Annotated in this window: 100 protein-coding genes, 1 tRNA gene and 3 pseudogenes; 46 read left to right on the top strand and 58 right to left on the bottom strand. The window is 64.3% G+C overall.

Annotated elements, in window-relative coordinates:
* On the top strand, positions 1-267 hold a 267-nt coding region (locus BLV04_RS17070; protein ID WP_281241861.1), incomplete at its 5' end, for an IS4 family transposase.
* 25 nt (positions 268-292) lie between these two features.
* On the opposite strand, the gene BLV04_RS17065 is transcribed toward BLV04_RS17070, so the two are convergent.
* Positions 293-1,258: an NAD(P)/FAD-dependent oxidoreductase gene (locus BLV04_RS17065; RefSeq protein ID WP_245731931.1), complete on the bottom strand. Its 966-nt coding sequence runs from the start codon at positions 1,256-1,258 to the stop codon at positions 293-295.
* A 91-nt stretch (positions 1,259-1,349) separates the two neighbouring features.
* Positions 1,350-1,658 (bottom strand): monooxygenase, encoded by a 309-nt coding sequence (locus BLV04_RS17060; protein ID WP_093034921.1) that lies wholly within the window; start codon positions 1,656-1,658, stop codon positions 1,350-1,352.
* 98 nt (positions 1,659-1,756) lie between these two features.
* Between BLV04_RS17060 and BLV04_RS17055 the strand changes: the two genes are divergently transcribed.
* The gene (locus BLV04_RS17055; protein WP_139191955.1) at positions 1,757-2,524 is read left to right on the top strand and encodes a hypothetical protein; all 768 of its coding nucleotides are present in this window, start codon (positions 1,757-1,759) and stop codon (positions 2,522-2,524) included.
* 119 nt (positions 2,525-2,643) lie between these two features.
* Positions 2,644-2,916 carry a hypothetical protein gene (locus tag BLV04_RS17050; protein ID WP_093034915.1) on the top strand — a complete coding sequence of 91 codons (273 nt, stop codon included), beginning with the start codon at positions 2,644-2,646 and terminating at the stop codon, positions 2,914-2,916.
* 23 nt (positions 2,917-2,939) lie between these two features.
* Here BLV04_RS17050 and BLV04_RS17045 read toward each other — a convergent pair whose 3' ends face one another.
* From BLV04_RS17045 to BLV04_RS24490, 6 genes and pseudogenes are all read right to left on the bottom strand, one after another.
* The gene (locus BLV04_RS17045) at positions 2,940-3,119 is read right to left on the bottom strand and encodes a hypothetical protein (RefSeq protein ID WP_093034912.1); all 180 of its coding nucleotides are present in this window, start codon (positions 3,117-3,119) and stop codon (positions 2,940-2,942) included.
* An 83-nt stretch (positions 3,120-3,202) separates the two neighbouring features.
* A complete protein-coding gene (locus BLV04_RS17040; RefSeq protein ID WP_093034909.1) occupies positions 3,203-8,359 on the bottom strand; it encodes a RecQ family ATP-dependent DNA helicase in 5,157 nt (1,718 codons plus the stop codon).
* A 213-nt stretch (positions 8,360-8,572) separates the two neighbouring features.
* Positions 8,573-9,487: pseudogene (locus tag BLV04_RS25710) on the bottom strand (glucoamylase family protein).
* Positions 9,488-9,552: 65 nt separating this feature from the next.
* Positions 9,553-9,714 (bottom strand): hypothetical protein, encoded by a 162-nt coding sequence (locus tag BLV04_RS25285; protein WP_217633715.1) that lies wholly within the window; start codon positions 9,712-9,714, stop codon positions 9,553-9,555.
* Positions 9,711-10,097 (bottom strand): annotated as a pseudogene (locus BLV04_RS25920) (DUF3313 family protein); the annotation flags it as partial. The gene BLV04_RS25285 and the pseudogene BLV04_RS25920, both read right to left, overlap by 4 nt.
* A 97-nt stretch (positions 10,098-10,194) precedes the next feature.
* The gene (locus BLV04_RS24490; RefSeq protein ID WP_139191954.1) at positions 10,195-10,380 is read right to left on the bottom strand and encodes a hypothetical protein; all 186 of its coding nucleotides are present in this window, start codon (positions 10,378-10,380) and stop codon (positions 10,195-10,197) included.
* 51 nt (positions 10,381-10,431) lie between these two features.
* Between BLV04_RS24490 and BLV04_RS25915 the strand changes: the two genes are divergently transcribed.
* The 3 genes from BLV04_RS25915 to BLV04_RS17015 all read left to right on the top strand — a co-directional run bounded on the left by BLV04_RS25915 (position 10,432) and on the right by BLV04_RS17015 (position 12,688).
* Positions 10,432-10,563, top strand: coding sequence for a hypothetical protein (locus BLV04_RS25915; protein ID WP_281241860.1), 132 nt, complete (start codon positions 10,432-10,434; stop codon positions 10,561-10,563).
* Positions 10,564-10,836: 273 nt separating this feature from the next.
* Entirely contained in the window at positions 10,837-11,412 is a 576-nt protein-coding gene (locus BLV04_RS17020; RefSeq protein WP_093034949.1) for a LexA family protein, read from the top strand.
* Between the two features lies 1 nt (position 11,413).
* Positions 11,414-12,688, top strand: coding sequence for a Y-family DNA polymerase (locus BLV04_RS17015; protein ID WP_093034903.1), 1,275 nt, complete (start codon positions 11,414-11,416; stop codon positions 12,686-12,688).
* 377 nt (positions 12,689-13,065) lie between these two features.
* On the opposite strand, the gene BLV04_RS17010 is transcribed toward BLV04_RS17015, so the two are convergent.
* The 5 genes from BLV04_RS17010 to BLV04_RS16990 form a co-directional block, all read right to left on the bottom strand.
* On the bottom strand, positions 13,066-13,740 hold the full coding sequence (locus tag BLV04_RS17010) for an ATP-binding protein (protein WP_093034900.1): 675 nt from the start codon (positions 13,738-13,740) through the stop codon (positions 13,066-13,068).
* Positions 13,730-14,467: a DnaT-like ssDNA-binding domain-containing protein gene (locus BLV04_RS17005; RefSeq protein ID WP_093034897.1), complete on the bottom strand. Its 738-nt coding sequence runs from the start codon at positions 14,465-14,467 to the stop codon at positions 13,730-13,732. Before BLV04_RS17005 ends, BLV04_RS17010 begins: the two co-directional genes overlap by 11 nt.
* Complete coding sequence (locus tag BLV04_RS17000) at positions 14,464-14,688, bottom strand: helix-turn-helix domain-containing protein (RefSeq protein WP_093034894.1); 225 nt, start codon at positions 14,686-14,688, stop codon at positions 14,464-14,466. The genes BLV04_RS17005 and BLV04_RS17000 overlap by 4 nt, the downstream gene beginning before the upstream one ends.
* Before the next feature lie 518 nt (positions 14,689-15,206).
* Complete coding sequence (locus BLV04_RS16995) at positions 15,207-15,608, bottom strand: hypothetical protein (RefSeq protein ID WP_139191953.1); 402 nt, start codon at positions 15,606-15,608, stop codon at positions 15,207-15,209.
* A gap of 151 nt (positions 15,609-15,759) precedes the next feature.
* On the bottom strand, positions 15,760-16,224 hold the full coding sequence (locus tag BLV04_RS16990; RefSeq protein WP_093034946.1) for a helix-turn-helix domain-containing protein: 465 nt from the start codon (positions 16,222-16,224) through the stop codon (positions 15,760-15,762).
* Positions 16,225-16,365: 141 nt separating this feature from the next.
* Between BLV04_RS16990 and BLV04_RS16985 the strand changes: the two genes are divergently transcribed.
* The 3 genes from BLV04_RS16985 to BLV04_RS16975 all read left to right on the top strand — a co-directional run bounded on the left by BLV04_RS16985 (position 16,366) and on the right by BLV04_RS16975 (position 17,757).
* Positions 16,366-16,722, top strand: a complete 357-nt coding sequence (locus BLV04_RS16985; RefSeq protein ID WP_093034888.1) for a flagellar transcriptional regulator FlhD — start codon at positions 16,366-16,368, stop codon at positions 16,720-16,722.
* Complete coding sequence (locus BLV04_RS16980) at positions 16,719-17,318, top strand: FlhC family transcriptional regulator (RefSeq protein ID WP_093034886.1); 600 nt, start codon at positions 16,719-16,721, stop codon at positions 17,316-17,318. Before BLV04_RS16985 ends, BLV04_RS16980 begins: the two co-directional genes overlap by 4 nt.
* A gap of 112 nt (positions 17,319-17,430) precedes the next feature.
* On the top strand, positions 17,431-17,757 hold the full coding sequence (locus BLV04_RS16975) for a helix-turn-helix transcriptional regulator (RefSeq protein WP_093034882.1): 327 nt from the start codon (positions 17,431-17,433) through the stop codon (positions 17,755-17,757).
* Positions 17,758-18,539: 782 nt separating this feature from the next.
* Here the strand turns inward: BLV04_RS16975 and BLV04_RS16970 are convergent.
* The 8 genes from BLV04_RS16970 to BLV04_RS16935 all read right to left on the bottom strand — a co-directional run bounded on the left by BLV04_RS16970 (position 18,540) and on the right by BLV04_RS16935 (position 26,080).
* Positions 18,540-18,630: transfer RNA gene (locus BLV04_RS16970), tRNA-Ser, on the bottom strand.
* A gap of 45 nt (positions 18,631-18,675) precedes the next feature.
* Positions 18,676-18,894: a carbon storage regulator CsrA gene (gene csrA / locus BLV04_RS16965; RefSeq protein WP_007192647.1), complete on the bottom strand. Its 219-nt coding sequence runs from the start codon at positions 18,892-18,894 to the stop codon at positions 18,676-18,678.
* A gap of 269 nt (positions 18,895-19,163) precedes the next feature.
* Entirely contained in the window at positions 19,164-20,393 is a 1,230-nt protein-coding gene (locus BLV04_RS16960) for an aspartate kinase (RefSeq protein WP_093034879.1), read from the bottom strand.
* A gap of 184 nt (positions 20,394-20,577) precedes the next feature.
* The gene (gene alaS / locus BLV04_RS16955) at positions 20,578-23,178 is read right to left on the bottom strand and encodes an alanine--tRNA ligase (RefSeq protein WP_093034942.1); all 2,601 of its coding nucleotides are present in this window, start codon (positions 23,176-23,178) and stop codon (positions 20,578-20,580) included.
* Between the two features lie 52 nt (positions 23,179-23,230).
* Positions 23,231-23,686 carry a regulatory protein RecX gene (locus BLV04_RS16950; protein ID WP_093034876.1) on the bottom strand — a complete coding sequence of 152 codons (456 nt, stop codon included), beginning with the start codon at positions 23,684-23,686 and terminating at the stop codon, positions 23,231-23,233.
* Positions 23,687-23,707: 21 nt separating this feature from the next.
* Entirely contained in the window at positions 23,708-24,775 is a 1,068-nt protein-coding gene (gene recA / locus BLV04_RS16945; protein WP_093034873.1) for a recombinase RecA, read from the bottom strand.
* A 290-nt stretch (positions 24,776-25,065) separates the two neighbouring features.
* Positions 25,066-25,578, bottom strand: coding sequence for an RNA 2',3'-cyclic phosphodiesterase (gene thpR / locus BLV04_RS16940; protein WP_175534670.1), 513 nt, complete (start codon positions 25,576-25,578; stop codon positions 25,066-25,068).
* Complete coding sequence (locus tag BLV04_RS16935) at positions 25,571-26,080, bottom strand: CinA family protein (protein ID WP_093034866.1); 510 nt, start codon at positions 26,078-26,080, stop codon at positions 25,571-25,573. The genes thpR and BLV04_RS16935 overlap by 8 nt, the downstream gene beginning before the upstream one ends.
* 197 nt (positions 26,081-26,277) lie before the next feature.
* Between BLV04_RS16935 and BLV04_RS16930 the strand changes: the two genes are divergently transcribed.
* Together BLV04_RS16930 and BLV04_RS16925 are read left to right on the top strand one after the other, a co-directional pair.
* Positions 26,278-26,559, top strand: coding sequence for a cupin domain-containing protein (locus BLV04_RS16930; protein ID WP_093034863.1), 282 nt, complete (start codon positions 26,278-26,280; stop codon positions 26,557-26,559).
* 38 nt (positions 26,560-26,597) lie between these two features.
* On the top strand, positions 26,598-27,092 hold the full coding sequence (locus BLV04_RS16925) for a DUF302 domain-containing protein (RefSeq protein ID WP_093034860.1): 495 nt from the start codon (positions 26,598-26,600) through the stop codon (positions 27,090-27,092).
* Positions 27,093-27,231: 139 nt separating this feature from the next.
* On the opposite strand, the gene BLV04_RS16920 is transcribed toward BLV04_RS16925, so the two are convergent.
* The gene (locus tag BLV04_RS16920) at positions 27,232-27,558 is read right to left on the bottom strand and encodes a DUF1244 domain-containing protein (protein WP_093034857.1); all 327 of its coding nucleotides are present in this window, start codon (positions 27,556-27,558) and stop codon (positions 27,232-27,234) included.
* 174 nt (positions 27,559-27,732) lie between these two features.
* Between BLV04_RS16920 and BLV04_RS16915 the strand changes: the two genes are divergently transcribed.
* Positions 27,733-29,202 carry a 2Fe-2S iron-sulfur cluster-binding protein gene (locus BLV04_RS16915; RefSeq protein ID WP_093034854.1) on the top strand — a complete coding sequence of 490 codons (1,470 nt, stop codon included), beginning with the start codon at positions 27,733-27,735 and terminating at the stop codon, positions 29,200-29,202.
* A 120-nt stretch (positions 29,203-29,322) separates the two neighbouring features.
* Here the strand turns inward: BLV04_RS16915 and BLV04_RS16910 are convergent, their stop codons facing one another.
* The 3 genes from BLV04_RS16910 to BLV04_RS16900 are packed head-to-tail and all read right to left on the bottom strand — an operon-like array spanning position 29,323 to position 32,587.
* Positions 29,323-29,718 carry a DUF2750 domain-containing protein gene (locus tag BLV04_RS16910; RefSeq protein ID WP_093034851.1) on the bottom strand — a complete coding sequence of 132 codons (396 nt, stop codon included), beginning with the start codon at positions 29,716-29,718 and terminating at the stop codon, positions 29,323-29,325.
* Positions 29,719-29,743: 25 nt separating this feature from the next.
* Positions 29,744-31,210 (bottom strand): polysaccharide deacetylase family protein, encoded by a 1,467-nt coding sequence (locus BLV04_RS16905; RefSeq protein WP_093034848.1) that lies wholly within the window; start codon positions 31,208-31,210, stop codon positions 29,744-29,746.
* A 45-nt stretch (positions 31,211-31,255) separates the two neighbouring features.
* Entirely contained in the window at positions 31,256-32,587 is a 1,332-nt protein-coding gene (locus BLV04_RS16900) for a polysaccharide deacetylase family protein (RefSeq protein ID WP_093034845.1), read from the bottom strand.
* A gap of 231 nt (positions 32,588-32,818) precedes the next feature.
* On the opposite strand from BLV04_RS16900, the gene BLV04_RS16895 reads away from it, so the two are divergent.
* The 7 genes from BLV04_RS16895 to BLV04_RS16865 all read left to right on the top strand — a co-directional run bounded on the left by BLV04_RS16895 (position 32,819) and on the right by BLV04_RS16865 (position 42,485).
* Entirely contained in the window at positions 32,819-33,058 is a 240-nt protein-coding gene (locus BLV04_RS16895; RefSeq protein WP_093034842.1) for a hypothetical protein, read from the top strand.
* On the top strand, positions 33,055-33,789 hold the full coding sequence (locus tag BLV04_RS16890) for an ABC transporter ATP-binding protein (RefSeq protein ID WP_093034839.1): 735 nt from the start codon (positions 33,055-33,057) through the stop codon (positions 33,787-33,789). The genes BLV04_RS16895 and BLV04_RS16890 overlap by 4 nt, the downstream gene beginning before the upstream one ends.
* Positions 33,789-36,308, top strand: coding sequence for an FtsX-like permease family protein (locus tag BLV04_RS16885; protein WP_093034836.1), 2,520 nt, complete (start codon positions 33,789-33,791; stop codon positions 36,306-36,308). Before BLV04_RS16890 ends, BLV04_RS16885 begins: the two co-directional genes overlap by 1 nt.
* Before the next feature lie 173 nt (positions 36,309-36,481).
* The gene (locus tag BLV04_RS25280; RefSeq protein ID WP_093034833.1) at positions 36,482-37,024 is read left to right on the top strand and encodes a DUF2934 domain-containing protein; all 543 of its coding nucleotides are present in this window, start codon (positions 36,482-36,484) and stop codon (positions 37,022-37,024) included.
* A gap of 343 nt (positions 37,025-37,367) precedes the next feature.
* The gene (locus BLV04_RS16875; RefSeq protein WP_093034829.1) at positions 37,368-39,257 is read left to right on the top strand and encodes an LTA synthase family protein; all 1,890 of its coding nucleotides are present in this window, start codon (positions 37,368-37,370) and stop codon (positions 39,255-39,257) included.
* 217 nt (positions 39,258-39,474) lie between these two features.
* Positions 39,475-40,023 carry a hypothetical protein gene (locus BLV04_RS16870; protein ID WP_093034826.1) on the top strand — a complete coding sequence of 183 codons (549 nt, stop codon included), beginning with the start codon at positions 39,475-39,477 and terminating at the stop codon, positions 40,021-40,023.
* Positions 40,020-42,485: a heavy metal translocating P-type ATPase gene (locus tag BLV04_RS16865; RefSeq protein ID WP_093034823.1), complete on the top strand. Its 2,466-nt coding sequence runs from the start codon at positions 40,020-40,022 to the stop codon at positions 42,483-42,485. The genes BLV04_RS16870 and BLV04_RS16865 overlap by 4 nt, the downstream gene beginning before the upstream one ends.
* Here BLV04_RS16865 and BLV04_RS16860 read toward each other — a convergent pair.
* Positions 42,446-42,727 (bottom strand): hypothetical protein, encoded by a 282-nt coding sequence (locus BLV04_RS16860; protein ID WP_093034820.1) that lies wholly within the window; start codon positions 42,725-42,727, stop codon positions 42,446-42,448. The two genes, BLV04_RS16865 and BLV04_RS16860, sit on opposite strands and share 40 nt — an antisense overlap.
* 782 nt (positions 42,728-43,509) lie before the next feature.
* Here BLV04_RS16860 and BLV04_RS24990 point away from each other — a divergent pair.
* From BLV04_RS24990 to BLV04_RS24485, 4 genes are all read left to right on the top strand, one after another.
* A complete protein-coding gene (locus BLV04_RS24990) occupies positions 43,510-43,674 on the top strand; it encodes a hypothetical protein (protein ID WP_175534669.1) in 165 nt (54 codons plus the stop codon).
* Between the two features lie 25 nt (positions 43,675-43,699).
* Positions 43,700-45,340: an NERD domain-containing protein gene (locus BLV04_RS16850; protein WP_093034813.1), complete on the top strand. Its 1,641-nt coding sequence runs from the start codon at positions 43,700-43,702 to the stop codon at positions 45,338-45,340.
* A 389-nt stretch (positions 45,341-45,729) separates the two neighbouring features.
* Entirely contained in the window at positions 45,730-47,769 is a 2,040-nt protein-coding gene (locus tag BLV04_RS16845) for a dynamin family protein (RefSeq protein WP_093034811.1), read from the top strand.
* A gap of 95 nt (positions 47,770-47,864) precedes the next feature.
* Complete coding sequence (locus BLV04_RS24485) at positions 47,865-49,742, top strand: hypothetical protein (protein WP_139191952.1); 1,878 nt, start codon at positions 47,865-47,867, stop codon at positions 49,740-49,742.
* A gap of 74 nt (positions 49,743-49,816) precedes the next feature.
* On the opposite strand, the gene BLV04_RS16840 is transcribed toward BLV04_RS24485, so the two are convergent.
* The 7 genes from BLV04_RS16840 to BLV04_RS16805 form a co-directional block, all read right to left on the bottom strand.
* A protein-coding gene (locus BLV04_RS16840) for an IS3 family transposase (protein ID WP_371828651.1) occupies positions 49,817-50,997 on the bottom strand; the annotation gives its coding sequence in 2 pieces (ribosomal slippage) (positions 49,817-50,745 and positions 50,745-50,997; 1,182 coding nt in all).
* A 288-nt stretch (positions 50,998-51,285) separates the two neighbouring features.
* On the bottom strand, positions 51,286-51,528 hold the full coding sequence (locus BLV04_RS16830) for a BolA/IbaG family iron-sulfur metabolism protein (RefSeq protein ID WP_093034805.1): 243 nt from the start codon (positions 51,526-51,528) through the stop codon (positions 51,286-51,288).
* A 20-nt stretch (positions 51,529-51,548) separates the two neighbouring features.
* Positions 51,549-51,863 (bottom strand): Grx4 family monothiol glutaredoxin, encoded by a 315-nt coding sequence (grxD, locus tag BLV04_RS16825; protein WP_093034802.1) that lies wholly within the window; start codon positions 51,861-51,863, stop codon positions 51,549-51,551.
* Positions 51,864-51,950: 87 nt separating this feature from the next.
* Entirely contained in the window at positions 51,951-52,346 is a 396-nt protein-coding gene (locus tag BLV04_RS16820) for a Rieske (2Fe-2S) protein (RefSeq protein WP_093034799.1), read from the bottom strand.
* 3 nt (positions 52,347-52,349) lie between these two features.
* Complete coding sequence (locus tag BLV04_RS16815; RefSeq protein WP_093034796.1) at positions 52,350-52,544, bottom strand: hypothetical protein; 195 nt, start codon at positions 52,542-52,544, stop codon at positions 52,350-52,352.
* Positions 52,541-52,768: a hypothetical protein gene (locus tag BLV04_RS16810; RefSeq protein ID WP_093034793.1), complete on the bottom strand. Its 228-nt coding sequence runs from the start codon at positions 52,766-52,768 to the stop codon at positions 52,541-52,543. The genes BLV04_RS16815 and BLV04_RS16810 overlap by 4 nt, the downstream gene beginning before the upstream one ends.
* A gap of 493 nt (positions 52,769-53,261) precedes the next feature.
* Complete coding sequence (locus tag BLV04_RS16805; RefSeq protein ID WP_093034789.1) at positions 53,262-53,546, bottom strand: hypothetical protein; 285 nt, start codon at positions 53,544-53,546, stop codon at positions 53,262-53,264.
* A 263-nt stretch (positions 53,547-53,809) separates the two neighbouring features.
* Between BLV04_RS16805 and BLV04_RS16795 the strand changes: the two genes are divergently transcribed.
* Positions 53,810-54,655, top strand: coding sequence for a PA4780 family RIO1-like protein kinase (locus BLV04_RS16795; RefSeq protein ID WP_093034783.1), 846 nt, complete (start codon positions 53,810-53,812; stop codon positions 54,653-54,655).
* A gap of 69 nt (positions 54,656-54,724) precedes the next feature.
* On the opposite strand, the gene BLV04_RS16790 is transcribed toward BLV04_RS16795, so the two are convergent.
* From BLV04_RS16790 to BLV04_RS16770, 5 genes are all read right to left on the bottom strand, one after another.
* Positions 54,725-57,877, bottom strand: a complete 3,153-nt coding sequence (locus BLV04_RS16790) for an efflux RND transporter permease subunit (RefSeq protein ID WP_093034780.1) — start codon at positions 57,875-57,877, stop codon at positions 54,725-54,727.
* The gene (locus tag BLV04_RS16785; protein WP_245731929.1) at positions 57,874-59,106 is read right to left on the bottom strand and encodes an efflux RND transporter periplasmic adaptor subunit; all 1,233 of its coding nucleotides are present in this window, start codon (positions 59,104-59,106) and stop codon (positions 57,874-57,876) included. Before BLV04_RS16785 ends, BLV04_RS16790 begins: the two co-directional genes overlap by 4 nt.
* Positions 59,107-59,170: 64 nt before the next feature.
* Positions 59,171-59,509, bottom strand: a complete 339-nt coding sequence (locus tag BLV04_RS16780; protein WP_093034772.1) for an SET domain-containing protein — start codon at positions 59,507-59,509, stop codon at positions 59,171-59,173.
* Between the two features lie 31 nt (positions 59,510-59,540).
* On the bottom strand, positions 59,541-61,922 hold the full coding sequence (locus BLV04_RS16775; protein WP_093034769.1) for a Tex family protein: 2,382 nt from the start codon (positions 61,920-61,922) through the stop codon (positions 59,541-59,543).
* A 78-nt stretch (positions 61,923-62,000) separates the two neighbouring features.
* Positions 62,001-62,216 carry a hypothetical protein gene (locus BLV04_RS16770; protein ID WP_093034766.1) on the bottom strand — a complete coding sequence of 72 codons (216 nt, stop codon included), beginning with the start codon at positions 62,214-62,216 and terminating at the stop codon, positions 62,001-62,003.
* A 123-nt stretch (positions 62,217-62,339) separates the two neighbouring features.
* Between BLV04_RS16770 and BLV04_RS16765 the strand changes: the two genes are divergently transcribed.
* From BLV04_RS16765 to BLV04_RS16750, 4 genes are all read left to right on the top strand, one after another.
* Entirely contained in the window at positions 62,340-63,080 is a 741-nt protein-coding gene (locus BLV04_RS16765) for a 4'-phosphopantetheinyl transferase family protein (RefSeq protein ID WP_093034763.1), read from the top strand.
* Between the two features lie 112 nt (positions 63,081-63,192).
* On the top strand, positions 63,193-64,005 hold the full coding sequence (locus BLV04_RS16760; protein ID WP_093034760.1) for an undecaprenyl-diphosphate phosphatase: 813 nt from the start codon (positions 63,193-63,195) through the stop codon (positions 64,003-64,005).
* Positions 64,006-64,011: 6 nt separating this feature from the next.
* On the top strand, positions 64,012-64,644 hold the full coding sequence (locus BLV04_RS16755; protein ID WP_093034757.1) for a DedA family protein: 633 nt from the start codon (positions 64,012-64,014) through the stop codon (positions 64,642-64,644).
* 64 nt (positions 64,645-64,708) lie between these two features.
* A complete protein-coding gene (locus BLV04_RS16750) occupies positions 64,709-65,911 on the top strand; it encodes an alkaline phosphatase family protein (protein WP_093034754.1) in 1,203 nt (400 codons plus the stop codon).
* Positions 65,912-66,114: 203 nt separating this feature from the next.
* Here the strand turns inward: BLV04_RS16750 and BLV04_RS16745 are convergent, their stop codons facing one another.
* From BLV04_RS16745 to sufB, 4 genes are all read right to left on the bottom strand, one after another.
* Complete coding sequence (locus BLV04_RS16745; protein WP_093034939.1) at positions 66,115-66,519, bottom strand: SUF system Fe-S cluster assembly protein; 405 nt, start codon at positions 66,517-66,519, stop codon at positions 66,115-66,117.
* A gap of 105 nt (positions 66,520-66,624) precedes the next feature.
* The gene (gene sufD, locus BLV04_RS16740; protein ID WP_093034751.1) at positions 66,625-67,950 is read right to left on the bottom strand and encodes a Fe-S cluster assembly protein SufD; all 1,326 of its coding nucleotides are present in this window, start codon (positions 67,948-67,950) and stop codon (positions 66,625-66,627) included.
* Positions 67,947-68,702 (bottom strand): Fe-S cluster assembly ATPase SufC, encoded by a 756-nt coding sequence (sufC, locus tag BLV04_RS16735; RefSeq protein ID WP_093034936.1) that lies wholly within the window; start codon positions 68,700-68,702, stop codon positions 67,947-67,949. The genes sufD and sufC overlap by 4 nt, the downstream gene beginning before the upstream one ends.
* A 217-nt stretch (positions 68,703-68,919) precedes the next feature.
* The gene (sufB, locus tag BLV04_RS16730; protein WP_093034748.1) at positions 68,920-70,365 is read right to left on the bottom strand and encodes a Fe-S cluster assembly protein SufB; all 1,446 of its coding nucleotides are present in this window, start codon (positions 70,363-70,365) and stop codon (positions 68,920-68,922) included.
* Positions 70,366-70,676: 311 nt separating this feature from the next.
* Between sufB and BLV04_RS16725 the strand changes: the two genes are divergently transcribed.
* The 6 genes from BLV04_RS16725 (at position 70,677) to cysC (ending at position 76,458) form a co-directional block, all read left to right on the top strand.
* Positions 70,677-71,720 (top strand): Fe(3+) ABC transporter substrate-binding protein, encoded by a 1,044-nt coding sequence (locus BLV04_RS16725; protein WP_093034745.1) that lies wholly within the window; start codon positions 70,677-70,679, stop codon positions 71,718-71,720.
* Between the two features lie 93 nt (positions 71,721-71,813).
* The gene (locus BLV04_RS16720) at positions 71,814-73,460 is read left to right on the top strand and encodes an ABC transporter permease (protein WP_093034741.1); all 1,647 of its coding nucleotides are present in this window, start codon (positions 71,814-71,816) and stop codon (positions 73,458-73,460) included.
* The gene (locus tag BLV04_RS16715) at positions 73,444-74,550 is read left to right on the top strand and encodes an ABC transporter ATP-binding protein (protein ID WP_093034738.1); all 1,107 of its coding nucleotides are present in this window, start codon (positions 73,444-73,446) and stop codon (positions 74,548-74,550) included. The genes BLV04_RS16720 and BLV04_RS16715 overlap by 17 nt, the downstream gene beginning before the upstream one ends.
* 251 nt (positions 74,551-74,801) lie before the next feature.
* Positions 74,802-75,158 (top strand): SCO4225 family membrane protein, encoded by a 357-nt coding sequence (locus tag BLV04_RS16705; RefSeq protein WP_093034732.1) that lies wholly within the window; start codon positions 74,802-74,804, stop codon positions 75,156-75,158.
* A gap of 17 nt (positions 75,159-75,175) precedes the next feature.
* Positions 75,176-75,571 carry an Aq_678 family protein gene (locus BLV04_RS16700; RefSeq protein ID WP_093034729.1) on the top strand — a complete coding sequence of 132 codons (396 nt, stop codon included), beginning with the start codon at positions 75,176-75,178 and terminating at the stop codon, positions 75,569-75,571.
* 227 nt (positions 75,572-75,798) lie between these two features.
* The gene (gene cysC, locus BLV04_RS16695; RefSeq protein ID WP_093034727.1) at positions 75,799-76,458 is read left to right on the top strand and encodes an adenylyl-sulfate kinase; all 660 of its coding nucleotides are present in this window, start codon (positions 75,799-75,801) and stop codon (positions 76,456-76,458) included.
* A gap of 40 nt (positions 76,459-76,498) precedes the next feature.
* Here cysC and BLV04_RS16690 read toward each other — a convergent pair whose 3' ends face one another.
* Positions 76,499-77,563, bottom strand: coding sequence for a DUF2333 family protein (locus tag BLV04_RS16690; protein ID WP_093034725.1), 1,065 nt, complete (start codon positions 77,561-77,563; stop codon positions 76,499-76,501).
* A gap of 157 nt (positions 77,564-77,720) precedes the next feature.
* A complete protein-coding gene (locus BLV04_RS16685; RefSeq protein WP_093034723.1) occupies positions 77,721-79,085 on the bottom strand; it encodes a hypothetical protein in 1,365 nt (454 codons plus the stop codon).
* A gap of 391 nt (positions 79,086-79,476) precedes the next feature.
* On the opposite strand from BLV04_RS16685, the gene cysZ reads away from it, so the two are divergent.
* The 6 genes from cysZ (at position 79,477) to BLV04_RS16655 (ending at position 89,115) form a co-directional block, all read left to right on the top strand.
* Positions 79,477-80,658 carry a sulfate transporter CysZ gene (cysZ, locus tag BLV04_RS16680; RefSeq protein WP_093034721.1) on the top strand — a complete coding sequence of 394 codons (1,182 nt, stop codon included), beginning with the start codon at positions 79,477-79,479 and terminating at the stop codon, positions 80,656-80,658.
* 111 nt (positions 80,659-80,769) lie between these two features.
* Positions 80,770-81,906, top strand: coding sequence for an efflux RND transporter periplasmic adaptor subunit (locus tag BLV04_RS16675; protein ID WP_093034719.1), 1,137 nt, complete (start codon positions 80,770-80,772; stop codon positions 81,904-81,906).
* The gene (locus BLV04_RS16670) at positions 81,903-84,974 is read left to right on the top strand and encodes an efflux RND transporter permease subunit (protein WP_093034716.1); all 3,072 of its coding nucleotides are present in this window, start codon (positions 81,903-81,905) and stop codon (positions 84,972-84,974) included. The genes BLV04_RS16675 and BLV04_RS16670 overlap by 4 nt, the downstream gene beginning before the upstream one ends.
* Before the next feature lie 227 nt (positions 84,975-85,201).
* The gene (locus BLV04_RS16665) at positions 85,202-85,645 is read left to right on the top strand and encodes a DUF29 domain-containing protein (protein WP_093034713.1); all 444 of its coding nucleotides are present in this window, start codon (positions 85,202-85,204) and stop codon (positions 85,643-85,645) included.
* A gap of 40 nt (positions 85,646-85,685) precedes the next feature.
* Positions 85,686-88,181 (top strand): DEAD/DEAH box helicase family protein, encoded by a 2,496-nt coding sequence (locus BLV04_RS16660; protein WP_093034711.1) that lies wholly within the window; start codon positions 85,686-85,688, stop codon positions 88,179-88,181.
* 13 nt (positions 88,182-88,194) lie between these two features.
* The gene (locus BLV04_RS16655) at positions 88,195-89,115 is read left to right on the top strand and encodes a nuclease-related domain-containing protein (RefSeq protein ID WP_093034708.1); all 921 of its coding nucleotides are present in this window, start codon (positions 88,195-88,197) and stop codon (positions 89,113-89,115) included.
* A 10-nt stretch (positions 89,116-89,125) separates the two neighbouring features.
* Here the strand turns inward: BLV04_RS16655 and msrQ are convergent, their stop codons facing one another.
* The 4 genes from msrQ to BLV04_RS16635 all read right to left on the bottom strand — a co-directional run bounded on the left by msrQ (position 89,126) and on the right by BLV04_RS16635 (position 93,398).
* Positions 89,126-89,770, bottom strand: a complete 645-nt coding sequence (msrQ, locus tag BLV04_RS16650; RefSeq protein ID WP_093034705.1) for a protein-methionine-sulfoxide reductase heme-binding subunit MsrQ — start codon at positions 89,768-89,770, stop codon at positions 89,126-89,128.
* A complete protein-coding gene (msrP, locus tag BLV04_RS16645; protein ID WP_093034702.1) occupies positions 89,770-90,729 on the bottom strand; it encodes a protein-methionine-sulfoxide reductase catalytic subunit MsrP in 960 nt (319 codons plus the stop codon). Before msrP ends, msrQ begins: the two co-directional genes overlap by 1 nt.
* A gap of 248 nt (positions 90,730-90,977) precedes the next feature.
* Complete coding sequence (locus BLV04_RS16640; protein WP_281241858.1) at positions 90,978-91,928, bottom strand: bile acid:sodium symporter family protein; 951 nt, start codon at positions 91,926-91,928, stop codon at positions 90,978-90,980.
* Between the two features lie 192 nt (positions 91,929-92,120).
* Positions 92,121-93,398, bottom strand: coding sequence for an O-acetylhomoserine aminocarboxypropyltransferase/cysteine synthase family protein (locus tag BLV04_RS16635; protein WP_093034700.1), 1,278 nt, complete (start codon positions 93,396-93,398; stop codon positions 92,121-92,123).
* A gap of 343 nt (positions 93,399-93,741) precedes the next feature.
* Between BLV04_RS16635 and BLV04_RS16630 the strand changes: the two genes are divergently transcribed.
* The gene (locus BLV04_RS16630) at positions 93,742-94,596 is read left to right on the top strand and encodes a pentapeptide repeat-containing protein (protein ID WP_093034930.1); all 855 of its coding nucleotides are present in this window, start codon (positions 93,742-93,744) and stop codon (positions 94,594-94,596) included.
* 198 nt (positions 94,597-94,794) lie between these two features.
* On the opposite strand, the gene BLV04_RS16625 is transcribed toward BLV04_RS16630, so the two are convergent.
* Both BLV04_RS16625 and sat read right to left on the bottom strand, forming a co-directional pair.
* Entirely contained in the window at positions 94,795-96,495 is a 1,701-nt protein-coding gene (locus BLV04_RS16625) for a glycosyltransferase family protein (RefSeq protein ID WP_093034697.1), read from the bottom strand.
* A 156-nt stretch (positions 96,496-96,651) separates the two neighbouring features.
* Positions 96,652-97,839: a sulfate adenylyltransferase gene (sat, locus tag BLV04_RS16620; protein WP_093034694.1), complete on the bottom strand. Its 1,188-nt coding sequence runs from the start codon at positions 97,837-97,839 to the stop codon at positions 96,652-96,654.
* 433 nt (positions 97,840-98,272) lie between these two features.
* On the opposite strand from sat, the gene BLV04_RS16615 reads away from it, so the two are divergent.
* Positions 98,273-98,491 (top strand): hypothetical protein, encoded by a 219-nt coding sequence (locus tag BLV04_RS16615; protein ID WP_093034691.1) that lies wholly within the window; start codon positions 98,273-98,275, stop codon positions 98,489-98,491.
* 54 nt (positions 98,492-98,545) lie between these two features.
* Here the strand turns inward: BLV04_RS16615 and BLV04_RS16610 are convergent, their stop codons facing one another.
* Positions 98,546-99,241: a lytic transglycosylase domain-containing protein gene (locus BLV04_RS16610; RefSeq protein ID WP_093034927.1), complete on the bottom strand. Its 696-nt coding sequence runs from the start codon at positions 99,239-99,241 to the stop codon at positions 98,546-98,548.
* 472 nt (positions 99,242-99,713) lie between these two features.
* Here BLV04_RS16610 and mepK point away from each other — a divergent pair, with 472 nt between their 5' ends.
* On the top strand, positions 99,714-100,241 hold the full coding sequence (gene mepK / locus BLV04_RS16605) for a peptidoglycan L,D-endopeptidase MepK (RefSeq protein WP_093034688.1): 528 nt from the start codon (positions 99,714-99,716) through the stop codon (positions 100,239-100,241).
* Positions 100,242-100,363: 122 nt separating this feature from the next.
* Here mepK and BLV04_RS16600 read toward each other — a convergent pair whose 3' ends face one another.
* A complete protein-coding gene (locus BLV04_RS16600; protein WP_093034685.1) occupies positions 100,364-102,187 on the bottom strand; it encodes an RNB domain-containing ribonuclease in 1,824 nt (607 codons plus the stop codon).
* Positions 102,188-102,343: 156 nt separating this feature from the next.
* On the opposite strand from BLV04_RS16600, the gene ygfZ reads away from it, so the two are divergent.
* Together ygfZ and BLV04_RS16590 are read left to right on the top strand one after the other, a co-directional pair.
* Entirely contained in the window at positions 102,344-103,393 is a 1,050-nt protein-coding gene (gene ygfZ, locus BLV04_RS16595) for a CAF17-like 4Fe-4S cluster assembly/insertion protein YgfZ (RefSeq protein ID WP_093034682.1), read from the top strand.
* A 169-nt stretch (positions 103,394-103,562) separates the two neighbouring features.
* Positions 103,563-103,967 carry a DUF1622 domain-containing protein gene (locus BLV04_RS16590; RefSeq protein ID WP_093034679.1) on the top strand — a complete coding sequence of 135 codons (405 nt, stop codon included), beginning with the start codon at positions 103,563-103,565 and terminating at the stop codon, positions 103,965-103,967.
* 6 nt (positions 103,968-103,973) lie between these two features.
* Here the strand turns inward: BLV04_RS16590 and BLV04_RS16585 are convergent, their stop codons facing one another.
* The 6 genes from BLV04_RS16585 to BLV04_RS16560 all read right to left on the bottom strand — a co-directional run bounded on the left by BLV04_RS16585 (position 103,974) and on the right by BLV04_RS16560 (position 111,183).
* Positions 103,974-104,510 (bottom strand): hypothetical protein, encoded by a 537-nt coding sequence (locus BLV04_RS16585; RefSeq protein WP_093034676.1) that lies wholly within the window; start codon positions 104,508-104,510, stop codon positions 103,974-103,976.
* A 6-nt stretch (positions 104,511-104,516) separates the two neighbouring features.
* The gene (locus tag BLV04_RS16580) at positions 104,517-105,251 is read right to left on the bottom strand and encodes a YMGG-like glycine zipper-containing protein (protein WP_093034673.1); all 735 of its coding nucleotides are present in this window, start codon (positions 105,249-105,251) and stop codon (positions 104,517-104,519) included.
* Positions 105,252-105,367: 116 nt separating this feature from the next.
* Positions 105,368-107,020, bottom strand: a complete 1,653-nt coding sequence (locus tag BLV04_RS16575; protein ID WP_093034670.1) for an SUMF1/EgtB/PvdO family nonheme iron enzyme — start codon at positions 107,018-107,020, stop codon at positions 105,368-105,370.
* Positions 107,004-108,353 (bottom strand): ABC transporter permease, encoded by a 1,350-nt coding sequence (locus BLV04_RS16570; protein WP_245731928.1) that lies wholly within the window; start codon positions 108,351-108,353, stop codon positions 107,004-107,006. Before BLV04_RS16570 ends, BLV04_RS16575 begins: the two co-directional genes overlap by 17 nt.
* Positions 108,350-109,135, bottom strand: a complete 786-nt coding sequence (locus BLV04_RS16565) for an ABC transporter ATP-binding protein (protein WP_245731927.1) — start codon at positions 109,133-109,135, stop codon at positions 108,350-108,352. The genes BLV04_RS16570 and BLV04_RS16565 overlap by 4 nt, the downstream gene beginning before the upstream one ends.
* A gap of 11 nt (positions 109,136-109,146) precedes the next feature.
* Positions 109,147-111,183, bottom strand: coding sequence for a vWA domain-containing protein (locus BLV04_RS16560; RefSeq protein ID WP_093034664.1), 2,037 nt, complete (start codon positions 111,181-111,183; stop codon positions 109,147-109,149).
* Positions 111,184-111,554: 371 nt separating this feature from the next.
* Between BLV04_RS16560 and BLV04_RS16555 the strand changes: the two are divergent.
* Positions 111,555-112,355, top strand: a pseudogene (locus tag BLV04_RS16555) (hypothetical protein); the annotation flags it as partial.

The raw sequence follows: 112,355 nt of genomic DNA, 5'->3' as shown, positions 1-112,355 counted from the left end.
CGCTTGGGGCGAACCCTGCCCGACCTGGACGCCGAGCTGTTCCTCGCGCCCGAAGAATGGCAGGCCGCCTACATTCTCTCCGAGAAACCCCTGCCCAAAGAGCCGCCACGCCTCAACACCGTGGTCCGCCTGATCGCCGGCCTCGGCGGATTCCTCGGGCGCAAGGGCGACGGGGAGCCCGGCGTGAAGACGATTTGGCTCGGCCTGCAACGCGTCACGGACTTCGCCGCGGGTCTCAGATATGCGCGACAGGCTCATGATTCATGAGATGTGTGTAATGGGATGCTTTTGGCTACGGCATGCGTAGCTCGTCCATAGAGGCAAGGATGTCTTGTGCGATGGCATCCCCGCTGATCCAGGCGGCCTCGACCCGCGCACCGAGACACCAGTCGCCGCCCGCGTAGAGCGTGCAGGATCCATCGCGGGCGAAGGGGCGGCCAAGCGGCACGGCGACGCGTGCGTAGCGCCAGCGGTGCACGGCGGCGTAGCGCACGGCATCCGCATCCGTGCCGAGTTGCTCGCACAGCATGGGCAGCAACAGCGCGGTGAGGGCGTCGGGGTCGAGCTCCAGATGCGCAGCGCTCCACGCCGGGCTGGCCTGTGCCACCCAGCAGGCAGGTGCGGGTCGCCCCGGTTTGCTGCTGTCCTGCGCGATCCAGGCCAGCGGTGCGTCGGGATCGGCGCGGGTGACGAAAGGCCGCAGGGCATCCGGATCGAAGGCGGCCATCAGCGTGAGGCAGGGATCAAGGCGCACGCCGGCAACCTCGCGGGATATCGGATGCTCGGGGCCGATCAGGTTCGAGACCTGCGGGGCGGGCACCGTGAGGACAACGCGGTCGAACAACTCCGCGCCGTCGGCAAGGGTGACCCTCCAACCATGTTTCGTCTCGTGCAGCGCGACGACCTCCACACCCTGTCGGATATCGAGGCCACGTGCCAGATACTTCGCCAGCCCGGTCATGCCCGGTGTGCCCACGACATGCGGTCGGTCCGACCCGTCGGCCCAGAGTGCGGCGGCCCCGGCGGTCTCTGCCTCGTTCAGCAGCGTCGTGAAACGCGGCGCTGTCGCGGTGATGTATTGCGCACCGTGATCGAACTGCCGACCGTCCGGCGCCCGCCGCGTGGCCAGCCGCCCACCGATCCCTCGGCCTTTGTCGAACACGATCAGCATGCATCCGGCATCGGTCAGGCGCCGCGCACAGGCGAGCCCGGCCATACCGGAGCCGATGACTGCGATTCGCTCTGCCTTTTCCATCATGTCACCCCATGGTCCGGGAGATCCGCGGAGTCGTCCGTCGGATCTTGCGGTAGGCTTGCCTGAGACGCTTTTCGTTCCGGATCTATGTTACTCACGATCCAATCGGTCCCCGGTCGATCGCCGAGAGCTCCCGATTCACCTCGAAGAGCTTGGTGTTGACGTGCGATACACCGAAGCCGACGAGTCGCTCGGTGTGCATCGCCAGATAGGCTTCGGCGCTGGGGCGGTCCTTGAAGAGATAGATTCCGCCGGCCTCGCTCGTCTCGGGGTTCTCGGTCCAGATCTTCCAGAGTAGGCCGGGCTCTTGCGCAATGGATGCGGCGAGTCCCTGCATGGTGGCGCTCATCTCGGCGCCCCAAGGGCCTTGGAAGGGGAAGTCGATCTGTAGGAGGATGGGCATCGGGGTCTCTCGTTGGTGAGGTTGCGGGAACCGTCAAGAACAGAACTCTACGATCGGAGATCGGGGCTTTTAGGAGAACATTCATGAAACGGATGGTGTTGCTTGTCGTGCTGGCGTCCGTGGCGGTAACGGTTATGTCCTCGGAAGATGACGCTATCGTGCGCGAGGTACTGAACCGTCTCTATGATGGATACGATCGGACCAACGCTTGTTGGGTGGCGCGAAGTGCGGATGATCCCGGACGTGCCGATTGTCTGAAGATCGATCGGGTCGACCGCGTGGAGGCCGACACCGGCCCCCGTTTGTATGTTCTGTTGACAGGGCGGGCCTTTGACCCGCGCACCGGCGAGAATATCGATTCGCATGTGACCCGTGGCCTCGTGGGCGCCCTGGTGATCGGCTTTGGCCCGGACGGTGTTGAGCTCATCGCCGGCGAGCCGCGTCTGAGCTCGGGGGGCTGGGGGGGCGCCCCGACCGATTGGCGCCTGATCAAGCTAGCGCCCAGCGATTATTGGGGCTGGGTGAACCGCGATGGCTTTCTAGGTCAAGGGGTTCTCGTCGAGTCCTACAGCATCCTGGCGCCCCATGGTCGCCGCATCCGTGACCTGGGACCGATTCATGCGGCATGGAACAATGTCGGCGCTTGCGGAGAAGGCGGCGAGATCTGTCCGGTTACCGACATCGAGAGCACGCTGGAGGTGGATTCCATCAATATCGGCGCAACGGTTTTTCCACTTCGCATCACCCTGACAGGGCAATTCGAGGGACGACAGCTCACGCCCAAAATCTGGAATATCCCTTTTGATCAGACATCCTGGTCCTATGTCGAGCCGGACGACTGGCCGTTGGCTGATCTCGAAGACTGATAAGGGTATCGTTCGGTTCGGGCAAGAGACGCATCCGATCCCGGATCTGCGCTACCCTCCCGGAGCGCGAATCGTGACCGGAAGGGTCAGGTCTCCGACCTCACATCGATAACGACCTCATGAATCGCAAGGCCCTGCTGGAAGAGATCCGCCGGCGCAATCACGCCCACCTTCCCGCTCTGCTCGCCGCTTTGGCGCGCGTCAGGGCCGGCATCCGCCTCACCCGTGCGGATCACGAGGCGGTGATCGACGGCATAGAGACCGGCAGCGCGAGCTTGGCGCTCGAGAAGCCTGATCGGGCGGTACGTGCGCTTGCTGCGCGGATTCTGGATCTGTGCAAGGAGATAGATTCCGCCGAGGAGCAGCTGATGCGAGTCTCTCGCCTAGGGTGACGGCGAGAGACGAGTCGGCCGACCTACATCATGCCCATGCCGCCGAACATGGCGGTGAAGATCGCCATGACAATCGCAAACAGGATGGAGAGGATGATGATGGCCGGTATGGACGCGATGGCCGCCTTCACCATGAAGGCCACCATGGACCAAAAGGGCATCTGGATGTCGACGACGGTGACGCGGTTGTTGACTTCGTTCATCGGGGAAACTCCATGTGATCGGTGATCCGTTGAAGGGCGGTGCGATGGTACACGCTAAGCCAGCATGCCAAAAACCGATTCAATTAAACCGAGGATGGCTTCGGCTCATACTCAATCTCCGGCAACACCAACTCCCAGCGCGAGCAGCGCATGTTCTGTCGCTCCTCGGCCTTGGCGTCACGGACCAGGATTGCCGCGACACGGACCGCAATGATCCGCCCGACCGGGGGCCGGAACTTCGACGACATGCGCGTCACGGCAACCCCTTGCGTGTCCGCGATCTCCCATCCGCCCTTGCCGTCGACGCGCTCGCGCAGTACGAGCTCGCTGCCGACGTCGAGCGCAGCCAGTGCGCGATGCAGCGGGGCACCCGCCGGGAAGTAACCCGGCCAGGACAGCACGATCTTCTCCGGGTCGGCAATCAGCGTTCGGTTCCCCAGGCCCGGCTCGGGCTCGGGTTGGGCCGCTCGCGAGCGCAGTGTCAGCCCGTCGGCATCGGCGATGAAGGGATGCTTGCCGCCGAGCGCCTCGCACAGGGTCAGCGTCTTTCGCGCGCGGGTCATCGCCACGTAGAAGAGGCGGCGCTCGTCGTCGCTGCCGGACTGCCAGCCCCCGCTGTCGAGGATCAGGACATGATCGAACTCCAGTCCCTTGGCCCGGTGTGCCGTCATCAGCACCAGCGGGCCATTGGCGCCGCCCTGCGCGAGCGCTTTGATGCCTGTTCCGATCTCGTAGAGAGACTCCACCAGATCGCCGATCACCTGCTCGCCGGCGGGGACCGCCCCCTCGGTGTCCGCAATGAAACGGGCCAGTGCGGCTTGAAACGGGTGTTCGATCAGGCCGTCGACCGGGACGCCGTAGCGGCGGCGAAACCAGCGCGACAGCACACCGGTACGCAGCAGCAGACGCGAGCGCGGGTTGCGGCGACGCTGTCCGCGCAGCAGATCGAGCAGCGCACGGCCTTCGCGCGTCACATGCAGATTGGGTTGATGCTGATCCAGCAGCATGCGGACGGGGATGCGCCGGCGACGGCACAGCGCGGCCAACGGCTCCAGATCGTCCCAGCGCCGGGAGATGACGGCGAAGCGGCCCCACTGCCCTGCCCCGCCGGCATGCGCGAGACCGTGCAGGCGTTGGATCTCGGCGAGGGCCAGCTGAGCTTCCAAGCGCGCGTCGCGGGGCACTTCGAGGACATGCACCCGGCCAGAGGCGACCGGATCGCGTGCGGAATCGTCGCCGCCTTCGGGCTGCTCGCGGCGCGCATGGTCGATGCGGATCTCCTGTCCTGCCTTCATGCGGTCGCGTGCCCGCGCAACGATCCGGTTGGCGCAGTGGATGATGTGAGCAGTTGAGCGGTAGTTCTCGATCAGCTGGTAGCGGCGCGCTTGATAGTCCTGCTCGAACCGGCGGATGTAGCGCACGCTTGCGCCGTCGAAGGCGTAGATGTTCTGGTCGTCGTCGCCCACCACGAGCAGCGACAGGCGGTCTTCCTCGGTCTGCAGGGTGCGTCCGGCAAGGGCGCTGATCAGCTCGTAGTGGTCGCCGTTGATATCCTGGTATTCGTCCACGAGCAGGAAGCGCAGACCGGCGAGCATGCGATCGCGCACGACGGACGCGCCGATTCCGGTACCCTCATCGCTCCGGTTCAGGTCGGCGGTGGCCCGGCGAATCACGGCCCCGAAATCCAGGGTGTCGCCCCGTTCGATCGCCACGGCATAGCTGGTGCCGGTGAGTCGCATCGCCAGCCCGTGCAGGGTCTGCACGGTGACGCCGGCGGCATCCGGTCCGGCCAGTGCCCAGAGGCGGTGCCGGATCTCGGCGGCGGCCGAGCGGTTGTAGGCCAGGACCATGATCGTCTGCGGCAGCACCATGCATTCGCGCAACAACCAGGCGACCCGATGCACGATTACCCGGGTCTTGCCCGAGCCGGGCCCTGCCAGGACCAGGTGATTGCCGTCGAGGGGTGCCGCGACGATGGCCTGTTGGCCGGGATTGCGCAGGTCGATGAGGATGCGTCGATGTGCCTCCTCGGTGGTGGCGTTCTCGAGCAATTCTTGGCGGCCGGCGAAGTAGCGCCGGATGAGCTCGTCGCGATCGAGTCTGAAATAGTCGACGATGAATCGCATCGCCGCCTGAACCTTGCCGAGTGCGAGCTTGGCGTACTCGGCCATGACGTGGACCTGAACGATTTTGTCCTTGTAGTGCAGGGCCAGCTCGGCATAGTCGGACTTCTTGAACTGGCGTCGTCGGGCCTCGGGGTTCAGCTCGATGCGTAGCGCCGCACGAAACACCGCCTTGCCGCGCGCCAGATGCAGCACCTCGTTGGCATCGAGGTAAAGCAGTGCCGCGGAGAGGGCTGTGTCCCAGCGTTGGATGTCCAGATCCTGGAGCGTCAGGTCGGCGCGCAGCTTGCGCTCCAGCTCCCCGAGCTTGAGGACGACGAGCAGGGTGTTGCCCTGTCGTGCCGCGAGGAATATGGCCACCAGGGCGTGTGCCACGCGCAGACGCCGCTCACCGATGTGCGCGATATCGCGCCAAGACCGCAGGACTTTGATAGCGCGGTTGTCCATTCCGGCAGGACGCAGCGCAAAAAAGCCCCGATGTTCGACGCCTTCACCGAACGGTTCGGCATAGGACTTGAGCAGACGCGACAGGCGATGCGGATCGATCTCCACGCCGGTATCGCGCCGTAGGGTGTCGCAGAGTCGGCGCATATTCAGGAGCTGCCAGCTTTCCGTATCGGCGTCCGGCGCCGCTTCGCGGAGCTGGCCGAGGAGCGCCGCCTCGATCCGGGTCAGCTCCGCCAGCCGCTCGACGGTATCGGGGTCGCGATACAGGGTGACACCGATCTCGGTCTCGTTGGACAGGAGCTGCCATTGGTCCAGCTCGCGCAGCATGGCTTGCAGCGTGCGCGAGTCTTTGCCGGTGGCGCGCATCAGATCGTCGGTCGAGCGGCTTTCGTCGTCGTCCGCGGCAAGCAGTTCCGCGAGGATGGCCAGATAGGGATCGATGTCGGCCGTGGGTCCGAGCTTCTTGCGGAGTACGTCGCGTGCCTCGTCCAGGCTCCCGACCAACAGGCTGCCCGGAAAGACGCGGGTATGATTCTCGTGGCGCTCCAGCAGCCGCGCCTCCTCCAGCCAGGCCACGGCGATGCGGACCTTGGTCTCGGCATCCTTGGCGTCCGGGTCGATGCGGTGCTGCTCGGGGATCTCCAGGAGGATCTCTCCGCTGGTGACCACTACCTCCCCCTCGCTGCGATCCTTGCGCTCGATGATGCGCAGGGCCTTCAAGATGGAGTGGATGTCGTGCTGGGTCAGGCGCGAGTTTCGCAGCAGGCGGAACTGCACATCCAGATCCGCTTCGTCATAGAGCAGAACACACCGCGCCGGCGCCTGGTCACGTCCGGCCCGGCCGGCTTCCTGCAAGTAGTTCTCCAGCGAGCCGGGCGTATCCAGATGGATCACCAACCGCACGTCGGGCTTGTCCACGCCCATCCCGAAGGCGTTGGTCGCGGCGATGACCCGCAGCGAGCCGCCGATGAAGGCTTCCTGGACCGCCCGCTTGTCGGCCGGGGGCATGCCGCCGTGGAAATAGCCGCAGTCCAGGCCGGCTTGTTTGAGGAAGGCGGCAACTTCCTCGACCGTTTTCTGGCGGGCACAGAACACGATCGCCCCGCCATCCTCGCGCAAGGTCTCGCGCAACAACGACAGGACCTCGCCGTACTTCACCTGTGCCGGGACAGCCCGCACCTCGTAGATCAAGTTCTCGCGGCTGACACCGCCCTCGATGAGCTCGATCGACAGGCCGAGCCGTTGCTCGAAGTGCGTTCGGATGTCCTGGACCACATCGGGCTTGGCGGTGGCGGTGAAACAGAACACCGGCTCCGGCAGCGCTTTGCGGCGCCGTTGGATAAAGCGCGAGACGTAGAGATAGTCCGGTCGAAAGTCGTGCCCCCACTTGGACAGACAGTGCGCCTCGTCGAAGACCCAGGCGCCGATCTCGCGGTGTTGCAGGGCGTTGCCGAAGGCGGTGCCGCGAAACTGCTCGGGGGCGACAAAGATCAATCCCAGGTCGCCGAGGCGCAGTTTCTCCAGCATCGCCTGACGCTCCAGCGGAGTGAGCAGGCTGTTGAGATAGCCCGCGCAGGTCACTCCGCGCGCCTCCAGGTTGTCCACCTGATCCTTCATCAGCGATTGCAGCGGCGAGATCACCACCGTGAGGCTACCGGTGCGGTAATAGCGCGCCAGTGCCGGCAACTGGAAGCACAGCGATTTGCCTCCGCCGGTGGGCAAGATGGCCAGGGTGGAGCGTCCGGCAAAGCCGTTCTCCACGATCGCCCGCTGCAACGAGCGTCCGTCGGGAGTTGCGGGCGTTGGCCTGAAGTCGGTGATGCCCGGGAAATAGTGCGGGAGCATCCGCTCCAGATCGTGCTGCTCGCGGCACCAGGCGCAGGCCGGATCGGTACAGGGTACGTCGCGCAGCGCGGCGATGGCTTCCCCGGTCTCGGGAAAGCTCAGCTTCACCCAGGGCGGCAGCACCGAGTTACCGCCCGCCACCCGCAGCCAAGCCAGGGTATAGGCCAACGGCTTATGCCACTGCGGGTCGGGTAACCACTGCTCGATGATCCGCCGAAGCCCCGTGATGCAGACCTTTCCGGCGGTGGCCCGCGACCAGGCCGCAGCTGCCTCGTCGATCGAGGGTCGCAGGGCGCGGCGCAGGGTGGCAAAGAAACTCGCCACACCGATGCCGTTCTGCGGAGCCAGGAGGAAGTGCAGGCACAACATCTCATCGGGGTGCTCGACCACGCGTGTTCGAAAGGTCTCCCACTGGTCGAGGAACAACCGGTAGGCCAGCTCGGCATCGCGCACCGGATCGTTCCGCGAGGTCGTGCAGAGGTGGTAGTCCTTGACCAGGCGGTGGTACGGGTTCTGCGGGAAGGCGATCGGCGAGAGCTCGAGCGTGTCGATCAGCGGCAGCCGGTGCAGAGCCAGGCCGGGGTGCAACACGGCGAGCGTCGGTCCATCGAAGGCAATGATGTTGTGACCCAACGCGAAGCTCGCGCCATCGGTCAGCGCATCGACACGCGACACCAAATCGGGGGCCTGAGCGGAGATCCGCGCGCGGGCATCGAGATCGGGGCGGTAGAGCCCGATCTCGCGCAGACAGAGCGCATCCTGCTTGGCCGTCTCGATGTCGAGGCACAGACAGGCGACGGGTGGGCGATCAGGGGCTGCGGACATCCTCGTCGCGTAGTGGGTCGATCAGGGGAACCGACGTCATGACTGCGGGTAATATACCCGACTCGTGACCGCAGCGGCTTGTCCCTTGGTGCAAGCGCCCTACCTACCCGCGGGAACAGATTCAGTCGAGCGGTTCAAGACCGACACGCGCACCTCCGACGGTCCTGTCGAACGCGGCGACGTCCGAAAGATGGTGACGGCTTCTCCGGCTGGTCAGAGCCACCGGTCCACAAAGCCGGCACGGCGCAATCCGGCGACCACGTAGGGGCATCGGCGCATCAGGTTCCAGATCAGGCCGGTGCGGTAGTTCTCGATCATCAGGATGATCGGCCCCTGGTCGATGCCGAAGTGGTAGGGAGTTACCCACCAGCCGGTCGGGCTCTCGGGCACCGCACAGGTCTGGTTGAACGACGGCTTAAAGCCGTAGCGCTTCTCGGCGTCGAGATCGAGCCGCACCATGGCGCGGACGGTGGGAATCACGATCTCCGGAGCGAACGGCAGCGACGCCACCACGACCCACGGCGCGATGGAGCCGTCATCGGGACCGTAGGGCGCACCGCGCGCGTAGTAGCCGTAGAACTGTCGCTCGATGCCGTTCATGCGACGCGTCTCGAAGCCGGGGCCGTCCGTCGCCGCGATCCCCCAGCAGTGCTCGCCATGGCCGGCGAACTCAAGCGGATTGCGCCGCCCGTACTCCTGTTGGACGAAAGTGGCCTAACGGCCGTTCTCGAAGTAATCGCTGCCGTGCTCGCGCATAAACGCGTCGCGGATGCCGCGAAAGTCGATCCAGAGATGCGAGAGCTGGTGGGTGAACAGCAGCCCCGAGTAGAGCAGCTCGCGACCGTAGATTTGCTTCCACCGGTACGTCGAGCAATACGCCGTGTAGCTCTCCGGCGGCAAAGGAAAGGTCGGCGAGCCGAGACCATGCAGATAAACCAGCAACGCTTCGTCGTAGCCGCGCCAGGTATGCGGAATGAAGCCGGTCTCCGGACGCCAGCCGTGGGACACCGCGGCGCCTCCGCTCAGCGCCCACTGCCAATTGGCGCGGCCATAGAGTTCGTCGACGAGATGACGGATCTCCCGTTCCTCTTGGGTGTCGGCATCGAAGTAGGCGGCGCAGGTGAGCATGCCGGCGAAGAGGAAGGCGGAATCGATCGTCGACAGCTCGCACTGCCGCACGCGGCGGCCGGTCTTCATGTCCAGGAAGCGGACGGATTCGTCTTGTCGCGGATCAGGCCGTTGGCCGGGTTGGACTCGTGCAGATAGTACAGTAAGGTTGTCGCCTGTAGGCGGATGAGATCCTCCTCCGTCGACTGGCGGTTCAGGTCGTCGCCGTTCCGGGACCGGTCGCTCATGGTCGGTCTGGGCCGAAGCCCGACCCGCGCAGGGCTCTCACCCTCTCCTCCGAGACCAAGCACCTCCCGGTGACGGCGTCCACGATCTCCAACTCGAGCGCGCCGTACCGGAACGCGAGCGTGTCGGCGCCGAGATATCCGGTCGTGTCCGCGATCGCACCCTGCGTTCGCGCGAGGTCGAGCTTCGTCCATACCCGCCCACGATCGGCGAGCGCACGGAACTCCGCTTCAGGTAGGCGGGCCATGGGCGATCTGCTCCCGTGCCGGACGGTCACCGGGTCGATCACGACCCTCTCGTACGCAGCGGAGTCGGCTGTGGAGCTGATGTAGAGAAGCGACGGCTCGTCGCCCGTGCCCGGCTCCAGCTGGGAGACGTCGCCGAGGAAGGCCGAGCGCTGGCCGGGAGGCGCGCCGCCGCCCCGCGGCCTACGCCAAGGAGCGCCGTTGCGCTCGCGAGCGCCACGCGAGACATGCCCGCGCCTACAGCGCGCATGACCAGACGCAGGAGCGGAACGTCTTGTTCAAGGTCCCGAGGTTCGTTCCCATTCCTCGATTGCCGATCTCGTCGAAGTCGTCGAAGTCGTCGAAGTCGTCGAAGTCGTCGAAGTCGTCGAAGTCGTCGAAGTCGTCGAAGTCGTCGAAGTCGTCGAAGTCGTCGATCGTCATATAATACAATGTCTTCGAGGCAACGCCCTGCACATGGGAAGCGAGTCGGACTTGCGCGCCAATCTGCGGCGTCTCGGGATCACCGCGGGGCTTGACGAGGCCGATTGGGTGCCGTTGAGGAATCGGGTGCGCGTAACGCTCGGGATCGATCTCGGCGGGCTCGATCCGACCGGGCTGGCATGACATCCTTGGCGACGCGCGGTGTTTCGACAAAGACAGCAAACACTCCAACCGTGTCGTCATCTGCTCCGCTAGTCGATGGCCCGTTTGCCGGATCGATAACGCTTGGTGGAACTGCCGTACTTACCCTTCGCATCGTCTCCGATACCGGCGGTCACGGATAGGGACATGGCTTGACGTCACCGGCCGGAGATCCGGCCCATCGGGCCTCTGCCCCATGGACGCTCGCGTCCGCATGAATTATCGTTACGATAATTCTCGATGCGAGGTATGCTCATGTCCAACCCAGCACGAGGCCGCGGACGCCCCAGCGGCACCGGGCGCTATCGCGAGCCGACCCGGGTCATGCGCGTGCCGGAGAGTCGGGTGGAGGCCGTGCGCGCTTATCTCGACGCACTCCCGCCGCGCGCCGACGGCACCGGTGCCGTGCTCCTCGGTCGGCCGCAGGCATCGGCCATCCCGCCGCCGCGCCGGCTCGCGCGAATGGTGTGGCCGGTGCGGGCCGGATTTCCGTCGCCGGCCGAGGACGATCAAGAGGAAGCGATCGATCTCAACGCGCTGCTCGCCCCCAACGCCGAGGCCACCTTCCTGCTGCGCGTCAGCGGTCTCTCGATGAGCGAGGCGGGAATCGACGACGGGGATGTCTTGGTGGTCGACCGGGCACTCGAGCCCGCCCACGGGCGCATTGTTGTGGCCGTGGTCGACGGCGAATTCACGGTCAAGCGCCTGCATCGTCGCGACGGACGCATCGCGCTGGAAGCCGCGCACCCGGACTATCCGCCGATCCTGCTGAGCGAGGGTCAAGAGCTGTCGGTTTGGGGAGTAGTGACCCGCGTCATCAAGAGCGTCTGAGATGGCGATCCTTGCCCTGGTGGACTGCAACAGCTTCTATGCCTCCTGCGAGCAGGTGTTTCGCCCAGATCTCCTCGGCCGTGCGGTGGTGGTGCTCTCCAACAATGACGGCTGCGTGGTGGCGCGCTCGCGCGAGGCGAAGGCGCTCGGGATTGCCATGGGCGAGCCCTGGTTTCAGGTGCGGCTGCGTCTCGACGGGGCACGGCCGGTGAGCGCCTTGTCGAGCAACTATGCCCTGTATGCCGACATGAGCAACCGGGTGATGCGGTTGTTGGCGCGCTTCGCACCGCGTCAGGAGGTCTATTCGATCGACGAATGCTTCCTCGATCTGACCGGGCTGGCGGACCCGTCGGCGATCGCGCACGGCATCCGGGCCACCGTACCGCGCTGGACCGGACTGCCCGTGTGCGTCGGACTCGGCCCGACCAAGACCCTCGCCAAGCTCGCCAACAGGCTGGCCAAGCAGGATGCGGACGGGGATGGCGTGTGCGATCTGGCGACCCTGTCCGAGGTGGACCTCGATCGCCGACTCGCCGAGATCCCGGTCGGCGACATCTGGGGCGTCGGACCACGTATTGCCGCGCGTCTGACTGCGCTCGGGGTGACCACCGCCCTCGCGCTCAAGCAGGCCGACAGCGCGTGGTTGCGCACGCATTTCTCGGTCGTGCTCGCGCGCACGGCCTTGGAGTTGCGCGGCGTGCCCTGTCTCGACGTGGAGGACGTCACGCCGGATAAGCAGCAGATCCAGTGCTCGCGCTCCTTCGGCATGCCGGTCACCACGTTCGAGACGTTGGGCGAGGCGGTGACGACCTATGTGGCGCGTGCCGCCGAGAAGCTCCGCGCGCAGCAGAGCGAGGCGGGAATGGTGTCGGTGATGATCCGCACCAATCTGTTCCGCAGCGACGAGCCGCAGTACAGCAACAGTCTGGTCCTGCCGCTGCGCGAGCCCGCGGCCGATACCCGCAGGCTCGCCCGAACTGCCCGGCATGGTCTGCGCCGGCTCTACCGTCCGGGTTTCCGTTATGCCAAAGCCGGCGTTGCACTGCTTGCCCTGAGCCCCGCCGGCGAGCGCCAAGGCGACCTCTTCGGCGATCCCGGCCGCCGGGACCGAGGCGAGCGGCTCATGGCCGTCATGGACCGGATCAACCGCAGCTACGGTCGGGGTACACTGGTCCTGGGCGGCGCCGGTCTCAACAAGCCTTGGGCGATGCGCCAGTCCATTCGCTCGCCGCACTACACCACGCGGTGGGATGAGTTGGCGGTGGTGCGGTGTTGAATCGGGATGGATCCGGTCGTGTTCCTTTTGGCGCGCCGACCCCCGCATGAATGCTTCGACCGACGAGACATGGATCCATGACCTCACGCTCGACGATTTGGAAGACCTGAAGCGCCGGATCGGCTTGCTCTTCGGCGGTATGAACGCGCTGTACGGCAGCCTGGGTTTGCCGGAGGAGATGCACGAGCGCGTCTATCGACGCGGCAGCGATCGAGGCCACGCGTTCCGCCACGACAGACGGTCGGAGCACGTAGGCCGACGTGCATCATGCACCCGTAGAGCGTTGCACGGCCGGCGGCTCCCGAAGCGACCTCCGTGCGACAGCGTGAATCACCTCCCCGACAAGATCCGCAACCGTACGTGCCCGATGGAGCGCATCAAACCGCACCGCCGCTGCGGCGATAACTCTGCCAGGTGAAGGACACCACGGCGGAGTCGCCTTCGCAGAGCCGGTCCATGATCCGCTCGCCGAGGTAACGCTCCATCTCCTCGTCGGTCAGGTTGCCGATCAGGATCGTGGCACGCAGGTTCGCATAGCGGGTATCGAGCACGTCGAACAGCATCGCGCGGCGTTTATCGTCACTGCCGATCGTCAGTCCGACCTCGTCGAGCACCAGCAGGTCGGGGTCGGTCAGCATGGCCAGCGCCTCGCTTTCCGAGCACGCCGCCCGCGTCGCGTAGGTGTCGCGCACCGTGCGCAGCGCGGCCGGGACGGACATGAACAGCCCCGTGTGGCCGGCCCGGATCACACCCGCGAGGATGGCACAGGCGAGATGGGTCTTGCCGGTGCCGGGACCGCCGAGCAGGAGCAGGCTATCGCCGTGACGGGCGCCGGCCGCAAAGCGCGCCGCGTAGCTGCGACAGACCCTCAAGGCCTGCCGCTGCTCCGGCGTCGTGGCCCGATAGCTCTCGAAGGTCTTCGCGCGAAAGCGAGGGGGGATTCCGCAGCGTCCGACGGCCGATTCGAGCCGGCGTTGCGCCTCGTCCCGGCGAGCGGCGAGGAGTTGTCGGATCTCGCGGCGTCCGTGCTCCGCCAACTCCTCAAGCGACATGAGCCGGCAGCAGCCAGGGGATGCGATCGAGCGGGGTCGCTCCGCGGGCGTAGTCTTTGTCGGCGAGTCGTCCGGTCGGCTCATGCGGTGGCCTCTGCGTCGTGCGGGCCTGCAGGGTCTGCAGGCGCTGGATGAAGGTGGCGTCCCAACTCGTGCGGTGCGACCCGGTGTCGGACCAGTAGGCGACGAACTCCTCGACCTGGTCCTGGACCCAGTCGCGTGCGATGCCCTGCTTGGCGGCCCAACTCAGGACCCGGGCACCGGGTCCCCAGTCGGGCGGAATCGGGCGCGCCGGATCGGATCTGCGTTTCGGGGTCTGTTGCCCCCGGTCCAGGGGCGTGACGCCCCCGGTTCGGGGATTGCGCACCGTCGAGTCGAGCAGATCCAAGGCGATCGCACGTCCGTCGTCGAGGGGCATGGGTTCGCTCCCCCACGCCGTTTCCTCGTCGCGGGCGGGCGCCTGCGTGGGGGATGCGCCAACCGCAAGGCTATAGAGTGTGCGCTGCGGCCGGCTGCGCGCGCGGTGGATCAGACCGCGCGCCTCGAGTGCCGCCAGACAGCGCGTGACGGTGCGCCGATCGACCTCGGCACGCGCGGCCAGGCGCGACAACGACGGCCAGCAGCCACCCGCCTCGTCGGCATGCTCGGCCAACGCCAGCAGGACCAAGCGCTGTGCCGGCGTCAGTCCGCGGCAGTCCCAAGCCCAATCGCGTGCCGCTCGGCTCATGTCGGGCGCCCCTGGTCGGGGCGGCGTTGCAGCAGATCCACCACATCGACATCCAGAGCGCGGGCGATGCGGCGCAAACTGGCGAGGGTCGGGTTGGCGTCGCCGGTCTCGATGCGGCAGATCCAGTCTTGCGAGGCCCCGGCGCGCTTGGCCACCTCGGCTTGGGTCCGACCGGATCGCCGGCGCTGGTGACGGAGGTTTCCTCCGATGGTGCTGTTCATTCCGGGCTCCGAATCGCTGTCTGTCATATCCCGGCCCGCGGACCGGCCAGACCGTGACGCTGCCGCCGCCGACATGGAACGCGCTCGAGATCGTCCCGCCGGCAGCGTGGCCGAAACCTAGGCCGGTGCGGAAAGCGTCCTCGAACGCGGAACAGATGATAGGCCGATCGCATGCGGGGCGAAGCCGCTCAAGATGACGCTTTTCGTCGCCTTTCGCGTGTTTTGGGTTTCTTATCGGCCAACGGAAGCAATGTGGCGCAGCGCGTCGGGGCGGCACGGCACCCGCACAGACGTGGACGAATCGGGGGGATGAAGGCTGGCGCGGGCTTGGCGCATTCCGCCGGTCCATGCGGCGAGGATTGACGGACCGCTCGATCGCCCGCGCGATCCCGGCAGGTAGGCCCTGCCGGGGGCCCGCGCGGCCGTGCGGGTACACCGTATCGACCGCGCTGCGTCGGCAGCGGTCGGTGCGTTTCCGCAGAGACGTGGCCGCTCGCGCACGAGCAGCCGTCCTCGGATCAGGAGGCCTCGAGCATCGACGCAATCGTGAAACTGATCAGACTCAAGATCAGCACGACAAACCCGACGGTCAGGATGATGTCGTCGTGCGGGACGGACAGGAACTGAACCACGTAGAGCGGGGCGATGGCGGCAAACATCAGAACAATGCCGAGCATCCGCATCACCCCGAGTTGCTGTCGATGGCACAGTCGAACGGCCGACGGCGCGGCCGCCATGAGGGGAGGATCGATCGGGCGATCCGCATGCGCGTGTTCGAATGCGTTCTCGTTCTTGAGATTGATGCCGCCGATATCGATGCTCAACGCGGGCATCGCCGCCTCCGACGGCCTCGGCTTGGGCACGCTGTCGCCCATGATCCCGCGAATTGTCGAACGGATTTCATCTCTGTTCTCAACCATCGATAAACCTCCGCTGTTCCGTGATCCGAAGTCTGTACATTGCGTCGCACGCGTCGGATCGTCGCTTGATGCATCGACCGGGTCAACGCAAAAACGCGTCGTGCGACCGTTATTCCGGGGTGAATTCGCGGAACCGTGAACTCGGTCACGCTCAGCTCGCCAGCCTGACGAGCTCCAACACCGGCGCCTTGCGGACATCCTCGCTGCTGCGATAGAGGCTGTAGAGCGCCGCGACCAGCTTGGCCTTCTTTGCGGGGGCCAAGGTTGAGCCGATTTCGTCGAGTCCGGCTTCGACCGACTCGAGAAGGGTTTCGAGCAAAGTCACGTCGACCGGACCCCGGACCATCGCGTCCGTCCCGTCTTCGGGACGCCCCTGTCCGGTCGCCAACCAGAGCAGGGACACGCCGGCCACGCGGGCGATATCGACCAGCTTGTCCGCCCCGGGAACACTCATGCCCGCGAGGTACTTGCGGAAGATGCTCTCGGAGATACCGCACTTTTGTGCGAACGCATTCGTGGACAGCACACCCTTGGCCCGCGCCAGGCGCGTCGCGAATCCGGCGGCATCCCAGAAGGCTTCGCTATTTAAATCAGAATCTTGATTGTCCGTCGTCATGGTCATACCACCCGAGTCGAGTGCCGCGAAATCGCGCTATAGCGGTTTTTAAGTCGCTTATTACGCTTTTTTGTTTGACAAGTTCGATTTATACGCACGATTATAGCACCGTCAACCTGTTTTTCTGTCGTGAGAACGAAGATGATGCGCACACCCTCGGCCCCCGACGTGGAGGCACCCCGCTCAGACCCTGCGCCGGACCTCGATTGCGAGGTCGATACCCTGAATCTGATGTGGCTGCTCGGGGCACGCGAGCTGGCGCGCTCGGACGAGGAGAAGGCCATCTTGGTCTATGGTCTCGACCGGGAGGTGCTGGAGATCCTGCGGCACGCCTCGCTCACGATGCTGCGCGAGCTGGCCGCTTCGGGCGTGCTGTTGTTTCGACCGCGCTTTCGCGTGTGCTGGTTGCAGGAACGTCTTCGGATGACCGGGCCGTCCGCACTCGGGTTGGGGCTGCAGGCAATTCTGTTTGCCGCCGAGGAGGTCGCGCAGCCATGAGACTTCAGCATCACGCCAGGACGCAGCTGGCGATCGCCTTGATCCGGCGCGGCATGCGCACCTCTCTTGTGGGGCGGATCAGCGGTCTGCGGCCGGCCGTGCTGCGCGAACTGCACCATGAGATCCACGGTTGCAAGCCTTTGCCCGGTCAGCTGCCGAGCACCGGCAGTCTGCTCGGCACGGCGCGTCGGCAGGCCAACGCGTCGGTGTTCGCGGGCTTGTACCGCACCTTCGGCGGCGCGGCGGTTCAGCGGAGCATCGACATCGAGGCACTGCTCACGGGACATCGCCTCTATCTGGAGCAGATGGCGCGGCTGGCGGCATCCGGCACGCTCGGCCCACCCCTCGACATCAATCAAGGCTGGGTGATTGCCCGGGACCTGACTACGGGGCTCGTGCTCTTTCGCACCTGCGAGCGCTGCGCGATCCCCTACGTGGCAGGGGCGTTCTCGCGCCGGTCCGTGGATTGCCCGATCTGTGCGTTGAAAGTGTCTCGGACGGGGCGTGATCGCAAGAACGACGCACCGCCGAAGCCCCTCGCCTCCTCGACGCCCAAGCAAGGCAAACCGAATCGGTACGTGAAAACACACTCTTGACCACCGACCGCTGCGCTCGACGCGCCGCAATCAACTGCAGCCGAACCGTCTTCGGACTCACAACAGTGCGGGTGTCCGCTCGCTCGCATCGACCACTTAATGGGGATCCCGCATGCCAACCTGCGTCCTGCGTTTACGAACTGTCCTGGAGCGTACCGGCTATAGTCGCTCCGGACTCTATGCCCGCATCGCCGCCGGGTTGTTTCCGCGTCCGATCCCGCTCGGTGCACGCGCGGCCGCCTGGCCGGAGCATGAGATCGACGCGGTGATCGCCGCGCTGATCCGTACCATCGGCGATGATGACCTGCGCACCCTGGTCGACGGCCTTCATTCCAGGAGATCGACCTTCGGACTCGGCGGCGATTCCGGCGTCGTCGGTGGTGCGGCCGTCGCTTCTTCGCCCACTCCAAAGCCGCACGCGCTGCGCAGAGCAGGCTGAAACCGGCGGCGTCTTTCCGATTCGATGCGAAGCAACGGCGGACCGGCGCAGATCGCGCACACACCGCCGTTCAGTGACGGCGAGCGGAGGCGGCCCGTGTTATCTTCCTCGACGGCGCAATCGACTCGACCGCCCGCGGTGTCGCCTACGACGCGATGGCGCTAGCGGGTCTTCGGAGAGTACGGGATGCGCCTTTGGGTGGTCGAGCCGCCAGCGCGATCGGCGACGCGCCGGGTATAGCCTAAAGCTGGCTACCGGAACGAACGTGGCCGAGGACGCGCCGACGCCATGATGCACCTTCGGGCACCGGCGCCTATAGCCATACGCGAGGTCGACCGACGGCTGCAAGCTGCGGATCGCACCCGTCCGCGTCGACACGGCGCGGTCTTGTGCAAGCCGTCATCCAACACCAGCGACAACAACAAGGCGAGATCGGAGAAGTGGCCCCTCGCGACGAACCTGATGCGCGTGTCGCTCAGCCGGCAGGGTCGCTTGGTCGGTATGCAATCGGCATCGACATTGGGGGTAACCATTAGCGGGGACGATTGCCAAACGCGCAGGAGGTCAACGTCGAGGTGGCCCTACGGCGTGCAGGGATCTCACATGGAAGATAACACGCTGGACGAAGAGAACATGTATTGCCGACGGCGGCCGTTCAGGATCGGCTACTTTGTCCAAGGACGGCCTGGGAAAGCCCGAAGCATTTTGTGGGTACGTTTGTGGGTATATCGACTGTCTTGCTATTATTTTTCTTTTTAGATCAAGTATTTAAGTATAATTAGTGGCGGAGAGAGAGGGATTCGAACCCTCGATAGGGGATTAGCCTATACTCCCTTAGCAGGGGAGCGCCTTCAGCCACTCGGCCATCTCTCCGACGAACGCGTAGTTTATCCTGCCTACGCGTCCTTGGCTACATACTCAGTCGAGGCGAGTGCCTGGCGGAACCGCTCCGGCGATCGGACCACCTTCGGCTTGCTCCCGTTTGATACGCTCGTAAATTTCTTCACGATGCACTGCGACGTCGCGAGGTGCGTTGACCCCGATCCGTACCTGATTTCCTTTGACACCGAGGACAGTCACTGTGACTTCGTCTCCGATCATGAGGGTTTCACCAACCCGTCGAGTCAGAATCAACATCGCTTAATCTCCCTTCAGTTCCCTTTTCCGATTGAATGATAGTACCCGAACCGTCAACCAGACGTACCGCGGATCGATTGTCTCGATCGCACAACCAGACCTAAGTCGGGCATGAGAAACCTAGTCTCATTGCAGGATATTAGCACCTGCACGTAAAAACCAGAAAATTTTGCGCGCCGCGCCAAAGACAATTGTCATTGAAGACCCGATTCCAAGAGCCCTCGTTGGGTTCGAGCCGACCGACGGTCGACGCAATTTGCGATCACGGGCTAGGTTGATTCGTGTACGCCGAGCCCGAACGCCTCATGCAGGCATCGCACCCCGAGCTCGAGATACTTCTCGTCGACCACGACCGAGATCTTGATTTCGGAGGTCGAGATCATGCGGATGTTGATTCCTTCTTTGGCCAGTGTCGAGAACATGAGACTCGCGATCCCCGCGTGGCTGCGCATCCCGACCCCGACCAGCGAGATCTTCACGATCCGGTTGTCGCCGAGCACTTGCCGTGCACCCAACTCCTTGGCGGTGCGATCCAGGATCTCCATCGCGCGCGGAAAGTCATTGCGGTGCACGGTGAAGGTGAAGTCGGTCGTCGCCTCTTGGGCGGCGATATTCTGGATGATCATGTCGACTTCGATGTTGGCGTCGGCGATCGGCCCGAGGATCCGGTAGGCGACACCGGGCTGATCCGGCACACCGAGCACGGTCAACTTGGCCTCGTCGCGACTGAAGGCGATTCCGGAGATCTTGGCGTCTTCCACGATGTCTTCCTCGAACGTAATGAGCGTGCCCTCGCCCTCTTCGAAGCTGGAGAGCACGCGCAGGGGCACCTTGTATTTGCCGGCAAACTCGACCGAGCGGATCTGCAGCACCTTTGAGCCGAGACTCGCCATCTCGAGCATCTCCTCGAAGGTGATGCGATCAAGCTTGCGCGCCTTGGGCTCGACGCGCGGGTCGGTGGTGTAGACGCCGTCGACGTCGGTATAGATCTGACATTCGTCGGCCTTGAGAGCTGCGGCGATCGCGACGGCCGAGGTATCGGAGCCGCCGCGCCCGAGTGTGGTGATGTTGCCTTGGGCATCGACACCCTGGAAACCGGCGATGACGACGACCCGTCCGGCTTCGAGATCGGCACCGACACGGGCGGCGTCGATGTCGTGGATGCGCGCCTTGTTGTGGGCGCTGTCGGTAAGGATGTGCACCTGCCCCCCCGTGTAGGAGCGCGCGGCACAACCCATGGCGTCGAGCGCCATGCTTAAGAGCGCAATCGTCACCTGCTCACCGGTGGACAGGAGCACGTCGAGCTCCCGCGGGACCGGGCGTTCCTGGATCTGCTTGGCGAGCCCGATCAGTCGATCGGTCTCCCCTGACATGGCAGAGACCACGACTACGACCCGATGCCCCTCGTCACGCCAGCGCTTGACGCGCTCGGCCACCGCCTTGATCCGCTCGGCATTCGCCACGGATGTGCCGCCGTACTTCTGAACGATCAGCCCCATCGAATTCTCCCGGCACGCACGTCTCGATCTCTCCCGATGTATTCAGTCCCATGAACCGCAGAGGCGCAAAGGACGCAAAGTAAACGCTTGTTTCAACAGTCCCGATGGTTCGCCGCGCTAAATCCAGTAGCACCGGGCAAGTGGGGATCGGCCGGGTTGACGGCAGCTCACCCGGACATACGGGCTAGATCCGCTGCCGCACCCATCCGTCGACCAGCGCCAAGGCCGCCGGGAGACCCGCCGGATCGTTGCCGCCGGCCTGCGCCATGTCGGGACGTCCCCCGCCCTTGCCGCCGACCTTCTCCGCGACCTCGCGGATCAGATCGCCGGCCTTCAGACGGTCGGTCAGATCCTTGGTCACGCCGGCAATCAGGCTGACCTTGCCGTCGCCCTCGGTCGCGAGGACGACGACCGCCGAGCCGAGCTTGTCCTTGAGCTGATCGAGCGTGACGCGCAGGGCCTTGGAGTCGGCCCCTTCCAGCCGCGCGGCGAGCACCTTGATACCGTCGATCAATACCGCCTGCGACGCCAGGTCCTGACCGGCGGAGCTTGCGAGCTTGGCCTTGAGCTGCTCGAGCTCTTTTTCGAGCCGACGGCTGCGCTCGAGCAGCGCAACGACCCGCTGATCGACGTCGTCGCGTCCGCCCTTGAGGAGTCCGGCCAAACGGATGAGTCGATCCTCGTCGGCCTCGATCCAGTCGAGCGCGTTCGCACCCGTGACGGCCTCGATGCGCCGCACCCCGGAGGCGATGCCGTTCTCCCCGATGATCTTGACTAGACCGATATCGCCGACCGCCTTGACATGGGTGCCGCCGCACAGCTCGGTGGAAAAGTCACCCATGCGCAGCACGCGCACCTGCTCGGAATATTTCTCGCCGAAGAGCGCCATGGCCCCGGACGCCTTGGCATCGTCGAGGCTCATGATGCGGGTCTCGACGAGATGATTCTCGCGAACCTCGCGGTTGACCATCCGCTCGATCTCCAGGAGCTGCTCGCGCGAGACCGCCTCGTAGTGCGAAAAATCGAAACGCAGCCGCTCCGGACCGACGAGCGAGCCCTTCTGCTGCACATGCTCGCCCAACACTTGGCGCAAGGCCGCGTGCAGCAGGTGGGTCGCGGAATGGTTCAGCGCGGTGGCGCGCCGACGCTCGCCGTCGACGCGCGCATCGACCCGGTCGCCGACGCTCAAGACGCCCTCGGCGACACGTCCCAGATGACAGACGGCGCCCTCGCCTTTCTTCTGTGCGTCCAGTACATCGAACCGGCCGCCCTCGCCGACGAGCCAACCGCGATCCCCGACCTGGCCGCCGGACTCCGCATAGAAGGGCGTGAGATCCAGGACGACCAGACCTTCCTCGCCTGCAGCGAGCTGATCGCGAGAGCCGTCGGCGGAGTAGATGGCGACTACCGTCGCCTCCTCCTGCAGCCGCTCGTAGCCGCAAAACTCGGTCTCGCCTTGGACATCGATCTCGAGAGCGGCCGCGCCGCCGAACTGGCTGGCGGCGCGTGCACGCTCGCGTTGCTGCGCCATCGCCTGCTCGAAGCCGTCCATGTCCAGGGTCAGGCCTCGCTCGCGGGCGATATCGGCGGTCAGGTCGGTCGGGAAACCGTAGGTATCGTAGAGCTTGAAGACGGTCTCGCCGGGGATCCGCGCGTCGCTCAGACCCGCGATGGCCTCGTCGAGCAGGCGCATGCCGTGCTCGAGGGTCTCGGCGAAGCGCTCTTCTTCGAGCAGGATGATACGCTCCACATGCTCGCGAGCAGCGACCAGCTCGGGGTAGGCCGCTCCCATCTCGGCGACCAGCGGAGATACCAATCGATGGAAAAATGGCGTGGTGCAGCCGAGCTGGTAGCCGTGTCGGATGGCCCGACGCATGATGCGGCGCAGGACATAGCCCCTGCCCTCGTTGCCGGGCGTCACCCCGTCGGTGATCAGAAAGGCGGCCGAGCGGATGTGGTCGGCGATGACACGCAGAGATTTGTTCTCGCGGTCCGCGCAGCCGGTGAAGCGTGCGGCCGCTTCGATGAGACGCACGAACAGATCGATCTCGTAGTTGCTGTGCACGCCCTGCATAACGGCGGCGAGGCGCTCCAGACCCATCCCGGTGTCGACCGAGGGGCGCGGTAGCGGGGTCAGATTACCCTCGGCGTCGCGATTGTATTGCATGAAGACCAGGTTCCAGATCTCCACGTAACGGTCGCCGTCCTCCTCCGGCGAGCCGGGCGGGCCGCCGGGGATCTCGGGGCCGTGGTCGTAGAAGATTTCGGAACAGGGGCCGCAGGGTCCGGTTTCGCCCATCGACCAGAAGTTGTCCTTCGCCCCGCAGCGCGAGAAGCGCGAGTCGTCCGCGCCGATCTCCTTCAGCCAGATGTCGGCGGCCTCGTCGTCTTCGGTGTAGACCGTGATCCAGAGCCGCTCGGGCGGCAGGGCCAGGACGCGGGTCAGATAGTCCCAGGCGTACTCGATCGCCTCGCGCTTGAAATAGTCCCCGAAACTGAAGTTGCCGAGCATCTCGAAGAAGGTGTGATGCCGAGCGGTGTAGCCGACGTTTTCCAGATCGTTGTGCTTGCCGCCGGCACGCACGCAACGCTGCGAGCTGACCGCGCGGTTGTAGGCGCGACGTTCGCGCCCGAGAAAGACCTCCTTGAACTGCACCATCCCGGCATTGGTGAAGAGCAGGGTCGGATCGTTGCCCGGCACCAGGGGGCTGGACGGCACGGGTTCGTGATCGCGTTGCGCGAAATAGTCGAGAAAACTCGCTCGAAGCTCTGCGCTGGTGCGGATACTGGTGCTGGTGGTCATGGGTATGCTCGGTTGGACTGCGGACGCCGGCCGGTCAATCGGGCCAGCGCAGGAAGCGGCGGATCATCTCGGGGGGAAATCCACGTTGCTCGAGGAAACGACCGCGCCGGGCGTACTCGGCACGGTCTGGCGGCGGCTCGCTGCCGAAACGGCGATCGTAGATCTCTGCCATATAAGCGACCCAATCATCCCGCATGGCATCGAGATGAGGGTCGACGAGGGTATCGGGTAGGCCCTTTTCATACAACTCGGAGCGGATTCGCAGGGGACCGAACCCTTTGGCGGCGCGCTCGGCAACATACTGCTCGACCATACGACCTTCATCGAGCGCGCCTTCGGCGACCAACCGGTCAAGCGCCTGCGCGATCCCTGCGTCGTCGAAGCCGCGCGAGCGGAGCTTGCGCCGAAGCTCAGCGCGCGAGTGCTCGCGCGTGGCCAGCAGCCGACGGGCTCGATCGGCGATCTGCGCCGCGGGGTCGGGTTCTTCCATCGCTCGACGAGGGGCTTCGGCCTAGATCTCCGCCGGAGCTTCGGCGATCGGGTCATCGGCGAGCGGTGCGGCAGCGGTGCCGGGCAGGGGATCGCCGATCTTGGGCAGAAGCTTCTCGCGAATCTTCGCCTCGATCGCCTTGGCGATCTCGGGGTTCTCGCACAGGAAGACCCGCGCGTTGTCCTTGCCCTGACCGATGCGATTGCCCTCGTAGCTGTACCAGGCGCCGGACTTCTCGATGAAGCCCTCGTTCACGCCCAGGCTGATGATCTCGCCTTCGCGCGAGATGCCTTGGCCGTAGAGGATGTCGAACTCGGCTTGCCTGAAGGGCGGCGCCACCTTGTTCTTGACGACCTTGACCTTGGTCTCGTTGCCGATGACCTCGTCGCCCTTCTTGATGCTGCCGATGCGCCGGATATCGAGCCGGACCGAGGCGTAGAACTTGAGCGCATTGCCGCCGGTCGTGGTCTCGGGCGAGCCGAACATGACACCAATCTTCATGCGGATCTGATTGATGAAGATGACCAGACAGTTGGAGCGCTTGATATTGCCGGTGAGCTTGCGCAGGGCCTGGGACATGAGGCGTGCCTGCAGACCGACGTGGGAGTCGCCCATCTCGCCCTCGATCTCGGCCTTCGGGGTCAGTGCTGCGACCGAGTCGACGACCACGACATCGACCGCGCCGGAGCGCACCAGCATGTCGGTGATCTCGAGCGCCTGCTCGCCGGTGTCGGGCTGGGAGACCAGCAAATCGTTCATGTTTACGCCGAGCTTCTCGGCATATCCCGGGTCCAGGGCATGCTCGGCATCCACGAAGGCCGCCGTGCCGCCGGCCTTTTGCGCCTCGGCGATGATGTGCAGTGTCAGGGTCGTCTTGCCGGAGGATTCGGGTCCGTAGATCTCCACCACGCGGCCCTTCGGCACGCCGCCGATCCCGAGCGCGAGATCCAGACCGAGCGAGCCGGTCGAGATGGCCTCCACCTCGCGAATGACGCCGGTGTCGCCCATGCGCATCACCGAGCCCTTGCCGAACTGTTTTTCGATCTGGGTCAGCGCGGCGGCCAGTGCCTTCTTGCGGTTGTCGTCCATTGGGTCTCCGTTGAACCTGATCGGCTTGATCGTTCGTAAGGGGGGCTTGCTCTGCAACGTTCGGCTCCGACGCGACCGGCGAGCGCCCGGGTGTCCGCAAAACACCCGTCGTCCCACACGGCAAGTTGCGGATTATCGCATAGCGAATCGGAAAACGTCACAGGCATGCCAAGGGTCCGGGTGCGCAAGCGATTCAAATCGCGCAGGTCGCACGCGCGGGAACACGGCGAATCATGGATGCACCAAGCGTCGAGCTCACTCGAAAACGAGCATCTCGCTCCGGACGCGGTTTAGATCAACGTCCAGCGGCGACGTACCCGATAACGCGGACCGGGACCGCCGTATCCGGCGGCCAGCACAAGCTCGCGGACCGACCAACGAATCGGCGTCGGCCACTCGGACACCGGCGCCGCCGCGGCCTTGCGTGCGAGTGTGATATGCGGCCGATACGGACGCGGATCGGCGGCGAGACCGCAGGTCGAGAGCTGCTCCTGAAGATCCGCGACGAGCGCCGGCAATGCATCGGGCGGCGATGCGGGCGCGCACCACAGCACGCGCGCCCGCGCGAAATGACCGACCCGATCGATCTCCAGGTCGAATGCCGCGGCCCGGATCCGATCCGCGGCACGCTCCGCACAACCGAGCACATCGGATGCGAGCGGGCCGAGGAAAGCAAGCGTCAGATGAAGGTCGCTCGGGTGGGTTGCACGTGCGCCGACGGGCAGGAGCGCGGGGATGCGGGCAGCCACCGCGTCGCGGACCGCCTCATCGGGCCAAAGGGCAAAGAACCAGCGTTCAGACAAGGTCGCCGAGCCGCTCGACCAAGCCGTCGATCGCCGCCTGTACCGAGGAACGCCGCACGGCATCGCGATCGCCGTCGAAGTGGAAACGCCGGCTCTCGACCCGCCCCTCGGGCCAAGCCCAGGCCAGACAGACGGTCCCGACGGGTTTTTCGGGGCTTCCCCCGCCGGGTCCGGCCACACCGCTGATGGCGACGGCAACTTGGGCTTGGCTGCGACTCAAGGCGCCCATCGCCATCTCCGCAACCACCGCCTCGCTTACGGCGCCCTGCGCGGCAAGCGTCTCGGCACGCACGCCGAGCATCTCTTGCTTGGCCGCGTTGCTGTAGGTGACGAAACCACGATCGAGCCAAGCACTGCTCCCGGCGAGATCCGTAACGACCTTCGCCAGCCAGCCGCCGGTGCAGGACTCCGCGACCGCAAGCCGCAGGCCCGAGCGCAGCATCAGCTCGGCAAGCAGGGCTGCGCTCGGCTCTCGCTCGCAGGGGGATTCAGTCTCATTCATAACGGAATCAAACCGCAAACGCGCAGAGGACGCAAAGGTTTTCAGGCGTACCGATGGATCTCTCCCGCGGGCCGCCGCGGCTCGAAGGAGTCCCGAAGTTTGCCCTCTCGGGTGGAAAATCCAACGGATTAGCTCCAGAATGCCGAGCCATCAAAGCCAGACCCGCCGATCACGGCGGCCGACCCCGGAGCCGATGGATGACCGACCTTCAGATTTACTGCGAGCATAAGCCCTCCCCCGCCAAGCTGGACGTTCTCGGCGTCGAGGACTGGGCGATCTGGAAAAAAGAGCCCTCGACCTTTCCCTGGCGTTACGATCGTGCCGAGACCTGCTATGTGGTGCGCGGGCGCTTTCATGTCACCCCGACCGGCGGCGCGCCCCAGTCATTCAGCCGCGGCGACCTCATCACCTTCCCCGCCGGCATGGAATGCACCTGGGAGGTCGTCGAGCCGGTCGAGAAGCACTACCGATTCGACTAAACCCATAAATACAAAAACCCAACTGGAGAGAGACGACAATGAGAAAGATCCTGCTGTCCCTGCTCATCGCCCTGCTGCCCTTGACCTTCCTTGCCACTCAGACGCATGCCCAAAGCATGACTATCGCCGATACCGTGCTCAAGATGCCGTTGGCCGAGGGCGTCTCGATGGATGACGCCGTCGAATCCATGAAACTTCGGGCCAACACGCTGAACTTCAAACTCGTCGCTCACCTGCCGCTCTACAAGGAGCTGGAGTCGATGGGTGTGGAGGCTAAACGCATCGAGATCTTCCAGTTCTGCGATGCCCGGATCGCCAACGAGATGATCAAGGAAAACATCGACTTCTCCGCCTATCTGCCCTGTCGAATCACCCTGATCGAGGATCAGGACGGCAAAGCATGGCTGACGACGCTCGACCTCAACAAGGTCATCGAGATGGCCGACCTGCCGCCGAACCTGATGGAGAACGCCGTGAAGGTGCGCGACACCATCGAGGAGATTATGACCGCGGGCGCTACGGGCGACCTCTAAAACCCGGCATGCCGGCCCATCGAAGACCGAACGGAGCGCGGACGTCCGGGCGCGGAGGCTTCATCGACTTCCGATGTGCCTTGCACCTGTTCGACCGCCTCCTTCCGAATCGCCGTCGATCGCGGCCGATCCCGAGCGCCTAAGTCTTTCCGCCGTGGCCGCTGACGAAGGCGTGCAACGGCTGAGTATCCTCGAACAGACGCGACTGCTCTGCGGTCGCATCCTGCTGATAGCGGGTCTTCCAGTCCGCGTAGGGCATGCCGTAAATCGCCTCGCGTGCTTGGTCGTAGGACATCTCGACACCGCGCTCGGCAGCGGCGCTCATGTACCACTTCGACAGGCAGTTTCGGCAGAAGCCGGCCAGGTTCATGAGGTCGATGTTCTGCACGTCGGTACGGCGTTGCAGGTGCTCGACCAAACCACGGAATGCCGCGGCTTCGATCTGGATCTTGGTGTTGTCGTCCACGTCATCTCTCCTTCGAAAGGCGGGTTGGTCCGATGGATTGAAGTCGCACCGTGAGGCGCGGATACTCGGGAGCAAATGATATCGGGGTGACGCGGAGGTTTTGCGCGTTCTACCCGAGCAAACACCTTGCGTACGACAACCCGACCCGCCGGCCACATCGGAGACCTCGCGTCCATGGACTACCTGAGCCTGTCCCGCGCCGCACGCCTCGCCGGCGTCACCCGCGCCGAGCTGCAGCGGCGCATCAGACGCGGCGAGATCGCCACCTTCGAGGGCTCGGTCGCCGTCAGCGATCTCCTGCGCGCCTTTCCGGCGGTGAGTCTCGCGGACGACGCGGCGCTTGAGCGGGTCGAGCGCATCAAGAGCGATGCGCTTCCCAAGACCGACGGTCACGACGCGGCGCTGCCCAGCCCGCAGGTCCTGGTCGCACGCCTGCGGGCGATGAGCAAGACGCTGGTCGAGCGTATGTCGGCCTTGAGTGCTGCCGAGGGCCTTTTGAATCAGGTCGGCGAGCGGCTGGATTCGATTGCGGACGCATCCACGGAAACGGCTCGGACCCGGGCTCGCGAATTACGCGATTGGCTCCGGTCGGCACGCGCGGCGCTGGACACGGACACCTTGAACGACGAGCGCGCACAACTCTTCGCCAAAGACACGTTTCTTCGCATCATGGCAGCCAACGTCAAGCTCATCCCAAGCGGTCACGACTACTTTGTCGAGGGCAACGAGTCGATTCTCGACGCCTCCGTGCGCGCCGGAATCAACCTCAACTACGGTTGCGCGAGCGGCAACTGCGGGGCCTGTAAGGCGCGACTGATCAGCGGCGAGACGCGGCGAATCCGCGAGCACGACTATGTCCTGAGCGAGCGCGAAAAGGCGATGGGTTATCTTTTGACCTGCTCGCATACGGCCGTGACCGACGTCGTCATCGAGGCGGCGGAGGCGCTCACGGTGACGGATCTACCGCATCAGGAGATTCGGGCTAGTCTACGCAAGCTCGAGCACATCTCCGAGGATCTCGTCTCGATCAACGTCCAGACCCCGCGGACTCAGACGTTGCGGTTCATGTCGGGCCAGCGCGTGCGACTCACGCTCGAAGACGGCGCGAGTCGCGAGCTACCGATCGCGAGCTGTCCCTGCAACGCCCGAAACCTCTGGTTTTATGTCAGACGGGGCGCCGATGCCTTCTCCGACGCGGTCCTCAAACCACTGCGCCCCGGCCATCTGATCACGGTCGAGGGGCCCTACGGGGGGTTCGTCCTGACCGAGGACGCGCCGGAGCCCGCGGTCTTCATCGCCTTCGGCGACGGCATCGCGCCTGTGAAGAGCCTGATCGAGCACGCCGTCTCGATCGATGTGATCGAGTCCTTCCACCTCTACTGGGATACGCAATATTCGGAGGGGCACTATCAGGGACGTTGGGGCCGCGCGCTCACGGACGCGCTGGACAACTTCCAGCTAACCCCCCTGATGAGCGGCCGGGCGGAAGATGTCTTTGCGGTCATCCGCGCCGATCACCCGGATCCACGCGGACTGCGTTTCTATCTGGCCGGTCCGGAAGCGCCCATCAATCGGCTGACGGAATTGCTCCGCAGCGAAGGCGTTGCCGACGACCGGATCGTCTGCGAGATCACCGAGACCTGAAAGATATCGTTCACGGCGTTCATCCCTTCGTGACCAAAACGAGTGACCTCGACGAGCTCGCAAGCATCCGTCCGGCCCGCGAGTGACGGGCCTCGGATCATTCCCTTCAAAGCAGTCCCTTCAATCGCCCTGCTCGCCCTCCTCCCGGAGATCGTCCAACAGGGTCTCGGGCGCGATGACCACACCCGAGCCATCCGGTGCGGGAAAGACGGCGACCATCCGGCCGTCCTTCGCCATGCCGGTCAACCAGCGGGTCATGAAGACGTCGAGCGCCAGCGGCTCGGCGCGACAATCGGCCCAATCATGCGTCGCCAGCGCCGTGGCACATGCCGCGTCGGGCCAGAAGGGAAAACACTCCCGCCCTTCATCGTCTGAGAAGGCGATAAAACCATCATCTCCCTTCAAGGTCCAGACCTGGCCCTGTTGCGTGACCCGTGCAAGAAATGCGATGTAGCGCTCTTCACCCGGCAGGTCGAAACTGCCCGAGAGATCCTCTGCGTTCGGTAATGCGTTCATTGCAAGATTGTTTCCCAAAGTGTTGTCAGCCGAAATCCTGCTCGAGGATCGCATTGACCCGTCTGCAGATCTCGCGCCCGTAGTCGGTCCACAGACCCTGTCCCCAGTAGCGATAACAGCTGGTTTGGGATGCCATCAGGTGGAAGAGCGCGTTGCGATAACGCGGGTCGCTGGTGGCGACGCCGGGGATCAGCACCTTTTGGTTGAAGTTGGCGCTCGCCTCCTCCATCGGACCCAGCACATCGTCGTAGCCCTTCACCCAGGAGAGGTCGGACGTCCAACTGCCGCCTTCCATGTGGAATCGGCCGTCTTCCTGCTTGAGCTCCGCAATCGCCTTTTCCAGCTTCTCCGGGCCGTCGCCCGGCTGTATGCGTGCCCAGATGCGATCGTGAAACAGGGGTTGGACCTCGGGGAGATCGGACTCCTTGATCCCGAGCGCGAAGAGATGCTCCAGGTATTCACTCCCGTTCATCATGGGTGTGTCGGTGTGGCTCGATGCCCCGACCACCTCCATGAACTTGCCCGGGAACTCGTTCATCATGACGCCGCCGTTCTCGCCGTCGGCGATCTGAGTGACCAGCGGAGGGATCGACTTGCCGGCGAGCGCGACGCGCTGCAACCCTTGCGCCTCGTACCAGGGCTGCATCTGGGCGACCAGCTTGGTGTCCGAGCCCTGTGTCTTGACGATGGCGATGATGCTCGCTGTCTCGCCGTGCGAGTTGGTGACGACCAGTCGATGCGGGATGTGCGGGCGCTCCGGGTGACGCCCGGTGTCGACCTGCTGAACCGTGTGCTCCTGCACCAGAACCCATTGGAAGCCGCAGTCCACCAGCGTCTTGACGAAGGCGTAGGCGACGTCGGGATGATTGGGCAGGGCCATCTCGGACGGGGAGAATCCGCGCACCCGCTCCAGCGCCTCCCAGCCGAAGATGGCGGCGAAGTGGTGCTGGAATGCCTTCACATGCAGACGAAAATCCTGCACCGGCGTGGAGGGCGCGACCGCGTGGCCCCAGGGCATACCGAGCCACTCCACGGCCCAGTTGTAGTCGGGGTTGCAGGTCATGCCCTTGAGCGCATCGATCACATAATGCTCGCCCATCTTGCGCAGACCGTGGAGCAGGGTGCCCGAGTATTCGAGCATGCAGCGCGGCGACTTGCCCTCGCCGATCAACTGCGGGATGAACTCGCCCATCCGCTTGTAGCACCAGACGAAGGCCGGGGCGTTGTAATTGTCCCCGATGTGCTGGTTCTCCATCATGTACTGGAGGTTGCTGATCAAGGCGGCGCTGCGCAGTTCCCCGCCGCCGGCCGGGATCAGGGGCTGATGCTGATGCAGGGCGATGGCGGTCGCCGAGCGGATGGAGCCGAAGTCGATTCCGCCGCGATCGGCGAACAGAGTACGCGTGCGCCCTTCGGCAACGACGGCCTCGACCTCCGATTCATGGCCGCAGATATTCGGAAGGTCATCGACGTACTCGGGTAGCGGTTTCACTCTGGACTCCTTAGAAAAATGTGGCTCCGGGGTTGCCGGAGAGGTTCAAGATGCTTTCGGTGCAGGTGCCTCGGAGACGGCCGACCCATCGGGAGCCGGGGTCGGCGCGGCGTTCACGGCAGCCTCGGCGCGTACGTCCGTTTCGACCGATTCGGGCTCGGAGGCTGACTCGGGCGCGGGTGAATCCGCGTCCGCCGGCTCCGCGCGGATCCCGATACGCGCAAGCGCCGCCCGACTGGCCTCGAGATCGGCCTCGGCACGCGGCACCCATGCCTCGCCCCAGTAGAGATGACAACTGGTCTCGGCGCGCAGCAGTCGCCACATCGCCTCCTCGATCGCCTCGGCCTCGGGGCCTTCGGAGACGCCCCGCTCGGTGGCGAACCAACGCGCGTCATGCACCGTCCGGCTCGCCTTGGCGAAGGCGTCGATCGCCTGTTTCTGCCGATCCGAGCCGGTCCATTGGGTGAAGTCGCGTCCGTGGTGCCAGCCGGTGTTCCAGGCGCCGGTGCGCACCCGGACCTCGCCGTGGGCGCCGTAGGTGTCCAGATAGCGGCTGATGAAGGTGGGCGCGATTGCCGCCTCGCCGGCAGCGACGCGCTCGAGCAACGGCAGATAGAAGGCGCTCCAGAAGTTGGCCCCTTCGGTCACGTTCCTGAACCAGCCGCCGTTCTCGCCGTCGGTGCAGGTGGTCACCAGCGGTGTGAAGTCGCACCACTTGGTCCGCTCGGCGACCTCGCCGAGGAACCAGTCCAGCTCCATCCCGGACTCTTGGGCATCGGAGAGATCGCGATCGCGCACGATCACCGTGATCGCCTCGCCGCCGAAACGCGCGATATGCGGCCGATAGCGCAGCTCCTGCCAGCTCATCGGGGAAATCGGCTCCACGTGCTCGCTGTCGACCATGACATAGCGATAGCCGAATGCGCGCAGCAGCGGGATCAGCTCCATCGAGAATCCCATCTCGGGCGGCCAGAAGCCTTGGAAGCGCGGACGCCAGAGCAGGTGATGTGCGATGCCAAGCCAGCGGCGCAGCTGCTCCTCGCGGTCGGCCTCGGGGATGAGGGGCAACACCGGGTGGTAGTAACCCGTACCCAAGACCTCGAAGAGTTTTTCGTTCTGGAAGTGCCACAGCAGCGATCCGCAATCCACGGTGCCATAGACGCGCTTCTGGAACTCTGGATTGGACAGGGTCTCGAGCAGGGTGCCGGACAGGGAGACATGGACGCGCGCCAGGTCTTCGTGACCCCAAAGACTGCGCGGGATGCGATCCAGGGCGAAGAGGATCTCCTTCGCCTCCCAGCTCTCGTTGTCGAGGAGCTCCTCGAGATTGCCGGCGGGCTGATGCAGGTTCAGAACAAGCGCATGCTGGGCGATCACGGTACGGCACTCCGAGATGGCATTAAAGGGATGGCATGGAGGAGCGATAGCATGAGGAACGTGAGGATAACAGAAGCGCGACGAACGCCCAAAAGCCCGACTCCTCATGTCGATTCGCACTTGCACCCGCCGAGCGGACGCACAATTTGGCTTGGAGGGACGGACGTCTCGCCCGCCGGGCGATCGCGCCGCACAGCCCCGCCGATCCAAACCTCCCAGACTGGATATCGCATGCCCAAGATTCTCATCGACCCCGAGTCGACGTCGCTGGATCACAGATTCGCGATCATCAAGACAAAACGAACCGACCGTGCCCGCTATCCGGAGGGGTGCGTCACAGTCGTCGAGGATGAAGCGACGGCGCTCGCGGGAGCGGATGCGGAGCGGGGGCTCCACCCGGCGATCGTTTACGGACCGTCGAGCTCATCGGAAGGTCAGCGGCTCTACTATCTGGTGCGTTGGCTCGAATGAGCGCACCGACCTTCGACCAGCCGTCCGCAGACGTCCCGGTGCTGCGCATCCGGGATCTGCACAAGTTCTATCGCGAAGGCGAAGGCACGACCGAGCACCGCGTCCTGGATGGGATCAACTTCGATGTGGGCCGCGGCGAGTGCGTCGCTCTGCTGGGGCGAAGCGGCTCGGGAAAGTCGACCCTGCTCAACCTGCTCGCGGGAATCGATCGGCCCGACCAAGGACAGGTCGAGGTCATGGGACATCGCCTCTCGACGCTCGGCGAGCCCGGCCTGACGCTCCTGCGACGACGCCAGGTCGGATTTATCTATCAGTTCTTCAATCTGATCCCGACGCTGACGGTCGCCGAGAATCTCGCCTTGCCGCTCGAGCTGAACGGCACCTCGCTCGCACGCGGCATGCCGCGGATCACCGAGATGTTGGAGCGCCTCGGACTCGGTGCTCGCGCCCGGGCCTTCCCGGATCAGCTCTCCGGCGGCGAGCAGCAGCGCGTCGCCATCGGCCGCGCGCTCATCCACTCACCCGCCTTGGTCCTGGCCGACGAGCCGACGGGAAACCTGGATGTCGAGACCGGCGAGCAGATCCTCGCGCTCCTCGCCGAGCTGTTCGCGGATCGGCGCCGGACGCTGATCCTGGTGACGCACAGCCTGGCGGTCTCGCGCATCGCCGACCGGGTGCTCACGCTCGATAAGGGGCAGTTGGTCGACTCGGCCCGGGATCTCGCCTGGTGATGCCGGTCCTCGTCCGCGCCAGCCTGCGCTATCTGGCACGCCACCGCTGGCAGACCGGTCTTTCGATCATCGGCATCGCACTCGGCGTGGCGGTCGTCATCGCCGTGGACATCGCCAACGAGAGCGCGCGGCGCGCCTTCGACCTCTCGATCGAGCGGGTCGCCGGTCGCGCGACGCACCGCATCGAATCGGCCTCCGGCGGTATCCCGGATGCGGTCTATGCCGATCTGCGTCGCCGCGGCGGCCTCGCGGCGACCGATGCCACTCCGGTCATCGAGACCCCGATACGGATCGGCGAGGTGACCTTCACGCTGATCGGGCTCGACCTGCTGGCCTTCTCCTCCATCCGAGGCACCGGCCTCTCGGTCGAAGGCGCCTCGCTGATCCGAATGCTCACACAGCCCGATACACTGCTGCTGAGCGCAGGCGACGCGCAGCGTCTCGGCGTCGCACCCGGCGATGTGTTGCGACTGCGGATCGGGGGCCGCGAGATCTCGGCGGAGCTGGTCGGTATCCTCACCTCCGATCAAGCGGGCGGCTTCGAGGGTCTGGCGATCGCGGACATCGCGACCGCGCAGGAGATCGCCGGGCGCGTCGGGACGATCGACCGGATCGATCTGGTGCTCTCGCCCGAGGAGGCGCCTGTTCTGGCTGAAGCACTCCCGCCCGGCCTGCGCCTGGTCGCATCCGAGCAACGCAGCGAGACCCTGCGTCAGATGACGCGGGCCTTCCACACCAATCTGACCGCCATGAGCCTGCTCGCCATGCTGGTCGGCGGATTCATCATCTACAACACCATGACCTTCGCCGTGTTGCAGCGGCGCAGCTTGCTCGGCTCATTGAGGACGCTCGGCTGCACGCGCGGTCAACTCTTTGCGTTGGTCCTGTCCGAGGCGTTGCTCTTCGCGTTGGCCGGTGCTCTGCTCGGGCTGGGCTTGGGCATCCTGACCGGCTGGGGATTGGTGCAACTGGTCACGCGCACCATCAACGACATCTATTTCACGCTGACCGTGCGCGAGCTCTTCGTCACGCCAATCTCGCTCGCGAAGGGCATCGCCGCCGGACTCCTGATTACCCTCGTCGCCGCACTCGGCCCGGCGATCGAGGCCGCCCGGGCTCAACCGCGCGACGTGCTCCGTGCCAACAGCCTGGAGCGTCGCGGACAGCGTTGGGTGCTCTGGCTGGGCGCGGTCGGTCTGGCCCTCATGGTTGTCGGTTGGGGTGCGGCCCAGATCCCGAGTCGCTCGATCGTTCTCGGCTTCCTGGCCATCCTGATCCTGATTCTCGGCTTCAGCCTCTGTGTCCCCGCCCTGCTCCGCGCGATTGCACTCGGCTTGACGCGCGTCGTCGGGCCGATCGGCGGAATCCCGGCCGTGCTCGCGGCGCGCGGTGTGGCCGCATCCATTACCCGTACCGGCATCGCCGCAGCGGCCCTGACGGTCGCCATTTCCTCGACCCTCGGGGTCGGCGTGATGATCGACAGCTTCCGCAGCAGTCTGATCGTCTGGCTCGACACGACGCTGCAAAGCGACATCTATGTCTCCGCGCCATCGGAGACGGGGAATCGCGCCGATGGCGACCTGCCATCCGGGCTGGCGCAGCGCCTGGCCGGACTTGCGGGCATCGCCGAGATCAGCATGGGGCGCAGCGTGCGGGTCGAGGCCGAAACCGGCTCGGTGCTCCTGCTCGGGTTGACCTCTTCGTCGGTCAGCCCGAGCGGCTTCAGCTTCGAGGGCGGGGAAGCCGTGGATCTCTGGACCCGTTTCGAGGCCGGCGAGCTGATCCTCGCCTCGGAGCCCTACGCCTATCACCACGACGTCGCGGTCGGCGACCGGGTTGCCCTCTTCACCGACCGGGGCTGGCAGTCCTTCGAGATCGGCGGCGTCTTTCGCGACTACGGCTCGGATGCGGGGATGCTGGTCATGTTTGGTGGCCGTTACGCCGCGCTCTGGGACGACGACGCGGTGTCCTCCATCGGCATCATGGTGCGCGACGACACCGATCGCGCCGAGGTCTTCGAACGGGTTCGCGACCTGACGGAGGCGCTCGATGCCCCGGTCCTCGTCGCCTTGAACGATGAGATCCGCGAGCAATCGCTCGAGATCTTCGACCGCACCTTCTCAATCACCCATGTCCTGCGTCTGCTTGCGATCGGTGTCGCCTTCATCGGCGTGCTGAGCGCCCTGATGGCGCTTGAGCTGGAGCGGCGTCGCGACTACGCCGTGATGCGCGCGACCGGCATGACCCGGCGCGAGCTGACCCTGTTGATCCTGACCCAAACCTCGATTCTCGGCCTCTCGGCCGGCCTGCTGGCGATCCCGCTCGGACTTGTCATGGCAGACCTTCTGATCCAGGTCGTCAATCTGCGATCCTTCGGCTGGACCATGGAGATGCGGATCCCGCCCCTGACCCTGATCCAGGGTGTGCTGCTCGCCTGGAGCGCCGCCTTGCTGGCTGGTCTCTACCCGGCTCATCGTTCGGCCAACACGGATCCGGCGCAGGCTTTAAGGTCGGAATAAGTCGGTTGAAATCCATGCGTGCGTTCTTGCCACGGAAGCGAAAATCCCGTGTATCCTTATCGGCGATGACGAGAAAAAACCGCCGTTGTTGAATCAAGAGGTCGAACGACCGACGGGGCCTCAGTAAAAACCCCGAAGAGTCCACACCGGAATCCAAGAGGCGAGCGAGCGACATGGCCGACGACAAAACCATCGTAACCAAGAAGACGGCACCCAAAGCGGCTGCAGAGAACAAGGACACAGCCATCAAGAAGACCGCAGCGAAGAAGACGGTCACGACATCGACCGCCGGCCCGAGCGCCGGGCTCAAAATCGCGCCGGCCAAGGCCGCTCCTGCAAAGGCCACTCCCGCAAAGGCCACTCCCGCGAAGGCCGCTCCAGCAAAGGCCGCCGCGACAAAGAAGGCCGCACCCGCAAGCGTCAGTGCGGCCGCGGCGAGCGCGGGCGCAAAAAAGACACCCGCCAAGAAGTCTCCCGCAAAGCCCGGAGCCACCGCGCCGCGCGCTGCCCCGACCGCACTGGAAGGCAAATCCATCAGTCTGAGATCGCTCGCCAATGTCTCGGACGAGGAGCGACTGCACATGATCCACGAGGCGGCCTATTACCGTGCGGAAAAACGTCGTTTCGCGCCCGGGCATGAGGTCGAGGACTGGGCCGAAGCCGAACGTGAGATCGACGATCTGCTCGCCAGTGCCAAGCGGATCTCCGGGCGCTGATCCCGAGCCACGCGCCGAAGCGGAGCGGATCTCGCCCGGCGTGACGGGTTCCCTTTGAACCGGGTCGAGAACAACCTCGGCAGGTCCAGACTCGCGCGGGGTAAAGGAGCGAGTCTCGATTCGAACAACCGGGTGCGTGGACGGCGAGCGGCGCGCCCCACGGCGTGATGCCGGACAAAGCCCGCGCAAAACATCCTTTAAGTGCCCTCACCCAAGTCCCCGAACTGGTCAGGGGCAATCGCGTGCATTACACTTTCATGTCGATCCCATGACGTTTCATTTGCGTCCTTGATGCTCCGTCGCCCCGCCGGGGAGAGGGGATCTTGGCATGATCCGAGTACCGATGAACCGACTCCGTTTTCCGACCCCTCGTTCGAGCGGGCTCCGCCGTGCACTCGGCTGGACCGGCGCGATGCTCTTCGTCGCGGCCTGGTATCTGGCTGCACAGGCCGCAATGGATCTCCTGTTCGAGGTCAAGCCCGGACCCGATGCCTTTCGGGCGGACCTGATCGCGCACCTCGTGATCGGCGCCTTGCTCTACGGCATGTCGAGCAGCCTCGCGCGCTTTGCGCTCGGCACGGCCGCCCTGTTTACCGCGCTGACGCTCGGCAACGCGCTCAAGATGTCGATCTTGGGCGGCCCCCTGATGCCCGACGACTTCGTCGCCGCCAAGAACATGTTTCTGCTGCTCGAGGGATGGCAGCTCGCGGGGGCTGCACTCATGGTTGCCGTACCGGCGATCCTGCTCTGGTGGATGATCGCCTGGCGTCGGGCTTGGTCCTGGGTCAATGTCGGCGGCATCGCGCTCGCCGTCGCACTGCTCGTCACCTTCCCCGAGCCGGCAAGTCTCGCGTTGGATAAGCAGTTGGGAAATTCGGTCTGGAATCAACGCGGCAACTTCGAGTCCAGAGGTCTCCCGCTGCAGCTCCTGCAGGAAGGCGTGCGCAGTCGCGCCCGGCGCGAGCCCGCCCCGACGCCCGACGAGGTCGAAGCGGCAATCGCGCGGCTCGGCACCTCCGCCCGGAGCGACCTGATCAAGGTCGCAAGCCCGGCAGGCCCGAAGCGCAATCTCCACATGATCGTGCTCGAATCCTTCTGGGATCCGATGCTGCTCGGCGCATCCAAGCTCTCCGCCGATCCGCTCGATCCGGCATTCCGCGAGCTTTGGGCCGCATCGGGACATGCCCACGCCCTCGCTCCGGTCTTCGGCGGCTACACGGCCAACACCGAGTTCGAGATCCTCTGCGGCTTCCCGGTGGAGCGCGACAACGTCTTCTTCGAAGGCGGACTGCGCAACGACGTCCCCTGTCTGCCGCGCCATCTGGCGAGCGCCGGCTACCGGTCCTTCGCATCGCACCCCAACGCGGCGTCCTTCTGGAATCGGGTCAATGCGTACCGTCGCATCGGCTTCGACACCTATTGGTCCGACAGCGATTTCGCTCTCGACGACATGAACGAGGGCTTTCTGAGCGACGCCTCGCTCTATCGTCAGGTGCTCGAGCGACTCGGAACTGAGATTCAAGGGCCGACACCGATCTTCAACTATGTGCTGACCTATTTCGGACATCTTCCTTATCCGCTCAACGCGCAGCGCCAGAACGTCGTCGGCGCCGCAGAGGGACACGCGACGGTGGAGGCTTACGCCAACACCATGTACTACAAATCGCGTGAGCTGATGGACTTCCTGCATGAGCTGCGACAGCGCGACCCGGACAGCCTGATCGTCCTCTTCGGCGACCATCTGCCCGCGCTCGGCAACCAGTTCGGCGGCTTCCGCGAATCCGGACTGCTGGCGCCGAACCGCGCCGAGTTCAGCGATACGATGTTCCGAACGCTCGTCGCCACGCCCTTGATCCTGATCGACGGACGACGCGGCGTCGTGAAGACCGGCGACCTGCCCTTCTACCAACTGCCCGGACTACTGCTGCGTCTCTTGGAGGACCAGCGTCCCTCGATGATGGCCCTCACCGCCCCCGAGCCCGGCTCACCGGCGATCCGCCCGCTCCCCGGCATGCACTTCATCGGCGACGGCGACACGGTGACCACCTGCCGCGATCCCGCTGACCAATCCGCCGCCTGCACGAGCTCCACCGCCCGGCTCGCGGCACTGCGCGTCATCGGTCGCGACATCTTCGGCGGCGCCCAACACGCGTTGCGTCGCCTCGAACCCACGCCCGGATTCAGGGCCGCCGCCTCCGCGTTGCCCCCGGATGAGCTGAAGCCGAAGCTCTGAGGGCTCCCGCGCCGGGCGAGCGATTCGACCCATCGCGAGCCGCGGAATATCAATCTACGCCATGACTCAAGTCGGAGCCGTCGAACCCGACCGATCGCGCGGCAATCCCTTGTGCCGGAGTGCATGCAATCCTCGTTGGAATGACCCTCACCGATCCCACATCTAGTCCTGCCGCAGCAGGCGGGCGGGCATCCTTGCAGATACCGGAGATGCCGACATGAACTACACCGAGGTCATGGACGTGCTGGGTCGGGCCAGTCTGTTCGAGCTCTATCGCTTGAACGCGGCCATCAGCAACCAGCTCGACGATCCGAAGCGGATCAGTGCCGTGAAGAAGGCTCTGCGTGTCGGTCAGACGGTGGGTTGGTTCGACCACGTCGAGAACAGGCTGCAGGAGGCCAAGCTGCTGCGGATCAACCGGACCCGTGCGGAGATCGAAAATCTCGGCGACGGAAAACGCTGGAGCATTCTCTTCCATCAGATCGATCTCGACGGCGAGGACGTGACGATCGCCACACAGAAGCGCCAAGCGGTCGACCGCAATCGTCTGAGCGTCGGCGACCGGGTCGCCTTCAAGGATTGCGAGGGGCATGAGCGGTTCGGACAGGTGGTGAAGCTGAATACCAAGACCGCTTCGGTGCAGGTCGGTACCGTCCGCTGGCGGGTGGGTTACGGGCTCTTGACGCCGGTGATCGACGGCGCTCTCGGCGACCTCGTTGCCGACCCGTTGGCCCTGCCGGGTGACTGGAGCGAGGTCGACGCATGACACAAGAGGTGCGGATCGGTGTCGGCGGCATGAGCTGCGCGTCCTGCGTAGCGCGGGTGGAGCGCGCCATCGCCCGCGCGCCGGGCGTGGACTCGGCGACGGTGAACCTCGCGGCCGGCACCGCGATCGTGCGCTTCGAGCAGGCGACCGTGCCGGCCCTGCTCGATGCGGTGCGCGGCGCCGGTTACGAGCCGGTGGTCGCGTCGGTCACCCTGCGCGTCGGCGGCATGACGTGCGCGTCGTGTGTCGCGCGCGTGGAGCGGGCCATTCAGGCCGTACCGGGCGTCATCGAGGCGACGGTCAATCTCGGCACCGAATCGGCGAGCATCAGCTATCTCCCCGCCTCGGTGAGCTCGGAGCGCATCGCCCAAGCGATCCGCACGGCCGGCTACGAGCCGGCGGCGCCCGAGCAACGCACCGAGACCGACGAGATGCGCAAGGCGGACGAGCTCGGCCTGCTCGCACGCGATCTGCGCGTCGCCGCGTCCCTGACCCTGCCGCTGTTGCTGATCAGCATGGGACCGATGGTCGTGCCTGGGCTCCATACCCTCATGGACAGGCTGGCACCGATGAGCCTTTGGGCATGGCTTGAGCTGGTGCTGGCCACGCCGGTGCTCTTCTGGTCCGGGCGGCGTTTCCTCACGCGTGGTCTGACCGAGCTTCGGCATCTGAGCCCGGGCATGGACAGTCTGGTCATGCTCGGCAGCGGCGCGGCCTATCTCTACTCGCTGCTCGCGCTCACCCTGCCTGGGATCTTTCCCGCGGGGACGGTCCATCTTTATTTCGAGGCCGCCGCGGTCATCGTCACCCTGATCCTGCTCGGACGTTATCTGGAAGCCGTCGCCAAGGGACGGACCTCGCAGGCGATCCGACGTCTGGTGAACCTCCAGCCCAAGACGGCCCGCATCATCGGCCCGGACGGCGAGATCGAGATCCCCGCCGACGCCGTCGTCCCGGGCGACGTCATCCAAGTCCGCCCGGGCGAGCGCATCCCGGTCGACGGCACCCTGACCGAGGGCGGCAGCCGGGTCGACGAATCCATGATCAGCGGCGAGCCGGTGCCCGTGCGCAAGGATCCGGGAGACGAGGTCATCGGCGGCACGCTCAACCAGACCGGGTCCTTCCGCTACCGCGCCACCCGCGTGGGCGCCGAGACGGTGCTGGCGCAGATCATCCGGCTGGTCGAGGACGCCCAATCCGGCAAACCGCCGATCCAGCGCGTCGCCGACCGGATCGCGGCCATCTTCGTGCCCGTGGTCATGATCGTCGCGCTCGTGACCTTCGCAGTCTGGCTCTGGCTCGGTCCGGAACCGCCCTTGAGCTATGCCTTCGTCGCCGCGGTCAGCGTGCTGCTGATCGCCTGTCCCTGCGCCATGGGGCTCGCGACGCCGACGGCCATCATGGTCGCTACAGGACGCGGCGCGGCCTTGGGGATCCTCGTCCGCAACGGCGCCGCGCTGGAGACGCTGGCCCGCGTGGACACCCTCGTCCTGGACAAGACCGGGACCTTGACCGAAGGTCATCCTGCCCTGACCGCGCTCAATGCCTACGCCATGGACGAGGACGCGGCGCTGACCCTGACGGCGGCGGTCGAGCACCACAGCGAGCATCCGATCGCCGCGGCCATCGTCGCGGCGGCCAAGGCACGGGGATTGACCCTGCCGGACGCCACGCAGATCGAGGCGGAGCCCGGGTTCGGCATTCAGGGACACGTCGGCGAGCAACGAATCGCGGTCGGTGCGCGGCGCTGGATGGAGCGTCTGGAGGTGCCCCTGGACGCAGCGAGCGAGGTCGCCGAGCGACTCGGCGCGGAAGGCCAGACTCCGATCTACGTCGCGGCGGATCAACGCCTGATCGCGGTGCTGGCGGTTGCGGATCCCGTCAAGGCAGGCAGTCGAGAGGCCATTGCGCAGCTGCGTGCGCTGGGGCTCGAGGTCGGGATGCTGACCGGCGACGGCCGCCGGACCGCCGAGGCGATCGCACGGCAAGTCGGCATCACGCGCGTCCTTGCCGAGGTGCTGCCGGCGGACAAGGCCGCCGAGGTCAAGCGTCTGCAAGCCGAGGGGCGGCGCGTCGCCTTCGTCGGGGACGGCATCAACGACGCCCCGGCCCTTGCGCAGGCGGATGTCGGCATCGCCATCGGCACCGGGACCGATATCGCGGTCGAGGCCGGCGAGGTGATCCTGATGCAGGGCGACCTGCGCGGCACCGCGACCGCGATCGCGCTGGCGCGCAAGACGCTGCGCACCATCCGCATCAACTTCTTCTGGGCCTATGCCTACAACGTCGCGCTCATCCCGCTGGCCGCCGGGGTCTTCTTCCCGTTCACCGGATGGCTGCTCAACCCCATGCTCGCCGCAGGCGCCATGAGCGTGTCGAGTCTCTTCGTCGTCACCAACAGCCTACGGCTGCGGCGCTTCGCTCAAGCCGCGCAGGGCTCCCGCCAACTCGCCGCCAGGTAGTCATACACGACATCGATCTGCTCCGGCGTCAGGGCGCCGAAGTGGTGGCTCAGACGATAGCCGAGGTTCAGCCAGGTCAAGCGCTCGAGCTTCTCGGCCTCGTACACCTTGCCCTCCAGCGCCGCAGCCCAGCCGACCCGGAACTTGCTGCTGCGATGCGCATCCGGCGCCTTGCGCTCGTCACGATCGTAGACGAGCGCGGCGAACGCCTCGTCGATGGCCTGTTGCGTTGGAGTCGGCATGATGGGTCTCTCTGTCGTGTTGTGGCCTGGATCCGGCGGTTGAAGGGCCCCCGGAGTGCTTCACGCGGGGTGTCCGAGCATACCGGGGGCGCATTATAGGTCCACGATGCTTGCAGGGTGCGTTGAGAGATCGCAAACCCGAGACAGTCAACCAAGACGGCGGCTCCTGAAACGCCTCGCGGTCCTTCTCGGAGTCCACGCTGACCTTGCCGGACACTTTTACCTTGGCCAATTCACCAGTGAGGCACCGCCAAACGAAACGGGCGGCAACAGATAGGCCAAACCTAACGTCGCGGGACGCCTGCTCTCTACTTTACCCGCGCCCCCGTGCGGACTGGAGGTATCCGGCGGGCGAAGCGGATTGGTCAAGGGCTCGATGGCTCGAGGCGCGGCGAAGAGCGGCGCAGCCGATAGCCACAGCAGAATCAGGGAGACCGTCATCGGAACCGGGATCCTTGAGCGGAGGAAATGTCTCCGGAACATAGAAGGTGGCAGAGTAACCAATGCTTCGGGGCAGACTAAAGGGAATCGCCCGACGAAGATAAGAACGGCATCCGTCGCCGCCCCACGGCCTCGTCGTTCCGCCCCTCGACATACCGCGGCATCCTCCTGGTCCTTTCAGACCCTGCAGGGCACGCAGCATCGAACATTTCCCGCTGCGCGCACTCGCCCGCCACGGGCCGTACCTCCGTCGCAAACCATGACGCCCATCAACTCGCGCAACCCGCGCCGCGTCTACACTCAAACACGTCCTTGCGATTTCATGGAGAACGTCCCCGACGATGGACACCTACGGCGCTCAAATCAGCGACACCGCCCATCACGGCGGTCGGAGCACGCGCAGCAAGGTCGTCCGTTCCGCCGGACCCGAAGCAGCCAAGGACGAGGCCGAGCGCCCAGCCGATCGCTATCCGGTCGGGCGCGTCGTCGGCATCGGCAAACGCTGATCGCCAGCATCGAGAACGGACGCTCATGGCCAGGATCATCCCCTCCGACATCAGCCCCTTGGCGCTCGCGGGCGCGCATTCGGGAGAGTTCGAGACGCTGGCGCTGCTCAAGGCGCAACTCGGCCCCGACTATGCCGTGTTCCACGGTGTCCATTGGAGCTTCAGCCAAGGCCAGGTCACCCGATTCGGCGAGATCGACTTCATCCTGGTCAACCGCGCGGGCGCCGTACTCTGCATCGAGCAGAAGAACGGGGTCCTGAACGAAACGCCGGACGGCCTGGTCAAGGTCTACTGTCAGCGTCGAAAGTCGGTCGGTGCGCAGATTCATCGCGCGCTGGACCAGGTCCGCGACAAGTTTCAGTGGCAGCACGGGAGCGCATCGCCGCTCGACCTCGACTATCTGCTCTACTGCCCCGACTACCGCGTCCGCAATCTCAACGCGGCCGGCCTGGACCAAAGTCGCATCCTCGATGCCGCCGCCACCGACGGACTGGCCCGGCGGATCGAACGGATCCTCGGCCCCGGCGAACCCGATCCCGCTCGACGCACCTTGGTCGAAGACTTCTTCTGCCAGACCTTCGAGGTCGTCCCGCAGATCCACGTATACCGACGGGCCCAAGAGCAACACTTCGTGCGCCACGGCGGCGGCCTCGCCGAACTGGTCCGCACCCTGGAGATGACGCCGTTTCGGGTGCGCGTCTCCGGCACCGGCGGCTGCGGCAAGAGTCTGCTGGCCGGCGTATTCGCCCGCGATCAGGTCAAACAGGGGCGGCGCGTCCTCATGATCTGCTTCAACCGACCGCTCGCCGATCGCCTGCAAAACCTGCTGCCCGAGGTCCACGCCCGAACCTTCTACGGCTTTTGCGACCAGTTCCTGCGCGCACGCGGCGAGCCCCTGGACTACAAGGGCATGAACCAGCCCGGCTTCTGGAGCGCCATGCAGGACCGCGTCCTCTCCGCCCCGATCCCGGACGCTTGGCGCTTCGATGTGCTCATCCTCGACGAGGGACAGGATTTCGACGCCGATTGGCTGGAGATCCTCAAGCTCTTCCTCACCGAGGACGCCCGCATCCTCTGGCTCGACGACCCGGATCAAAACCTGCTCGGCAAGCCACCGGTCGATCTCCCGGGCTTCGTGCGCCTGCACTCGCGCCACAACTATCGCTCCCCCTACGGAATCGCCCGCTTCATGCGCAGCCACCTGCCCTTCGACTTCGAGCCCGCCAACCCGCTGCCCGGACTGGGTGTGGGCGTGCACCCCTATCGCGATGCCGACGATCAAGCCAAGCACCTGGATACGGTCGTCGCCGACCTGCTCGCCCTCGGTTTCGCCCCGGACGAGATCGTCATCCTCTCGTTGCGCGGCGTCGACCAGTCCCCGCTCTGGAAACACAACTGCATCGGCCGCCACACGATCCGCCGCTTCACCGGCACCTACCAACCCGACGGCGTGCAGACCTGGACCGACGGCGACATCACGCTCGACAGCCTCTACCGATTCAAAGGCCAGGACGCCCCGGCGATCATCCTGACCGATGTCGAGGATCAGAAGGATACGGAACGCCGCGACCGATTGCTCTATTGCGGGATGGGGCGGGCGACCGTGCGGGTGGATGTGTTGGTGAAGGGGGGGAGCGGAATTGGGAAGCGGTTGGGGGTCGCGTGATGCCATTGCGCTCGATCAAAGCCTACCGAGCGGGGAAACCAACGGCTCTAAACAGACAGCGAGCCGAGGATCGGACCGCATTGTGAGAAGAGTCAGTGGAATCGCCCCCGCAAACCGGATACGGTCGTGGCCGTAGGGAATGCAGAGCGACAAGAGCGACTGCTGTAGCTCCATTGAAAACGGCCCTTAAACTGCGCAAACAAAAAGCCCATCAATTACCTGAGACACCCGTAAAAAAACACTAACCATAGCAATAAGAAAACTGACTTTTCGACACACCGTTCGACCGATAACAACGTCCTTAAAGGCAGAAACATACATACAATATTTAGCCTCTTAGTTGTTATCTTGAACCCCCTATGACAATATAAAAACCAGCGGAGTTTAGCGTGAACGAATATCAGAAACTTAGCGACACAATTAACAATATTGCCGAAGAAGCAAGCAGGGCAAGCATTAAAAACTATCTTAAACGCTTTAAGGAAACTGGTCATTTCGATAAATTTGAAGAACGGTTTGCAGATTTCAAGCAAGACGTTCAACGCGCGGCTGAAGAATGTGACCGGGCAATCAATAGCCCAGTCTACGTTGGCGTTGTCGGGCATTACTCCCACGGAAAGTCTAGCCTTTTAAACGCTCTATTATCCCCGCCTAAAAGCCGAGAGTTGTTACCCACCGGCGATAGCGTAGTGACTGCCATGTGTACTTTAGTTGGCTTTAAGGATGACCGCCAGGGCCATGAATTCCATGAGGTGAAATACGACGGCGTTGAGTCACCAATTCCAGCAGAAGAATACCAAAGCAAAGTCTCAGGTAAGCGACCGAGCTCTTTGCAAGGCGTTCATCATTTTAGGATCAAGCTCAATACATCCGAACTCAATCCCGGCGTCTTCCAGTCGATGGCGGACAAAAATATCGAATTACTTGACACGCCCGGACTTGGAGGGCCTTACTGGAAAGATGAGCAAGCACTACAGAGTTGGATCAAGGAGTTTATGCTGCTTATCGTGGCTGTAAAAGCTGACGCTATCAATAAACGCGTTGCCGATTCCGTTAATCCATTTTTGAAATACTCTACACGACCTATCATTCCCGTCGTTACATTCTGGGACCTATGGCAACAATCTGACGCATACAAGGGAATTAGCACAGAGGAAGATGCACGCCAGAAAGCCCGTGAAGACTTGATAAAGTATTTCCCCGCGATGTCGGATGCAGTTGAGGACGGAAGGGTTACATTCGTTTCGGCGAAAAACTATCGAGACCAGACCAATCCGTATGAAACGAATGCACGTGAATTTTATACGGAAGACTGGAATATCGACAATGTCAGGACTACACTCACTAACTATATTAGCAGCAAAGTCATCGTTCTACAGTCGATGCGTTCGGAGCAGTCCGACCTAGAGCTCAATCGGAAAAGACGCGTTATCGAAGGGTGCAGCAACCTCTGCTCCACCTACAACAGCCTTAACTATACGTTGAAGTCGGAGCTAGAGGCGACAAGACCAAAAGCAGCATACGAAGAAGAACTAGAAGAGGCATTTCAGAGAATTCAGGATGAACTAACTCGCGAGTATGATCGCATCATAGATAAAGCCGCTGAGACAGTCGAGGATCGCGTTGCTGCAATATCAACGACCGGAAACTTGAGTCTACAATTGAGCGAGATCACAAAGGACGTCAATATAGAGACACATCGCCTAATTAAGGAAACTCTCCCCGATCGCCTTGACCGCACCCTTGAGCGCAGCGTGAAAAGAAGTATTACACGCTTCCTAGACAATGACTACCCCATTGAAAAATCCAAAATCAAACGCATGAAGCAGCAGGTCAATGACGCTTGCCGAGATCTCACCGAGGACCTTTGTAAGCCTACATCACAGAGTCCATTTAACCCTCCGCAGGGTGTAACTGATCTTGCAAAAAACGTAAGCAGCGCTTTGTTCGATGGCCTGAAAACCCTATTTACGACAAACCTGCCTTTGGCATTGTTAATACTTGCAGCGATATTTATACTACCCGCAATAACTGGCTGGCTCAGCGGTATTTGGTTAGTCGGAGATAAACTTGCGACTGGCGTCCAGTATCTGCAATACTTTATCTTTGCAGCCGGCGTATTCACACTTTTCGCTATTAGCTGGAGCAATGTAAAACGTGCCCGAGAGATGACTGCAATGCAAGTAAAAGAAAAGGCGCGTAAACAAAATCGGCGGGCCGATATTAGTGACCGCGTTAAGCCGGATGTCGATGCCAAGCTCAAAACCTTTGAGAATGACATTCGGGAAATACTTGAAAATGAGATTAAGCCACTAATTCAGTCCGGTGATGACATTTCTGAGGATCTCGATCGTTTGTTTTCCGACATCGGATCTCAGATTCGAATTATCGAAAAGGAATGCAGCTCGATGGCTAGAGGTATCCGCTGATGAGACCATTAAGAGGACTCTCTGATCATTACAATCGAGCTGCGGTCATATTGGCTAAAACCTTGCCGCAGCCGAGTCTTAGCGACGACCCCCTGATGCAATTGCTTCAGGCATTGGAGTCGGTCGAAACGGGCTCGCTTGCGCAGGATCTCGATCCACTACGAAGCTTTATCCGCTCGACCGAAAGGATTCTCGATAGTGAGTATCGATCCATTGCGAGTCGGTCAAATACGAGCTTCAGAGATCTTTGGCTTCCAATCGTTCTTCTTGGGAAAAGTTGGGCTTTGGCCACACGATCTTTATTAGGCATTCCAGCAGATTCTTGGCAACATGTAGACAGGGTCGAATCTATCATTTTCACACCGGTCACCCAGCGCGAAGATCCACGTTTGCGCGTCAGGCTATACAATGAGGTTAATTGTATACAAAGGGATGATTATAGAGAGTTCGAAAATTGCGTAAAAATCCCTTTCGGCCTTCGTACAACATACAAGACGAAAGAAGCGAGGATAGGATTTTTAGACCAGAAGAGTCGAATCATCGAAACAGAGAAGGATGATGCTGAACGCATGCTTCGCGGCGACTTCCCGACTTGGCTTGCTCTGCTTTTGAAGTGGGACGCGGTCGAGCAGATTGAGCTGAACTACCGACATGAAATCGGCGAAGATATTTGCAAACAAATCACTTCGATTGTAGCAATTCCAGATTGCCCAAGTGCCGTACGAGCTACTGCGGAGAGCGCTGAAACCTTCCTTGATAATTGCTTCGGTTGGCTCGGTTTATCGGACTCGCGAGCCAGAATCCCTGCGTCAGCCCTAATCATACTTACTAATGGCGGGGAGGAGTGGTATCAACTCCTTGAAGCATACAGCCGACGGATAAGAGCGCTCCTGTATGAAGAGTGCAGCTTTCGCTCCAATGACGGTGAAGCGATTGACGCGGAAACAAACTCCCCTCTGTTCTTTTCGCTCATACAAAGGCACCTGATCTTTCCCCCTGGGGCTGACATTCGATTAGAGAATGAATTCAACGCACTTGGAACGCTTTTCGATTTCGGAAGCGACGGTGAAAAAGGTTCTATACAAGAGAGATTTACATGGCCCAGCACCAGTGATTTAGCTGACCTGATAAGACACCGGATCGGCAACGTATCATTTTTGGTTGATGCGGGGGAGTCGCTTAAGCAACATTGCGATTACCTATTAAAGAAGGCAGACTCGCTGGATCTATCTTCGACCGACCAAACAGAACACGATTACTCTACGGAGTGGGAGCGTGAGGTTACGGGATCGGCGCAATCGTTTACAGCTACTCCAAATCCTACGACTGGAGACATTTTTGATCGTCTTACGGACCGACTTGCGGACCTGATCGCCAAGTCGACTCCGGACGCTTTTGATCAGACTTTCTCACAGGCTCAAAAAGTCGTAAACCGAGGCGTAATGCCTAGCCGTGAGAGCATGGAGCGTTCATTAAGCATGATGACCATGCTGACATCTTGCGTGTTTAGGGCAATTTTAGGCGTGTTTTCGCGCAATCTTGATATCGGCTTAGAAGTAATTAGACTTCTCAACGAACAAGGCACATATTCACCGAAGGGCACTGGCTTTCATAGCTTTAATGATGGACTTGAGGGAGACGATTTGTTTAAAGCGATGTCCGTCTTATTACGCTCTGCGGTTCATGAGGAGTCTCTTGATGACCGAATTACCGCGTTCGCAGCTGCATTATATGTTTTAGATGTTAATGGGGTCGTTCCTGAACGCGGGCCGGATGGGACGTTCGACGATGAGTATTGTGCTGCGACTGCGCTTGTAGCACTTGAGGAACGGGGTTTAGACATTCCCGAGGAAGTGTCAGCGTGGGCATTTGATTGCAAAGCGAACATCGATGCACTACTTAGCGCCGAGAAGCAAAATCAGATTAACGCAATCATGTCAAAGCATTCACTGTTTTTGCAAACTCTGAAATAGGCTGAAAAAGGTGAAAAAAGGGGTCACCATTTAGCTGAGGTTCCCTCATTTTTTCGTCTTCCAAGGGCAGGGGTTCATGCGACCTGCTTTTCTCCCTGTCCGGGGTTGATCCAGTCTTTCAGAAACTGCACCGGGGAAGTGTAACCGAGGGTGGAATGCAGACGCTTGCGGTTGTAGAACACCTCGATGTACTCGAAGGCGGTGGCCTTCATGGCGTCGCGGGTGGCGAAGCGCTCCCCGAAGATCCGCTCGTTCTTGAAGCTGTTGAACCAGCTCTCGGTCGGGGCATTGTCCCAACAATTGCCCTTGCGGCTCATCGAGCAGATCGTGCCGTACTGCGCCAGCTTTTCCTGGAACGCCTGGCTCGCGTACTGGCTCCCCCGATCGGAATGGTGGATCAGCCCCGGGGCCGGCTTGCGCCGAAACCAACCCATGGTCAGCGCGTCGCCGACGAGATCGGCCGTCATGCGCGGCTTCAGCGACCAGCCCACGACCTCGCGGTTGAACAGGCCCGGGACGATGGCCAGGTACAGCCAGCCTTCATCCGTCCACAGGTCGGTGATGTCGGCACTCCAGACCTGATTCGGGCCGCTCGGGGCGAAGTCGCGCGCGAGCAGGTTCTCGGTTACCGGCAGGCCGTGCTTGGAGTCGGTCGTGGCCTTGTAGCGGCGCTTGTGGCGCCCCCGGATGCCGTGATCGCGCATCAGGCGCTCCACCCGTGCCTTGCTCGCGGAGAAGCCTCGTACGCGCAGCTCACGCACCATCCGCGGGCTGCCGTAAGCACCCTTGAACTCGGCATGGATGGATTGAATCAGGGCCAGCAACTGCGCATCCGTCAGCCCACGGCGATCCGGTGTGCCGCCACACTGCCAGGCCCGGTAGCCGCCGACACTCACGGCGAGGGCATCACACAGCTCGTTCAGGGCGAAGCTGTCGCGGTGCGCAGCGATCCAGGCGTACTTCACAGCGCATCCCGCGCGAAGTACGCCGTCGCTTTTTTTAAGATCTCGACCTCGCGCTTGAGCCGCGCGTTCTCCGCACGCAGACGCGACAGCTCCATCGCCTCCGGCGTGACTTTCGCTGCGCCCGTACCGATGAGCGTGCCGACATCGAACGCCTTCACCCAGTTGCGCAGGGTCTGCTCGACCAGACCCATCTCCTTGGCCACCGCGCTCACGCGCTTGCCGTCCTTGACTCGCTTGACCGCCTGTTCCTTGAACTCGGCGGTGAACTCTTGCTTCGGAATCTTCTGCATCATCGTCTCCAGTGTGACAGACACTCTACGTCACCCTTGGAAGACTAAATTTCGGGGGAACCTCAGTCATTCAGGCCAGCCGTGTTCTGGCGGTGGCTGCACTGTTGGTCGATGCCAAGGATCCGTCGGCGGCGGCATTCTATCGGCACTTCGGCTTTGTGGCCCCTCCGGGCCGACCCGATCGACTCCTGTTGCCGGAGAGGGTATTGCGGAAACTCTTTCCCCGGTCGGACCAGCCTGACTAGAGCGGATGGCTTCGGCTGACCTTTGCGGCGGTCTGGCATCGTATCAGGGGGACTCCGCCGCCTTCTCTTGCGGTGTTTTGGCCTTGATCGTCAAGGCGTGCAGTGCGCCGGACTTCAGCCCGTCCTTGAACAGGGCCAATACGCCCTTTTGTCGTTGCAGCAGACCCTGGCCGGCGAAGGTTTCGCTGACGATGTGGAGCTCGAAGTTGCAGTCGGCCCCGGCGATGTCGATGATTGCCGCCGGGTATTCGGCCCGCACGCGCTTGACGCTGTCGTCTTGGTGCATCTGTGATCCTCGGTCTCGTGTCAGCCGGTCGCGCTTTTCAGCATCGGCAGCAGCTCGCCGCTCGCGAGCATGGCCTCGATGATGTCGCTGCCGCCGATGATCTCGCCGTTGATGAAGAGTTGCGGGAAGGTGGGAAAGTCCGAGACCTCGGGCAGCGCCTGCATGAACAAGGGCGCTGCCAAGACATCGACATAGGCGAACTCGACCCCGGTCGATTGAAGCGCCGCCGCAGCCTTGGCGGAGAACCCGCAGCGTGGCTCGCCCGGCGTGCCCTTCATGTACAGGACAATCGGGTTCTCCGCGAGTTGTTGACGGATCTTATCGGTGGTTTTCATCTGGCTTGCTCGCTGAGTGAGGTCGGTGGTCGGTTCCCTGCCCTGCGCGGGCAGTGGCCTGCGAGATCAAGACTCGCCGGGGTCAGATCAAGTCGGGCTCGTCACGCGTTTGTCGACGAGGTAGACCTGACCGTCGATCTCCATGGAGCGCAACGGCTCGAGTCGTTCGCCCGAGCACAACACACTCAAGGATTCACCGGTCGTCGGGTCATAGACAATGCCGTGCATGGAGCAGCGCAGGTGCTCGTGTTCTGCATCGAACACCGCGTCGTGCATGCAGTCCAGACGCCGCACCATGTGCACGCATTGATTCAAGTAGGCGAAGACCTGGCCGCCATGTCGCAGCACGATGGCGCTCTGCGGCTCGTGCTTGAACAGCACGGGGATGATGCGATGCTGACGATCCGTCAGATCAGCGCTGGCACAGACCAGCAGCTTGCGTTTGTCGAGCGCCGAAGCGCCCGGGGTTGGTGTCGTGCTCACCGTTCAGGACCCCTGGTTCGCATTCAGATGGGCGGCCAGGGCGCTGTCCAGGGTCACGGCATGCACGGTAAACCACCCCGGCAAATGGTCGCACACACCGACTCGGCCCATGGCGTTGAGCTCGCTATAAACGCGATCCATCTCCCGCACACCCGGGCGGAAGCGGGTGTCGACGGGATCGATCGGGAGCCCGCTCATTGCTGCTGCTCCCGGCGATGGGCGATGGTCTTGAACAGCTTGCGCGCGACGTAGGTGGCGAACTCCTCGCTGTTGTCGTAGCCATAGTCCATCGCCAGATTCGCCAGCTCGTCGATGGATGCACGTAGTCGGGCGATCTCGCTCGATTCTCGGCCGCAAGTCAGACAGCGCTCGCCATTGTCGCGGCAGGCGTTCTTGCCATGACAGGGTACGAAACGGGCCATGGCTCACCTCACTCCGAGTCGGGTGGCGAATGCCTGCCGGCCTACGCTGCAGCAGCGGGCCCGGGCGTACCGCAGGGCATCGCCTCGAGCATCGGAGACATCCGCGCTCGAGTTGCGTAAGACCGGGACTGCTTCCGTCTGCGCTCTCGGTTTCCGGGTGAGAGTTGGTGCCATGCGATCGATCTGCGCTGCTGTTTGCTTAGGCTGCCAACAGCAAACGACGGGCCAATAATCGTGAACTATTTTTCAATGACCTACCGGGAAATACGGCCCGTTGCGAGGGCGACGTGTCGCATTCGCGACAAGGACCGGTCCAAGGTCAGCCACGGCGGGTGACTCTATCGCCACATCCGGTTCGCCCTCAGGCGCTGAAGCGGTCCCGCGGCACCAGCGGATGCGCGCCGGCGACCGAGGTGCCAAGCGGCGTTGGCCATTGCCGACCACGAGACAGCGTGCCGGGTGACCGAGAAGACCTTTTGAAAGCAACAGCATCTCATCTCGGCTCGGCCTCCTCGGCCAGGATGCCGTTTCGCACCAACACACGATGGATCTTGCGGGCGGTCTTGGCCAGACGCGACAGGTCTGCAAGACTCGGCCGGTCTCCCTCGGCGAGCCGCTGCTCCCATGCCGCCAGCTCTCCCTCCAGATAGTCCAGCAGCTTTTGCGAGCAGCCGGAGCAGTCGCCGCTGCAGACGCGCGCCTGCGCCGCGTCGAACGGGATCGCGGCGCGCACCTCCTCGATGAGCCGTTGCATGGCGGTTCGGGTGTCCGGTTTCATGATGCGCTCGTTTCTTCGGACGCCTACGCCCCTCATGCGAAGACCCCGGCGCAGGAAGCGCGGGCCAACGTGTTAATCTTGGCCGAGGCCGTCCCGATCGAGCCCCTCCTCCCGCGCTGTCGGGTCGAGCGTCCGTCGCAATTCCCGGTCATCAACTCAACGAATATCGCTCGAACGCCGTCGACGGTCATTAGAGCACCGAGAAACTGCTCTTGGGCGGTGCCGATGTCGCCCGGATTTTGCCCTTTCACATCAGGATGTCTATGAAAATCCCAAAACGGCTGGAGCCGCTGGTCCGCGACGGTCTCATCGACGAGGTGATCCGGCCGCTCAAGAGCGGCAAGGAAGCCGCAGTCTATGTCGTGCATGCCGATGGCGCGGTGCGCTGTGCCAAGGTCTACAAGGAAGCCAATCAACGGGGTTTTCATAAGCAGGTCTTGTACAGCGAAGGACGTAAGGTGCGAAACAGTCGACAGGCGCGCGCCATGGCGAAAGGCTCTCGTTACGGACGCCAACAGCAGGAAGACGTTTGGCAGAATACCGAGGTCGATGCCCTATACCGCCTGGCCGCTGCGGGTGTGCGTGTTCCCAAGCCTCACCTCTATGTCGAAGGCGTCTTGCTGATGGAGCTCGTCACCGACGACGAGGGTAATGCGGCGCCAAGGCTCAATGATCTGGACCTGACGGGCGAGCAGGCGCTTCGCTACCACGAGATCCTGCTCAAGGATGTGGTGCGCATGCTGTGCAGCGGGCTCGTCCACGGCGATCTCTCGGAATTCAACATCCTGGTGGACCAGTATGGCCCCGTGATCATCGACCTTCCGCAAGCGGTCGATGCGGCGGCCAACAACAATGCCGCGCGAATGCTGGAGCGCGATGTCGGAAACCTGGCGTCCTACTTCGGTCAATTTGCCCCGGAGCTGCTCTCGACCAGCTATGCGAAAGAGATCTGGTACATCTACGAGAGCGGCGCTCTGACCCCCGAGATCAAATTGACCGGGCACTTCAAAGGCACCAATAAAGAAGTCGACATCGACAGCATCATGCGAGAGATCGACGATGCGCGCGACGATGCGATCAGGCGTCGCCAGGGGCGCGAGGAGGCTTGATGGTCGCTTCGCACTGCGCGCGGCATCGCGCGCGGAGCGCCGGGAAAGACGCGACACCCACGGCAAGGATCACGCCCGTGCGGGGCTTACCTTGAAGAACCGGCCCAAGCGTCCATGCACGCTGTCGTGAATCGAGAGCAGCGCCGGGATGACGAGCAGGACCAGAATCGTCGCGAAGCCGAGCCCGAAGGCGATCGACGTCACCATGGGGATGAGGAACTGCGCCTGGACCGATTTTTCGAAGAGCAGCGGCGTCAGGCCGGCGATCGTGGTCAAGGAGGTCAAGAGCACGGCCCGTAGTCGCTGCGAAGCGGCCTCGATCAGCGCCTCGCGGCTGGCAACACCTTGGTCGAGCTGCTCCTGATAGAACTTGACCAAGATGATGGAGTCATTGACCACGATTCCGGACAGGCCGAACATCCCGAAGAGCGAGAGAATCGTCACGTCGATTCCGATCAGCCAGTGACCGAAGAGTGCTCCGGTCAAGCCGAACGGGATGGCCGTCATGACCACCAAGGGCCATCCGTAGGACGAAAAGACCCAGGCCAGGATCACGTAGATCAGGATCAGACCCAGAATCAGCCCCTTGCGCATATCCGCGAAGGTCTCGCGCTGATCCGCGGAACGGCCCTCGAACGAGTAGCTGATCCCGTAGGCGGACTGAAGCTCCGGAAGCGTCGACGAAATCAGGCCCTCGATGATGGTGCCGACGTTGTTCACGTCCGAGTCGACGTCCGCGGAAACCTCGACCGCCAGCTTGCCTTCGGCGTGCCGCAGGATCTCGAAACCACGCCGCGAGTGCCATTCGGCGACGGTCGTCAGCGGGACCGATGTGCCGTCGGCGAGGCGGATATTGATGCGCTCCAGGGTCCCGAGACGCTCTCGCTCGTTCCTCGGCAGCTTGACCCGGACCTCGACCTCGTCGGCGCCGTCCTGGAAGATCTGAACCAGTTGTCCTTCGAAGGCGGTCCGCAATTGGGTGCCCAACTCCGCGACCGTGAGACCCAGCGCCTCCCCGGCGGGGGTGAGCGAGTAGATGATCTGCTCGCGACCGAAGGCCATGTCGTCCTCGACGGCCGTCACGCCGGGAAGCCCCTTGATCACCTCCGAGATGTCGAGTGCGGCGGCCTTCAGGGTCTCGGCATCGGCCCCGAAGAGCCGCACCGTCAAGTCGCGGCCGGGCGGTCCCGCGCGTCGCGAGGCAATGGTGAAGCCTTCGAGCCCGGCAGGCAGCGTGATGCGCTCACGCCAGGCCCGAATGAACTCCTCGTTGCGAACGTCGCGGGCATCGGGTGCGATCAGCTCAACCTGCAGCGCACCGAGCTGGTCGGCCGCCGAGCCGCTGCCGCTGTCGGCCTTGGAGCCGTGCAGCGCGATCGCCAGGTTCACCAGCTTGCCCTGATCGAAGGCACGCTCGGTCTCCCACAGCGTGTCCTCGAGCTGCTCGATCAGCGCGTCGACTTGGGCACGCGGCGTGCCGGCGACGAAGGTTGCGTTCGCCGTGATGATCTGACCCTCGGGGGTCGGGAAGAAGACAAAGGCCAGTCGCCCTCCCGCCAACAATCCGACAGCGATCATCAAGGCCGCAACTGCCCCGGCGATGGTCACGAAGCGGTGGTGCACGGCCAAGGTCACCAGGGGGCGAAAGGCCCGATCCCGGAACCACTCGAAGCCCCGATCAAGCCGCCCCCGGAACGAATCCGGCGTGACCTTGTGGGCATGGACGAAGGCGCTGCGCAGATGGCTCGGCAACACCAGCATGCTTTCCAGGAGCGAGGCGAGGATGACGGCGACGATGACCAGCGGGATCACGTTCAGGATGTTGCCGATCGTCCCGCCGACCAACATCAGCGGGAGAAACGCAGCGATGGTCGTCAGCGAGGAGGCGACCACCGGGGCCATCATCCGACGCACACCGCCCTCGGCCGCGAGCAGAGGGTCCTCGCCCATCTGATGATGCGCCATGGCGTCCTCGCCGACGACGATGGCGTCGTCCACGATGATCCCCAGCGCCATGATGAGCGCGAACAGGCTCATCATGTTGATGCTGCCGCCGGCCAGATAGAGGATGTAGAGGGTCGCGAGAAAGGACACGGGGATGCCCCAGGCGACCCAGAAGGCGACGCGACCGCTCAGAAACAGGTACAGGATCGCGACCACGGCGACGAGACCGGTCGCGCCGTTGTTGACGAGCAGCATGATGCGATCGCGGATCAGCTCCCAGGAGGCATCGTAGACGACCAGCTCGACCCCCGGCGGCAGCAAGGGACGCGTCTCGGCGAGCCACTCGTCGAGCACCTTTGCCGCTGCGAGCGAGTTACCCGTCTCGGCCCGCTGCAGGACCATCTCGACCGCCGGGCTGCCGTTCATCGAGAGCTGCAGCGTGGAGTCGCGCGGCACCCGCTCGATCTCGGCGATGTCGCCGAGCTGCAGATTCAGCGTCTCCTCGGTCTTGATGGGAATCTCGCCGAACTCCAGGCTGTCGCGCCGCTTGTCGAGGCTGCGCAGCTCGCGCGTCGCCTCGCCGCGCCCGATCGCACCGGCGGGCAGATCCCTGCTGAAGGCGTCGACTCGCTCGCCGATCTGCGGCAGACCCAGCCCCAGCTCTTCGAGTCGCGCCTGCTCGATTTGGATACTGATCTCTTCGAGCGGAAGGCCGCGGATCTCCACCTTGTCGATCCCGCGCTCCAACAGCTCCGATTCGAAGCGACGCGCCAGATGACGCATCTCGTCCGGACGCTCGAGCCCGGTCAGAACCAACCGCGCCACGGACTCGTAGCGGTTGACAAGCGCAACCTCGGGCTTCTCGGCGTCCTGAGGAAGATTGCGGAAATCGTCGACCAAGCGGCGGACATTGTCCAACGCCAGCAAGGGATCGACGCCCTCCTCGAACTCGATCGTGATCGCCGAGATCCCTTGGGTGGAGGTGGAGGTCATCTTGCGCAGGCTGTCGACCGAGCGCAGGCGCTGCTCCAGGGGATTGGTGATACCGTCCTCGATGTCCTCGGCGCTCGCGCCCGTCCAGACGACCCGCACCGTCACCACGTCCAGATCGAAGCTCGGGAAGAACTGTACGTTCAGGCGATCCAGAGCGAAGATCCCGCTCAGGATCATGATCGCCATCAGGAGGTTGGCCGCGACCTTGTGGTGGGCAAACAGACCGATGATGTCGTTCTGATGACCCTTGATCACCTTCTCCTTGGCGGGTCTGCTGTTCGTCACTGCACCGTCTCCACCCGCAACCCATCGATAGCGTTCGGCATGTGGGTCACGATCAGGCGGTCCCCGGCAGCGAGATCGGGCGCCTGCACCAGCAGACGCTCCTCGCCCGTCTCGGTGAACCAGCTCCCCAGACTGCGCACGGGCACGCCTTTCATCCGCCCGTCGACGAGCTTGTAGACGCGATCACCGCCGTAGACTGCACCGAAGGGGGCCGGCACCGCGCCATCCTGCGGCGGTCGGTCCAGGCGCAACGAGATCATCTGACCGGCGCGCAGAAGGCCTGCCTCGTCCTCGACATCGAAAAGACCGTCGATGCCGCTGGCGCTTGCCTCCCCGGCGAGCCGCTCCAGCGAGAGCTTGAGCGAGCGCTCCCCGATGGTGGCGGTGGCGGGCAGTCGGCCCTCCTCCTGCAGCGAGGCGGTCAGCTCCGCCTGAAAGGGCGCCGGAATCCGCGCGCGGACCTCCAGGCTGTCGATTGCATAGAGCGTCAAGAGGACATCGTCCTTGCGCACCTGATCACCCGCCGTGACCGAGACCTTGGCGATGATGGCATCGTAGGGTGCGACCACCGGAGCACGCTCGAGCTCGAGCGCGATCTCCTCTAGACGGGCCCGGGCACTCGAGAGTCTCGCTTCGAGGGCGCGTTGACGCGCCGGAAAATCCGCGATGCTCATCTCGCGGTTGCTCACGGCCAGCGCTTGGCGGGCCAATTCCTGCTCGGCGATATCCAGGTCGGTTTGGGAGCCGACCCTCTGCTTGGTCAGCTGCGAGGCGCGCTCGACGCCGTCTTGGGCGATGGCGAGCAGCTTGCGCTCCTGCTCGAGCGCGGCGAGATCAGTCTCGTGCCCGGTGCGCTCGCTTTCGACCTGCGCCTCCAACTCGTCGAGCTGGGCCCGGGCCTGTGCGAGACGGAAGCTGAAGTCACGCGGATCGAGCTCCACCAGAAGCTGTCCTGCCTCGACTCGATCGCCCTCGCGCACCAGCACCCGAGCGACCCGCGCCTGTGCGGAAGCCGCCGCGCGCAGGAGATCAGGCGTCTGGACACTGCCGTAGAGCTCGAGCCCAGGCGAGAGCCGACGCGGCTCCACCGTTTCGGCCTCGATTCGCCAGACGCGCTCGTTGATCTCCGCCGGCGGACGTTCGGGCCGGGTCTGCTTGAGATACTGAAAAACTCCGAAACCGACGGCGAGAATCAGGACGGGCAAGAAAAACTTGGACAGGCGCTTCACGGTGGCTCGCGGAGTTACGGCTAGGGTGGCTAGTGTCGGGGCACGCTGTGCCCAAAGCAACTCGTCAGCCGGCGCCGCTGTAGTCGAAGGTGAGCTCTTCGTCGACTGCGATTGCGCGCAGGGCGTAGAGATCGAAGCCGTCGAGTTCGGCGTTCGGGTCGTCGCTGTGGTTCAACCAGCGCAGGAGGTTGCGCACCTCGCGACCGGTGAGGACGTTGCCCTCGCTGTCGTAGGTCCAAAGCACGTAGGTACCATCTCGGTCCACCTCGGGGCCTTCGAAGGTGCCGATGAAGTCGCCGCTGCGAAACGCGATCTTGGCGAAGCAGCCTTGGCCGTGAATCGGCGAGGCGGCGCGGTAGACACGTGTGTGCAGCAGGTCGTCGGCGGAGGAAGAGCGGGCCATCCAGGGCTCGATCGCGTCGCGTTACGCGGCCTCAACGGCGCTTGGCCTTGGCGAAGGCATCCGCCATCGTTCCGCCGCCGGGGGCCTCGGACGCTGCGGGCGCCTTCGCGCGAGCCGCACCTCGTCCGTCGGATGCCGGGCGTGCATCGGCCGAGCGGCCGGGCCGACCCGGCGGGATGTGTGCCCTCGGGCGCGGTTCGCGACCCTGCGACCGGCTGTCGGAGGCGTCGCCGGCCGTGCGCTCGGGCGCGACATCGCCCAGACGCATGCTCAGCGCGATGCGTTTGCGCACGAGATCGACCTCCATCACCTTCACCTTCACGAGGTCGCCTGACTTGACCACCGCATGCGGATCCTTGACGAAGCGATCGGCCAAGGCGGAGATGTGCACCAGGCCGTCTTGATGGACCCCGACGTCCACGAAGGCGCCGAAGTTGGTCACGTTGGTGACGGTACCCTCCAGGATCATGTCGGGCTTGAGATCCTTGAGCGTCTCAACGCCCTCCTTGAGCTGAGCGGTCTTGAACTCGGGGCGTGGGTCGCGGCCGGGTTTCTCCAGCTCGGCGAGGATGTCCTTCACGGTGGGCAGGCCAAAGCGCTCGTCGGTGAAGCGGGCGGGATCCAGGCGGCGCAGGGTCGCGCTGTCGCCGATCAGCGCGGTGATGGGTTTGCCGGTTTCCGCAAGGATGTTGCGCACCAGCGGATAGGCCTCCGGGTGAACGGCAGACGCGTCCAGCGGCTCGTCGCCGTCGCGCACGCGCAGGAAACCCGCACTCTGTTGGAACGCCTTCTCGCCGAAGCGGGGGACCGCCATCAGGCGTTTGCGGTTGGGAAAGGCCCCGTTGGTCTCGCGAAACTGAACGATATTCTCGGCCAGAGTGCGGTTGAGTCCCGAGACTTGTGTCAGCAGCGGCACGGAGGCGGTGTTCAGATCCACCCCGACGGCGTTCACGCAGTCCTCCACCACGGTATCCAGGGCACGCGCGAGTCTGGGCTGATTCACGTCGTGCTGGTACTGACCGACACCGATCGCCTTGGGATCGATCTTGACCAGCTCGGCGAGCGGATCCTGCAGCCGGCGTGCGATCGAGACCGCGCCGCGCAGCGAGACATCCAGCTCGGGCAGCTCTTTGGAGGCGAATTCGGAGGCCGAATAGACCGAGGCGCCCGCCTCGCTCACGACGAGCGAGCGCAGGCCGAGCTCCGGGTGGCGCTGGATCAGCTCGCGCACCAGCCGGTCGGTCTCGCGCGAGCCGGTGCCGTTGCCGATACTCACGAGCTTCACCCCGTGCTGCTTCGACAACTGGGCGAGACGCGCGATGGAGGCATCCCATTGGTTCTTCGGCACATGCGGATAGATGGTGTCGGTCGCCGCCACACGCCCGGTGCCGTCGACGATGGCGACCTTCACCCCGGTGCGCAGTCCGGGATCCAGCCCGAGTGTCGCAAGCCGGCCCGCCGGGGCCGCCAACAAGAGCGCCTTAAGGTTGAGCCCGAAGACGCGGATCGCCTCCTCTTCGGACGCCTCCAGCATCCGGCCTTTGAACTCTAAATCGAGACGCGTCAGCAGCTTGATCCGCCAGGTCTTGCGGACCGTTTCGATCAGCCAGTCGTCGCCGGGGCGCCCGGCCTGGCGAACCCCGAAGCGCGAGGCGATCAGACCGCGACAGACGGCGTCCGGATCATCGCCCTCCCCGGCCAACAGCTCCAGGTGCAGGACGCCTTGGTTGCGCCCGCGGAACAAGGCCAGCGCACGGTGCGATGGAATGCGCGCAAGCGGCTCGCGATAGTCGAAATAATCCGAGAACTTATTGCCCTCTTCTTCCTTGCCGGGCATCACCTTGGAGACCAGAATGCCCTGCTGCCAGAGGTGATCGCGCAGACGCCCGGTCAGCTCGGGATCCTCGGCGAAACGCTCCATCAGGATCTGACGCGCGCCTTCCAATGCCGCGGCGATGTCCTCCACGCCCTTGGGCGAATCCACATAGGACGCCGCGCGCGATTCGGGCAACGCGCTCGGATCCGCGAGCAGCGCATCGGCCAAGGGCTCGAGCCCCGCCTCGCGCGCGATCTGGGCCTTGGTGCGCCGCTTAGGCTTGAAAGGCAGGTAAAGGTCTTCTAAGCGCTGCTTGGTCTCGGCGCCGACGATCTCGGCTTGGAGCTCCGGCGTCAGCTTGCCCTGCTCCTCGATGCTCTTGAGCACGGTCGCGCGACGCTCGTTCAGATCGCGCAGATAGACCAGGCGTTCTTCGAGTAAGCGTAACTGGATGTCGTCCAGCCCCCCCGTGGCCTCTTTGCGATAGCGTGCGATGAAGGGCACGGTTGCGCCTTCGTCGAGCAGTCGGATGGCGGCCTCGACCTGTTCGGGTCGAGCGGCAAGCTCCTGGCTGAGGGTCCGGGTGATGTCGGTCATGCGCGATAGGTTCCGATGCGGCGGATCAGGATGGATGGCGGCGGCAGCATACACCCCCGACGCGAAGGGCGCAGGCGCTCAGGACGGCGGCAGTCGACAGGTATCGCCGTAGACGGCCATGATCTGCTTGAGCTCGCGCAGCAGGGTTCGGCACTCCTCCTCGCTCAGATCACGTGTCTCGGGCAGCTGCACCCCGGCTTCCAAGGCGGCGATGTCTTGCCTGACCTGATTGCAACCCTTCGTGCACACCGCCTCGATGCGCGCATCCACACGACACTGCTCATGAGTCTGCAAGGCCCTGGCCTCCGGCGGGGAGCGAGATGGTCCGACAGCCGGGCGTATACCCAGAGAGACCGGGGCGCCCAGTTTGTCGAGTGTTTGTCGATTATAGGAAGATGACGACGGAGGTCACAACGCATGTCGACGCAAAGACAGGATGAAGACGGCGCGATAACGGCCCCTCCGACGATCGATTGGACGGCCGGGCCGAGCCGTTGCGAGATCCGATCGGGTGCCCTGCATCTATGGCGAATCCGCACGGATGCGCACGGGATCGAGCTTGAGCACGCTCTGAGCCTGCTCGGCGAGCACCAGCGCGCGCGCGCGGCGCGGATGCGCCATCTGCCCTATCGCGAGCGCTATGTCCGCGCCCACGCCGGACTGCGCGAGATCCTCTCGCGCTACCTCGACGCGCCGCCGGGGTCGCTCCGCTTCGACTATGGTGCGGCCGGCAAGCCCGCTCTTGCAGGCGCAGTGCTGCCGCTCTCGTTCAATCTGACGACGACCGGCGATCTGGCCTTGGTGGGTGTTTGCGCCGGGAGCGGGCCGAGTGAGGAAATCGGCGTGGACTGCGAGCTGATCCGCCCGCGACGCGATATCGAGGCGGTTGCGCAGCGGATGTTCGCGCCCGAGACCGTGCACGCCATCAAGGCCGCTCCGCCGCCCGAGCGCCTCGCACGCTTCTACCGTGCCTGGACCGCACTCGAGGCGGATGCCAAGGCCGACGGTCGCGGACTCTTCCGGCCCCGACCCGCCGGCGCACAACCGCCGGCCGTTCTGCATTGCATCCCGGAAGCCGGCTATATCGCTGCGATTGCGCGCGAGACCCTGCCGCCGGTGTCGGACTGGTCGACGCTCTATCTGCTGCCGCAGGCATGATCGGCGCCTGCCAGAGCGTCGTCGATCGGTCGATGAGGTCGCGCAAGATCGCAGCGAAAGGTCCGGCACGCCGCGTATAATCCGCGCCTTCAATCCCGAGGAGCGCCGTTCGTTGGAAACTATTCAGATCGTCTTACTTGCGTTCGTTCAAGGCATTACGGAGTTCTTGCCGATCTCGAGCTCGGGACATCTGATCCTGACGCCGCTCCTCTTCGGCTACGAGCTGCAGAGTCTCGCTTTCGATGTCGCGTTGCATCTCGGCACGCTCGCCGCGGTGATGCTCTATTTCAGACGCGAGATCGTGACCATGACGATCGCCGTGCTGCAGTCGCTGCGCACGCGCAGATTCGACGCGCCCGACGCTCGACTCGGCTGGATGATCATCCTCGCCACCCTGCCGGTGATCGTGCTGGGACTGCCGCTGAAATCGGTGCTCGAGGTGCTGCGCGAAGACGCGACCCTGGTTGCACTGGTGGTTGCGGCCACCAGCATCGGCTTCGGGTTGCTGCTGTGGTGGGCGGACTTCAGCAGAAAACGCGCGCGCGACGAATACAGCGTCGGCTGGAAGGCGGCCCTGTTCGTCGGCGTCATGCAGGCGGTCGCGATCATTCCGGGGACCTCGCGCTCGGGCATCACCATCACGGCGGCGCTCATGCTCGGGCTGACCCGCAAGGCGGCTTCGCGCTTCTCGTTCCTGCTGGCGATCCCGACGATCATCATGGCCGGCGGGCTCGAAACGCTCGATCTGCTGCAGGCCGGCGAGCCGGTCGACTGGATGTCGCTGTTGCTCGGCGCGGCACTCTCGTTCATCGTCGCCTACCTGACCATTCATTACTTTCTGAAATTCATCGAGCGCATCAGCATGCTCCCCTTCGTGATCTACCGGATCCTGCTGGGCGCCGTCATCCTGATACTGGTGTGGTGATCCGCTATGAGTCTCGAAGCCGAAATCGCGACGACCTTGACCTCCGGGATCGCAAGCCTGCAGCCGATCCTCGATCGCTACGGACTCTGGGCACTCTTTGTCGCCTGCATGGCCGAAGGATTCGGGATCCCGCTGCCGGGACAGACCCTCTTGATCGCCTGCGCACTCTTGGCCGCGACCGGGAAGATGGACATCGTCGTTGTCCTGATCGTGGCGTGGACGGCGACCCAGCTCGGCGACATCATCGGCTATCTGATCGGACGCTATGGGTTGAAGGGGCTGCTCAAACGTGCGTCCAAGCATCGCGAACGCCTGGATAAGGCCGAGGCGGCCTTCGCGCGTTGGGGGATCGGGTTGTTGGTTGTCGCACGCTTTCTCGACGGGTTGCGTCAGACCAGCAATATTGCAGCCGGGGCGCTGCAGATGCCCTGGCTGCGGTTCCTCACGGGAACCATCCTGGGCACCAGTCTCTGGGTCGGCGCCTTCGGGTTCGGGGCCTACACCCTGAAGGAGGACTTCCAACGCATCACCGACGTCATCGAGCCGCTCAGACCCTATGTGCTTGCCTTCTCGGCGGTCTTGATCCTGGCGTTCATCTGGTTCCTGGTGCGCCGTAAATCGGCCGGCCAACACGCCTGAGCCGCGGCAAGTCGCACGGCGGGCTTGGCCATGACCTGAGCAACAACCAACGGGGGGCGGAAGCATGATCAATCCCCAGCCACCGGACGCGCTTGAGATGACACGGCCGGACTACGACGGCGGCGGCATCCTCAATCTGATGAGCAGCATCATCCAGGCCCGCGGCGGGCGGTCCGACGCCCCGAGCCTGCGGGATCTGCCGACGGACGAGCTGGCGCGAGCCACCAATCTGATCCTCTTGGTCATCGACGGTCTCGGCGCCGATTGGCTCGACAAGCGATCTCCCGACGGGATCCTGAGCCGAGCGCGGCGCGCGACCCTCACCTCGGTCTTCCCCTCGACGACGGCCGCCGCGATCCCGACATTTCTGACCGGGGAAGCGCCGTCGGCACACGGACTGACCGGCTGGCATACCTATCTGGGCGAGCTCGGGTGCGTGATGACGGTGCTCCCCGGCACGCCGCGCTTCGGCGGCGTACCCTATCGGCAGGCAGGGATCGATCCGGTCAAGCTCTTCGGGACCACACCGGTCTCCGACCGGATCGCCACCCGCAGCATCTTGGTCTCGCCGGCGCACATCGCCCGCTCGGACTTCAATCGCGCACATCTGGGGCGCGGCGAGCTGGTGACCTTCAAGGGATTGCGCGACATGTTCACCCGCACTGCCGGGGTTCTGCGCGGTTGGGGGCGACGTCGCCGGGAGCCAAAATATCTCTATCTCTATTGGCCGAGACTCGACGCCATCGGTCACGAGCAGGGAATGGAGAGTCCGGCTGCACAGGCACACCTGCATGAGATCGAACAGGAGATCGCCGCCTTCATGCAGGAGATCGCCGATACGGACAGCCTGCTGCTGGTCAGCGCCGATCACGGTCAATTGGATATTCGGCCCGCGGATGCGATCGACCTCGCCGATCATCCGGAGCTCGAAACCCATCTCTTACTTCCGCTGTGCGGCGAGCCGCGTGCGGCCTTTTGCTATCTGCGCTCCGGCCATGCGGAGGCCTTTCGCGACTACTGCAACGATGTGCTCGCGGACCGCGTGGAGCTAGTGGCCAGCGAGCAGCTCGTCGAGGAGGGATTCTTCGGAACGGGGAGACAGCACCCGCGATTCATGGAGCGTGTCGGGGATGCCTGTCTGCTCCCGAAGGGCAACAACGTCGTCCGACAGTGGCTGCCCTTCGAGGAGCCTCACCGTCAGATCGGGGTCCACGGCGGACTCAGCGACGCCGAGCTTCGGGTTCCCTTGTGTCTGCTGCGTACTTAAACCGCGCCCGGTGCGACATGCGTCATTTGTTGAATTGGGTTGGCCGCGCCAGCTCCGACGACTGTCGGAGCTGGCGCGGTTTAAGGTATTAAAAAATTAAATTTTAAACCGCGTCTCACCTAGATCGAGGATAACGCCAAAGCCAAACGCAAAATGAAAATGACGCATGTCGCTCCGGACGCGGTTTAACATGCCGAGCGCCGTTACATCAAACCGAGCTGGAGACGTGCCTCGTCGCTCATGTTCGCCTGACTCCAAGGCGGGTCCCACACCAAGTCGACCTGAATCAGGCCCACACCCTCGACCTTCGAAACGGCATCCTTGACCATGATCGGCATCATGCCGGCGACCGGACAAGCCGGCGCGGTCAGGGTCATGTCGATCGACACATCCCCGACCGGCGAGATGTCGACCCGATAGATCAGACCGAGATCATAGATGTTGATGGGGATCTCCGGATCCTGCACGCTGCGTAGCGCCTCGATGATGGGCTCGCGCAGCTCCTCGGCGTCCATCTGCTCGACCGCGACATCCTCCGTGAGCACGGCCGTGCTCGCACTCTCCTCGTCATGCTTGCCGAAGCCGGCAAAGCGGGCCAGTCTGTTCATGCTCGACCTCTTGACTGCAATTTCCGGTTGAACCGCGTCCGGTGCGACATGCGATGCCTTCATTTCGACTCGACCATCGCCGAGCCCACTGCCTTCGGACGCGGTTTACGTTAAGGGAGCGGTTTCCAGTCGGCGCCCGACCTCCTCCGACACCGCCTCGCGCAGTGCATCGCTATGCAATGCGTCGATGATCTCCTCGGCGAATCCCAAGCAGAGCATGCGGCGTGCAAAGGGTGCGGAGATACCGCGCGAGCGCAGATAAAACAGCTTCTCCGGCTCGATTTGGCCGACCGTCGTGCCGTGACTGCACTTCACGTCGTCGGCGTTGATCTCGAGCTGCGGCTTGGTATCGACCTCCGCGTTCTCGGACAACATGAGATTCTTGTTGGACATGGCCGCGTCGGTCTTCTGCGCGTCCTTGGCCACCACGACCCGGCCGTCGAAGACCGCCCGACCCTTGCCGTAGAGGATGCCCTTGAAGGTCTCGCGACTCGAGCAGGACGGGACCGCGTGATTCACGTCGATGTGGTAGTCCATCAACTGCCGATCGCCCGCGAGATAGAGCCCCTGCAGGTCGCATTCGGCATGCTCGCCGCTGAAGCGGGTCACCAGATCGGTGCGCGCCCAGGCGGCGCCCAGGCCGATATTGACGCCGACATAACGGCTGCCGGCGTCCTGGCTCAGATAGAGACCCGTGATATGGAAGGCGTTCGGGCTCTCGACCTGGATGCGGTCGTGCTTCAGCACGGCGTCGCGCCCGAGCGACAGCTCCAACACCGAGTTGGTGCAGTAGAGCGACTCGCCGAGACTCACATACCGCTCGATCAGGGTTGCCTGCGCACCGTCCGCGAGCGAAACCACATGGCGCGGCTGTGCGACGCGCGGCTCGTCCATCCCGACGGAGAGATGGATCAGCTCGATCGGCCGCTCGAGGATCGCACCGCGGTCCAGCAAGACCACAAGGCCGTCGTCCAGACCTGCCGTGTTCAAGGCAGCAAACAAGGGCTGACTCTCGCCCGCCACGCCGTTGAGGCGCTCGCGCAAGGCATCGGGGTCGCTTGACAACAAGGCCCGCAGACCAGTCACGCGAACACCGCGCGGCAGGTCGCCGAGCGCGGACAGCGACGGCGTAAAACGGCCGTTCACCATCACCACACGATGGCTGTCCAGCTCGGGGATCAGGAGCTCCTCGAAGTCGTGCAACTGCAGCGCGGTGACCTCGTCCTCGACCCGAGCGAACCCCTGCTCGATCAGTCTCTTCAGACTGGTATAGCGCCAAGCTTCTTGCTTGGTACCCGGCACGCCTTGCTCGCGCACTTGGTCCAAGGCGCTGCGCCGCTGCGCCTCGAGCCAATCGAGCCCGGCGCCGACCTCGCCGTCCGCACGAGCGGAAAGCCAGGTGTCGAAGCTGGTGGGCGCAGCACCGTTCATGCCGCCTGCTCCTGCTCAAGGATCCAGCCGTATCCCTTCTCTTCAAGCTCCAGCGCCAGCTCCTTGCCGCCCGAGCGGATGATCCGGCCTTTCGCCAAGACATGGACACGATCGGGCTCGATGTAGTCGAGCAGACGCTGGTAGTGGGTGACCACGATCATGGAACGTTCCGGACTGCGCAGCGCATTGACGCCGTCGGCCACCACGCGAAGGGCGTCTATGTCCAGTCCGGAATCGGTCTCGTCGAGGATCGCGAGCTTGGGCTCGAGCAGCGCCATCTGGAAGATCTCGTTGCGCTTTTTCTCGCCGCCGGAAAATCCGGCGTTGACCGCGCGTTTGAGCAAAGAGTCGTTCAGATGCAGGATCTTCAGCTTCTCCTTGATGAGGCGCAGAAACGACACCGCGTCCAATTCGCTCTCGCCGCGGGCCTTGCGGATGCTGTTGAGTGCGGCCTTCAAGAAATAGGTGTTGTTGACGCCGGGCAGCTCGACCGGATACTGAAAGGCCAGGAAGACGCCCCGGTGCGCGCGCTCTTCGGGCTCGAGCGCAAGCAGATCCTGCCCCTCGAAGGTGACTGAGCCAGCCGTGACCTCATAACCCTCGCGTCCGGACAGGACATGCGAGAAGGTGCTCTTGCCAGAGCCGTTCGGACCCATGATGGCGTGGATCTCACCGGGACCGACTTCCAGGTCGAGTCCCGTCAGGATCTCGTTTTCACCCACGTTGGCCCGCAGGCCCTTGACAGACAACATCATTAAGTCTCCTGATCGATCGCGTCCGGCGTGACATGCGCGATCCCCGGATTGGATCGGCCTGAGAGCCGGCCAAAGAACGTCTGAGCCGACGCGATCGATGTGTTTAATGTCGTTTATAAAGACTTGAACCGCGTCGCGCGGATGCTATTGATCGCCGCAAGACCGGATGCGTGCACTAAGCGTGAATGCTCATCCGAACGCGGTTCAATAAGGTTCAACCCACCGCGCCTTCCAAGCTGATACTCAAGAGCTTCTGGGCCTCGACCGCGAACTCCATCGGCAGCTCGTTGAAGACCTCTTTGCAGAAGCCGTTGACGATCATCGAGACCGCGTCCTCCTCGGTGAGTCCGCGCGAGCGGCAGTAGAACAACTGGTCGTCGCTGATCTTCGAGGTGGTCGCCTCGTGCTCCAGATTGGCGCTCGGGTGCTTGACCTCGATGTACGGAAAGGTATTGGCGCTGCAGCGGTCGCCGATCAGCAGGGAGTCGCACTGGGTGTGGTTGCGCGCACCCTCGGCACGCTGGCTGATCCGCACCAGACCGCGATAGGTCTGCTGCCCTTCGCCGGCGGAGATGCCTTTGGAAACAATGGTCGAGCTGGTGTTGCGCCCCAAATGGATCATCTTGGTGCCGGTATCGGCCTGCTGACGACCCTTGGTAACGGCGACCGAGTAGAACTCGCCGACCGAATCGTCGCCGCGCAGGATGCAGCTGGGGTATTTCCAGGTGATCGCCGAACCGGTCTCGACCTGGGTCCAGGAGATCTTGGAGCGCGCACCGCGGCACTCCCCGCGCTTGGTCACGAAGTTGTAGATGCCGCCGCGCCCTTGAGCATCGCCCGGATACCAGTTCTGGACGGTCGAGTATTTGATCTCGGCATCGTCCATGGCAATCAACTCGACGACCGCAGCATGGAGCTGGTTCTCGTCGCGCTGGGGCGCCGTGCAGCCTTCGAGATAGCTGACATAACTGCCGGCTTCGGCGATGATCAGGGTCCGCTCGAACTGACCGGTGTTGCGCGCGTTGATTCGGAAATAGGTGCTGAGCTCCATCGGACAGCGCACGCCCTTCGGGACATAGACGAAGGTGCCGTCGCTGAAGACCGCGGCATTGAGGCCGGCGTAATAGTTGTCCGTATGCGGAACTACCGAGCCCAGGTACTGCTTGATCAACTCCGGATGCTCGTGAACGGCCTCGGATATGGAGCAGAAGATGACGCCCGCGTCGGCCAACACGGCGCGGAAGGTCGTGGCCACCGAGACGCTGTCGAACACGGCATCCACGGCGATCCCGGCGAGCGCCTTTTGCTCCTCGATCGGAATGCCGAGCTTCTCGTAGGTCTCAAGCAAGGCCGGATCGATCTCGTCGAGGCTCTTGGGCATGTCTTCCGGGCGTTTCGGGGCCGAGAAGTAGGAGATCGACTGGAAATCGATCGGCGGATAGTGGACCGAGGCCCAGTGCGGCGTCTGCATGGTGAGCCAATGCCGGTAGGCCTTGAGTCGCCACTCGGTCATGAACTCGGGTTCGCCCTTGCGGGCGGAGATGGCACGCACCACCCCTTCGTCCAGACCGGGCGGCAGGGTATCGGACTCGATCTCGGTCACGAACCCATGCTCGTACTCGGATCGGACGATATCGTCGACAGCTTGGGTTGAGGTCATCTCTCCTGGCTCCGTTTTCTTGAGCGTTTTACTAGGTATTTACTATACGCCCTTCGCGGCGGGTTTCAACATCCCGCGGGACGTTCGGAATCGATCGGATCGGTTGGGATTTGGTTCCTGACGTGACCCATGTCCGAGCGCCGCACCCCGGTTTCAAGGGCTTTTGCGCAGCAACTCAAATAATGACGGGATTATATTCGAATTTTCGCAGCGCATTCAGCGCGGACTTGTTAATGCGAACGGTTCCCATTATTCTGAGTGCCGGACGAATCACCTCAAACGACATTCGGCCCATCGGGAGGCCCAACCGCATGAAACCATCACGCTGTCTCATCTCCTCGATCACCTGCGGGATCGCCGCGGCGCTCATCTTCGCCGTCCCGCCGAGCGTCGCCGCAGCCGACGAGGAGGTCAACCTTTACTCCGCACGCAAGGAGGAGCTGATCAAGCCCTTGCTCGACCGTTTCACGGAACAGACCGGCATCAAGGTCAACATGGTCACGGACAAGGCCGAGACCTTGCTCAAACGCCTGGAGAGCGAGGGGATCAACTCGCCCGCCGACCTGCTGGTGACGGTCGATGCCGGCAACCTCTATCGCGCCAAAGAGGCCGGGGTGACGCAGCCGATCGAGAGTCAGGTGCTGGTCGAGGCGATCCCGGAGGCCTACCGCGACCCCGAGGGTCATTGGTTCGGTCTGTCGCTGCGTGCGCGCCCCATCCTCTATGTCGAGGGCAAGGTCGACCCCGCCAGCCTCTCGACCTACGAGGCGCTGGCCGACCCGGCTTGGAAAGGGCGCATCTGCATCCGCTCCTCGGACAACATCTACAACCAGTCGATGGTCGCCTCCATGATCGCCGCCGACGGCGTCGAAGCCACGGAGACCTGGGCGAAAGGTCTCGTCGCCAACATGGCGCGTCCGCCCAAAGGCGGCGATCGCGATCAGATCGCAGCGGCTGCGGCCGGACAATGCGACCTCGCCATCGCCAACACCTACTACCTTGCCGGCATGCTGACCTCGGGCGATCAAAGTCAGGTGGACGCCGCGCAGGTGATGCGGGTCTTCTGGCCGAACCAGGACGGTCGCGGCGCCCATGTGAACGTGAGCGGGATCGCGATGACCCACTCGGCAAAAAACAAGGAGGCGGCGGTCAAGCTTGCGGAGTTCCTCGTCAGTCCCGAATCCCAAGCCTGGTATGCCGAGGTCAACGGCGAGTACCCGGTGCTACCGGGCGCCGAAGTGAGTGAGCTTCTGCAATCCTGGGGCGAGTTCAAGGCCGACGACCTGCAGCTCTCGAAGCTCGGCGAATTCGGGCCGGAAGCGGTACGTCTGATGGACCGCGCGGGCTGGAAATAGACGGGCGGCCGCTCGAGAAGCGATAATGGGGCCCGAAAGGGCCCTCTCGGTGGCCCTCCGCAACGCAGAGGCAGCCCCTTTCATGAGGCGATCGTGAGCACGCATGAGCGCCGGGGGTTTTGGTCGGCGAGCATCGTCGCGATCGCGCTCTTGACCGGCCTGCCGGTGCTGGTGATCGTCGGCTTCGTCCTGGTTCCCGCCGGCGATGTCTGGCAGCATCTCGTCGACACGGTCCTCGCCGACTATGTGATCAACACGCTGCTGTTGATGCTCGGAGTCGCCCTCGGAACCCTGATCGGCGGCGTCGGCACGGCCTGGCTGACCAGCATGTGTCGCTTCCCGGGACGCGGCCTGTTCGAGTGGGCCCTGATCCTGCCCATGGCGATGCCCGCCTACATCATCGCCTACACCTACACCGGCATGCTGGATTTCGCCGGACCGGTTCAAAGTACCCTCCGCGACTGGACCGGATGGGGTTTCGGAGACTACTGGTTTCCCGAGATCCGCTCGCTCGAAGGGGCCGCCCTGATGCTCGCCCTGGTCCTCTACCCTTACGTCTATCTGCTCAGCCGAGCCGCCTTTCTCGGTCAGTCGTTGTGCGTGCTGGACGTCAGTCGCACACTCGGCAACGGCCCCTGGCGCACCTTCTTTTCGGTCGCCTTGCCCCTGGCGCGTCCCGCCATCGTCGCCGGCCTGACCCTGGCCCTGATGGAGACCCTAGCCGATTACGGTACGGTCCAGTATTTCGGCGTCCAAACCTTCACGACCGGGATCTTCCGCACCTGGTTCGGTCTGAACAACGCCGCAGCCGCCGCCCAACTCTCGGCGATGCTGCTCGGCTTCGTCCTGGTGCTGATCGCGTTGGAGCGGATCTCACGCAGCCAGGCCCGTTACCACGACACCGGCCGACGGCATCAATCGATCCGCCGCTACCACCTCACCGGCTGGCGCGCCGTCGCGGCGATCCTCTTCTGCGCCTTGCCGCTGATGCTCGGGTTCCTGGTCCCCGCCGGACAACTCGCCATCTGGGCACTGACGATCGCCGAGGGAGCCTACGATGCAGCCTTCTGGCGATTGGTGCGCAACAGCCTCGAGCTCGCGGCGATCGCCGCGTTGATCGCCTTGCTGCTGGCCTTGGTGCTGGGCTACGGCAAACGTCTGCATCCGACGCGTGCCGTGACCGGAGCCGTGAAGGTCGCCGGTCTGGGCTACGCCGTGCCCGGCACCGTCATCGCCATCGGTGTCATCATCCCCTTCGCCTGGTTCGACAACACCCTGGATGCCTGGATGCGCCGTAGCTTCGATGTCTCGACCGGTTTGTTGTTGAGCGGGACCCTGGCCGCGCTGATCTTCGCCTACCTGACGCGCTTTCTGGCCGTTGCGCTTCAGACGGTCGAGGCGGGGCTCGGACGGATCCGGCCGTCGATGGACGAGGCCGGTCGTGCCATGGGCTATCGGCCCGGGCAGGTGTTGCGGCGCATCCACATCCCGATGCTCAGGGGCAGCCTGCTCACCGCGGTGCTCTTGGTCTTCGTCGACGTGCTCAAGGAGCTCCCGGCGACCTTGATCCTGCGACCTTTCAATTTCAACACACTCGCGGTACGCGCGTACGAGTTGGCCTCCGACGAGCGCCTGGCGGACACCGCGCCTGCCGCATTGACAATCGTGCTTGCAGGCTTGGTTCCGGTTATCCTGCTGAGCCGTTCCATCACCAAGTCCCGCAATGCCGACACAGCTTGAGGTCAGAGACGTCAGCGTCGCCTACGGTGACACCACGATCGTGCGCGATGTGTCCTTCGTCCTCGAGCAAGGCATCATCGGGTGTCTGCTCGGGCCGAGCGGCTGCGGCAAAACGACCTTGCTGCGTGCCATCGCCGGGTTCGAGCCCGTCAGCGGCGGCGAGGTCCTGTTGCACGGGCGGCGTGTCTCGGTACCCGGCAATACCCTCCCCCCGGAGCAACGTCGGGTCGGCATGGTCTTTCAGGACTTCGCCTTGTTTCCCCATCTCACGGTGGCACGCAACGTCGGGTTCGGACTGCGCGGACTCAGGCGCGTCGAGCGCGAGCGGCGCATCGCAGAGCTCCTGGAACTGGTCGACCTGCGCCACGCGGCATCCCAGTATCCGCACGAGCTCTCCGGAGGGATGCAGCAGCGGGTCGCCCTCGCCCGGGCCATGGCGCCGCGCCCCGACATCCTTTTGCTGGACGAGCCCTTTTCCAGCATGGACGCGGAGCTGCGCGAGCAGCTGGCGCGCGAGGTGCGGGATTTACTCAGACGCGAGGGCGTGACGGCGATCCTGGTCACGCATGACCAACTCGAGGCCTTCGCGATGGCCGATCAGATCGGGGTGATCGCAAACGGCAGCATTCGACAATGGGGAACCGGATTCGGGCTCTACCATGAGCCGGCGGATCGCTTCGTCGCCGATTTCATCGGCCAAGGCGTGTTGCTCCCGGCCGTCGTGGTCGACGAGACACGCGTGAAGACGGAGCTCGGGCGCGTCGCCGGGAGCAAGCCGCATGGTCTGGCACCGGGAACGGCGGCGGAGGTGTTGATCCGACCCGACGATATGCTGTACGACGAGACCAGCCCGAGGCGCGCGGTCGTGATCGAACGGGCGTTTCGAGGTGCCGAGTATCTCTATCAGCTCAGGTTGGCGAGCGGAACGGAGGTGCTCTGTTTGGTCCCGAGCCATCATCAACATGCGGTCGGGGATGACATCGGGATCCGACTCGAAGCGGACCATCTCGTGGTCTTTCCCTGCGCAAGCGCCGAGCCGGATGCGCCGGAAGACGCAGCAATCAGCAGCGAACCTCCGGCGCGGATTTGATCCGGAAATGGCGTCGGATCCCGACGATGCAGGACCCCCGGGGCTCAGCCGCTTCGGCCGGTTTTCTTGGCCTTCTTCTCGGCCCGCTTCTCCTTCATGTTCTTCAGCGGCTGCTTCTTGGCTTCCTTCTTCTTGTCTTCGCCCTTGCTCATCTGCGTCTCTCCACGGCCCGTCGTCGATCGATCGGGTGATCGGTCGGGTCGATCGAATGGTTTGGTCGGATGGGCCCAGTACCGGCCCGGCTCTGCCCGATGATCGTCGGCGTTCAATCCTCGAATCGGCAGGAGGTTATCATGCCACAAGCCCCCCGTAAGGCCAGTGCCGCGCACGCCGAGATCCCGGCGGCGATGCGGACCCTCATCGCCCTTTATTTGGCCGTATCGGTCGGTGCAATCGCCCTGTTGCTGTTCGGCAGCGATCCATCGTCCGGGATATTTCTCGTGCTCTTTGCGCTACCATGGAGCCTGTTCGTAAGTCAGGTCAGCGGCCTGCTGGGAATCAGCTCCGCCGCACTCAATCTTGCCTTGCTTGCAATCGGCGTCGGCATCAACGGTGCGCTGCTTTATCTTCTCGGTCGCCGCTTGCGCAGACGACAATCGCCTTCTTGACCAACGCGAGATCACCGATGGCATCCTGGATCCTTTCCGCGCGCGCTCCACACCTTTTGATCGGCGTCCTGGCGTTTCTTGCCGCCGCCGGATGCACCAATCACCTGCAGGAACGACAGCTGATCACGCCCACCGACCCGCGAGCACAGGCTTGCGTGGCGAGCTGTGACCTGAGCCGAGGCCAGTGCGAGCAGCGCCAACGCGTGCGCGAGGACGAGTGTCGGATGCATTACGAGCGGCTGTCGGCGGATCACGAGACCTGTCTCGCCACGCCGGGGGCGCTCTGCGTCAGGCCCGACACCTGTCCGGCTGCGGAGATGACGATCTGCACGATTCAGTACGAGGAATGCATCGTCGGCTGCGGCGGCACCGTCGAGAAACGGTTCTCGATGCCCCGCGTGCCCGGAACCTGACCTCGGGCGCTCGGATCGATTTTGAGACCGCAGACGCGATTCTCCGGCTCGCCTGTACTCGCGAGCCGTCCGCCTAGAGGTCACCGCGAGGTCGACCGTACCGGGCGTCCCGAACCGCTGCATCGCATCGACCGATATCCAGTCCGCCGCGCTCCCGGCCTCGCGTACACGGCATTATTTTTGCCTTCTTGGGCTGTTAACCCTAAAAAAAACCTCGAGGATAGACCATGAACGACACCAATGTGACCTGGCACGAACATCAGGTCTCTCGCGTGGATCGCGAAATGATGAAAGGACACAAGGGCTGCGTGCTCTGGTTCACCGGGCTCAGCGGCTCGGGAAAGAGCACGATCGCCAATACGCTGGACCATCGACTCCACCAGCTGGGGATCCACAGTGCGGTACTGGACGGAGATAATGTCCGCCACGCCCTCAACGCAGGCCCGGCCATGCTCCGCGATGTTCATGGCGAGGAGTTCGCGCAGCGTTTTGGCCTCGGATTCTCCGCGATCGATCGCGAAGAGAACATCCGACGCATCGGCGCGGTCGCACACCTCTTTGCGCAAGCCGGCATCATCGCCCTGACCGCCTTTATCAGTCCCTATCGCGCGGACCGCGAGCGGGTCCGGCGCGCCATGCCGGAGGGCGACTTTATCGAGGTCTTCGTCGACACGCCCATCGAGATCTGCGAGACACGCGACCCAAAGGGGCTTTACAAAAAGGCACGTGCAGGCGAGATCAAGGGCTTCACCGGGATCGATGATCCGTACGAAGAACCGACCGCGCCGGAACTGCAGCTCCATGCCGGGCGGAGCTCGCCGGATGTGCTGGCCGACGAGGTGATCGCCTACCTTCGCTCGAGCGGGATCATCCTGCCGAGGTCCTGAGACCCCGACCGTCGGATCCCGCTGCTCCCGCGCGCGGCGCTCAGCCTTTCTCCAAGAGACTCCGGAGATCGATGATCGCCGCGTTCGCACGCGAGATGTAGGACGCCATCACGAGGGAATGATTACCCATCGGACCGAATCCGGTGCCGTTGAGGATCATCGGGCTCCAGATCGGGTTTTGGGTGTTCTCGAGCTCGCGGATGATCTGCTGGAGGGAGACCAGCGCGTTCTTGTCTTCCAGCACCTTTTCGAAATCGATCGACAGGGCTTCCAGGGTGTGCAGTAAGGCCCAGGTATAGCCGCGTGCCTCGAAGAAGACGTCGTCGATCTCCATCCACGGGGTCTTGTTCTCTGTTACGCCCGCGCCCGGACGTGCCTGTCGAGCGCTCGGGTCACCCGCGAGCGACGTATCCAAATGCGCTTGCCCGACGGCGTAGGAGAGACGCTGCGCCAGGCTGCCCAGACGTTTCTCCGCCACCGCGAGATAGGATCTCAGATTGTCGGATCGCGCGAAAAACTGCCCGTCCGAGGCATTGCCGTCGCTGAGACGTTCGAAATACCGGTACATGGCAGCAATGCCGGTGCGATATTCGGACTCGGTCGACGGAAGGATCCAGGACTCGGAATCGTAGCTGAATTGCGGCTCGGCCACCTGAAGATCCTTGTCCTCGACCGATTGGGTCTGGGAGCGGGAAAACTCGTTGCGCATCGCTCGGGACAAGTCCCGCAGCTCGGTGAGGGCACCGAATTCCCAATTCGGGATGTTGTCGAGAAGGACGCCCGGCGGGGTCATATCGTTGCTCAGATAGCCGCCGGGTTTGTTCAAAAGCGTCTCGGCGATACCGATAGCGGCTGCGGTTGTATAGCTGCCGGTCATGAGTTGCGCCGCATCGGCCCCGTTCGCGCCGGCCAAGCTCGCTGCCTTCTCCTGGATGTCGAAGGTCGCCGGCGAACGTGACCAGAAAATCGCGAGGATCGCGATCACAATAAGGTAGGTCACGACGAACAACCCCGCTGTCCACCAGAGCCCCTTCTCGCGCCAGGTCCGTGGGTCGTACAACTTGACGACTCCGGTCACCGTCTTCTTGAGTTGTGGCTTTTCCATCACATTCTCCGTGTTTTCGGGGGCTTGTGCGTTCGCAGGCGTGCGATGGCGCTCAGGAACCTCGGGGCGATTCCGGCCTCGCGGCCGCGCCGTTGCGCGCCTGGCGGGCTAAGGTCCGCACCGGCCCCTCGAGCGGGTCCGGTGCGGGGATCCCGGCCTAACGCATGGGACTAAAGTGATTCATCCAACGCGGCATCGGCTCGACGACGGGCGGTGTCGTCCGAGCCGCCCCCGTTGCCGGAGCAGGCGCAACCGGAGCAGGCGCAACCGGATCGGACACCACCGGAGCGACAGCGGCCGGCTCATTCGACGGTGCAGTCGCCGCAGGTGGCTCTGCGGGGGCCGGAGTCAAGGCGGGCGCCTCTGCCGCAACAGGCGCTGATGGAGCTTCCACCGCCGGCTGACTCGGCACGGCCGCGGGCTCGGAAGGAGCCGGCGCCTCGACGACCTCGGCCTCGACCGTCTGCACCTCGGCCACCGGCGTCGTTGCCGGGGAAGGCTCGGAGACAGGTTCGACCTCCACCGGCGCCACAACCACCGGAACCTCGATGAGGGACTCGGGGGGCGCCGACGCGGGTTCGGCAGGCGCGACGGACTCGGCAGACTCGACGGGCGCAGCCGGAGCCTCGGACATGGCCGGAGCGGCCGCAGGCTCCTCGACGATGGGTGCAGCAGTCGACGGGGCCGAGCCGACCGGAGCAGGCACATCCGGAATGGCCGGAAGCGAGGGATGGGCCAGATCGGGGGCCGCCTCGGCGCTCGGCCGAGCGGTCGTAGCCGACCCCGGCAGAGGGGCAAAATGCGGCATCCGGTACTCTTTCGGCGGGAGAGGCGCGGGAGATGCGGGCGCCTCCTGGGCCGGCTCGGCGGATACCTCGGCGTCCGACTCGGAAGCAGGCGTCGACAACAGGGCCTCGGCCTCCGGGACAGCTTCGGAAGCGGGCTCGACCTCAGGAGAGTCCTCCACCGGAGCGGATGCAGGCGCCGCCGCGGGAGCAACCGGCAAAGGCGCGAAATGGCTTGCGCCGGCGACCGGCGACGGAGCGGCCTCAAGCTTCGCCGGTGCCTCCTCGGCGGGAGCTTCCACCGATGTCTCGGCCTCAGGCGCGGGCCGAGCATCGCTGGCTGCGGGCGTTGCCGGCAGAGGCGCGAAATGCGGCGCGCCGGCCGCCTGCGAAGGAACGGCCTCGGGCTCCGGTATCGCCTCGACGGCAGCGGCTGGCGCTACCGGCTCGGACGCAGGCGCCGATTGGGCATCGCTCGACGCAGGCTCAGACGCGGCAGCCGAAGCCGGAGCCACCGATTCGGGCGGCGCCGTCACGGTCACAGTCCCGATCGGGACGAGATTGGCGGCGACTTGAATCGGGGAGAGTGGCGCTGGTTCCGCGAAAGGGTCGGCGAGCGTGACGTACAGGGTTCCGACAACAGTCACAACGGCCACGGTCCAGACGGACGTCTTACCGATATCGATAGTCGCCAGTTTTGCTCGTGCTGGTGCGAGCGTGGCCACGACCTCTTTCATCAGGTTGATCCTCGTGTGGGACGGTTAAAAAATGGATTTGGTCATAAAACCTGCTTAGGCTGCCTGAATAGGCGCGCGGGTTCAAGGGAGAACCACAATCGAGCCGCGATCGGCCGTGCCACGAAGATGTCGCGCTCGGGCTCCGGCTCGGAGAGCCGCACGCCCGGTCAGGCAAGCGAACGGCTCATCGGCAGACCCAGGCGCCTAAACTCCCTATCGATCGTCGCGGGGATACGCGGATCGACTGCCGCGTACCGGGCGCCCCGGATATACTGCTGCGGATGTCGCCGGCCCGCCGAGACGTGCTCCGACGCCCGTGCCGACCCGTGGATCGGGGATCCGGTCTCGCACTCAACCGATTAGTTAAAGGCTGCGGCCATCCGTGATCCCTATGGCAACCAACCCTCTCTCAGGTGCCGAATATCTGCTCGAAGGCATCCGGCTGATCGCCCGACCCGGGTTGCGGCGGTTCGTCGTGATCCCGCTCGCGGTCAACATCCTGATCTTCTCGGCGGCCATCGCCCTGGGCGTGCGTCTGTTCGAGCACTTCCTCGCCACCCTCGACGCGCGTCTTCCGAGCTGGCTGGGCTGGCTGGACTGGATCCTTTGGCCCATGTTTGTCTTGGTCCTGCTCGTCGTTGTCTTCAACCTCTTTGCCCTGGTGGCCAACCTCATCGCGTCGCCCTTCAACAGCCTCTTGGCCGAAAAAGTCGAGCGGATGCTCACGGGACGCCCGCTCGATCAGGGGAGCTCATTCGCAAGCGTAATTGCAGAGAGCTTGCCGACGCTCATCGACGAAATCAAAAAGCTTCTCTATGCCGTGGTTTTGGCAATTCCTTTCCTTCTCCTGCTGTTTGTTCCAGTCGTCGGACAGATCCTCTGGTTTCTCTACATTGCCTGGGTGCTTGCGGTTCAGTATTCGGATTATCCGATGGGAAACCACGGGATGAAGTTTCGGGAGATGCGTCGGCGTCTCGGTCGACAGCGCGGGATGAGCCTTGGTTTCGGCGCTTCTGCGGCCATGCTGAGCATGGTGCCTGTGGTCAATTTCATCCTGATGCCGAGCGCCGTTGCGGGCGCCACCGCCATGTGGGTTCGCGAGTTGAAGGGCGCGAATCATTACCAAGGCGCGACCCAGTCCCGCGTTGCGACGCGCTGGGTCCTGCTCGTCATCGACCACCTCTCGGGCCGAATCGGCGGCGAGGTACTGGCCGGACCGCACGCCGGGCGGTCGCTCGATCAGGTGCCGACCGAGGATCTCGTAGAGATGCTCGAGACCTGCTATGCGAGCGACCCCGAGTCGGCCGAAGCATTGGAGGTTTATCTCGATCGGGAGCGCGGACGCAAGACCGCGGAGTCACCGCGCCGCCGGCACGCCGAGATACCGCACTCACCAATCGAGCAGATGCAGCCGGAGGAGGCCCGCGCCATCCTCGGGATCGGCCCGGACGCCGGTCCGCAAGAGGTTCGCGGCGCGCATCGGCGACTGATCCAGCGACTGCATCCGGACCGCGGCGGCTCGGACTATCTGGCCGCGAAGATCAACGAGGCGAAACAGGTCCTGTTGGGCTGACTATATCGGATCGGATTTCGGATCGGGCGTCCGGCCGAGCCCCGAATCCGGTTTACAAACGACCCGATATCAACTCAACGGCGTTTCCACAGCTAGAGGCACAGCTCGCCCATGTTCGTCCGTATCCTGCTTGTGTTGATGGTGCTGGCCGCAGTGATCGGCGCCCTCGCCTACGTCAAGTACAGTCAGATCCAGTCCGAAATCGCCATGTTCTCGCAGCCCATGCCGGCGCCGACGGTGAACGCCGTGACGGTCGAGACGACGGCCTGGGAGCCGACCCTGGAGGCGGTCGGTAGCCTTCAGGCGATCCAAGGCGTCGAGGTCAACAACGAGGTAGCCGGACAGGTCACGGCAATCACCTTCGAATCGGGTGCCACGGTCAAAGAAGGCGATATCCTGGTCCGGCTCGCCGATGACGTCGACCGAGCAGACCTGGAGGGACTGCAGGCCGCGGAGCGGCTGGCGCAGATCAAGGTCGAGCGCAACCGCTCGCTGCTCAAGGGCCGGGCCGTCGCCCAAGGCGACTTCGACGAGATCAGCGCGCAGCTCGATCAGGCCCGCGCACAGGTGAAGGCCAAGCAGGCGACGATCGAGAAGAAGACCATCCGCGCGCCGTTCGACGGACAACTCGGCATCCGTCGGATCGACCTCGGGCAGTTCCTCGCCGAAGGCTCGCCGATCGTCCCGCTCCAGACCCTCGACCCCATTTATGTCGACTACGCACTCCCCGAGCGGCACCTGGGACTCCTCTCGGTCGGGCAACAGGTGCAGGTGCGCGTCTCCGCGCATCCGGATCGGACCTTCGACGGGGTCATCCAGGTCATCAGCCCCGGGATCGACCGAGGCACGCGCAACGTCCGTGTCCGTGCGGGCCTGAGCAATCCGGATCTGGCGCTTCGCCCCGGCATGTTCGCCCGCGTGGCGACGCTCTTGCCGCGCGAGGAGGCGGTGTTGACCATCCCGCGCGAGGCCATCGCCTTCAACACCTACGGGGACGCGGTCTTCGTCGTCCGAGAGGAGGACGGCAAGACCCTTGTCGAGCGCCGCCAAGTGCGCACCGGCGCCGTGCGCGGGGAAGAGATCGCGGTGCTCGAGGGACTCGTCGCGGGTGAGCGCGTCGTCTCCTCCGGCCAAGTGAAGCTCGGCAACGCGCAGGAGGTCCGGATCGTCGATGCGCAACAGGATGCGCCGGCGGCGGACACCTCCGAGCGCGCGCCCGAACCTGATTCCGAGGACGCGGCGAGATGAAGTTCACCGACATCTTCATCCACCGCCCGGTCCTTGCGACCGTGGTCAGCCTGCTGATCTTCATCCTCGGCATCCGCGCCTTCATGGATCTGGAGATCCGCCAGTACCCCGAGACCCAGAACACCGTGGTGACCATCACCACCGCCTACCCCGGCGCCAGCAGCGATCTGGTCCAGGGCTTCATCACGACCCCGCTGCAGCAGGCGATCGCCGAGGCCAACGGAATCGAGTATCTGGTCGGCACCAGCACGGCCGGGCTCTCGGTCATCGAGGCGAACATGCGCCTCAACTATGACCCCAACGCGGCCGTCGCCGAGATCCAGGCGAAGGTCGCCAGCCGCCTCAACGTCCTGCCCGAAGCCGCGCAGAACCCGGTCATCGACTCCACGACCGGCGACTCCACGGCACTCATGTACCTCGCCTTCTACAGCGAGGAGATGACGCTCCCGCAGATCACGGACTACCTGATCCGCGTCGTGCAGCCCCAGCTCCAAGCCCTTGAAGGCATTGCCAAGGCGGAGATCTTCGGCGACCAGACCTTTGCGATGCGCATCTGGCTCGACCCCGCACGCATGGCCTCGCTCGGCGTGAGCGGCGACGACGTCGCCCGCGTGCTCGCCGAGAACAACTATCTCGCCGGCATCGGGCGCCTGCGCGGGGATCAGGTCCAGATCGACCTCTCCGCGACCACGGACGTCAGCCGCGTGGAGGACTTCCAGCGCCTGGTCGTGCGCACCCAAGACGACACCCTGATCCGTCTCGACGACATCGCCGAGGTGGAGATGGGTGCCAAGACCTATGATTCCGCGACGCTCTACAAGGGCATCCCGGCCATCTTCATCGGCATCGAGCCCGCGCCCGGCTCCAATCCGCTCGAGGTGGCGGGACGGGTGCAGGACCTGATGCCCGAGCTCGAGACCCAGTTCCCTGAAGGGCTCAAGGCGTTCGTGCCTTACGACGCCAGCGAGTTCATCGAGGAATCCATCAAGGAGGTCTTCAAGACGCTCGCCGAGGCGGTGCTGATCGTGCTGCTCGTCATCTTCCTGTCGCTCGGCTCGATCCGTGCGGCCTTGGTGCCGTCGGTCGCCGTGCCCCTGTCGATCGTCGGCGCCGGCTTCCTCATGCTCCTCTTCGGTTTCTCCATCAACCTCTTGACCTTGCTCGCGATGGTCTTGGCCATCGGTCTGGTAGTGGACGACGCCATCATCGTGGTCGAGAACGTCCACCGCCATCTGGAGATGGGCAAGAGCGGCACGCAGGCGGCGATCGACGGTGCGCGCGAGCTGGCCATGCCCATCATCGCCATGACCCTGACGCTGGCGGCCGTCTACGCGCCCATCGGCTTCATGGGAGGGCTGGTCGGCTCGCTCTTCACCGAGTTCGCCTTCACCCTTGCCGGGGCCGTGGTGGTCTCGGGAATCGTTGCCCTGACCCTGTCGCCGATGCTGGCCGGGCACGTCCTGCGTGCCGGCAGCGATCAGAGCCGCTTCGAGCGCGGCGTCGAGCACGTCTTCACCGAGCTCGCAGAGGGTTATCGGCGTTTGCTGCACGGCTGGCTCAGGTATCCGGGGGTCACGCTCCTGGTCGCCATCGTCATCCTGGCCGCCATCTACGGTATGTACAGCATGACCAAGAAGGAGCTGGCACCGACCGAGGATCAGAGCATCCTCTTCTTCATGGGCACCACGCCCCAGACCGCGACCGTCGACCTGAACCTGCGCTACATCGACGAGATGCTGCCCATCTTCGAGTCCTTTCCCGAGCATGAGGAGAGCTTCATCATCGCCGGCATGGGCGGCGACCAGAGCATGACCTTCGGCGGGTTCAAGATGTACCCGCCCTCGGAGCGCGAGCGCGGCCAGATGGAGATCCAACCGCAGCTCCAAGGCATGCTCGGCGAGATCACCGGGATGGAGACGGTCGTCTTCCCCCGGCCGAGCCTGCCGACACCCGGCAACGGGATTCCGGTCGAGTTCGTCGTCCTCTCCGATCGCCCCGTCGCCGAGCTCGACGGGCTCGCCGACCAGCTGCTCGGCAAGGCGATGGCCAGCGGCAACTTCATGTTTCTGAGCAAGGACATCAAGTACGAGCGGCCCCGCACCGTCCTCGAGGTCGATCGCGATCTCGCCGGCGATCTGGGGATCAGTATGGCCGATCTCGGCCGCAGCCTCTCGGTGATGCTCAACGAAGACTATGTGAACTGGTTCAGCCTCGAAGGCCGCAGCTATCAAGTGATTCCTCAGGTCGCACAGCGTTTCCGCAACGATATCGGAAAGTTGCAGGATTTTTATGTCCGCAACGCCGCGGGCGATCTGATCCCGCTGTCGGCCTTGGTCGAGATCCGCGACCAGGTCGAGCCCTCCAAGCGCGTCCAATTCCAGCAGCTCAACGCCATCACCCTCTCCGGCGTCATGACGCCCGGCGTCCCCTTGGGCGCGGCGCTCGCCTATCTGGAGCAGGAGGCATCCGCCCTCTTCCCGCGCGGCGTGCGCTGGGACTTCAAGGGCGAATCGCGTCAGTTCAAAACCGAGGGAGCCGCGCTCGAGGTCACCTTCTTCCTGTCGCTGCTGATCATCTATCTGGTGCTGGCCGCCCAGTTCGAGAGCTGGCGCGACCCCTTCGTCATCCTCATGTCGGTGCCGCTGACCATCGCCGGCGCCCTCGCCTTCCTCTTCCTCGGATTCGCGAGCGTCAACATCTACACGCAGGTCGGGCTCATCACACTCATCGGCCTGATCGCCAAGAACGGCATCCTGATCGTCGAGTTCTCCAACCAGCTGCGCGAGCGCGAGGGACTCTCCAAACGCGAGGCGGTCGAGCAAGCCTCGGCGATTCGGCTCAGGCCCATCCTGATGACGACGGTCTCGATGCTGGTCGCGATGATCCCGCTCCTCATCGCCACCGGCCCGGGCGCCGTCAGCCGCTTCGACATCGGGCTGGTGATCATCACCGGACTGGGCATCGGCACGCTCTTCACGCTCTTCGTGGTGCCGGCCTTTTACATGCTGCTTTCGCCGGATCAGCATCGGACCATCGGCGGCGTACGCCCGGAGATCGATACGGCTTAAACCGCGCCCAGCGCGGAATGCAGTGTTTTTGGATGGGATCGGCCCCGGCAGACTTGACGACCGCTTGAGGCGGCGCGGTTTAAGACATTAAAAAATAATTAAATTTAAACCGCGTCCCCGCTAAGGGCCGTGGATGCACCATAACGTCGAACTCACTCGAAAATTTAGCATATCGCGCTGGACGCGGTTTAGGATCACAAGCACATTGCAAAGAGCAGGAGAACCCGATGTCTCTCTACGATCGAGATTTCTTCGCTTGGGCCAACGAGCAGGCCGCATTGCTTCGTGCCGGTCGTCTCGCGGCGGCCGACATCGAGAACATCGCCGAGGAGATCGAAAGCATGGGCCGCAGCGAGAAAAGGGAGCTCCTGAGTCGACTCGCCATCCTGTTGATGCACATGCTCAAATGGCAGGCGCAACCGATGCTGCGAGGCAACTCGTGGCGCGGCAACATCAAGATTCAGCGCCGCGAGATCGCCCGTCACTTGGCGGACAATCCAAGCCTCAAAGCGAAGCTCCCCGAGATCCTGTCGGCCGCCTACGGCGATGCCTTCTTGCTTGCGGCGAACGAGACCGGACTGGCGGAATCGGCGTTTCCGTCGCTGAATCCATGGAGCTTCGACGAGATCATGGACGATCAATTTTGGCCGGGTGCGAACGAGACGACATGAACCACCGGGGGGTGACCCCATCGCGGCCGAAGGACCGGAAATGCCCTACAACGAGCCCGAGACCCGCTTCTATCTCATCGACCCCAAGCTGCGCGCCAAGGGCTACGACGACCCCACCCGCCTCAAGCTCGAGACGCCCGCCCCGGTCGACATCGAAGGCCCCAAGGGGCGTCGGCGCAAGGTCCCGGGCCGAACCGACTATCTGATCTGCATCGAAATCGGCGCCATGCCCGCGCCGCTCCCGGTCGGATTGATCGAGGCCAAGCGGGAGGCTGCCGATCCCTTGAGCGGTATGGAGCAAGGTAAGGGATACGGGGACTGCCGCCGCTTCAGCATCCATTACGTCTTCGCCACCAACGGCCACCGTTACGGCGAATTCAACAGGATCAGCGGCCTCACGACAGGCCCGCACGACTTCGATCTCTTCCCCACCCACGCCGAGCTGGCCGAGCGCTATGCCCGCGACACCGGCATCGACTTGAGCGAGCCCGCGGCAAACCTCCTCTTCACCTCCGACAGCCCGGCCTATGCCGAGAACCCGCGTTACTATCAGAGCGCCGCCATCCGCGCCGTCATCGCCAAGATCCTGCACTGCGAGCGCGACGGCCAGCCCGCACGCGCCCTGCTGGTCCTGGCAACCGGGTCCGGCAAGACCATCGTGGCCGCCAATCTTTTGCACCGTCTGAATCAGGCCGGACGGCTCGCCAAGCCCGCGCTCCTCCTCTGCGATCGCGACGAGCTCCGCCAGCAGGCCCTCGGCAAGCTGCGCAATGTCTTCAAGGACGGCGCACGGATCGTCACCTCCGATCGCGGCGAGAACAGCGCCCGCAACGCCCGGATCCAGATCGCGACCTATCAAACGCTCGGGCTCGACGACGACGCCAAGGATGTCGCCAGTTTTCTGACCCGACACTATCCGGAGCCCAACAGCTTCAGCGTCATCATCATCGACGAATGCCACCGTTCAGCCTGGAACCGCTGGCGCGTGGTCCTGGAGCGCAACCCAGACGCCATCCAGATCGGGCTCACCGCCACCCCGCGCGCGTTGCGCGAGCCCAAGCGTCAACGCCGCGAGGATCAAGACATCACCGCCAACAACCTGGCCTATTTCGGCCGGCCGGTCTACGAATACGACCTGATCCAGGCGCAGGAGGACGGCTATCTGGCCGCCTGCGAGATCGTGCGCCGCGCGGTCAGCCTGGACGGGGAGACCTTCACGGACGCCGAGGTGGTTCTCAAGAAGGGCGTCGACATCCGCACCGGCAAACGGGTGAAGCGCGACGCGCTGAAGCCCAAATACGACGCCGCCCGCTTCGACAACGACCTGGTGATACCGGAGCGGATCGCGGCCATGTGCAAGGACCTGTTCGAGCAGCTCTGCGCGAACGGCGGCCCGGAGCAAAAGGTCATCGTCTTCTGCACCCGCGACCTGCACGCCGACCGGGTCGCCATGCAGCTCAACAACCGCTATGCCGAGTGCTGCAAGACGCACGAGCAGACCCCCAAGGACCGCTATGCCTTCAAATGCACCGAGCAAGGCGGGTCCGAGCTGATAGAGACCTTCCGCGGCTCGGGTCAGCGCTGTTTCATCGCCTGCACCGTCGACCTGTTCGCCACCGGTGTCGATATCGAGCGCCTCAATGCCGTCTGCTTCTTCCGTTATCTCGACTCGGCCATCCTCTTCTATCAGATGGTCGGGCGCTCGACTGCAGGCGCAGGCGTCAAGACGAATCTGCTGTTCTTCACGAAGGGCCGACCGACCGAACGCATCTGGTATTACGATCTGTCCGGGGTGAAGGTCGGCAAAAAGCAGCCGATGACGCTGGCCCATTTCGGGTTCGACAAGACCGGCGCCGTGCTCGACGACGACCAGCTGCCCGACAGTTTGCTCCGGCTTCTGGCGGAGGGCGTGGCCGAATCGACCGAGGATAGCGGGGCGATCGACACGACGCCGATACCGGCAGCCGACGCGGCGCGGAGCCAGCCCTTCCCCACCTTTGCACGGCTGCTCGCCTCGCGCGGAACGGCGGACAGCGAGAGCCCCTTGTCCTGGACGCTCGACATCGCGGCCCGACGGGAGAAGGCGCGCGAGGAGATGGCGCCGCATCTCAAAGAGGCAGCACGCCAGAAGGCTCTCGCCATCACCATTCGGAGCGAGCTTGCCGTGCTGCGGCGAGCCAAGGCGCCAAACGAAACGATCGAACCAATCCTGAGCCGACTCTCGGCTGCGGAGCGCGCCGCGCGCGAGGCCCAGGCCAAAGCGGATGCAATCGACGCGGCCGTCTTCGATCTCAAGGCCGTCAACCCGCGCGCCCGATCGGATCGCGACAACCGTACCCCCGAGGAGGTGTTGACGGCGATCGCGGTTCATCAGCGCACCATCGACCTTGCCTTGAAGCGGCTGAAGCGGCTGAAGCGGCTGAAGCGGCTGCTCGAAGCAGACCGGCTGCAAGGGGATCTCGAACCCGAGGCGCAATCACCCGCACCGGGACTTCGCTCCGAACCCGAACAATTCGAGCTATTGCTGCAGGACTGAAAGGATACCGATCATGTCATCGATCCAGTCAATTCAGGGAATCGCGCTGATCATCGCGATGGTGCTGATACCCATGCTGATCGTCGTTCTGATCTTGACCGCCTGGAAGCGGTTCGTGCGCAACCGAAATCGGCGTTCGCCTCTGACCTCGGAGCTTCTCAGAACCCCTGGCTTCGGGCTACGGCAACGCATTGAGGATCTTACGCTCGATATGCACGGAGATCTGATGGTCGTCTCCTGGGTCCCTTTGCTCCTCTGGGCGACCTACCAGGTGCAATCGAGCGCGGATCCATCAGTGAGCCCTTGGATCCCCTGGGTGTACGCCGGGATTGCCGTCGCCTTTATCGCCTATCAGACCTTGAAGATCGTTCGTCAGGCGGCAAAACGGCAGAAATACGCCGAGGGCCTCGATGGCGAGCTGGCGACTGCTCAACTCCTCGAGCCTATCATCGCCGGTGGCGGGCGCGTCCTGCACGATATCCAGGCCCCCGGGTTCAACATCGACCATGTGGTCGTCGCCCCCGGCGGCGTTTTTTCAGTCGAGACCAAGCACCGACTCAAGTCCACCCAAGGAAAGGCGGCCGAACAGACCCGAGTGGCCTTCGACGGAACCGCCCTGACTTTCCCCGGTTGGACGGATGTGAAGACAGCAGAGCAGGCACGCGCCCAAGGACGCTGGCTGTCCGAGCGCCTCACCAAGTCCGCCGGAATCCCCGTCGCTGCGCGGCCGGTGATTGCCCTGCCCGGCTGGTATGTCAGGGTGACGAAGGCAAGCGATGTTGTTGCGATCAATCCCAAGACTTGCCGCTTCATGTTGAAGCCCCGCAACGGCGAGCCTGCGTTGACGGCGGATTCGATTCAGCGCATCGCGTTTCAGGTCGAGCAGCTATGCCGGATACCGGACCCCGGCGGGTCCTCGAAAAGCCAGCGATGATCAGTCGATCTTACCGGCGTTCGGGAGCCATCCAGGAGCGCCGACGCATTGCCGAGCGGAGCCGCGCGGAGAGATCGGCCCAGGGCACGCGCAGGCCGAGCAAGACCGCGAGGATGATCGCGTAGATCGCGGGCTCCAAGAGATCCGCCTTCACCAGCCAGAGGTAGTGCAGCACGCCGAGCACGCCAATAGCGTAGACAGCCCGATGCAAAGTCTTCCAGCGCCGCCCGAGACGGCGGATCCAGCCTTGGGTGGAGGTGATCGCCAAGGGCACCATCAAGACGAAGGCCGCGAAGCCGATCGTGATGTAGGGCCGTTTGAGCACATCCTCGGCGATGGTCCCCAAGTCGAAGAACCGATCCAGCCAAAGGTAGGTCGTGAAGTGCAGGACCGCATAGAAGAAGGCGAACAGACCCAGCATGCGGCGGAATCGTACGAGCCAGGCTTGCCCGGTCAGACGCCGTAAAGGGGTCACCGCGAGCGTTACCAATAGGAGTCGCAGGGTCCAATCACCGGTGAAATGCGTGATCGCCTCGACCGGATTGGGCCCGAGCGCACCGCTCGCCCCCCGCCCGATCAAGACACCGAGCGGCACCAGGCAGAGCAGGAACACCAGCGGCTTACCGTAACGGACCGACATGTCGTTTCGACTCATCAAAAGAAGCGCTTCAAATCCATGCCCGCGTACAGCTCGGCCACCTGGTCGCCGTAGCCGTTGAACGGCAAGGTCTCGCGCTTCTTCGCCAACCAGCCGTCGCCGATCATGCGATGGGTCTTCTGGCTCCAGCGCGGATGGTCCACGGCCGGATTGACGTTGGCATAGAACCCGTACTCGTTCGCTTGCATGCGGGTCCAGGTCGCCGGCGGCTCCTTCTCGGTGAAGCTGATCCGCACAATCGACTTGATGCTCTTGAACCCGTACTTCCAGGGGACGACGAGACGCAAGGGCGCTCCGTTCTGGTTCGGCAGCAGCTCGCCGTAAAGCCCGGTAGACAGGATCGTCAGCGGGTGCATAGCCTCGTCCATGCGCAGCCCTTCGCGATAGGGCCAGTCGAGCACGCGACGCTTCTGTCCCGGCATCTGCTCGGGGTCATAGAGCGTCTCGAAGGCGACATACTTGGCCTTGGAGGTCGGTTCGAAGCGTTTGATCAGATCACCGAGCGGGAATCCGACCCAGGGCACCACCATGGCCCAAGCCTCGACACAGCGTAGCCGGTAGATGCGCTCCTCCTGCGTGAAGGACGAGAGGATATCCTTGATGCCGATCTCGCCGGGCGCGGCACATTCGCCGTCGACGGTGACCGTCCAGGGGCGCGGTTTGAGAAACCTGGCGTTGGCCTTCGGATCGGTCTTGTCCGTGCCGAGCTCGTAGAAATTGTTGTAGCTGGTGATGTCCTCAAGGCTGGTCGGGGGCTCGTCCGTGCTGAAGGGACTCGGGCGGACATTCGGAATCGTATCCCCGGCGAGCACCCGATGCGGCGCTGTGCCCGCCAGCCCGATCGCCGCGAGACCGATCCCGGATGCGGACGCCTTCAGGAACTCACGTCGTCGCTGCCAGAACTGCTGCGGGGTGATCTCGGAGGGAAGAATGTCGGCGGGCTTCTTGATCAGCATATCGTCTCCAGTGCTCGGGGATGCGCCCTCGCCGTTCGGCATCGGATCGCACGTTCAATAGACCCGGCACGGCGCCGGATTCTTTCATGCCGTTTAGATGGGGACGGAACCGGCCGGTTCGCGAGTGCTCGGCGTTAGCGATGGATTTCGAGGCCCAAGACTAGGCGCAGATCGCAGCGATGCCGCGCCAGAATTAACCAGGGCATCCCGTCCGGCGCGGGGCTGCGCCACTCTGAGCTGCAAAGAACTCAATCGGAGGTGACCTGCTCGGTTACTGCCCGCTCCGCTTGCTCGCTCGGCGGGCGACGTGACCACCAGGACGCCAGCGCGGCACCGGAGAGGTTGTGCCAGATTGAAAAAACAGCCCCCGGCAAGGCCGCAGCCGGTCCGAAGAACTTGACCCCAAGCGCGACGGCCAGCCCGGAGTTCTGCATCCCGACCTCGATCGCCAGCGTGCGCGCCGTGGTCTCGTCCTGGCCGAGCAGACGCGCGATCCAGTAGCCGGCGGCGAGCCCGATCCCGTTGTGCAGGATGACCCCGATAACCAGTGCCGCGCCGACATGCGCGAGGTTGCCTGCGTTCAGCGCGACGATGATGGCGATGATGAGGACGATGGCGGCGACCGAGATCAGCGGGAAGACGGCCTTGAGCGGTCCGATCCGGGCTCCGAGCCAATGGTTGACGACAAGCCCCATGGCGACGGGGGCCAGAACAACCTGAGCGATGGAGATCAGCATCTCCAGGGCGGGAACCGGGACCCGCTCGCCGAGATAGAGCCAGGTCAAGGCGGGCATCAGCAGCACGGCGGCGAGCGTCGAGGCGGTCGTGAGCGTGATGGAGAGCGCAACGTCGCCCTTGGCGAGATAGCAGACGACGTTGGAGGCCGTCCCGCCAGGGGCCGTCCCGACCAGGATCAGACCCGCCAGCAGCTCGGGCGGGAGTCCCATCGCCATGCCGATCGACCAAGCCGCGAGCGGCATCACCCCGAATTGGAGCGCCAATCCGAGCCCGACCAGACCGGGGCGGCGCAGGACAGCCGCGAACTGGTTCAGGGTCAGGGTGACGCCCATCCCGAACATCACCAGCCCGAGCAGGGGCAGGATCGCCGGCTTGAGTCCGACGAGCGATTCCGGGAAGAGATAGGCGAAGAGCGCGCCCGAGAGGGCCCAGAGCGGGAACCATGTCGTGATGCGCGTCATGATTAAAGCGCGTCCGGAGTGATTTGGATGGTGGTCGGATTGCATCTGCCTTGATCGTATCCACCAACATCGGAGCCGACGCGGTTTAAGATGATATATTTTTCAAAATCTTAAACCGCGCCGACTCCAGCGATCGTGAAGTCTGCCGGGACCGATCCCATCAGAAACATCACATACCGCACTGGGCGCGGTTTAACCCGCCGCTGCCAGCGCCTGCTCCAGATCGGCGATGATGTCGTCGATATGCTCGATGCCGATCGAGAGACGGATCAGATCCTCGGAGACGCCGGCGCGGGCCAGCTCCTCTGGCGAGAGCTGGCGGTGGGTCGTCGTGGCCGGATGACAGGCGAGCGTCTTGGCATCGCCGATGTTGACCAGACGCACGGTGAGCTTGAGCGCATCGATGAAGCGCGCACCGGCCTCGCGTCCGCCCTTGATGCCGAAGGACAGGATGGAGCTGGCCTTGGCGCCGTCCATGTATTTCTGCACGAGAGGGTAATCCGGGCTGTCGGGCAGGCCGGCATAGCGGACCCATTCGACCTGGGGTTTGGCCTTGAGGTACTCGGCCACCGCGATCGCGTTCTCGCAGTGCCGATCCATGCGCACGTGCAGCGTCTCGATGCCTTGCAGGATCAGGAAGCTGTTAAAGGGCGAGATGGCCGCGCCCATGTTGCGCAACGGCACCACGCGGGCGCGGGCGATGTAGGCCGCTGCTCCGAGCGCCTCTGTGTAGACCACGCCGTGATAGGAGACGTCGGGCTCGTTGAGCATCGGAAAGCGGCTCGCATGCTCGGCCCAGGGGAATTTGCCCGAGTCGACCAGGACGCCGCCGATCGTAGTCCCGTGGCCACCCATGTATTTGGTCGCGGCGTGGACGACGATGTCGCAACCATGCTCGAATGGGCGGCACAAATAGGGCGTGGGCACCGTGTTGTCGACAATGACGGGCACGCCGTGGGCATGGGCCATGTCCGAGATCGCGCGCAGATCGGCCACGTTGCCGGCGGGGTTGCCGATGGACTCGCAGAAGACCGCCTTGGTCTTGTCGTCGATCTGCGCGGCCATGCCGTCGATGTCGTTGGGCGCAGCGAAGCGCACCTGGATGCCGAGTCGGGGCAAGGTGTGGGCGAAGAGGTTGTAGCTCCCGCCGTAAAGGGTCGAGACCGCGACCAGATTGTCCCCGGCTTGGGCAATGGTAAAGATGGCGTCCGTCACCGCGGCCATGCCCGAGGCGAGCGCCAAGGCCCCGACCCCGCCCTCCATAGCGGCCACCCGCTGCTCCAGCACGTCGCTGGTCGGATTCATGATGCGGGTGTAGATGTTGCCGGCGACCTTCAGGTCGAAGAGATCGGCACCGTGCTGGGTGTCGTCGAAGGCGTAGCTGGTGGTCTGGTAGATGGGTGTGGCGACCGCCTTGGTGGTCGGGTCCGGCGCAAATCCGGCGTGAATCGCGAGTGTCTCGATCTTCATGGTGGCTCCTGATGGTGGTGTCGTTCCGATGGGCGCCCTGGTTGGCGCGGCCGTCGGCTGGGCTAGCGTCGCTGTTTTCGTTGTGTTCTTTGCGCCATTACGAGCCCATGCCTCGGATTCGGGCATCAGGATCGTCACGACGCCTCGTCCGCCCCGCCGAGCGGTATTCGCGGTAAGGCCCGCCGATGGTATCCATCGGGTCCGAAACTGTCGATCGATCGGGATCCAAGACACGAAGGGCCGAGCAAGGTCATCCCTCGACTCGGCGGCTTCTGTTAAATTGAGCGGGTCGGCTGCGGCGATTCGGGTACCGAAAACACAACAACGGCGGAGGATGGACGAGATGGTCGAGATCAAGCATCGCGAGACGGGACAGGTCCTCGAACGAATCGACGCGGACACCCTGGCGGGTGCGGACCTGCGCGACATGCAACTAAACGGCGCGGATCTGCGCGGCGCCGATCTCTCGGGTGCGAACCTCGAGTCCAGCGATCTGGTCGGCGCCTTGCTGAGCGGTGCACGGCTGGCCGATGCCGTCCTGGTCGCGACCGACCTGACCGACGCCGACCTCAGCGCCGCCGATCTCACCCAGGCCCACCTGGGCGCGGAGCGACCCTCGCGTGCGGCGACCCTCAACGGCGCAAACCTGTCGCAGGCCAAGCTCGAGCGCGCCGATCTGCGTCATGCCGATGTCAGACGCGCCAACCTGCGAGGCGCCAACCTGGGCCATGCGGACATGCGCGGCACCGACTTTCAAGGCAGCGATCTCTGTCACGTGGTCGCACCCAAGGCACTCTTTATCCGCGCCAATCTACGCGAGGCGAATCTGTGCGGCGCGGATCTGCGCGATTGTCACCTCAACGACGCCAATCTGGCGGGCGCCAGCATGCATGGAGCCGACCTCACCAGCGCACTCCCCGGCGGCTTCACCGTCATCAATCTGGCCAACTTCGAGGGCGCCGATCTGCGCGGATCCAAGCTGCGTAGCGTCTCGGCTCAGGAGACCAATTTTCGCAATGCGAACCTGACGGACGTCGACCTGACCAACGCCGTTCTCGGGGGGGCCATCCTGCGCCGTGCCGACGTGACCAACGCCGATTTTTCGGGCGTCGAGCTGGCGAGCGTCACGATGGAGTTCGCGAATTTTTCCAAGGCGCGCAACGCCGTCTATCCGTCTTACAAGAGAAATCTCAGGTGAGAAGAACCTAAACCGCGCCCAGCGCGGTATGCGTAGTTTCTTGGATTGGCTTGACCGCGCCGGCTCCGACAATTGTCGGAGCCGGCGCGGTTTAAGGTATTAAAAAATATAAAGTTCCAAACCGCGTCGCCGCTAAAGGCCGTGGATGCACCAAACGTCGAACTCACGCGAAAGTGAGCATCTCGCTCTGGACGCGGTTTAACGGCGAATCGGGCAGCGGGCCGTGGGCGGCTCGTCCGCCGACGTCGCACCGGGTTCGGGAGACAGTCGGATCACCTGCGGAGACTCGACCCCGAGGGACGTCCTCAATGCCTCAAGCTGTGAATCGAGCCGTGCGTCGGGGGCGTCGGGCAAGGTCCAACGCCGGCGGTCCCGGATGAGGGTGCGGTCCGTTCCGCAAGCGTCCTTCATCGTGAAGACATCCCAGTCCCGAGGGGAGATCAGGCCATTGAACCAACCCGCTCCGTAAGGGATCTCGATCGGCACGCCGTCTCGCTCGGTCAGGGTCGTGCGGAATGCGATCCCCTTCGCATAGGCTGCGGCGTACAGGGGATAGAACATCTGCCCTTCAACATAAAGGGTCGAGCCCGAATCACACGCGAGCGCGGCCGAGATCTCGGGGCGCATACCGCCCGTGTGGGCCTCGCCGACCGGGTCCAGTGCGTTGGCGCGATAGAGCCCGAGCAACGCAAACCCCACGATGGCGAATCCGACAACCTGCTGCGCACGCGGCGTGCGCAGCCGCGACCAGCCGGCATCGAGCGCCAGGACAATGACGATCAGGTAGAGCGGAAACAGCATCACCTGATGCCGCATGAGTCCGCCGAACGGATAGACCCCGGCAACACCGGCCGTAAAGACCATCGCGGTGGCGATCACTGCGGCCAGAACCATCAGGGACCGGGCGTTGTCCCTCCGCCACAACGCGGACGCAAGAACGAGGGCCGCGGCCGTCCAGAAAACCGCCACGGCGAGCGTCTGCCCGAGCGTCGTCGCCGAGAACTGCGGCATCAACCAGCCGGCGTTGCCGACCAGGCCGCACCAGGCGAATTCGAGGATCGAATCGCCCTCGCACAGGATGAAGGATTCCAGGTGCACGGGCGGCGCCGTACCGAGACCCCGTCCGTATCCGACGGCGAACCACAACAAGACCGAGAGTGATCCGAGCACCCAGACCAGGAGTGCCGTCCAATCCAAGAAGCGCCAGGTCCGCAGCCATTTGAGCGTCTGCCGCAGCCGGGGTCCGGCTCGATCCGCCCAGACCAGCGCCAAAGCGAGGATCAAACCAAGGGTCACGAAGAGAGCCGAGTAGATGAAGGCGAAGGCGATGGTGAGTCCCAACGCCGCGATCAGCGGCTGCGGTTTGGGTCCAGTCCCGAGACCGGTCGTGTCGGATCCTGCACGCGGGACGAGCGTCGTCGCAGCGAGCAGACCGACCGTCAGGAAGAGCAGTCCGAAGCTGGAGGAGCGCACCGAGACCGCAAGCTCGAGGAAGGCGAAGCTCGTCACCAGCAGCACCACCCCGAGCAAGGCCATCTCCGGGACGACACGCAGACGCCGCAGCAACAGATACCAGAGCGGAACAGTCGCGACGGCGGCCAAGACCGATGGCAGCCGGAACCAGAAGGGATCCGGGCCGAACCGGGCCATCGGCACTAGCAGGAGATGATGCAGCGGCGGATGGGCGTCGACCAGGCTCTCTTCCAGCGCCTTGGTCCAGGGCGAGACGCTGCTCAGATAGAGGTGCCAAGCCTCGTCGTAGCCCCAGCGCGGATCGAGCGCAAAGAGTAGCCCGATTGCGAGTGTCGCGAGGGTCAGCAGGGCGAGCGTCAGGATGGACTCGTGCCCCGACATCGCATCGCGGGGTCCTTCTTGGTGCGGATGATTGGACGTGGACATTGATTTCTCGGCCTCGCAGGAATCACGGACCCCTGCGTCGACACCGTCTGAGCTTCATTGAAGAATCCGCTCCCCGAACCCTTTCGACGCCGAAACGCGCTGACCGCGCGGGCGCACGAGCACCCTGCGGGCAACGCGGATCGCCGAGAGCTCGACTCAGTCGAGCGAGCGATAGTAATCCATCAGGATCTGCGCGACCTCGGGTCGGGAGAACTCGGGCGGCGGGGCGATCCCGTTGCCGAGCATCTCGCGGACCTTGGTGCCGGACAGCAGGACGAAGTCATCCTTGCTGTGATCCGGTGCCTCGCACATCATAACAACGCGCTTGAGCTTTTTCGAGTAAGCGGTATGGTCTGCCTTGAAGATTTCGATCTGCAGTGCGTCTGCGGGAACCTCTTCGTCGAAGATCGTCTGGGCATCGAAGGCGCCGTAATAATCGCCGACTCCGGCATGATCGCGGCCGATGATGAAGTGGGTTGCGCCCATATTCTGCCTGAAATAGGCATGCAGCACTGCCTCGCGCGGTCCGGCGTAGAGCATGTCGAATCCGTAGCCCGTCACCATGGCGCTGTTGGGTGGGAAATAGAGCTCGACCATCTTGCGAATCGCCGCATCCCGCACCGGGGCGGGGATATCGCCGGGCTTGAGCTTGCCGAGCAGCATGTGGATCACCAGTCCGTCGCAGTCGAGCCGCTTCATCGCCATGTGACACAGCTCCTCGTGGGCGAGGTGCATGGGGTTGCGGGTCTGAAAGGCGACGACGCGCTTCCATCCCCGCTCGGCGATCTCGTTGCGGATCTCCACCGCGGTGCGGAAGGTGTCGGGGAAATCGTCTTGGAAGTAGGAGAAATGCAGGACCTGGATGGGACCCGAGACCGCGAATCGGCCCTGGCTGTTGAAGGTCTGGACGCCGGGATGCTCCGGATCCAGAGTGCGATAGACCTTCTCGGTCATCAGCGCCATCTGCGCATCGCTCACCTGCTCGATCGCCTCGACATCCATCACGGCGAGCACCGGATTGCCCTCGACATTGGGGTCGCGCAAGGCAATCCGCTTGGCCCCGGCGATCCCGTTGGCACTCTCGAGCAAACAAAGCACCGGGACCGGAAAGAAGAGCCCGTCGGCGGTTCGCATCCCCTCCGCCACGCCGACGGCGTCCGCGACATTCATGAAGCCGGGCAGCGGACTGAAATACCCGCCGCCCAACATCACGGCATTGGCGGCTGCCTGCGAGCTGATAATGACCGACGGCAGGGTCTCGGCCTCGCGCATCAAGGCATGGTGGGAATCCGGGTCGTAGACGAACAAGGGCTTCAACGCCTCGGAACCGACGGGTTTGATCATCTTCTGCCTCTCGTGGTGGGGTCCATCGCGCGCCTGTCGATGCTCGACCGAGGAGGACGATGAAACGACTGAGGGAACTGCATTCTTGTCGGACGTGTTGTCGGGGTTCGTGCGCTGGCGGCTCGCACCGCGCCGGACACGACAAGGTTCGGCCGGCAGTGGTGACGCGGCAACCCCGATCTGCTCTCGGCGCGCTTGCCGGAACCGACCGACCCGCTCCACCGATCGTCAAAACCATACCACGGACCATGAAACCCCTTGCCCAGAGGATCTTTATGCAACGAACAAATTCACTTTGCATAGAGGCGTGCGCAAGTCGGCGCTGCGGGGCGTCGAGTGCGCTAGACTTGCGCCCCGCCCGGGCGGGCCCATCTTCCGCCACGACCACACGATCGGAACCCGGCACACAGACACCGCGAAGGACACACCCACCATGCCCTACTTCGTCTACAAGATTTCACCGCCCCTTCAACTGGAATACGTCGACACCATTGAACGCTATCAGGATGCCCGCGCACTGGTACGTCGCCGTCGCGAGGAGGAAGGCACCGGGAGCGACATCCAGTACCGGCTCGTCTTTGCACGTCAACAAGGCGAGGCGGAGAAGCTGCTCTCGACCCCGCGCGACAACCGCGTCATCGGGGAGGACTAGCCAGCAGCGTCGGACGCAATCTCGAGCAAACGACCCGACGACCTCGCCCGCAAGTCAGCGCACCGACATCACCACCCCGGTGCCGGCGTCCTTCTCGGCCCAGAGAAACTGCCGGACCTTGCGCACGTAAGCCTGTGTCTCAGCATAAGGCGGAATCTTGCGTCCGTGCTTGATCACGGCCCCCTCGCCCGCGTTGTAGCCGGCGAGAGCAAGCTCGAGGTCCCAATCGAACATGTCCATCAGATCCCGCAGATAGGCCGTCCCGCCGCGGATATTCTCGACCGGATTAAAGCTGTCCGTGACGCCGTAGCGGGCCGCGGTGCCGGGCATCAGCTGCATCAACCCTTCCGCGCCGGCGCGCGAGACGGCCGTCGCGTTGTAGGCCGACTCGGCCCGCACGACGGCATGGATCAGCGCTGGGGAAAGCCCGTAACGGCGGGCGTTGGCGGCGATCAGCTTCTCGTAGGCGGCACGGCGCGTCGCCAGCGATCCCGTGATGGGTGCAGCCGCCTTGGCCCGCTCCCCGGTGAGTAGCTTGGGCTGTTTGAGGCCGGCCGAGCGCGTTTCGCTCTCGTGGACCAGTTTCTTCGACTCGCGCTTCCACTCGAGCCGATACTTGCTGCCTTTCAGCGGCGCGTCCGTAAAATAGACCTTGCCCGCGGCATCGACGTATTTGTAGATATCGGCCTGAGCCACGCCTGCAACGCCGCACGCCGCCAGGACCACGAAGGTCGCCAGGAGTCCTCGCATCTCATCCCCCTCGAACGGTGCCGAACCCGGTGCATCCCGGCGGTGCATGCTAGAGCAAGACGGCGGAATCGTCAGCCCCTTCGCCTCGGCGGCGAGCACCTCGCCTGCCGATTCGCAATACATCCGGCCCCCGAATGGCTTCACAGGACCAGCATAGACGAATTATCGCCGGGCGCGCGCGATTGATAAGACGCACATGAGAATCTTCGAATCGGCGTTCGAAATGTGGTCGAAATAGAGTCCAAATAAAGCCCGATCCGTTTGAAAAATGCCTCTCATGAGTCATCACGTGATCTGTTAGATAATCAAAAAATGAGCATTTTCAACAGTATCTTATCATTTCTCTCTTGTGTAACATTTTAAGTGCGACACCGAATCGACACGATGAGAAATTTTCGATTGCTTTTCGGCGACCACTTCCTATACTCTCCCCTTGCCTACAGGCTAGAACGTCCAATGTACCGGGGGGAACATGAATCGACGTTACTTTTTAGGCGTGGCTTTGTCTGCTGTCGCCGCTCCTGCTTTCGCGAAGAAACCGGCGGATCGCCCGCGAGTCCTGGCCTTTAATCATCTCCACACCGACGAACGCCTTGCGGTAACCTATCGGGTCGGAGACCGCTACCAACGCAGTGCCCTGCAAGAGATCAATCACTTCTTCCGAGACTTTCGGACCGGTGACCAGGTCTCGATCGACCCGCAATTGCTCGACCTCTTGTACGATGTCAAGACCTACCTCGGCGACCCCGATGCCCGCTTCGACGTGCTGAGCGGATACCGGTCGCCGCGCACCAATAAGATGCTCCGGGAAACCTCCGGCGGCGTCGCCAAAAATAGCCTGCACCTCACCGGACAGGCAATCGATGTGCGCTTCCCCGACCTTCCGACACGCTATATCCGAGATGCAGCGATCGCCCTCGGGCGCGGCGGCGTCGGCTACTATCGTCGTTCCGACTTCGTCCACCTCGACACGGGTTCCGTCCGGCGCTGGGGCGCCTGAGCGGGACCTGTCCGCGTCGATTCCGCGAGCGGCCGATCGTCGCTCGCGGAATCGGCGACTTCCGAGGCTTCGCGGCGCACCGGTCAAGTCAAACAGACCCAAGCCGGATCGGCCCGAGCCAATCAACCGAGAATCCGGAATCCGGAGGTGAGCGCCGGAACATCGACCTCGGTCACCGTCAGTCGCAGTCGTTCGTTCAGCCCGGGCGCATCGCGCGAGCGAACCCGCGCCTCCAGTGCCAGGTCCGGGATCAATACCGTCACTTTCCGCTCGTCGCAGTCGACGACGACGCCATCGCCCCGCCACTCCTGATTCTCACGCAGGAAGACGTGTTTCCAGTGCTGGTTGGAAAGCCGCTCCCCGCGTCGAACGGATGCCGCGGCAACCTCCGCCTGAGCGACGCGCGCCGTGACCTCCTCTTCGGAGAGGCCGGGTCGGCCGGTCAACTCGGCCCGGATCTGCTGGTGAACCAAAAGATCCGAGTAACGGCGAAGCGGGCTCGTCGCCCGTGTATAAATCGGGAGACCCAGCCCGGCATGCAGATCCGGCGTACCCGTCAGTCGGGTCGGCTTGAAGCGGCGTCGCCGCGCGTACATGGCTGCGAGATCGGTGGCGGTATCCAGTCCGTCGGGTAGCGCCTGAGTCGCGTAGGGGATCGGGATCCCGCGCTCCAAACAAAACCGCCCTGCAGCCACGCCGGCCATCAGCATGGCATCCGTCACCATGGCACGGCTGCCGAGCCGCGGGAGCTGACGGATCCGCACCCTCCCGTCCTCGACCCGGATGCTCACCTCGGGCAGATCCAGGCCGGTCGCACCGTCGGCATGCCGACGGGCGCGAAAAGGCTCGACCAAGGCCCGAATGGCGGCAAAGGGACCTTCGTCGAGGCGCTCCTCGACCCAGTCGTAACTCAAACGCTCCACGCGCACCCAGGTACGATGGACCTGGATGTCCAGGAGCTCGCCCTGCGCGTCGCACAGCATGCCGAACGAGAGCGCCGGCGAGATCGGCTGCAGCCCGAGCCCGAGCTGATCCGTAACATTCGCGGGCAACATGTTGACCACGCCCTCGGGGAGATACAGGTTCGCCCCGCGCGCCCTCGCCTCGCGCTCGATCTCGGACTCGGCATCGATCAGCGCAGCGACGTCCGCAACATGGACCCAGAGTCGATCGCCGTCCACGCTGATGGCATCGTCCGGATCCTGATTGCCTTCATCGTCGATGGCGTAGGCCGCAAGGTGCGTCAGGTCGAGACGCTCCTCCTCGATGAGTGCCGGAACAGACAGGTCGGGATCCCGGGTCGGGACCCCGCAACGCGTGGGATACGGATTGTGGGTGGCGTGCCAATAACCGACCTGGACCAGTGCGCGATGAGCGTTTTCGGGCGTCTGCTGGTGACCCAGCGCGGCGAGGATACGACTGTGCTCGGATTGCCCGTGCGCCAGGCGCTCGACCTCGCGGAGTCGATCCCGATCCTCGGGGGCCGGCGCCGCCGCGGCCATGCGCTCCAGGAACGCCTGCCAATCGCGCTCCTCCGCCGCCTTGGCCTCGCGCTCCGCGCGATCGCGCTCGACCGCCTCGCGTGGACGTGCCTGGATCTGTGCCGGGGTCCCGTTGAAGATCAGCCCCTCGGAGACCAACTGCCAGGCCGCCCAAGCCGTGGCCGGCGTGAAGGCGTCGAACGCCAGCTCGGCGAGATCCTTGAGGTTGGTCTCCGAACCCTCCAGCAGCTCCCAAGCCGCGTGCAGCTCGCCCTCCTGCGGCGCGAGATCGGCAAGACGATGCAGTGGACCGGGATGCAGCAGCTCGACATCCTTGGGTCGAACGCGCTTGTTCCCACCGTCGAGCTCGATCTCTATCTTCTCGCCCACGCTGACCACGCGCGCTGGGCGGACCTTGTAAAGCACCAGGCTATTGACCGGCGGACTGGATTGATATGTCGACAAGCTGCTGTGATCTCCACTGCACCATCTAAACCGGCCTTGCGCGATCGATCCCTGTCGAGCGCGGTTTTCGCGGCACCTTTGGTTATGATACCGGAACCGGCCGCCTCTCGACGCAGCATCATGCGGCCACCCGGATTCCAGCCCGAGGTAAACAGCATGCATCCAGTTTGGCGAGACCATCTCACCGCGACCTCCGTGCGTATCGACGAGGACGGGATCCCCCGCTTCCCGGAGCCCGCTCCCGGCGCGAAACCCGACTGTCGCCTCTTCGATCTCTCCCATCTCGGACTCCTCGCCGTGCGCGGCGAGGACGCCTTCGGCTTTCTCCAAGGTCAGCTCAGCAACGACATCCGCGAGCTCTCCGAGAGCCATGTGCACTGGAGCAGTCACTGCAGCCAGAAGGGACGCATGCTGGCGAGCTTCCTGGTGATACGGGTCGGCGACACCTTTTATCTTCAACTGCCGGCGGAACGCGTCCCGGATCTCCTCAAACGGCTGCGCATGTTCATACTGCGCAGTCGCGTGACCATTGATGAGGCGAGCGACGAACTGGTCCGGATCGCGATCGCCGGCGACTGTGCCGCAGCGGCCGTGGGCGACTGCGGCTTCCCGGTGCCCACGTCCGAGAACGGCCTCGCGCTCGCCGACGGGATCGCCGTGGTTCGCCTACCGGGACCCGAGCCGCGCCTTGAGATCATCGGCCCGCCCGAGCCGCTTTGCGCGCTCTGGGACGCACTGCAAGCCCAAGCCGCGCCCGCAAACACCGACGCCTGGACCTTGCTCGACATCCGCGCCGGCATCCCGAGCGTCTACAACGACACTGCAGACACTTTCGTCCCCCAGATGGCCAACATGCAGCTCATCGACGGCGTCAGCTTCCACAAAGGCTGCTACACCGGCCAAGAGATCGTGGCCCGGATGCAGTACCTCGGCAAGCTCAAACGCCGGATGTACGTCGGCGAGGTCGAGAGCGAGACGCCGCCGCGCCCGGGCGACGCGCTCTTCTCGCCCGACAGCACCTCGCAGCAGGGCAGCGGGACTGTCGTCGCGGCCAGCCCGCTCGACAAAGGCCGTTACGCGCTGCTCGCGGTCGTTGAGATCAAGGCGGCCGAATCAAGCGAGGTCAGACTCAGCGAAGACGGACCGCCGGTAAGGCTCGAGGCGCCACCTTACGGTTTTCCGATGGAGGAAGCGGCGACGACTTAGGGTGATTTCCCGGGCTCGGCATCCCGACTGCCCACGCCCGCAAGCTGTGGGGGCGACTGTCGGGGCGCGGTAGGGGCGACTTTAGTCGCCCGCACCGCAGCTGGGTCATTTGGGCGACTAAAGTCGCCCCTACCTCGCACCGCCCTTGTACCGAGGAGTCAGTCGAGCCATGAGCGAGGGCGTCAACAGTTTTTCGGAATCGGCCGCGGACATTTGGCTTCCCGATCCGGCTGCGCTCGGCGTCGAGGAGTGGGTGCTGACTGCGGTCTTGTGGCTGAAGCTGGGCGTGGAGGCGATGGGGGCGCTGATCATCGGCATCGGCGTCCTCGTAGCGATCTACCAGTTCATCCGTGCCTTGTTCTCATCCGGCATCAGGGACTACAACCCGATTCGGCTCACGCTCGCGCGCTACCTGGCGTTGGCGCTCGAGTTCCAGGTCGGCGCCGACATCCTGTCCACCGCGGTCGCGCCGAGCTGGGATCAGATCGGCAAGCTCGGCGCCATCGTGGTCATCCGCACGGCGCTGAACTATTTTCTGATGCGCGAGATGCAGGAGGAGCACCGCGACCGGTGAATCAGGTTATTCGTAAACCCCCGCCGCCAACTCCTTCTCCAACATGGAAACCTTGAGCTTGAGATCGTCGCGAGCCGCCTGTTTCGCCGCAACATCGGTGCCGGCGTCGGCTGCCTTGCGGGACTGAACGCCGCTGTCGATCGCGGACACCCGCGCGGCGAGCTCGCGGTTGGCCTTGGTTTCGGCGGCGAGGCTTCGCTTCAGATCGCCCCAGGCGGCGTCGAGCCGGGCATAGTCGGCTTGCCGGCTGCTCAGGTCGCCCTTCACCTTGGACTGCTCGGCCTGAAGCTCCGAGAGCACCGAGCGGAAGGAGGCGTTCAGACGCTGCTCTTGGTCCAAGGTCGCCTGCATGGCACGCTGACGCTCGCCATAGGCGCCGGAAGCAAGACACCCGGTGTTCTTGAAGAAATCACGCGCGGTCGGGTCGCACTCGCCCGGCGTCGTGGCACAGCCGGCGATGCTCGCGGCCAAGGCGAGCGCACAGGCGAGAAGGACGGGACGCGCGCGCGACAAGCCGGTGATTCGAATCATCTCGATTGCCATGATTGCTTACCCGGCCACAGGGGAGGCGTTGATCTGTTTGTCCATGAGCGCGACCTCCTGCTCCAGGCCCGAGATTCGCTTCTTCAATGAGCCGATCTCCTGGTCCAACTGTGCGGTATTGGTCCCGGACTGTCGCTCGAGATTGGAGATGTCCACCCAGTCCTGCTGCTTGGCCTTTAGCGAATCGACCGTGCTCCGCAGCTGATCGCGATTGGACTTGACCCCGGCAAGATCGCGCCTTGCCTGCTCGCTCGAGATGGCCTTGTTGCGATAGGCCGCATTAACCTGCGCAAGACGTTTGCGGTCGGCGGCGATCACCTCCTCGCTGGTCGCGATCAGGCTCGAGATGCGCGCGTTCTCCGCCCGCACGTCCGCGGTCATGGCCGCGATGCGCTGCTCGTCGTTCTGATACTGCTGACGCTTGGATTGCACATAGGCGTTGGCCGCCAGCCCGACCGCACAACCCGCGGCCGCGCCGATCATCATGTTGTTGCTGCGTTTGCCGTCGGACAACATCCCGAGCAAGGCCCCCGCGACCGCACCGGCGGCACAGCCTTGGAGCGAGGTCTTGGCGTCGAGCTGGGAGGATTGCTGGCGCATGCGCTGCTCGGCGGGCGTCAGCGGCACGCCAGAGGCGGTCCCGCCGCTCATGGTCGGGTAGCCGGCACAACCGGCTTGGAGGAGGGCCAACGACACGCTGACGACGACGATGCTCTTGCCCGTTCGACGCTCGATCGACATCTCAATGCTCCTTGTGGATGGTTCGGCTCTGATGGCTCCGCGGGTATGCAACCCTGCACGTCCGTCGTCTGAGTTTAGCCGATCAGCCGCTACTCAAGCGCTGAATAATCGGCGGGTCAACGCAGCCCGCGACACCCCTTGAACCAGTCGTCGCGCGCGACGGCACCCGCTCGCGCATAGTCCAAGACCTGCCGATGGAAGCGCTCGGGATAGATCCCCAGATCCCCGTAGCCGCGCGCGGTCAGCTCCGCGCGCAGTCCGTCCAGCTCCGAATCCAGAACGGCCAGGTCGTCCGGATAGGTCTGCGCCGTGCGCACGATCGAGTCGGCATAGACGCCGATGTTGGCTGCGAGCACCGCGTCGTCGCGCGCCAGATCCTCGGCGAGCCGGCGACAGCGCGGATGCTCGGTGTCCTCGTTCTCTTTGCAGAGGTCGTAGCGCTGGCGAAGCAGAGCGATGTTGAAGCCCTCGACCGAAAGCTTCTCGCACAGCAGTCCACCGAAGCGCAGGGCCTCGCGAGCACTGCGGGCGCGCTGCTCGTAGAGCCGCTGGTTCGTGCCGGCAACCACGCTGCGCAACCGCTCCAAGCGCTGCTTCATCTCCGGCTCGCCGCTCGCCCGAGCGAGTGCCGTCAGCTCGAGCACCGGGTCCTCGAAGGGACGATCGGACAGCACCGGACGCGGCGACGGCGTCTCTTGCGGCCGGGCGACATCGCTGCCGAGCCGCTCCCAGGCGGCGCGCACGGCGTCGATGCGCTGAGTTGAGGTCAGGACAGGTGCTGCGAGGAGGACGCGAAAGCCCGTGTCGGCCGTCCCCACGGCACCGCGATCGTCGTAAAGGGGAACCTCGCGCCGCAGGGAGCTGCGCAGATCCTCGGCACTGGAATGGAGACTGCCGCCGCGCACCACTGCGGCGCCCGGCTGTCCGTGTCGACGCTCCACCCGGTGCAGCCGAAAGGGATCAAGGACATATTCCTCGAGATTGCCCATCACGTCGTGAAGGCCGAGCGGGTTCGGCTCGAGCACGCCGATCGGGCGCACCTGACCCTGTGCGTTCTCGTTGAACCAGGCATGGCGCGCGGGTCCGTCAGGCATCGGATAGAGCATCTCGCGAAACACTGCCGGGCTGACCCGATCGCCCCCGCGCGCCGCATATTCCCACTCCGCTTCGGTCGGCAGACGCACGAAGGCCGGCACCCCGTCGGCGCGCGGCAGACAGGGCGTCGCGGTCGTGTCGCAGTCCGCGATCGCCTCGGCCTGCGCGCGCAGCCAGAGCGAATAACGATGCGCAAAGTCCAGGGCGTCGTGCCAACCGATACCACCCTTGGGAAGTCGTGCCGTCGCGCCCTTGCCCGGCTCCGGACAGTCCGCGCCGGACGCGGCGGCGATGACAGCGTCGTATTGCAGCGCGGTCACCTCGTACTTACCGATCAAGAAGCGGCGCCGCTCGCTCTCGGGTGCTTCGAAACTGCCGGCGAGATAATCGAGATAACGATGCTCGGCATAACCCTGACTCTCGGTCTCGCTGCCGAGCTCCACCTCGGTATCGGCGAGCGGGTCAGTGCCCGCCGTGCCGACCGGCCGGAAGGCCACGGCGCCGCCGCACGGCAGCGGGACGATGACGTCCTCCGGGGCAGGCTTGGGGTTGTAGAGCGCCTCGGGCCAGGTCACCGCGACCTCCGCGACGCCGTGCGAGGCAAACAACACCAGCGCGATCGCCAACAGACGGCTCAGCCGCTCCGCACCCTTTGAATCAACGGATCGCTTCACGCAAACCCTCCGCCGGACTCACGCGCCCGGCCCGTATCGCCCCGGCCGTCGACGCGACCAATGCCACCAGCATGACCAACGCGGCCGCCACTCCCAGGTCAGCGATGCCGAGTCGGGTCAAGTAACCCCCGCCGGCCAGATTCTCGCCCATGACGGCGTCGAACGCATGCGCGCCCGCGAGATAGCCTACACCGGCAAAGAGCAGACCGAGCCCGGCGATCAGCGACCCTTGGATCACCGGCAGCGCCGCGACCGCGCCGGGTCCGAAGCCGAACAGCCGCAGCAACGCCAACTGACGGCGCTTGCGCTCCACGCCCACCCAGAGCGCACCGCCCAAGGCGAGCGCACAGCCCGCCCCGCCGATCAGCGCGATGACCCGAAACAGGAACGACAGGGTGCGATCCACCGCCTGCACCGAGGCGATCCGCTCGGCTTGGGTGCGGACCTCGATCCCCTCGGCGCTCACCGCCGCGGCCAGCGGGCCGACCTGATCCAGCCCGGTCGCATAGAGCCGGGCGTTGGCGAAGCGCGTCTGACGCTCCGCATAGCCGTTCGGGACGGCACCGTCGGGCGGCAGATCAAGCGTACCGTCCCGGTAATCCTCGGCAGCAACCAAAAGATCCAGGCTGGTGAAGAGCGCATCGCGCGCAAACCGCGCCTCGGGCACGATCCCGATGACCGAGAGCGGCAGACGCAGATGCTCGGAGACGCCGTCGCGGGTGCGCTTGACGACGGCGACCAGTGCGGCCGGATCGGAACGGGTCGGAACGCCCTCCTCCGCTCCCGAGGCCGGCGCCCCCGGCCCTGGCTCGGCGGACATCAGGCCCAGCCGACGCGCCAGTGTGGCGGTCACCAGGACCTCGCCGGGATGGCTCGGCAGCGCGGTGCCCGGCGGTAGAAGCGGATCGCCGAGCGCCGTCGGGATCACCTCGACCGCCGGCAGCAGGCGCTTTGCCGGGTCAAGCAGATCGACACTGGCATTGATGGTCCGGGTCTTGGGGATCAGGAAGGCGACGTCCGGCCGCGCCGCAATCTCGGCGAGCCAGTCGCGATCCAGCCGGGCGCTGCCGTAGATGACCACCTCCAGGTTGCGCGGGTCGCGCAGCAGGGTCTCGCGCAGGGTCTCGACGACACCGTTTTTGAGTCCGAGCAGCAGGAGCAACGGGGCCAGGATCGCGGCGACGGTCAGCACGAATACCAATGTGGTGTGCCGATCGTGACGCAGATCCTTCCAGGCCAAGGCCCAGACCTCCGCGGCGGCAGGGCCGAAGGACGCACGCGGTTCGGTAAACGCCGTCGCCAACCCGCGCCCCGAGCGATCCCTGCCGTTCAAGACGCGTCCTCGAAGCAGGAGCCGAGCCGGTCCGGCGCATCGAGCGGACGCGCCCGGATCTCGCGCAGGCCAAGCGCGCGTACACGCCCCTGCTCGTGGGTCGCGATCACCACCGCCGCCCCACTCTCGACCGCCAGATCACGCAGCAGTCCGAGCACCCGGTCCGCGAGCCGCGGATCGAGCGCCGAGGAGGGCTCGTCGGCCAGCACCAGGGCCGGTCCGTGGGCCAGTGCGCGACCGATCGCCACACGCTGCTGTTGCCCGACCGAGAGCTGAGCCGGACGCCGGTCCAGCAGCGAACCGATCTCGAGCGCCGCCACCAGATGAGCGATCCGCGCGTCCTCGGCCGGAAGCCCGAGCAGGCGGCGGTTGATGCCGATATTCTCGCGCACGGTGAGAAAGGGCAGGAGTCCGCCGGTCTGCATCACGAATCCGATCGACCGGGCGCGCATCCGTGCGAGCGCGCCATCGGCACGGGCGCGCCACAGCCTAGCCACATCCACCGGCGCGGCCGAATACAAGAGAAAGTGCGCCCCCGGCAGCGGCGGCGCGGCGAGCCCGAGTAGCTCGAGCACCGTACTCTTGCCGCTGCCGCTCTCCCCGGTGATCGCCAGCGTCTCGCCGCGGGCGATGCTCAAGCGCGGCACACTGACCTCGAAAGACCCGCTCCCGGTGCCATAGCGATAGCCCAATCGGGTCGCCTCGATCAGAGGGCCGGCGGTCGGTGAATCGGGAACATCAAGCGATATCGCCAGAGCGGATGCGTTATCGACAGGCGCCATCCGCGAACCCATCAGGGCAGATCGCGCAGCGGCACCGGATAGACCCATTCGCCCGCCGGGCTGCCCTCGGCCAGGCTCACCCAGCGATCCGTGTCGGCGTTGTAGCGCTCGTAGAGCTTGATCTTGCCCTTGAGCCGGCTGACGAACTCGAACTGACGCTGCGTGCCCCAGCGCGACCAGGTGTCCTGATCCAGCGTCATGACGTCGCTCTTGTAGGGCAAGCCGTCGAGGTATTCCCCGAGCAGGCCGAGGTCTGCAAGCTTGGTCGCCTGCGGACTCGCGGCGAGCGCCGGATCGCGTCCGTATTGGGCAGCGATGGAGCGCAGGCTGTCGAAGAAGGCGTCGGGTTTCAACATCCCGGCATCCGCGGCATCGACGATCTGTTTCAAGATCCCGTGCAGGTCGCTCAACTGGTCCTTGGTGATCAGCACCCGCTCGTCGACCGTCCGCACCGTGGGGTCGGCGAGGTCGCTGTCGCTGATCCAGCCCTCGAAGACCGACGGTGCCCGAGTGCCCTCCTCCCGGCCCAGATAGGCGAGCTGCATGGCATGACCGAGCGCACGCGTCGCCTCGCGCAGCGCGGCGGTCTCCGGGTCTTGCGCAACGGCGGGGCTCGCCGTCGTGGTCGCGGAGCTCGGGATTGAGGTGGCTGCGCGTGCACTGCCTGCCGCGAGATCGCCGCGTGCAGACGCCTCGATGCTCTCGATGACCGTGTCGGACAGTGCGGAGACCGCCTTGCCCAGTGCCGCGGCGGAGCCGTCCTGCACCGAGAAGTAGAGGCTGCGCTGGATCGCGGCGTTGTTGGCCAGGGTCCGATACTGCGCCTCGGCCGCGGCGTGATTGGTCTTGCCCATCGCGGTCTTCAGATGCAGCACCAAGAGAGCAACCCCCTTCTCGGCCGCCTCCGAACGCACCTGCTCGGCATGCAGACCCGTGGTGGAGGCGTCGCCTTCGAGCGCGCCGGCATCGGTGATCAGGACGGCATAGCGTGCGCCGAAGCGGTTCCAGGGGATCTCCTCCAACGCCGTGATCACCCCGGCGTAAGGATCCTCGTCGAACCGATCGGTCGAGACCTTCGCCTCGGTGACCTTGGATGCGCGGTTCAAGAACTCGAGCCCCGTGGAGACCTCCGCGGGATCGACGAACATCCGCGCGACATACTCCAACGATTTGGCCTTGGCCGGATCGGCGGTCGGCGCACGGAAGGCGACGAGACCGAAGGCGACCTTGTCGAGAAGCCCCGAGCCCTCGATCCGCTTGTAGACCTGCTGCGCCGCCGCGCGCGCCTCGTCGATGTACTGCTGCATCGAGACGGTGGAGTCGATGATGAAGACCACCGCGGCGCGAAAGCTGCCGAGCTGGGTCACCGGCTCGGCGCTTTCGTCCGGAGGCGGCGTGCTCGTCGGGGCCGCCGTCTCGGTGACCGAGGCCACCTTGAGACCGCGCATCAGATGGCCCGAATCGGTGAAGACCTCCTCGAAGTCCAGGATGGGCAGCAGATAGAAGCGCGAGTTGATGTCGATAAAGCGATCCGGCTCGATCGCGACCACGCGCGGATCGCGCCCGCCCTCGGCGATTTTGCGGGTCAGCGGACCGACCTCGGCGGCCGGATCCGGCAGCGCCAGCAGGCCGTTCAGCGAATCCCAGGAATCATAGAACAAGGCGCGCTCGCGCGCGGCGCCCGGGTTGGTGAAGGCCAAGGCCATCTGCTGAAGCCATGGCACCGTGTCACCGGCCCGCAGCCAGCCGCTGATCTTGCCCTTGGTGCCGACGCCGACTTCGAGCCAACGCTGCCCGTCGCGCTCGGTCTCGGCATAGACGTAGAAGCGCGAGAAGGCATCGACAGGACGCCCGGCATCGCCGCCCGGTTGCTCGGTCAGCATCGCCCCCGGGCGGGTCAGCACCCGCTGAAAGAGCGTCTTCTTCCCGGCCTGCAGCAAGGGTGCGCGATCGGTCGGCGGCTCGGCGAAGACAGGCACCGCAGCCAGGACGACCGCGGCCAGCAGCAGCCACACACTCAACCGTCGCTTCAGGTGTACTCCAATCATCCGGGCTCCAGTGAATCCGCGCTCCGAGAGGTCATCAGGCGATCCGATCATGCCGACACGGCGTAGGTCGGGTTAGGCGCGCCGCTCCGAGATCCGATGAACCGCACCAGGGTCAAGGCGCGCCGTAACGCTACGCCGGCAGGCTGTCGAGCCGCCGAACGTCGGGTTTCGCTGCGCCAACCCGACCTACGGGACGCTGTTGCGCGGAGGTCGGGTTGGGCACGCCGCTCCGAGATCGGACGATCCGTACCACGGTCGATGCGCGCCGTAACCCGACGCGGGAAGGTGATGATTATCGCATAGGCCGCCTTCGGTACCGAACCGGCTAGAATCCATGTCAGGACGTCACACCGACTGCTCGGGAGCCCGCGATGACACCCTCGGTTCGTCTCTTGACCCTGATCTACGCCGGTCCGCCCGCGGATCGGCTGGCGCCGGATCATCCCTGGCAGCAGTTCGACGCGCTCGGCCGGACCCTGCGACGCCATCTGCCTGGGGCGACCGCGGCCGTCTTCGCCCGGCCAGAGATCGCCGTGGACGGCTCGGGCACGATCACCTGGACCAGCGAGCTCGCCGGACAACCGCAGCCTCTGTCGGACCTGCCGGACGAAGCGCAGGCGGCGGCACGGCGCATCCTCGCCGATCACCTGAGCGCGATCTCGCACCTGGCCGACGAGCTTGCCCGCCGCGAGCCGGACGACCCGGAGCCCGCACGGCTGCTGACCCGCGCCATCGTCTATCCGGGCGACGAGGCAGTCTATGTGATCGACGGCGCCCCGGTGCTGATCTCCTGGGGCGGGACCGACCCCGGCCGCCCGCCGCCCCGCGCCGGTGGGCCCGATCCAGCGACCGTCCCGCCCTCGCCGCGCCGGCCCGCGTGGATCATACCGGTCCTGGGGTTGATCGCACTCGCCGCTCTGGGGCTCGGGATCGGCCTGGGCGTCTGGCTCTGGCAGGCGCAGGAAACCGAGGAAGGCTTGCGCGAGGACCTCGCCGTCGCGCTGGCCAACCAATGCGACCCGGTTGCACCGCTCGTGGCACTCGCGTCCCGCCTGGAGCGGATCGACCGAGAGGACGCGCGCTACGCGGACATCCGCATGGCGGTCCTGACCGAGATCGGCATCTGCGAGGAGGCCGCGCTCTTTACCGAACGGCTCGCGACCGAGCCGCCC

Source organism: Thiocapsa roseopersicina (assembly GCF_900106925.1).
Classification (GTDB): Bacteria; Pseudomonadota; Gammaproteobacteria; order Chromatiales; family Chromatiaceae; genus Thiocapsa; species Thiocapsa roseopersicina.
The sequence above is the reverse complement of the archived record's forward strand: the minus strand, read 5'-3'. Positions and strand labels throughout refer to the sequence as shown.

What these genes read in the sequence shown, in the direction of transcription:
- BLV04_RS16780 (WP_093034772.1), bottom strand. Translation starts at nt 59,509, where the DNA reads ATGGCCCGCTCTTCCTCCGCCGACGACCTGCTGCACACACGTGTCTAC.
- BLV04_RS17040 (WP_093034909.1), bottom strand. Translation starts at nt 8,359, where the DNA reads ATGTCCGCAGCCCCTGATCGCCCACCCGTCGCCTGTCTGTGCCTCGAC.
- BLV04_RS16615 (WP_093034691.1), top strand. Translation starts at nt 98,273, where the DNA reads ATGCCCTACTTCGTCTACAAGATTTCACCGCCCCTTCAACTGGAATAC.
- BLV04_RS16990 (WP_093034946.1), bottom strand. Translation starts at nt 16,224, where the DNA reads ATGACGACGGACAATCAAGATTCTGATTTAAATAGCGAAGCCTTCTGG.
- BLV04_RS16980 (WP_093034886.1), top strand. Translation starts at nt 16,719, where the DNA reads ATGAGACTTCAGCATCACGCCAGGACGCAGCTGGCGATCGCCTTGATC.
- BLV04_RS16925 (WP_093034860.1), top strand. Translation starts at nt 26,598, where the DNA reads ATGAGAAAGATCCTGCTGTCCCTGCTCATCGCCCTGCTGCCCTTGACC.
- BLV04_RS16560 (WP_093034664.1), bottom strand. Translation starts at nt 111,183, where the DNA reads ATGATTGGAGTACACCTGAAGCGACGGTTGAGTGTGTGGCTGCTGCTG.
- BLV04_RS16685 (WP_093034723.1), bottom strand. Translation starts at nt 79,085, where the DNA reads ATGAAAGAGGTCGTGGCCACGCTCGCACCAGCACGAGCAAAACTGGCG.
- csrA (WP_007192647.1), bottom strand. Translation starts at nt 18,894, where the DNA reads ATGTTGATTCTGACTCGACGGGTTGGTGAAACCCTCATGATCGGAGAC.
- BLV04_RS16660 (WP_093034711.1), top strand. Translation starts at nt 85,686, where the DNA reads ATGCCCTACAACGAGCCCGAGACCCGCTTCTATCTCATCGACCCCAAG.
- cysZ (WP_093034721.1), top strand. Translation starts at nt 79,477, where the DNA reads ATGGCAACCAACCCTCTCTCAGGTGCCGAATATCTGCTCGAAGGCATC.
- ygfZ (WP_093034682.1), top strand. Translation starts at nt 102,344, where the DNA reads ATGCATCCAGTTTGGCGAGACCATCTCACCGCGACCTCCGTGCGTATC.
- BLV04_RS17000 (WP_093034894.1), bottom strand. Translation starts at nt 14,688, where the DNA reads ATGAACAGCACCATCGGAGGAAACCTCCGTCACCAGCGCCGGCGATCC.
- BLV04_RS16950 (WP_093034876.1), bottom strand. Translation starts at nt 23,686, where the DNA reads ATGGAAGAACCCGACCCCGCGGCGCAGATCGCCGATCGAGCCCGTCGG.
- BLV04_RS16705 (WP_093034732.1), top strand. Translation starts at nt 74,802, where the DNA reads ATGATCGTCGGCGTTCAATCCTCGAATCGGCAGGAGGTTATCATGCCA.
- BLV04_RS16935 (WP_093034866.1), bottom strand. Translation starts at nt 26,080, where the DNA reads ATGAATGAGACTGAATCCCCCTGCGAGCGAGAGCCGAGCGCAGCCCTG.
- BLV04_RS16805 (WP_093034789.1), bottom strand. Translation starts at nt 53,546, where the DNA reads ATGAAACCGGACACCCGAACCGCCATGCAACGGCTCATCGAGGAGGTG.
- sufD (WP_093034751.1), bottom strand. Translation starts at nt 67,950, where the DNA reads ATGAACGGTGCTGCGCCCACCAGCTTCGACACCTGGCTTTCCGCTCGT.
- BLV04_RS16750 (WP_093034754.1), top strand. Translation starts at nt 64,709, where the DNA reads ATGATCAATCCCCAGCCACCGGACGCGCTTGAGATGACACGGCCGGAC.
- BLV04_RS16850 (WP_093034813.1), top strand. Translation starts at nt 43,700, where the DNA reads ATGGCCAGGATCATCCCCTCCGACATCAGCCCCTTGGCGCTCGCGGGC.
- BLV04_RS17010 (WP_093034900.1), bottom strand. Translation starts at nt 13,740, where the DNA reads ATGTCGCTTGAGGAGTTGGCGGAGCACGGACGCCGCGAGATCCGACAA.
- BLV04_RS16795 (WP_093034783.1), top strand. Translation starts at nt 53,810, where the DNA reads ATGAAAATCCCAAAACGGCTGGAGCCGCTGGTCCGCGACGGTCTCATC.
- BLV04_RS16975 (WP_093034882.1), top strand. Translation starts at nt 17,431, where the DNA reads ATGCCAACCTGCGTCCTGCGTTTACGAACTGTCCTGGAGCGTACCGGC.
- BLV04_RS16675 (WP_093034719.1), top strand. Translation starts at nt 80,770, where the DNA reads ATGTTCGTCCGTATCCTGCTTGTGTTGATGGTGCTGGCCGCAGTGATC.
- sat (WP_093034694.1), bottom strand. Translation starts at nt 97,839, where the DNA reads ATGATCAAACCCGTCGGTTCCGAGGCGTTGAAGCCCTTGTTCGTCTAC.
- BLV04_RS16585 (WP_093034676.1), bottom strand. Translation starts at nt 104,510, where the DNA reads ATGGCAATCGAGATGATTCGAATCACCGGCTTGTCGCGCGCGCGTCCC.
- BLV04_RS24485 (WP_139191952.1), top strand. Translation starts at nt 47,865, where the DNA reads ATGCAATTGCTTCAGGCATTGGAGTCGGTCGAAACGGGCTCGCTTGCG.
- BLV04_RS24490 (WP_139191954.1), bottom strand. Translation starts at nt 10,380, where the DNA reads ATGACGATCGACGACTTCGACGACTTCGACGACTTCGACGACTTCGAC.
- BLV04_RS16875 (WP_093034829.1), top strand. Translation starts at nt 37,368, where the DNA reads ATGAACCGACTCCGTTTTCCGACCCCTCGTTCGAGCGGGCTCCGCCGT.
- BLV04_RS16910 (WP_093034851.1), bottom strand. Translation starts at nt 29,718, where the DNA reads ATGAACGCATTACCGAACGCAGAGGATCTCTCGGGCAGTTTCGACCTG.
- BLV04_RS16655 (WP_093034708.1), top strand. Translation starts at nt 88,195, where the DNA reads ATGTCATCGATCCAGTCAATTCAGGGAATCGCGCTGATCATCGCGATG.
- BLV04_RS16640 (WP_281241858.1), bottom strand. Translation starts at nt 91,928, where the DNA reads ATGACGCGCATCACGACATGGTTCCCGCTCTGGGCCCTCTCGGGCGCG.
- BLV04_RS16715 (WP_093034738.1), top strand. Translation starts at nt 73,444, where the DNA reads ATGCCGACACAGCTTGAGGTCAGAGACGTCAGCGTCGCCTACGGTGAC.
- BLV04_RS16870 (WP_093034826.1), top strand. Translation starts at nt 39,475, where the DNA reads ATGAACTACACCGAGGTCATGGACGTGCTGGGTCGGGCCAGTCTGTTC.
- msrP (WP_093034702.1), bottom strand. Translation starts at nt 90,729, where the DNA reads ATGCTGATCAAGAAGCCCGCCGACATTCTTCCCTCCGAGATCACCCCG.
- BLV04_RS16755 (WP_093034757.1), top strand. Translation starts at nt 64,012, where the DNA reads ATGAGTCTCGAAGCCGAAATCGCGACGACCTTGACCTCCGGGATCGCA.
- BLV04_RS16895 (WP_093034842.1), top strand. Translation starts at nt 32,819, where the DNA reads ATGCCCAAGATTCTCATCGACCCCGAGTCGACGTCGCTGGATCACAGA.
- BLV04_RS17015 (WP_093034903.1), top strand. Translation starts at nt 11,414, where the DNA reads ATGGCGATCCTTGCCCTGGTGGACTGCAACAGCTTCTATGCCTCCTGC.
- BLV04_RS16865 (WP_093034823.1), top strand. Translation starts at nt 40,020, where the DNA reads ATGACACAAGAGGTGCGGATCGGTGTCGGCGGCATGAGCTGCGCGTCC.
- BLV04_RS16765 (WP_093034763.1), top strand. Translation starts at nt 62,340, where the DNA reads ATGTCGACGCAAAGACAGGATGAAGACGGCGCGATAACGGCCCCTCCG.
- BLV04_RS16590 (WP_093034679.1), top strand. Translation starts at nt 103,563, where the DNA reads ATGAGCGAGGGCGTCAACAGTTTTTCGGAATCGGCCGCGGACATTTGG.
- BLV04_RS16565 (WP_245731927.1), bottom strand. Translation starts at nt 109,135, where the DNA reads ATGGCGCCTGTCGATAACGCATCCGCTCTGGCGATATCGCTTGATGTT.
- msrQ (WP_093034705.1), bottom strand. Translation starts at nt 89,770, where the DNA reads ATGAGTCGAAACGACATGTCGGTCCGTTACGGTAAGCCGCTGGTGTTC.
- BLV04_RS16960 (WP_093034879.1), bottom strand. Translation starts at nt 20,393, where the DNA reads ATGGGGCTGATCGTTCAGAAGTACGGCGGCACATCCGTGGCGAATGCC.
- BLV04_RS24990 (WP_175534669.1), top strand. Translation starts at nt 43,510, where the DNA reads ATGGACACCTACGGCGCTCAAATCAGCGACACCGCCCATCACGGCGGT.
- BLV04_RS25280 (WP_093034833.1), top strand. Translation starts at nt 36,482, where the DNA reads ATGGCCGACGACAAAACCATCGTAACCAAGAAGACGGCACCCAAAGCG.
- BLV04_RS16580 (WP_093034673.1), bottom strand. Translation starts at nt 105,251, where the DNA reads ATGTCGATCGAGCGTCGAACGGGCAAGAGCATCGTCGTCGTCAGCGTG.
- BLV04_RS17065 (WP_245731931.1), bottom strand. Translation starts at nt 1,258, where the DNA reads ATGATGGAAAAGGCAGAGCGAATCGCAGTCATCGGCTCCGGTATGGCC.
- BLV04_RS16775 (WP_093034769.1), bottom strand. Translation starts at nt 61,922, where the DNA reads ATGACCGACATCACCCGGACCCTCAGCCAGGAGCTTGCCGCTCGACCC.
- BLV04_RS17045 (WP_093034912.1), bottom strand. Translation starts at nt 3,119, where the DNA reads ATGAACGAAGTCAACAACCGCGTCACCGTCGTCGACATCCAGATGCCC.
- BLV04_RS17005 (WP_093034897.1), bottom strand. Translation starts at nt 14,467, where the DNA reads ATGAGCCGAGCGGCACGCGATTGGGCTTGGGACTGCCGCGGACTGACG.
- BLV04_RS16625 (WP_093034697.1), bottom strand. Translation starts at nt 96,495, where the DNA reads ATGTCCACGTCCAATCATCCGCACCAAGAAGGACCCCGCGATGCGATG.
- BLV04_RS17060 (WP_093034921.1), bottom strand. Translation starts at nt 1,658, where the DNA reads ATGCCCATCCTCCTACAGATCGACTTCCCCTTCCAAGGCCCTTGGGGC.
- BLV04_RS16915 (WP_093034854.1), top strand. Translation starts at nt 27,733, where the DNA reads ATGGACTACCTGAGCCTGTCCCGCGCCGCACGCCTCGCCGGCGTCACC.
- BLV04_RS16690 (WP_093034725.1), bottom strand. Translation starts at nt 77,563, where the DNA reads ATGGAAAAGCCACAACTCAAGAAGACGGTGACCGGAGTCGTCAAGTTG.
- BLV04_RS16630 (WP_093034930.1), top strand. Translation starts at nt 93,742, where the DNA reads ATGGTCGAGATCAAGCATCGCGAGACGGGACAGGTCCTCGAACGAATC.
- BLV04_RS16670 (WP_093034716.1), top strand. Translation starts at nt 81,903, where the DNA reads ATGAAGTTCACCGACATCTTCATCCACCGCCCGGTCCTTGCGACCGTG.
- BLV04_RS16860 (WP_093034820.1), bottom strand. Translation starts at nt 42,727, where the DNA reads ATGCCGACTCCAACGCAACAGGCCATCGACGAGGCGTTCGCCGCGCTC.
- BLV04_RS16830 (WP_093034805.1), bottom strand. Translation starts at nt 51,528, where the DNA reads ATGCACCAAGACGACAGCGTCAAGCGCGTGCGGGCCGAATACCCGGCG.
- BLV04_RS16930 (WP_093034863.1), top strand. Translation starts at nt 26,278, where the DNA reads ATGACCGACCTTCAGATTTACTGCGAGCATAAGCCCTCCCCCGCCAAG.
- BLV04_RS16700 (WP_093034729.1), top strand. Translation starts at nt 75,176, where the DNA reads ATGGCATCCTGGATCCTTTCCGCGCGCGCTCCACACCTTTTGATCGGC.
- BLV04_RS16635 (WP_093034700.1), bottom strand. Translation starts at nt 93,398, where the DNA reads ATGAAGATCGAGACACTCGCGATTCACGCCGGATTTGCGCCGGACCCG.
- mepK (WP_093034688.1), top strand. Translation starts at nt 99,714, where the DNA reads ATGAATCGACGTTACTTTTTAGGCGTGGCTTTGTCTGCTGTCGCCGCT.
- recA (WP_093034873.1), bottom strand. Translation starts at nt 24,775, where the DNA reads ATGGACGACAACCGCAAGAAGGCACTGGCCGCCGCGCTGACCCAGATC.
- grxD (WP_093034802.1), bottom strand. Translation starts at nt 51,863, where the DNA reads ATGAAAACCACCGATAAGATCCGTCAACAACTCGCGGAGAACCCGATT.
- BLV04_RS17050 (WP_093034915.1), top strand. Translation starts at nt 2,644, where the DNA reads ATGAATCGCAAGGCCCTGCTGGAAGAGATCCGCCGGCGCAATCACGCC.
- BLV04_RS16725 (WP_093034745.1), top strand. Translation starts at nt 70,677, where the DNA reads ATGAAACCATCACGCTGTCTCATCTCCTCGATCACCTGCGGGATCGCC.
- BLV04_RS16745 (WP_093034939.1), bottom strand. Translation starts at nt 66,519, where the DNA reads ATGAACAGACTGGCCCGCTTTGCCGGCTTCGGCAAGCATGACGAGGAG.
- cysC (WP_093034727.1), top strand. Translation starts at nt 75,799, where the DNA reads ATGAACGACACCAATGTGACCTGGCACGAACATCAGGTCTCTCGCGTG.
- sufB (WP_093034748.1), bottom strand. Translation starts at nt 70,365, where the DNA reads ATGACCTCAACCCAAGCTGTCGACGATATCGTCCGATCCGAGTACGAG.
- BLV04_RS17020 (WP_093034949.1), top strand. Translation starts at nt 10,837, where the DNA reads ATGTCCAACCCAGCACGAGGCCGCGGACGCCCCAGCGGCACCGGGCGC.
- BLV04_RS25285 (WP_217633715.1), bottom strand. Translation starts at nt 9,714, where the DNA reads ATGAGCGACCGGTCCCGGAACGGCGACGACCTGAACCGCCAGTCGACG.
- BLV04_RS16610 (WP_093034927.1), bottom strand. Translation starts at nt 99,241, where the DNA reads ATGCGAGGACTCCTGGCGACCTTCGTGGTCCTGGCGGCGTGCGGCGTT.
- BLV04_RS16815 (WP_093034796.1), bottom strand. Translation starts at nt 52,544, where the DNA reads ATGAGCGGGCTCCCGATCGATCCCGTCGACACCCGCTTCCGCCCGGGT.
- BLV04_RS16665 (WP_093034713.1), top strand. Translation starts at nt 85,202, where the DNA reads ATGTCTCTCTACGATCGAGATTTCTTCGCTTGGGCCAACGAGCAGGCC.
- BLV04_RS16995 (WP_139191953.1), bottom strand. Translation starts at nt 15,608, where the DNA reads ATGGTTGAGAACAGAGATGAAATCCGTTCGACAATTCGCGGGATCATG.
- BLV04_RS16890 (WP_093034839.1), top strand. Translation starts at nt 33,055, where the DNA reads ATGAGCGCACCGACCTTCGACCAGCCGTCCGCAGACGTCCCGGTGCTG.
- BLV04_RS16985 (WP_093034888.1), top strand. Translation starts at nt 16,366, where the DNA reads ATGATGCGCACACCCTCGGCCCCCGACGTGGAGGCACCCCGCTCAGAC.
- BLV04_RS16810 (WP_093034793.1), bottom strand. Translation starts at nt 52,768, where the DNA reads ATGGCCCGTTTCGTACCCTGTCATGGCAAGAACGCCTGCCGCGACAAT.
- BLV04_RS16885 (WP_093034836.1), top strand. Translation starts at nt 33,789, where the DNA reads ATGCCGGTCCTCGTCCGCGCCAGCCTGCGCTATCTGGCACGCCACCGC.
- sufC (WP_093034936.1), bottom strand. Translation starts at nt 68,702, where the DNA reads ATGTTGTCTGTCAAGGGCCTGCGGGCCAACGTGGGTGAAAACGAGATC.